105 protein-coding genes, 2 pseudogenes and 4 riboswitches (2 of these 111 running past the window's edge) are annotated in these 111348 nt (G+C 65.8%); of the genes and pseudogenes, 44 read left to right on the top strand and 63 right to left on the bottom strand.

The genetic code is table 11. The annotated features are described in order from the left end of the window. The 3 genes from AAFF19_RS11725 to AAFF19_RS11735 form a co-directional block, all read left to right on the top strand. A protein-coding gene (locus AAFF19_RS11725; RefSeq protein WP_182119232.1) for an adenylate/guanylate cyclase domain-containing protein crosses the window boundary here: on the top strand, positions 1–890 show its 3' portion. The gene continues 40 nt to the left of window position 1, outside the view; the window shows 890 of its 930 coding nt (coding positions 41–930); its start codon lies off the left edge, out of view; the stop codon is at positions 888–890. 122 nt (positions 891–1012) lie between these two features. Then, positions 1013–3526, top strand: a complete 2514-nt coding sequence (locus AAFF19_RS11730; RefSeq protein WP_342720227.1) for a penicillin acylase family protein — start codon at positions 1013–1015, stop codon at positions 3524–3526. 28 nt (positions 3527–3554) lie between these two features. Continuing rightward, positions 3555–4568 (top strand): asparaginase, encoded by a 1014-nt coding sequence (locus AAFF19_RS11735; protein ID WP_034693561.1) that lies wholly within the window; start codon positions 3555–3557, stop codon positions 4566–4568. 76 nt (positions 4569–4644) lie between these two features. Here the strand turns inward: AAFF19_RS11735 and AAFF19_RS11740 are convergent, their stop codons facing one another. Beyond that, a complete protein-coding gene (locus tag AAFF19_RS11740) occupies positions 4645–5220 on the bottom strand; it encodes a hypothetical protein (protein WP_342721848.1) in 576 nt (191 codons plus the stop codon). 248 nt (positions 5221–5468) lie between these two features. On the opposite strand from AAFF19_RS11740, the gene AAFF19_RS11745 reads away from it, so the two are divergent. Continuing rightward, the gene (locus AAFF19_RS11745; protein WP_342720228.1) at positions 5469–6194 is read left to right on the top strand and encodes a hypothetical protein; all 726 of its coding nucleotides are present in this window, start codon (positions 5469–5471) and stop codon (positions 6192–6194) included. A 45-nt stretch (positions 6195–6239) separates the two neighbouring features. On the opposite strand, the gene AAFF19_RS11750 is transcribed toward AAFF19_RS11745, so the two are convergent. From AAFF19_RS11750 to AAFF19_RS11770, 5 genes are all read right to left on the bottom strand, one after another. Beyond that, positions 6240–7514: an acyl-CoA dehydrogenase family protein gene (locus AAFF19_RS11750; protein ID WP_182119229.1), complete on the bottom strand. Its 1275-nt coding sequence runs from the start codon at positions 7512–7514 to the stop codon at positions 6240–6242. Between the two features lie 54 nt (positions 7515–7568). After that, the gene (locus AAFF19_RS11755) at positions 7569–8654 is read right to left on the bottom strand and encodes a phosphotransferase (protein ID WP_342720229.1); all 1086 of its coding nucleotides are present in this window, start codon (positions 8652–8654) and stop codon (positions 7569–7571) included. A 24-nt stretch (positions 8655–8678) separates the two neighbouring features. Further along, the gene (locus tag AAFF19_RS11760) at positions 8679–9398 is read right to left on the bottom strand and encodes a Crp/Fnr family transcriptional regulator (protein WP_008904169.1); all 720 of its coding nucleotides are present in this window, start codon (positions 9396–9398) and stop codon (positions 8679–8681) included. Positions 9399–9556: 158 nt separating this feature from the next. Further along, complete coding sequence (locus AAFF19_RS11765) at positions 9557–10336, bottom strand: enoyl-CoA hydratase (protein WP_342720230.1); 780 nt, start codon at positions 10334–10336, stop codon at positions 9557–9559. A gap of 36 nt (positions 10337–10372) precedes the next feature. Continuing rightward, the gene (locus tag AAFF19_RS11770) at positions 10373–11896 is read right to left on the bottom strand and encodes a 3-hydroxyacyl-CoA dehydrogenase (RefSeq protein WP_342720231.1); all 1524 of its coding nucleotides are present in this window, start codon (positions 11894–11896) and stop codon (positions 10373–10375) included. 73 nt (positions 11897–11969) lie between these two features. On the opposite strand from AAFF19_RS11770, the gene AAFF19_RS11775 reads away from it, so the two are divergent. After that, positions 11970–14201 (top strand): hypothetical protein, encoded by a 2232-nt coding sequence (locus AAFF19_RS11775; RefSeq protein ID WP_342720232.1) that lies wholly within the window; start codon positions 11970–11972, stop codon positions 14199–14201. Positions 14202–14245: 44 nt separating this feature from the next. Here AAFF19_RS11775 and AAFF19_RS11780 read toward each other — a convergent pair whose 3' ends face one another. The 4 genes from AAFF19_RS11780 to AAFF19_RS11795 form a co-directional block, all read right to left on the bottom strand. Then, complete coding sequence (locus tag AAFF19_RS11780; RefSeq protein ID WP_182119226.1) at positions 14246–15166, bottom strand: thiamine phosphate synthase; 921 nt, start codon at positions 15164–15166, stop codon at positions 14246–14248. Continuing rightward, a complete protein-coding gene (locus AAFF19_RS11785; RefSeq protein WP_182119225.1) occupies positions 15159–15968 on the bottom strand; it encodes a thiazole synthase in 810 nt (269 codons plus the stop codon). The genes AAFF19_RS11780 and AAFF19_RS11785 overlap by 8 nt, the downstream gene beginning before the upstream one ends. Positions 15969–16050: 82 nt before the next feature. Next, complete coding sequence (gene thiS, locus AAFF19_RS11790; RefSeq protein WP_182119224.1) at positions 16051–16248, bottom strand: sulfur carrier protein ThiS; 198 nt, start codon at positions 16246–16248, stop codon at positions 16051–16053. Continuing rightward, positions 16245–17375: an FAD-dependent oxidoreductase gene (locus tag AAFF19_RS11795; protein WP_182119223.1), complete on the bottom strand. Its 1131-nt coding sequence runs from the start codon at positions 17373–17375 to the stop codon at positions 16245–16247. Before AAFF19_RS11795 ends, thiS begins: the two co-directional genes overlap by 4 nt. Positions 17376–17445: 70 nt before the next feature. Beyond that, positions 17446–17577, bottom strand: a riboswitch (TPP riboswitch). A 68-nt stretch (positions 17578–17645) separates the two neighbouring features. On the opposite strand from AAFF19_RS11795, the gene thiD reads away from it, so the two are divergent. Then, on the top strand, positions 17646–18509 hold the full coding sequence (gene thiD, locus AAFF19_RS11800; protein WP_182119222.1) for a bifunctional hydroxymethylpyrimidine kinase/phosphomethylpyrimidine kinase: 864 nt from the start codon (positions 17646–17648) through the stop codon (positions 18507–18509). Positions 18510–18576: 67 nt separating this feature from the next. On the opposite strand, the gene AAFF19_RS11805 is transcribed toward thiD, so the two are convergent. The 11 genes from AAFF19_RS11805 to AAFF19_RS11855 all read right to left on the bottom strand — a co-directional run bounded on the left by AAFF19_RS11805 (position 18577) and on the right by AAFF19_RS11855 (position 30306). Next, positions 18577–19857, bottom strand: coding sequence for a cytosine permease (locus AAFF19_RS11805; RefSeq protein ID WP_342720233.1), 1281 nt, complete (start codon positions 19855–19857; stop codon positions 18577–18579). Between the two features lie 69 nt (positions 19858–19926). After that, a riboswitch (TPP riboswitch) is annotated at positions 19927–20031 on the bottom strand. Positions 20032–20081: 50 nt separating this feature from the next. After that, complete coding sequence (locus AAFF19_RS11810) at positions 20082–21128, bottom strand: NAD(P)/FAD-dependent oxidoreductase (RefSeq protein ID WP_342720234.1); 1047 nt, start codon at positions 21126–21128, stop codon at positions 20082–20084. A 130-nt stretch (positions 21129–21258) separates the two neighbouring features. Next, complete coding sequence (fdxA, locus tag AAFF19_RS11815; RefSeq protein ID WP_008904181.1) at positions 21259–21588, bottom strand: ferredoxin FdxA; 330 nt, start codon at positions 21586–21588, stop codon at positions 21259–21261. Positions 21589–21700: 112 nt separating this feature from the next. After that, positions 21701–23074, bottom strand: coding sequence for a GTP-binding protein (locus AAFF19_RS11820; protein WP_342720235.1), 1374 nt, complete (start codon positions 23072–23074; stop codon positions 21701–21703). Then, complete coding sequence (cysD, locus tag AAFF19_RS11825) at positions 23074–24039, bottom strand: sulfate adenylyltransferase subunit CysD (protein ID WP_342720236.1); 966 nt, start codon at positions 24037–24039, stop codon at positions 23074–23076. The genes AAFF19_RS11820 and cysD overlap by 1 nt, the downstream gene beginning before the upstream one ends. Positions 24040–24053: 14 nt before the next feature. Beyond that, the gene (locus AAFF19_RS11830; protein ID WP_342720237.1) at positions 24054–24701 is read right to left on the bottom strand and encodes a phosphoadenosine phosphosulfate reductase family protein; all 648 of its coding nucleotides are present in this window, start codon (positions 24699–24701) and stop codon (positions 24054–24056) included. Further along, a complete protein-coding gene (locus AAFF19_RS11835) occupies positions 24701–25081 on the bottom strand; it encodes a DUF934 domain-containing protein (protein ID WP_342720238.1) in 381 nt (126 codons plus the stop codon). Before AAFF19_RS11835 ends, AAFF19_RS11830 begins: the two co-directional genes overlap by 1 nt. A 12-nt stretch (positions 25082–25093) precedes the next feature. Beyond that, positions 25094–26932, bottom strand: coding sequence for a nitrite/sulfite reductase (locus AAFF19_RS11840; RefSeq protein ID WP_342720239.1), 1839 nt, complete (start codon positions 26930–26932; stop codon positions 25094–25096). Positions 26933–26956: 24 nt separating this feature from the next. Further along, complete coding sequence (locus tag AAFF19_RS11845) at positions 26957–27760, bottom strand: sulfite exporter TauE/SafE family protein (protein ID WP_008904187.1); 804 nt, start codon at positions 27758–27760, stop codon at positions 26957–26959. 147 nt (positions 27761–27907) lie between these two features. Beyond that, on the bottom strand, positions 27908–29812 hold the full coding sequence (gene mnmC, locus AAFF19_RS11850; protein ID WP_182119214.1) for an FAD-dependent 5-carboxymethylaminomethyl-2-thiouridine(34) oxidoreductase MnmC: 1905 nt from the start codon (positions 29810–29812) through the stop codon (positions 27908–27910). Between the two features lie 221 nt (positions 29813–30033). Next, entirely contained in the window at positions 30034–30306 is a 273-nt protein-coding gene (locus tag AAFF19_RS11855; RefSeq protein ID WP_008904189.1) for an oxidative damage protection protein, read from the bottom strand. A gap of 156 nt (positions 30307–30462) precedes the next feature. Here AAFF19_RS11855 and AAFF19_RS11860 point away from each other — a divergent pair, with 156 nt between their 5' ends. From AAFF19_RS11860 to AAFF19_RS11905, 10 genes and pseudogenes are all read left to right on the top strand, one after another. Next, positions 30463–31485 carry a sulfate ABC transporter substrate-binding protein gene (locus tag AAFF19_RS11860; protein WP_246330852.1) on the top strand — a complete coding sequence of 341 codons (1023 nt, stop codon included), beginning with the start codon at positions 30463–30465 and terminating at the stop codon, positions 31483–31485. Between the two features lie 210 nt (positions 31486–31695). Then, positions 31696–32286, top strand: a pseudogene (gene ssuE, locus AAFF19_RS11865) (NADPH-dependent FMN reductase). A gap of 161 nt (positions 32287–32447) precedes the next feature. After that, the gene (locus AAFF19_RS11870; protein ID WP_008904192.1) at positions 32448–33422 is read left to right on the top strand and encodes a sulfonate ABC transporter substrate-binding protein; all 975 of its coding nucleotides are present in this window, start codon (positions 32448–32450) and stop codon (positions 33420–33422) included. 26 nt (positions 33423–33448) lie between these two features. Beyond that, positions 33449–34468, top strand: coding sequence for a sulfonate ABC transporter substrate-binding protein (locus AAFF19_RS11875; protein WP_182119212.1), 1020 nt, complete (start codon positions 33449–33451; stop codon positions 34466–34468). A gap of 52 nt (positions 34469–34520) precedes the next feature. Continuing rightward, positions 34521–35699, top strand: coding sequence for an FMNH2-dependent alkanesulfonate monooxygenase (ssuD, locus tag AAFF19_RS11880; protein WP_182119211.1), 1179 nt, complete (start codon positions 34521–34523; stop codon positions 35697–35699). A gap of 23 nt (positions 35700–35722) precedes the next feature. Next, positions 35723–36586 (top strand): aliphatic sulfonate ABC transporter permease SsuC, encoded by an 864-nt coding sequence (gene ssuC / locus AAFF19_RS11885; protein WP_182119210.1) that lies wholly within the window; start codon positions 35723–35725, stop codon positions 36584–36586. A 68-nt stretch (positions 36587–36654) separates the two neighbouring features. Beyond that, complete coding sequence (locus AAFF19_RS11890; protein WP_182119209.1) at positions 36655–37467, top strand: ATP-binding cassette domain-containing protein; 813 nt, start codon at positions 36655–36657, stop codon at positions 37465–37467. A gap of 46 nt (positions 37468–37513) precedes the next feature. Then, on the top strand, positions 37514–37729 hold the full coding sequence (locus tag AAFF19_RS11895; RefSeq protein ID WP_055393898.1) for a molybdopterin-binding protein: 216 nt from the start codon (positions 37514–37516) through the stop codon (positions 37727–37729). A 449-nt stretch (positions 37730–38178) separates the two neighbouring features. After that, entirely contained in the window at positions 38179–38598 is a 420-nt protein-coding gene (locus AAFF19_RS11900) for a GreA/GreB family elongation factor (protein ID WP_008905896.1), read from the top strand. 150 nt (positions 38599–38748) lie between these two features. Continuing rightward, positions 38749–39702, top strand: a complete 954-nt coding sequence (locus AAFF19_RS11905) for a universal stress protein (protein WP_182119208.1) — start codon at positions 38749–38751, stop codon at positions 39700–39702. Positions 39703–39742: 40 nt separating this feature from the next. Here the strand turns inward: AAFF19_RS11905 and AAFF19_RS11910 are convergent, their stop codons facing one another. The 4 genes from AAFF19_RS11910 to AAFF19_RS11925 all read right to left on the bottom strand — a co-directional run bounded on the left by AAFF19_RS11910 (position 39743) and on the right by AAFF19_RS11925 (position 46417). Next, complete coding sequence (locus AAFF19_RS11910; protein WP_182119207.1) at positions 39743–40837, bottom strand: serine hydrolase; 1095 nt, start codon at positions 40835–40837, stop codon at positions 39743–39745. 271 nt (positions 40838–41108) lie between these two features. Beyond that, positions 41109–43736, bottom strand: coding sequence for a DNA ligase D (ligD, locus tag AAFF19_RS11915; protein WP_182119206.1), 2628 nt, complete (start codon positions 43734–43736; stop codon positions 41109–41111). Between the two features lie 6 nt (positions 43737–43742). After that, on the bottom strand, positions 43743–44768 hold the full coding sequence (locus AAFF19_RS11920) for a Ku protein (RefSeq protein ID WP_182119205.1): 1026 nt from the start codon (positions 44766–44768) through the stop codon (positions 43743–43745). Between the two features lie 146 nt (positions 44769–44914). Beyond that, on the bottom strand, positions 44915–46417 hold the full coding sequence (locus AAFF19_RS11925; protein WP_246330850.1) for an iron-containing redox enzyme family protein: 1503 nt from the start codon (positions 46415–46417) through the stop codon (positions 44915–44917). A 239-nt stretch (positions 46418–46656) separates the two neighbouring features. On the opposite strand from AAFF19_RS11925, the gene AAFF19_RS11930 reads away from it, so the two are divergent. Beyond that, a complete protein-coding gene (locus AAFF19_RS11930; RefSeq protein WP_182119204.1) occupies positions 46657–46875 on the top strand; it encodes a hypothetical protein in 219 nt (72 codons plus the stop codon). A 28-nt stretch (positions 46876–46903) separates the two neighbouring features. Here AAFF19_RS11930 and AAFF19_RS11935 read toward each other — a convergent pair whose 3' ends face one another. After that, complete coding sequence (locus AAFF19_RS11935; protein ID WP_182119203.1) at positions 46904–47101, bottom strand: hypothetical protein; 198 nt, start codon at positions 47099–47101, stop codon at positions 46904–46906. 228 nt (positions 47102–47329) lie between these two features. On the opposite strand from AAFF19_RS11935, the gene AAFF19_RS11940 reads away from it, so the two are divergent. Together AAFF19_RS11940 and AAFF19_RS11945 are read left to right on the top strand one after the other, a co-directional pair. Then, positions 47330–47476, top strand: coding sequence for a hypothetical protein (locus AAFF19_RS11940; RefSeq protein WP_182119202.1), 147 nt, complete (start codon positions 47330–47332; stop codon positions 47474–47476). An 81-nt stretch (positions 47477–47557) separates the two neighbouring features. Further along, positions 47558–47794: a hypothetical protein gene (locus tag AAFF19_RS11945; protein WP_182119201.1), complete on the top strand. Its 237-nt coding sequence runs from the start codon at positions 47558–47560 to the stop codon at positions 47792–47794. 457 nt (positions 47795–48251) lie between these two features. Here the strand turns inward: AAFF19_RS11945 and AAFF19_RS11950 are convergent, their stop codons facing one another. Beyond that, complete coding sequence (locus tag AAFF19_RS11950; protein ID WP_182119199.1) at positions 48252–48770, bottom strand: hypothetical protein; 519 nt, start codon at positions 48768–48770, stop codon at positions 48252–48254. 66 nt (positions 48771–48836) lie between these two features. After that, on the bottom strand, positions 48837–49502 hold the full coding sequence (locus AAFF19_RS11955; RefSeq protein WP_182119198.1) for a YkgJ family cysteine cluster protein: 666 nt from the start codon (positions 49500–49502) through the stop codon (positions 48837–48839). A gap of 107 nt (positions 49503–49609) precedes the next feature. On the opposite strand from AAFF19_RS11955, the gene selD reads away from it, so the two are divergent. After that, complete coding sequence (gene selD / locus AAFF19_RS11960; protein ID WP_182119197.1) at positions 49610–50647, top strand: selenide, water dikinase SelD; 1038 nt, start codon at positions 49610–49612, stop codon at positions 50645–50647. 25 nt (positions 50648–50672) lie between these two features. After that, on the top strand, positions 50673–51779 hold the full coding sequence (gene mnmH, locus AAFF19_RS11965; protein WP_008905881.1) for a tRNA 2-selenouridine(34) synthase MnmH: 1107 nt from the start codon (positions 50673–50675) through the stop codon (positions 51777–51779). Between the two features lie 41 nt (positions 51780–51820). Here the strand turns inward: mnmH and AAFF19_RS11970 are convergent, their stop codons facing one another. From AAFF19_RS11970 to lexA, 4 genes are all read right to left on the bottom strand, one after another. Beyond that, positions 51821–54136 carry an ATP-dependent DNA helicase gene (locus AAFF19_RS11970; protein WP_182119196.1) on the bottom strand — a complete coding sequence of 772 codons (2316 nt, stop codon included), beginning with the start codon at positions 54134–54136 and terminating at the stop codon, positions 51821–51823. Next, complete coding sequence (locus tag AAFF19_RS11975; RefSeq protein WP_182119268.1) at positions 54133–54996, bottom strand: hypothetical protein; 864 nt, start codon at positions 54994–54996, stop codon at positions 54133–54135. The genes AAFF19_RS11970 and AAFF19_RS11975 overlap by 4 nt, the downstream gene beginning before the upstream one ends. 145 nt (positions 54997–55141) lie before the next feature. Next, positions 55142–55663 (bottom strand): hypothetical protein, encoded by a 522-nt coding sequence (locus AAFF19_RS11980; RefSeq protein WP_182119274.1) that lies wholly within the window; start codon positions 55661–55663, stop codon positions 55142–55144. A gap of 173 nt (positions 55664–55836) precedes the next feature. Next, on the bottom strand, positions 55837–56511 hold the full coding sequence (lexA, locus tag AAFF19_RS11985; RefSeq protein ID WP_008905877.1) for a transcriptional repressor LexA: 675 nt from the start codon (positions 56509–56511) through the stop codon (positions 55837–55839). Between the two features lie 89 nt (positions 56512–56600). Between lexA and AAFF19_RS11990 the strand changes: the two genes are divergently transcribed. Genes AAFF19_RS11990 through AAFF19_RS12000 form a run of 3 tightly spaced genes read left to right on the top strand, consistent with a single transcriptional unit; the run spans position 56601 to position 58479 of the window. Beyond that, positions 56601–57545: an asparaginase gene (locus AAFF19_RS11990; protein ID WP_246330848.1), complete on the top strand. Its 945-nt coding sequence runs from the start codon at positions 56601–56603 to the stop codon at positions 57543–57545. A gap of 22 nt (positions 57546–57567) precedes the next feature. Continuing rightward, positions 57568–57987, top strand: coding sequence for a hypothetical protein (locus tag AAFF19_RS11995; protein ID WP_182119195.1), 420 nt, complete (start codon positions 57568–57570; stop codon positions 57985–57987). Between the two features lie 21 nt (positions 57988–58008). Continuing rightward, entirely contained in the window at positions 58009–58479 is a 471-nt protein-coding gene (locus tag AAFF19_RS12000) for a DUF6152 family protein (protein ID WP_182119194.1), read from the top strand. A 128-nt stretch (positions 58480–58607) separates the two neighbouring features. Here the strand turns inward: AAFF19_RS12000 and adk are convergent, their stop codons facing one another. From adk to AAFF19_RS12030, 6 genes are all read right to left on the bottom strand, one after another. After that, positions 58608–59264, bottom strand: coding sequence for an adenylate kinase (gene adk / locus AAFF19_RS12005; RefSeq protein WP_182119193.1), 657 nt, complete (start codon positions 59262–59264; stop codon positions 58608–58610). Positions 59265–59449: 185 nt separating this feature from the next. Then, the gene (gene kdsB / locus AAFF19_RS12010) at positions 59450–60271 is read right to left on the bottom strand and encodes a 3-deoxy-manno-octulosonate cytidylyltransferase (protein ID WP_008905872.1); all 822 of its coding nucleotides are present in this window, start codon (positions 60269–60271) and stop codon (positions 59450–59452) included. Next, positions 60268–60450, bottom strand: a complete 183-nt coding sequence (locus AAFF19_RS12015) for a Trm112 family protein (protein WP_008905871.1) — start codon at positions 60448–60450, stop codon at positions 60268–60270. Before AAFF19_RS12015 ends, kdsB begins: the two co-directional genes overlap by 4 nt. Positions 60451–60512: 62 nt before the next feature. Beyond that, complete coding sequence (gene lpxK, locus AAFF19_RS12020; RefSeq protein ID WP_008905870.1) at positions 60513–61601, bottom strand: tetraacyldisaccharide 4'-kinase; 1089 nt, start codon at positions 61599–61601, stop codon at positions 60513–60515. A 5-nt stretch (positions 61602–61606) separates the two neighbouring features. After that, the gene (locus AAFF19_RS12025) at positions 61607–62041 is read right to left on the bottom strand and encodes a biopolymer transporter ExbD (protein WP_008905869.1); all 435 of its coding nucleotides are present in this window, start codon (positions 62039–62041) and stop codon (positions 61607–61609) included. A 42-nt stretch (positions 62042–62083) separates the two neighbouring features. Further along, a complete protein-coding gene (locus AAFF19_RS12030) occupies positions 62084–62731 on the bottom strand; it encodes a MotA/TolQ/ExbB proton channel family protein (RefSeq protein ID WP_008905868.1) in 648 nt (215 codons plus the stop codon). 352 nt (positions 62732–63083) lie between these two features. Here AAFF19_RS12030 and xseA point away from each other — a divergent pair, with 352 nt between their 5' ends. Both xseA and AAFF19_RS12040 read left to right on the top strand, forming a co-directional pair. After that, on the top strand, positions 63084–64409 hold the full coding sequence (gene xseA, locus AAFF19_RS12035) for an exodeoxyribonuclease VII large subunit (protein ID WP_342720241.1): 1326 nt from the start codon (positions 63084–63086) through the stop codon (positions 64407–64409). 192 nt (positions 64410–64601) lie between these two features. Further along, positions 64602–65183 (top strand): Fe-Mn family superoxide dismutase, encoded by a 582-nt coding sequence (locus AAFF19_RS12040; protein ID WP_008905866.1) that lies wholly within the window; start codon positions 64602–64604, stop codon positions 65181–65183. A gap of 184 nt (positions 65184–65367) precedes the next feature. On the opposite strand, the gene AAFF19_RS12045 is transcribed toward AAFF19_RS12040, so the two are convergent. Next, positions 65368–65859 (bottom strand): DUF192 domain-containing protein, encoded by a 492-nt coding sequence (locus AAFF19_RS12045; protein WP_182119190.1) that lies wholly within the window; start codon positions 65857–65859, stop codon positions 65368–65370. A gap of 328 nt (positions 65860–66187) precedes the next feature. On the opposite strand from AAFF19_RS12045, the gene icd reads away from it, so the two are divergent. The 4 genes from icd to AAFF19_RS12065 all read left to right on the top strand — a co-directional run bounded on the left by icd (position 66188) and on the right by AAFF19_RS12065 (position 72527). Continuing rightward, positions 66188–67447, top strand: a complete 1260-nt coding sequence (gene icd, locus AAFF19_RS12050) for an NADP-dependent isocitrate dehydrogenase (protein ID WP_008905864.1) — start codon at positions 66188–66190, stop codon at positions 67445–67447. 221 nt (positions 67448–67668) lie between these two features. Continuing rightward, positions 67669–70905 carry an EAL domain-containing protein gene (locus tag AAFF19_RS12055; RefSeq protein ID WP_182119189.1) on the top strand — a complete coding sequence of 1079 codons (3237 nt, stop codon included), beginning with the start codon at positions 67669–67671 and terminating at the stop codon, positions 70903–70905. A 141-nt stretch (positions 70906–71046) separates the two neighbouring features. Beyond that, positions 71047–71589 carry a retropepsin-like aspartic protease gene (locus tag AAFF19_RS12060; RefSeq protein ID WP_246330844.1) on the top strand — a complete coding sequence of 181 codons (543 nt, stop codon included), beginning with the start codon at positions 71047–71049 and terminating at the stop codon, positions 71587–71589. Between the two features lie 458 nt (positions 71590–72047). Then, the gene (locus AAFF19_RS12065; RefSeq protein ID WP_182119188.1) at positions 72048–72527 is read left to right on the top strand and encodes a 2'-5' RNA ligase family protein; all 480 of its coding nucleotides are present in this window, start codon (positions 72048–72050) and stop codon (positions 72525–72527) included. Between the two features lie 183 nt (positions 72528–72710). Here the strand turns inward: AAFF19_RS12065 and AAFF19_RS12070 are convergent. Beyond that, a pseudogene (locus tag AAFF19_RS12070) lies at positions 72711–73121 on the bottom strand (NAD-binding protein); the annotation flags it as partial. A 232-nt stretch (positions 73122–73353) separates the two neighbouring features. Here AAFF19_RS12070 and AAFF19_RS12075 point away from each other — a divergent pair. Together AAFF19_RS12075 and AAFF19_RS12080 are read left to right on the top strand one after the other, a co-directional pair. After that, positions 73354–73653 (top strand): type II toxin-antitoxin system RelE/ParE family toxin, encoded by a 300-nt coding sequence (locus AAFF19_RS12075; protein ID WP_008905856.1) that lies wholly within the window; start codon positions 73354–73356, stop codon positions 73651–73653. Further along, positions 73653–73952: an addiction module antidote protein gene (locus tag AAFF19_RS12080; protein WP_008905855.1), complete on the top strand. Its 300-nt coding sequence runs from the start codon at positions 73653–73655 to the stop codon at positions 73950–73952. The genes AAFF19_RS12075 and AAFF19_RS12080 overlap by 1 nt, the downstream gene beginning before the upstream one ends. An 84-nt stretch (positions 73953–74036) precedes the next feature. Here the strand turns inward: AAFF19_RS12080 and mmsB are convergent, their stop codons facing one another. From mmsB to AAFF19_RS12110, 6 genes are all read right to left on the bottom strand, one after another. Then, positions 74037–74924 (bottom strand): 3-hydroxyisobutyrate dehydrogenase, encoded by an 888-nt coding sequence (gene mmsB / locus AAFF19_RS12085; protein WP_342720243.1) that lies wholly within the window; start codon positions 74922–74924, stop codon positions 74037–74039. 165 nt (positions 74925–75089) lie between these two features. Continuing rightward, a complete protein-coding gene (locus AAFF19_RS12090) occupies positions 75090–75542 on the bottom strand; it encodes a TfoX/Sxy family protein (protein WP_182119186.1) in 453 nt (150 codons plus the stop codon). A 73-nt stretch (positions 75543–75615) separates the two neighbouring features. Next, the gene (locus AAFF19_RS12095) at positions 75616–76782 is read right to left on the bottom strand and encodes an acyl-CoA dehydrogenase family protein (protein ID WP_182119185.1); all 1167 of its coding nucleotides are present in this window, start codon (positions 76780–76782) and stop codon (positions 75616–75618) included. 45 nt (positions 76783–76827) lie between these two features. Next, positions 76828–77253 carry a lysozyme inhibitor LprI family protein gene (locus tag AAFF19_RS12100; protein ID WP_246330842.1) on the bottom strand — a complete coding sequence of 142 codons (426 nt, stop codon included), beginning with the start codon at positions 77251–77253 and terminating at the stop codon, positions 76828–76830. 191 nt (positions 77254–77444) lie between these two features. Then, positions 77445–78962: a CoA-acylating methylmalonate-semialdehyde dehydrogenase gene (locus AAFF19_RS12105; protein WP_182119184.1), complete on the bottom strand. Its 1518-nt coding sequence runs from the start codon at positions 78960–78962 to the stop codon at positions 77445–77447. A gap of 182 nt (positions 78963–79144) precedes the next feature. Next, positions 79145–79501, bottom strand: coding sequence for a hypothetical protein (locus AAFF19_RS12110; RefSeq protein WP_182119183.1), 357 nt, complete (start codon positions 79499–79501; stop codon positions 79145–79147). 219 nt (positions 79502–79720) lie between these two features. On the opposite strand from AAFF19_RS12110, the gene AAFF19_RS12115 reads away from it, so the two are divergent. Beyond that, positions 79721–81406: a long-chain fatty acid--CoA ligase gene (locus AAFF19_RS12115; protein ID WP_182119182.1), complete on the top strand. Its 1686-nt coding sequence runs from the start codon at positions 79721–79723 to the stop codon at positions 81404–81406. A gap of 11 nt (positions 81407–81417) precedes the next feature. Here AAFF19_RS12115 and AAFF19_RS12120 read toward each other — a convergent pair whose 3' ends face one another. Then, positions 81418–81792, bottom strand: coding sequence for a PilZ domain-containing protein (locus AAFF19_RS12120; RefSeq protein WP_008905846.1), 375 nt, complete (start codon positions 81790–81792; stop codon positions 81418–81420). Between the two features lie 134 nt (positions 81793–81926). On the opposite strand from AAFF19_RS12120, the gene AAFF19_RS12125 reads away from it, so the two are divergent. From AAFF19_RS12125 to AAFF19_RS12140, 4 genes are all read left to right on the top strand, one after another. Then, positions 81927–84869 carry an EAL domain-containing protein gene (locus AAFF19_RS12125; RefSeq protein WP_342720244.1) on the top strand — a complete coding sequence of 981 codons (2943 nt, stop codon included), beginning with the start codon at positions 81927–81929 and terminating at the stop codon, positions 84867–84869. A 242-nt stretch (positions 84870–85111) separates the two neighbouring features. After that, complete coding sequence (locus AAFF19_RS12130) at positions 85112–85603, top strand: hypothetical protein (protein WP_182119180.1); 492 nt, start codon at positions 85112–85114, stop codon at positions 85601–85603. Positions 85604–85676: 73 nt separating this feature from the next. Further along, entirely contained in the window at positions 85677–86456 is a 780-nt protein-coding gene (locus AAFF19_RS12135) for a 2OG-Fe dioxygenase family protein (protein ID WP_182119179.1), read from the top strand. Between the two features lie 120 nt (positions 86457–86576). Further along, positions 86577–87014: a universal stress protein gene (locus AAFF19_RS12140; RefSeq protein ID WP_008905842.1), complete on the top strand. Its 438-nt coding sequence runs from the start codon at positions 86577–86579 to the stop codon at positions 87012–87014. Between the two features lie 127 nt (positions 87015–87141). On the opposite strand, the gene msrA is transcribed toward AAFF19_RS12140, so the two are convergent. The 5 genes from msrA to AAFF19_RS12165 all read right to left on the bottom strand — a co-directional run bounded on the left by msrA (position 87142) and on the right by AAFF19_RS12165 (position 91779). After that, positions 87142–87939, bottom strand: coding sequence for a peptide-methionine (S)-S-oxide reductase MsrA (gene msrA, locus AAFF19_RS12145; RefSeq protein WP_246330840.1), 798 nt, complete (start codon positions 87937–87939; stop codon positions 87142–87144). Positions 87940–88032: 93 nt separating this feature from the next. Beyond that, complete coding sequence (locus AAFF19_RS12150) at positions 88033–89010, bottom strand: tripartite tricarboxylate transporter substrate binding protein (RefSeq protein ID WP_182119178.1); 978 nt, start codon at positions 89008–89010, stop codon at positions 88033–88035. A gap of 174 nt (positions 89011–89184) precedes the next feature. Further along, a complete protein-coding gene (gene bktB, locus AAFF19_RS12155; RefSeq protein ID WP_008905839.1) occupies positions 89185–90369 on the bottom strand; it encodes a beta-ketothiolase BktB in 1185 nt (394 codons plus the stop codon). A gap of 92 nt (positions 90370–90461) precedes the next feature. Next, positions 90462–91235 carry an SDR family NAD(P)-dependent oxidoreductase gene (locus AAFF19_RS12160; protein ID WP_342720245.1) on the bottom strand — a complete coding sequence of 258 codons (774 nt, stop codon included), beginning with the start codon at positions 91233–91235 and terminating at the stop codon, positions 90462–90464. A 28-nt stretch (positions 91236–91263) separates the two neighbouring features. Next, positions 91264–91779: a MarR family transcriptional regulator gene (locus AAFF19_RS12165; RefSeq protein ID WP_342720246.1), complete on the bottom strand. Its 516-nt coding sequence runs from the start codon at positions 91777–91779 to the stop codon at positions 91264–91266. 65 nt (positions 91780–91844) lie between these two features. Here AAFF19_RS12165 and AAFF19_RS12170 point away from each other — a divergent pair, with 65 nt between their 5' ends. Together AAFF19_RS12170 and AAFF19_RS12175 are read left to right on the top strand one after the other, a co-directional pair. Continuing rightward, positions 91845–92747 carry an EamA family transporter gene (locus AAFF19_RS12170; RefSeq protein WP_342720247.1) on the top strand — a complete coding sequence of 301 codons (903 nt, stop codon included), beginning with the start codon at positions 91845–91847 and terminating at the stop codon, positions 92745–92747. A 71-nt stretch (positions 92748–92818) separates the two neighbouring features. Beyond that, on the top strand, positions 92819–93436 hold the full coding sequence (locus AAFF19_RS12175) for a nitroreductase family protein (protein WP_342720248.1): 618 nt from the start codon (positions 92819–92821) through the stop codon (positions 93434–93436). A gap of 16 nt (positions 93437–93452) precedes the next feature. Here AAFF19_RS12175 and AAFF19_RS12180 read toward each other — a convergent pair whose 3' ends face one another. Together AAFF19_RS12180 and AAFF19_RS12185 are read right to left on the bottom strand one after the other, a co-directional pair. Beyond that, positions 93453–94115, bottom strand: a complete 663-nt coding sequence (locus tag AAFF19_RS12180; protein ID WP_342720249.1) for an RluA family pseudouridine synthase — start codon at positions 94113–94115, stop codon at positions 93453–93455. Beyond that, positions 94102–96339, bottom strand: a complete 2238-nt coding sequence (locus AAFF19_RS12185; RefSeq protein WP_342720250.1) for an ATP-binding protein — start codon at positions 96337–96339, stop codon at positions 94102–94104. Before AAFF19_RS12185 ends, AAFF19_RS12180 begins: the two co-directional genes overlap by 14 nt. A gap of 254 nt (positions 96340–96593) precedes the next feature. Between AAFF19_RS12185 and AAFF19_RS12190 the strand changes: the two genes are divergently transcribed. Further along, entirely contained in the window at positions 96594–97259 is a 666-nt protein-coding gene (locus tag AAFF19_RS12190) for an NAD(P)H-dependent oxidoreductase (RefSeq protein WP_182119171.1), read from the top strand. A 78-nt stretch (positions 97260–97337) separates the two neighbouring features. Here AAFF19_RS12190 and AAFF19_RS12195 read toward each other — a convergent pair whose 3' ends face one another. Further along, positions 97338–97724: an FKBP-type peptidyl-prolyl cis-trans isomerase gene (locus AAFF19_RS12195; RefSeq protein ID WP_246330857.1), complete on the bottom strand. Its 387-nt coding sequence runs from the start codon at positions 97722–97724 to the stop codon at positions 97338–97340. Positions 97725–97972: 248 nt separating this feature from the next. Here AAFF19_RS12195 and soxC point away from each other — a divergent pair, with 248 nt between their 5' ends. Then, positions 97973–99226 carry a sulfite dehydrogenase gene (gene soxC / locus AAFF19_RS12200; RefSeq protein ID WP_342720252.1) on the top strand — a complete coding sequence of 418 codons (1254 nt, stop codon included), beginning with the start codon at positions 97973–97975 and terminating at the stop codon, positions 99224–99226. Then, positions 99219–99872 carry a cytochrome c gene (locus tag AAFF19_RS12205; RefSeq protein ID WP_342720253.1) on the top strand — a complete coding sequence of 218 codons (654 nt, stop codon included), beginning with the start codon at positions 99219–99221 and terminating at the stop codon, positions 99870–99872. Before soxC ends, AAFF19_RS12205 begins: the two co-directional genes overlap by 8 nt. 7 nt (positions 99873–99879) lie before the next feature. Here AAFF19_RS12205 and AAFF19_RS12210 read toward each other — a convergent pair whose 3' ends face one another. The 7 genes from AAFF19_RS12210 to AAFF19_RS12240 all read right to left on the bottom strand — a co-directional run bounded on the left by AAFF19_RS12210 (position 99880) and on the right by AAFF19_RS12240 (position 108544). Continuing rightward, entirely contained in the window at positions 99880–100491 is a 612-nt protein-coding gene (locus AAFF19_RS12210) for a Crp/Fnr family transcriptional regulator (RefSeq protein WP_342720254.1), read from the bottom strand. Positions 100492–100505: 14 nt separating this feature from the next. Continuing rightward, positions 100506–103388 carry an aminomethyl-transferring glycine dehydrogenase gene (gcvP, locus tag AAFF19_RS12215; RefSeq protein ID WP_342720255.1) on the bottom strand — a complete coding sequence of 961 codons (2883 nt, stop codon included), beginning with the start codon at positions 103386–103388 and terminating at the stop codon, positions 100506–100508. 135 nt (positions 103389–103523) lie between these two features. Beyond that, positions 103524–103898: a glycine cleavage system protein GcvH gene (gene gcvH, locus AAFF19_RS12220; protein ID WP_008906237.1), complete on the bottom strand. Its 375-nt coding sequence runs from the start codon at positions 103896–103898 to the stop codon at positions 103524–103526. Positions 103899–103987: 89 nt separating this feature from the next. Then, complete coding sequence (gene gcvT, locus AAFF19_RS12225; RefSeq protein ID WP_182119166.1) at positions 103988–105133, bottom strand: glycine cleavage system aminomethyltransferase GcvT; 1146 nt, start codon at positions 105131–105133, stop codon at positions 103988–103990. A 50-nt stretch (positions 105134–105183) separates the two neighbouring features. Then, positions 105184–105310, bottom strand: a riboswitch (glycine riboswitch). A 21-nt stretch (positions 105311–105331) separates the two neighbouring features. Beyond that, positions 105332–105414, bottom strand: a riboswitch (glycine riboswitch). Between the two features lie 175 nt (positions 105415–105589). Beyond that, the gene (locus AAFF19_RS12230) at positions 105590–106867 is read right to left on the bottom strand and encodes a TRAP transporter large permease (protein WP_182119165.1); all 1278 of its coding nucleotides are present in this window, start codon (positions 106865–106867) and stop codon (positions 105590–105592) included. An 85-nt stretch (positions 106868–106952) separates the two neighbouring features. Next, complete coding sequence (locus AAFF19_RS12235; protein WP_342720256.1) at positions 106953–107447, bottom strand: TRAP transporter small permease; 495 nt, start codon at positions 107445–107447, stop codon at positions 106953–106955. A 125-nt stretch (positions 107448–107572) separates the two neighbouring features. Next, positions 107573–108544, bottom strand: a complete 972-nt coding sequence (locus AAFF19_RS12240) for a TRAP transporter substrate-binding protein (protein WP_008906241.1) — start codon at positions 108542–108544, stop codon at positions 107573–107575. 388 nt (positions 108545–108932) lie between these two features. Here AAFF19_RS12240 and AAFF19_RS12245 point away from each other — a divergent pair, with 388 nt between their 5' ends. Continuing rightward, positions 108933–109391, top strand: coding sequence for an Lrp/AsnC family transcriptional regulator (locus tag AAFF19_RS12245; protein WP_008906242.1), 459 nt, complete (start codon positions 108933–108935; stop codon positions 109389–109391). Positions 109392–109463: 72 nt separating this feature from the next. Here the strand turns inward: AAFF19_RS12245 and AAFF19_RS12250 are convergent, their stop codons facing one another. After that, a complete protein-coding gene (locus AAFF19_RS12250; protein WP_182119163.1) occupies positions 109464–111164 on the bottom strand; it encodes an electron transfer flavoprotein-ubiquinone oxidoreductase in 1701 nt (566 codons plus the stop codon). Positions 111165–111303: 139 nt separating this feature from the next. On the opposite strand from AAFF19_RS12250, the gene AAFF19_RS12255 reads away from it, so the two are divergent. Beyond that, on the top strand, positions 111304–111348 hold the beginning of the coding sequence (locus AAFF19_RS12255; RefSeq protein ID WP_182119162.1) for an SDR family oxidoreductase. It continues 738 nt past the right edge of the window; the window shows 45 of its 783 coding nt (coding positions 1–45); the start codon lies at positions 111304–111306; the stop codon falls past the right edge of the window.

Raw genomic sequence — 111348 nt, forward strand, 5'->3', positions numbered from 1 at the left:
GCAGCACGGCACTGTATGAGGCGCTGGGCAACGAGCGGGCCACCGAAGCCGTCACCCAGGTCACGCAGTGGATCGGGGACACCGTGGAGTCGCACGGCGGGCGCGTGGTCAAGAAGCTGGGCGACGGCGTGCTGGGTGTCTTTGGCGATGCCTCCAGTGCGGTCTCGGCCATGGCGACCATGCTGCGCCAGCACCAGTCCCGGCAGGACCGTTGGCCGCAGCCCTTGCGCATGGACATCCGGGTAGGGGTGGCCAGCGGTGAAGTGGTGGATGTGGATGGCGATTGTTATGGCGATGCCGTCAATGTCGCGTCCAGGCTGTGCGAACGTGCCGGCCCCGCCGAAATCTGGGCCACCGAGACCACGGTGCTGCTGGCGGGCACGGCGCCCGACGTGTGGTACCGCAAGCTCGGCATGATGGATATCCGTGGCAAGGCCGAGCTGCTGATGCTCTACCACGTGGAGTGGCGCGAGGACGAAGCGCCCGACTCCCTCACCATGCAGGCCGCCCTGGTCAGCAACTTTGCGCCGGCGGATTCCATCCTGGGGCAGATCCAGTTTTCATGGCACGAGGTGGACCGCACCTTCACCTCAGCAGATGCCCCGGTGATGGTGGGCCGTGCCCAGCACGCCCAGCTGTGCATCAACGACCCCCGTGTATCGCGCCTGCATGCCCGCATCGACTGGCGCAACAGCGGCTTCGTGCTGACGGACATGAGCAGTTTCGGCACCTGGGTGCGGTTCGAAGGCAGCGAATCGCCCGTGCGCCTGCGGCGCGATGCCTGCATCCTGCATGGCGCAGGGCACATTGCGCTGGGCGTATCGTTCAGCGAACCCAGTGCGCCGGTCATGAGCTTTCATGTGGCAGACGGCAGTGTGCACCTGAGCTGAATGCACGCGGCTGGCGGCCTGCGTGGCGTGGCGCCTGTGCAGGATGGCCTGTTACGGGCGTGCATTTGCTACCCACAAATTCCCCACAGCAATACCAATACCAACGGCAGGAGACAAGATATATGGCATGGATGAAACGCACAGCCCTGGGCCTGGTGGCTGCGGCGCTGCTGGCAGGCGCCGGCGCCGCAGTGTATGTGCAGCGCAGTTTTGCGCAGCTTGACGGCTCGATTGCGGTGGCGGGGCTGGGCAATGCCGTGCAGGTGCGGCGTGACGGCGCCGATGTGACGCATATCCGCGCCCAGAGCCCACAGGACGCCTGGTTTTCCATGGGCTACGTGCATGCGCAGGAGCGCACCTGGCAGCTGGAGTTCAACCGCCGCGTGATGCATGGCCAGCTGTCCGAAGTCTTTGGCCCCGCCACGGTGGAAACCGACAAGCTCATGCGCAGCCTCGACATCATGGGTGCGGCCCGGCGCCAGTACGCCGGTTTGCCGCTGTATGCCCGGGAGGCATTGCAAGCCTACAGCCGGGGCATTCAAGCCTTCCACAACAATCGCCCGCAGGCCTTGCCACCGGAGTTCCATGTGCTGGGCGTAAAGCCCGGGGGCGCGCAAGGCGCCGTGTGGGAGCCCGAAGACAGCGTGGGCTGGGCGCTCATGATGGCGCTGGACCTGGGCGGCAACTGGGGCAACGAGTTTGCAAGGCTGTCCGTGGCCAAGACCCTGGACACCGACCGGCTCTGGCAGCTGATGCCACCCTACCCGGGCGAGCCACCGGCAGCCTCTGCCGATCTTGCGGCGTTGTACCGCCAGCTGGGCGTGTTTCGCGCCGGCGGTGCCGTCCCTGTGGCTGCGGCATTGCCGCCAGAGCGGCACGAAGGGCCGCTGTCGCGCCAGATCAGCGCGGGCATGCTGGCCTGGGCTGATGAGCTGACCCGCAGCGCTGGCACCAACGAAGGCAAGGGCAGCAACAACTGGGTGCTGGCTGGCACGCGCACCGTGAGTGGCAAGCCCCTGCTTGCCAACGACCCGCACCTGGGCCTTTCGGCACCGGCCATCTGGTACTTCGCGGGCATGCAGGCGCCGGCCGGGCAGGCGTCAGACGGTACCCCCATTGCGGCCATTGATGTGGTGGGCGCCACCCTGCCGGGTCTGCCGTTCGTGGTGCTGGGCCGCACCAACCGTGTGGCCTGGGGCTTTACGAACACCGGGCCCGACGTGCAGGACCTCTACCTCGAACAGATCAACCCCGCAGACCCTTCGCAGTACCGCACGCCGCAAGGGTGGGCGCCGTTCACGGTCCGCGAAGAAACCATCCGCATCAAGGGCGCCCCCGATCTGGAGCTGAAACTGCGCAGCACCCGGCACGGGCCCGTGCTCAGCGATGTGCAAAAGGTGCACGCCGAGGTGCTGGACCTGGGCAAGTACGTGCTGGCGCTGCGCTGGAGCGCGCTGGATGCGGACAACCAGACGGTGCTGGCGGGCTTGCAGACCAACCAGGCCCAATCGGTGGATGAGCTCTTTGAGGGGCTGTCGCACTACCACTCGCCCATGCAAAGCGTGGTGGCGGCCGATGACCAGGGCCGCATCCGCTTCAAGGCCGTGGGGCGCGTGCCGCTGCGCGATCCCGCCAATGACATTCGCGGCGTGGCCCCATCGCCCGGCTGGGATGCGCGCTACGACTGGACAGGCTGGCTGCCCTATGCACAGACGCCAGAGGACGATGGCGCCAAAGGCTGGGTGGCGACCGCCAACCAGCGCATTACGGCGCCAGACTACACGCACTACCTGACGCAGGATTGGGCGTTGCCCTACCGCTACGAGCGCATTGAGCAGCTGATCGGCGCGACTGAGAAGCACGACGCGAACAGCATGCAGACCATCCATAGCGACGTGACATCGCTGGCCACGCGCCGCCTGTTGCCGCATCTGCTGCAGGCGCAGTCCACGCACCCGCTCGCCGCAGCCGCGCAGGTGCAGCTCAAGGGATTTGACGGGGTCATGGATGCCAACGCGGCCGCCCCGCTGGTGTTTGCGGCCTGGACGGATGAACTGGCCCGCGGCCTGATCATCCCGCGCATCGGCGAAGACCGGTTTGCCGCCACCTATGGCAAGCGCGACTACCGCGCCGGCATCGAACGCATGCTGGAGCGTAACGACCCGTGGTGGTGCCAGCCCACCACCTGCGCCGAGCAATCGGCGGCCGCCCTGGGCCGCGCGCTGGACCGTCTGCAGGCCGCCTACGGCGCCGACCCCGCGCAATGGCGCTGGGGCGCGGCGCACCCGGCGCTCAGCGCGCACCGGCCTTTTGGCAATGTGGCCGCACTGGCCCGGTATTTCGATGTGAGCGTGCCATCGCACGGCGACTCGTACACGGTGAACGTGGGCCAGTACAACGCGGGCGAGGCCAAGGGCCCGTTTGTGAACCGGCACGCGGCATCGCTGCGCGCGGTGTATGACCTGGCAGACCTGGAGCAGTCCCGCTTCATCTACCAGACCGGGCAAAGTGGGCTGGTGTTCTCACCCCGCTATCGCGACATGAGCAGCGCCTGGGCGCAGACCGGCTACCGCGCCCTGCAGCGCACTCCCGCCACCTGGGTGCACCAGTTGACGCTGGCGCCCGCTGCCAAGTAACCCACCTCTTTTGAATGTCAGGACATTTATGCAGTTCGTTCCATTGATGGAAGTGACCCGGGGTGGCATGGTCGAATGCCAGCACTGGGGTGCGGTGGCGGTTGTCAACCGCGATGGGCGGGTACTGGCCCGGGTGGGCGACCCGTATGCGGTCACGTTCACGCGCTCGACGATCAAGGCATTTCAGGCGCTGCCGTTCATGCAGTCGGGTGGCGCCCGTGCACTGGGCTGGGGCCCGGCAGACCTGGCGCTGCTGTGCGCCAGCCACAACGGAGAGCCCATGCATGTGGAGCAGGTCGACCACATGCTGGGCACCGTCAATCTCACCTACAAGGCCTTGCGCTGCGGCTGCCACGTGCCGATGTTTGCCGCACTGGGGCTGCCCGGCCTGCAGTTGCCCGCAGGCTTTGTGGCCGATGAGCGCCACAACAATTGCAGTGGCAAGCACGCGGGGTTTGTGGCGCACTGCGTGCAGCAGGGGTGGCCGCTGGAGGATCACTTGGCGCCAGGCCATCCCTTGCAGACTGCAGTGCGTGAAAGGGTTGCGCATGCCGTGGGGCTGGAGCCGGAGCAGATGGCTATGGGCACCGACGGTTGCTCGGCCCCCAACTACGCGATGCCGCTGGCCCACCTGGCCCGGGGGTACGCCCGGCTGGCGGGTGGCGCGCCCGACACCGATCTGCACGAGAGCCTGACGGCGCTGGCCGATGCGATGGTGGCCCGCCCCGAGCTGGGCTCTGGCACCGGCCGCCACGACCAGGACTTCATGCGCATCGGCCGGGGCGACTGGGTCTCCAAGACGGGCGCTGACGGCGTTCAGACCGTGGGCAGCCGAAGCCGCGGCGAAGCATTCGCCCTCAAGATCATGGATGGCAACATGGTGGCGCAGGTGGCTGCTGCGGTCGAGGTGATGGACCAACTTGGCTGGCTGGACGACGCGCAGCGCGATGCCCTGGCGCCGCGCCGGTCTGCGCGCATCATCAACGCCCGGGGCATCGAGGTGGGCGGGCGCAGGCCCGTGTTCCGGCTGAAGACGGCCTGACGCGCCGCGCCATCTCCCCGGTATCCCGGTGGAAGTTGTGGGACTCAAATTTCAAGTAAAAAGTGCCTGAAGCGCTTTATGGATAAGCGCTGGCAGCTGCAAATAATGTAGCAAACGGTTCCGTGTCAGGCAGCACGTACACCACGCCCTGGGTCTGCCCGAAGACAGGGGCGATGAGCTGGTCGTAGAACGCCTCGGGCGCGTTCACGCAGCCGTAGCTGATGCGCTTGTCCCGCACGCCCGGGCTTGCAAGCCGCTGCAGGCGGCGTTCTGCGGCATGCACGCTGCGAACGCGGTGCAGCGAGACAGCCGATTCGTAGTCGATCCACACAATGTCTTCACCGCGCAGGTTGCGGCCGGGCTCCGTCACAAACCGGCCAGCGGGCGTGGTGCGCTCTTCCGGGCGAATGTGCGACAGCGGCCGCTGCCCGATGTCCGGCGCAGACCGGTCACCCAGCGCAGCGCCCAGCAGCACCGGCGCACTGCCCAGCCATTGCGTCCGCGCCGAGAACACATGGATGCGGGCCGCAGGCTTGTCGATCACGGCAAAAGGCATGCTTTGGTGGTCGCCCGTTCCGACGGCCCAGCGCACCAGCTTGCGGGCCGTGGGCGAGGCGTCCTGTGGCAGCGCCAGGGCGCACACCGGTGTCATCAGCGCCAATGCCGCTGCGCTCAAGGCGACACGGCGGTTTACGGTCCTGCAAAGCATGTATGTCTTCATCCATGGGGCCGTGCCCCCTGCACAGCCGTTGAAACCTGCACCACGCCAGGCCAGAGCACCGGGCGTGTCTCGATCGGGGCAGGGCGCCGGGAGTGAATCAGGGGGCTTCCTTCGGCAGCCAATGACCCCAATAATGCCTGCACCCGCGACTCTTGCGAAGCCATGCGCTTCGGATTGCCATGTTTGAACGCCTCCGCAAAGCACTTGGTACGTCTGGCAACACGGGTCCCGTTCCGGGGCGGCCCGTCTCCAACCGCGACGTTGCCCGATGGGCGGTTGATCAGCGGCTCGCCATTGTGACGCACCCCACCGAAGGGCACTTCGACCTGGGCGGAGATCTCCATGGTCACCCCTGGCGGCTCGAATGTGGTGTGCCCACACGCGACTACGTGCACGGGCTGGAGCTCAGGGGGCGGGCCGATGTGGGCGCCGACATGGACGCTGCCGTCATGGTCATCAACCGGCCCTTGCAGGAAACGCTGGAGAGCACGGCCTACGACGCCATCACCGACACGCTGCAGACCACGGTGGACTCCAGCCTGCCGGAGGAGATGCGCTGGCTTGCGATGTACGAGGAGATGGTGTGGCCGGGCTTGCCCGCATCGTTCCGGGAACACTTTGCGGTGGTGGCTGAGCGCATCGAGTTCGCGCAGCGCTGGATTCATGCTCCGGTGGTTTCGCAACTGCTCAATGCCGTGGAGGGTGAGGGCGCCACGGAACGCGCACGTGCACCGCTGGTGCTGATGCTGGTGCGCGGCCGGGTCTACCTGCGCATGGAGCACGCCGAGCGCAGCCTGGCCGAAATTGCACATGCCAGGCAGCTGCTGCTGGTGGCAGGGCAAGCCGCCTTGCAGAACCTGCCACCGATGTCAGTGGCAGGGCCGGACGACGGGTCGGCGCATTAGGCCCCCAACCCTGCTGGCGCGCGGGTTCACCGGCGCCAGCGCTTTTCAGGAGCCGCGTGTGACGGGCACGCTGGCATCGCGGCCGTAGGTGCTGTACTTGCCCAGCTCCCACTTGGCAATGGCGTTGCGGTGCACTTCGTCCGGACCGTCGGCAAAGCGCAGGGTGCGCGCACCGGCGTAGGCGTAGGCCAGCGGGAAGTCATCGCACATGCCGCCGCCGCCGTGCACCTGCATGGCCCAGTCGATCACCTGGCAGGCCATGCTGGGGGCCACCACCTTGATCATGGCGATCTCGGTCTTGGCGACCTTGTTGCCCGCCACGTCCATCAGCCAGGCCGCCTTGAGCGTGAGCAGGCGGGCCATGTCGATCTTGCAGCGGGCTTCGGCAATGCGCTCTTGCGTTACCGTCTGCTGCGCCACCGTCTTGCCGAAGGCCACGCGCGACGAAGCACGCTTGCACATCAGCTCCAGCGCACGCTCGGCCAGACCGATGAGGCGCATGCAGTGGTGGATGCGGCCGGGGCCCAGGCGCCCTTGGGCAATCTCGAAACCGCGGCCTTCGCCCAGCAGGATGTTGGAGACGGGCACGCGCACGTTCTCGAACGTCATCTCCACATGTCCGTGGGGTGCGTCGTCATAGCCCATCACGTTCAGCGGGCGGATGATGGTGATGCCCTTGGCGTCGGCAGGCACCAGCACCATGCTCTGCTGCGAGTGCTTGGGCGCGTCAGGGTCCGTCTTGCCCATGGTGACGAACACCGCGCAGCGCGGGTCGGCCGCGCCGGAGATCCACCACTTGCGGCCGTTGATGACGTACTCGTCGCCTTCCCGCGTAATCCGGGTTTCGATGTTGGTCGCGTCGCTTGATGCCACATCGGGCTCGGTCATCGCAAAGGCCGAGCGGATCCTGCCTTCGAGCAGCGGCTTGAGCCAGCGGGCCTTGTTGGCCTCGTCGCCGTAGCGGGCGATGGTTTCCATGTTGCCCGTGTCGGGGGCAGAGCAGTTGAACACCTCGCTGGCCCACTGCACGCGGCCCATGATCTCGGCCAGGGGTGCGTATTCCTGGTTGGTGAGGCCCGCGCCTTCGTAGCCCGAGGCGGCTGCGCTGTCCACCGGCAGGAACAGGTTCCACAGGCCAGCAGCCTGCGCCTTGGGCTTGAGGTTCTCGATGGTGTTCAGCGCGCTCCAGCGCTTGCCGGCCACCGTGTTGGCGGCCAGCTCGTCCTTGTACGCGGTTTCGTTCGGATAGATGTGGTCATCCATGAACTGGAGCAGCTTGGCCTGCAGTTCCTTGGTTTTGGGCGAGTAGTCAAAGTCCATGGGTTTCTTCTCCGTTGGTAATCGTGGGGCGGCGCTGGGGGGGGCGTCGCGTGTTCAGCCGCGCTGCGCGAACGACCAGGCCAGTTCGGCCATGGGCCGTGCGGTGTCGCCAGAGGCTTTCGCCTGGGCGCTGGACGCTGTGCCGGCCTCCACGCGCTTGGCAATGCCTTGCAGGATGGCGGCGATGCGGAACATGTTGTAGGCGAGGTAGAAGTTCCAGTCCGCCCGCAGGGCGTCGGGGGTGGCGATGCCGGTGCGCTCGCAGTAGCGGCGGATGTAGGTGTCTTCGTCGGGAATGCCGAGCGCGCCCAGGTCCAGCCCCGCAATGCCGCGCCCCAGCGGCGCAGGAATGTGCCAGCTCATGCAGTGGTAGCTGAAGTCCGCCAGCGGGTGGCCCAGCGTGGAAAGCTCCCAGTCCAGCACGGCAATCACGCGGGGCTCGGTGGGGTGGAACATCAGGTTGTCCAGGCGGTAGTCGCCGTGCACGATGGACACATGGCCCTCGTCCCGCGCGCTCGCGGGCATGTGGGCGGGCAACCACTCCATGAGGCGGTCCATCTCTTCGATGGGCTGTGTGATGGAGGCCACGTATTGCTTGCTCCAGCGGCCGATCTGGCGGTCAAAGTAGTTGCCAGGCTTGCCGTAGCTGGCCAGGCCCCGGTCTGCAAACTTGACCGTGTGCAGCGCTGCGATCACGCGGTTCATCTCGTTGTAGATGTCCCCGCGTTCAGCGGGCGTCATGCCGGGCAGGGATTGGTCCCACAGCACGCGGCCCTGCATGCACTCCATCACATAGAAGGCACGGCCAATGATGGATTCGTCTTCGCACAGCACAAACATGCGCGGCACGGGCACGTCGGTGCCGTACAGGCCGCTCATCACGGCAAATTCGCGTTCAATGGCATGCGCCGAGGGCAGCAGCTTGGCCACCGGCCCGGGTTTGGAGCGCATCACATAACTGGCACCGGGCGTGATGAGCTTGTAGGTGGGGTTGGACTGCCCGCCCTTGAACATCTCCACCGTCAAGGGGCCCGTGAACCCTTTCATGTTCCGGGTGAGCCAGTTCGTCAGCGCGTCGATGTCAAAGGCGTGCTGATCGGAAACAGGGCGGGTGCCGACGAAATGGTCAAAGTTGCTCATGAAGGATCGGAAAGTTTCATTCAGTCAGTTGTCGGATTCGGCAATGCGCATGAGCGCTTCGCGGTCGCGCACCACCAGGCCGCCCGGCTCGATGCGGATGGCGTCCTCGCGCTCCATGGCCTTGAGTTCCTGGTTCACCCGCTGGCGCGATGCGCCCAGCAGCTGTGCCAGTTCTTCCTGTGCCAGCTGCAGGCCAATGCGCATCTCGCTGCCGTCGGACAGGCTGGGAACGCCATAGCTGCGCACCAGGTGCACCAGCTGCTTGGCAAGGCGCGAGCGCAAGGGCAGGGTATTGAGGTCTTCCACCAGCCCGAACAGCTGACGGATGCGCCGCGCATGCAGGCGCAACATGGCTTCGTACAGCTCGGTGTGCGCGGCCAGGATCTTCTTGAAATCGGCCTTGGCCACACAGAGGATGGTGGTGTCGCCATGCGCGTAGGCGTCGTGCGTGCGCCGGTCCCCGTCGAAGATCGCCACGTCGCCAAACCAGATGCCCGGCTCCACGTACGTCAGCGTGATCTGCTTGCCCGAGATGGAGGTGGAGCTCACCCGCACCGCGCCGCGCGCACACGCAATCCATTCCTCGGGCGGATCTCCGCGTGCGGCAATGAGGCCGCCGTCCTTGAAGCGTTTGACGTAGGCACATCGGAGGATGTCGTGGCGTAGAGAGGGAGAGAGAGATGAAAACCAGCGACCGGAGTTGATCGCTTCACGTTCTTCGATAGTAAGAATCGGGTCGTCCATGGCCTGTCTTTTGCGTGACTTGAAACCGGTCCATTGTCGCGTCAGGGACCTCGGCGCTACGTCAGGGTTGTCACCTGCGTGTCTGTGCGTAGGCCATAAAAGAACCCCCGGGGCTGGGGTCAGCGGGCCGGGGGTGCATGTTGGGCGTGGTGGAGGCGCTAAACGTAGCGGGGCACGCGTTTTTCAAGGAACGCCGATATGCCTTCGCCGCCGTTCGAATGGTGCAGGTTCTTCACAAAGTGGTCGCGCTCGTGCGCCAGGTGGTGAGTGAGCTGGGCGTGGGGTGCTTCGTTCAGCAGCTCCTTGATGCTGGCCAGGGCGTTGGGCGCGCGCGCATTGAGCTGCTCGGCCAGCGCCAGGGCGGCATCCAGCGCATTGCCGCTTTCTGCAATGCGGTTGACCACGCCGAGCGCGTGCAGGCGTTCTGCGCCGATGCGGTCGCCACACATCAGGATCTCGGTGGCCACCTGGCGGGGCAGGGCGTGCGACAGGCTCCAGCTGGCGCCGCCATCGGGCGAAAGCGCCACGTTGCTGTAGGCCATCACAAACACCGCGTTGCGGGCTGCCACGATGAAATCGCAGGCCAGCGCCAGCGAAAAGCCTGCCCCGGCCGCAGCGCCCTCCACGGCCGCAATCACGGGCTTGGGGTAGGTGCGGATGGTCTCGATCCAGTTGTGCAGGCCTTCAATGCTCTGGGCCTGCACCTCCGGGGCTTCCTGCCGGTTGGCCAAAAGCCGCTGCAGATTGCCGCCGGAGCAGAACATGCCATCGGCGCCCGTGATGACAACGCTGCGAATGTCCGGGCTGCTTTCGGCCACGCCCAGCGCCTCCACGCCCGCCGCGTACATCACCGGGTCGATGGCGTTGCGCCGCTCTGGGTTGCGAAGGGTCAGGATCAGTGTCTGGCCCTGGCTGGTGCTCTGGAGTTCTGCAGGCATGGCGGTCTTCGGTGGAGTGGCCGGGGTGCTGGGCGTTCAGGCTTCTTCGACGTGGCTCAGGCTCAAGCCAATGGCTCCCCGCCGACGCAGCCAGGGGCTGGGGCGGTAGCGCGTGTCGCCATACACGGTCTGCATGTTGAACAGCACCTCCAGGATGTTGGTGGGACCCCAGCGGTCGCCCATGGCCAAGGGGCCGAGCGGGTAGCCCAGGCCCAGGGTCACGGCGGTTTCCAGATCCTTGGGGGAGCAGATGCCTTGCTGGCAGATGTCGCTGGCGATGTTGACGATGGTGGCCACCACGCGCTGCGTGACAAAACCACCGCTGTCGCGGATCACGCTCACGGCCTTGCCGTCGCGGGCAAACAGCGCATGCGCTGCGTTGCGGATGTCCACGCGGGTGGCGGGGTTGGTGACCAGCACGCGGCGCTTGGTAGCGGCGTCGTCGATCAGCATGTCGATGCCGATGGTGCGCGCCGGGTCCAGGCGCTCGACCACCGCCACGGTGGTGATGTCAAACCCCAGTGGCGCGACCAGCGTGATGGCCTGGGGCGAGGGCGACTGGCCCGTTTCGATGGTGGCGCCCAGGTCCTTGAGCAGCTGGTACAGCTCGGCACGGCGCGCAGCGCGGGGCGAGACCCACACGGGGGGAATCTCGGCCACCACGGGCGGTGGTGCTTCCGCGGGTATCTGCGCCACGCCATCCACATAGCGGTAAAAACCTTCGCCCACCTTTTTGCCCACCACGCCGCCCGCCAGGCGCTGCGCGGTGATCACGCTGGGGCGAAAGCGCGGCTCGTCGTAGTACTGGCGGTAGATGGACTCCATCACCGGGTGGGACACGTCCAGCGCTGTCAGGTCCATCAACTCAAAGGGGCCGAGCTTGAAACCGACCTGGTCGCGCAGGATGCGGTCGATGGTGGCAAAGTCGGCCACGCCTTCGCCCACGATGCGCAGGGCTTCAGTGCCAAAACCGCGCCCTGCGTGGTTCACGATGAAGCCGGGTGTGTCTTGTGCCTGCACGGGCGTGTGGCCCATTTCCCTGGCGTACGCGGCCAGCGCAGTGCACACGGCGGGCTCGGTCTTGAGCCCTGCAATCACTTCCACCACCTTCATCAAGGGCACCGGGTTGAAGAAATGAAAGCCGGCAAGCCGCTCCGGACGCTGGAGCCCGGCACCAATCGCGGTCACCGAGAGCGAAGACGTATTGGTGGCCAGCACGGCATCGCTGCGCACCACCGCCTCAAGCTCTGCAAAGAGCTTTTGCTTGACATCCAGGCGCTCCACGATGGCTTCCACCACCAGGTCACAGCCTGCAAGTTCAGATGCTGCCAGCACCGGATGCAAACGCGCCGAAAACTCCGCCGCCTGCTTCGCAGTGATGCGCCCTTTGCCCGCCAGCTTGTTCCACTGGTCCTTGAGGGCGCTCAAGGCCGCGTCCGCTGCACCGGGATTGGCGTCCAGCAGAAACACCTGGCTGCCCGCCTGTGCGGCGATCTGTGCAATACCCCGGCCCATGGCGCCGGTACCCACGATGGCGATGTTCGGAAACTGAATTTTCATAGCGCCATTATGGCTCTGGCGTTGCGCGGGAGTTATGTGCAAGAATGGGCCGCGCTGAAAATCCGAAAATATTGTGAAAATTCGTAACGCCATGATGGGGGCCAGTCTGTGGGTGGTGGCCACAGGCGTATCTGCATTGTCTTTGGGCAGCAGCCGCGGCGCTGTGGTCTTGGGTGCGCCGGTGGACTTGTCCTTTGATGTCCAGCCGGACCCGGGCACCGATATCGCCTCCGCCTGCGTCACGGCGCGGATCATGGCTGGCGAGACGGCCGTTGGCGACGCCAGGGTGCGCGTGACGCCTCTTCCCGACATGCGTGGCCGCCCCTCGGCGGTGAGGGTTCAGGCGGCGATTGCGGTGGATGAGCCCGTTTTGACCGTCACCCTGTCTGCCGGGTGCGCTGGCAAGGTCACACGCACCTACACCTTTTTTGCAGAGCTTCCGAACTCGGTAGCCCGATCTGCCGCCCCGGTGGATGTCTCGCAGCTTCCCTCGGTTGAGCGGACCGGGGCTGAAACGTCGCGCCCGGCCCAGACCGCGGCCAGTGCACGTGGCGCCACCGCAGCCGCAGCGCCAGCAGCGCCCCTGGCACCGCCGTCCGCCCCGCCATCGTTACCCCCTGCCAGCGCCGCTGCCCCGGTTGCGCGGGCAGCGCCGCCGATTACCCCGGCGTCGCCCCGGGCACAAGGCCCAGCGCGCCCCGCAGAGCGCAGCCGCGCACGTGCGCAGACCGCAGCAAGTGCACCCCCGGCAGCAAAGAAGACACCCGCAGCATCCGCACCTGCCGACCGGCCCCGTCTGGTGGTCGAGTCGCTGGACCTGTGGACGGACCGCCCCGTGGCGCTGCGCAGTTCCCCCGAGCTGCTGACCGTGCCGTCCGACCAGCCCTCGGCCGAGCGTGCACAGGCTGCAGCGATGTGGCGGGCGTTGAACGCGCCCCCCGAAGAATCCGCTGCGCAGACAGACCGGCTCAGCGCCCTGGAGGCGGATGTGGCGGCATTGCGGGCGCAAGCCGCAAGTGACAGCGCCCGCGCTGCACAGCTGCAGCTGCAACTGGAGCAGGCCGAGAACGATCGTTTCCCGGCCACCGTGGTGTATGCGCTGGCCGCCGCGGTCCTGCTGGCGTTGCTGCTGGTGTTGTGGGCCTGGGCCAGGCTGCGCAGTGCCTCTGAAAGGGCGGTACGCTCGTGGCGCGACTCCGTGGCTGCGCTGGGCGGAGAGGACGTGATGGCGGAGCACGGTGCGGCACTGGGCCTCGCCCCGGAGCCTAGCGATGACTGGGTGGCTTCCGACGAATTGTCGGGCCCCAGGGCGCCTTCGCCGGACTCCGCTGCGGCGCCACTGGCGCCGCCGTTTGTGGCCACCGCCCCGCTGCCCAGTGCGCCGTCGCCCCTGAAGGCCACGCCTTCAGAGCCGCCTCCCGCCGCAGCGCCGCAGGCCCCGCTGCACATCGTCAGCCCCGAAGAGCTGTTCGACATCCAGCAGCAGGCGGAGTTTTTTGTGTCAGTGGGCGAGCACCAGCAGGCCATCGAAGTGCTGAAAAAGCACATTGCCGAGCGTGGAGCGACATCGCCGCTTGCCTATCTGGAGCTCTTGCGGCTGTACCACACGCTCAGCCGTGTGGAGGAGTTCTCGCAACTGCGGGTGCAGTTCATGCAGTCGTTCAATGCACAGGTTCCGGAGTTTTCGGGCTTTCATCGCACGGGCCGCATGCTGTACCACTACACCGACGCGCTGGCCGAGATCGAGGAGGCGTGGACGTCTCCCGCGGTGGTGATACTGCTGGAAAAGCTGCTGTTCAAGCCAGACGGTGTGGAATCGCAAGAGCCGTTTGATCTGGCCGCCTACGATGATTTGTTGCTGCTGCTGGCCATTGCGCAAACCACGCCCCCCAGCGCACGCGGCGCCCCTGCGCCCCGCAAGCGCACCACACCACTTGCGCCGCCCAGGGATGAAACCCAGGTGCTGCGTCCTTCCCCACCATCGGCCATCATGGCCGCTGCAGCCCCGGCCGACTCTCTGGCTGGTGGCCTGGACTTCGACTTTGATGCGCATCTGCCCACCGCTGTGGACTTGGCTCCCCGGGCGTCTGCAACTACGGCTCCCGCTGCCCTTCAAGCTCCATCACGGGGCGCGCCGCTGGATCTCGACCTCGATCTGTCGGAGCCTCCCCATCTCACCCTCAGCGACCTGCCGCCCGCGCCGGTGACAGCGCCTCCGGCGCAGGGGCAACCGGTGGGTTTCGGCATGGACAACGACCTGATGGAACTCCGGCTGGAACTGGAAAAAAAGATCCCCGGCAAGTGACGATGGCAGCCGCCTGATGCCTGCCCGGGCATTCAGGCGCTCTGTCAGGTTTCGTGGGGCATACCGCCTGCCTTCAGGCTCTGCATCAGCTGCGCAGCGGCGACCTCTGCATCTGGCGCGTTCACGATGGCGCGCACCACCGCCACCGATCCCACGCCGGTGGCCAGCACCTGCCCAAACTGCTCGGCGCCGATGCCGCCAATCGCCACCTGGGGGTAGTGCCGCATCAGCCGCGTATACACCCCGAGCCGCCCCACACCTTGCGGGGCCGTGGCCATTTTTTTCAGCGTGGTCGGAAACACCGCACCCATGGCGACGTAGCTCGGGCCCACCGCGTCCGCGCGCACCATTTCGGCATAACCGTGGGTGCTGACGCCCAGGCGCAGGCCCGAACGGTGCAACGCCTGCAGCTCGGGAGCACTCAGTGCGTCCAGGTCTTCCTGGCCCAGATGTACGCCATAGGCACCGGCGTCGATGGCCGCGCGCCAATGATCGTTGATGAACAGCAGCGCGCCCGTGCCCTGCACGGCCGACACGGCCGAGCGCACTTCGCGTTCGATGGCGGCCGGGTCGTCGGACTTGAAGCGCAGCTGCACCGTGGGCACCCCCGCGCGGGCCATGCGGCCCACCCAGGCAGCGTCGGGCAGCACGGCGTAGAGGCCCAGGTGGTGGGGGCAGGGCGCAAACTGGTGGGCGCGCGGCAGTGGCTGCAGCCCGAAGTCCTCAGGGGCGTCGGGCCACGTCTCGGGCTGGGCCGCGCCGGTGCGCAGGGCGCGGGTCTGCCAGGCGCGGGCCAGGCATTCGGCATCGTGGGCGATGAAACCCAGTTGGCTGCAGGCTTGCAGCGCGGCCAGGTAGACGGGCTCCTGCGAGGTGGGAGCAGGCACCGGCTCGGGTGCAAAACCCGCAAAGGTGGCGGCGTGGTGGCTCAGGATGGCGTGCGCCAGGGCGGTGGTGTCATGCATGGGCGTGGTGCCAGAAAGGGGTGCCCAGCACGGGGGTGCTGGGCTGGGCGGCGTCTTGTGCGGCCATGGCACCGGCCAGGCGGGCTGCGCGCCCGCCGCTCACGGCATCGGCAAATGCACCGGCCATGGCCACCGGGTCTTGCGCCAATGCAACGGCCGTGTTCAGCAGCACGCCGTCATAGCCCCATTCCATCACCTGGCAGGCGTGGGACGGCAGGCCCAGGCCCGCGTCCACCAGCATGGGCACGTTCAGGCGCTCGCGCAGCGTCTGCAGGGCATAGGGGTTGACCGGGCCGCGCCCGGTGCCGATGGGCGCGGCCCAGGGCATCACGGCCTGGCAGCCCACGTCCACCAGGCGCTGGCACAGCACCAGGTCTTCGGTGCAATAGGGCAGCACCTGAAAGCCTTCCTTGATGAGGTGCTCGGCCACACCCACCAGGTTCAGTGTGTCGGGCTGCAGGGTGTAGTCGTCGCCAATCAGCTCCAGCTTGATCCACGGGGTGTTGAACACCTCGCGCGCCATCTGGGCGGTGGTGATGGCCTCTTGCGCGCTGTGGCAGCCGGCGGTGTTGGGCAGCACGGGCACGTTGAGCTTGCGCAGCAGCTCCCAGAAGCTGCTGCCGCTTTCGGCCGGGTTGCTGCCCTGGCGGCGCAATGACGCGGTGACCATGGCGGGCCGGGCGCGCAGCACGGCGGCTTCGAGCACGGCGGGCGAGGGGTAGCGCGAGGTGCCCAGCAGCAGGCGGCTGTTGAAGGTCTGGCCGTACAGCACCAGCGGGTCTTGTGGCGTTGGAGTGGTCATGGATTTACTATTGTTTTGATAGCTGTTGGCGCTTTATGGATAAGCGCTGGAGGCCATTTTTATTCAAATCTTGTGTGCGGGATCAACCCCCGGTCACGGGCGAGATGATTTCCACGCGGTCGCCGGGCTGCAGCGTGCGGGCGGCGTAGCCGGTGTTGGGCACGAAGGTGGTGTTCACGGCCACCGCAAAAGGCGGGCGTGCATCGATGGCGGCCACGGCGTCGGACACGGTGGCGCCGTCGGGCAGCTCGTACGGGGTCTGGTTGATGGTGATGTTCATGCGAGGGCGGCAGCAGCGCGGGTGGCGGGCGCAGGTGTGGGGGCCAGGTCCAGCGCGAGGTCAAAACGTTGCGAAAGCTGCGATTGTCCCGTGTTCAGCACTTCCAGGGTCACATCCAGCATGGCGGGCGCAATCATGAAGCCGTGGCGGTACAGGCCGTTGATCTCCAGCACACCCGGGCGCGGCTGGCGGATGGCGGGCAGGTTGTCGGGCAGCGTGGGGCGGCACTGCGTGGCCAGCTCCAGAATGCGGCCCTCGGCGAAGCCGGGGTGCACGGCGTAGGCGGCAGAGAGCAGTTCCAGCGTGGAACGCACGCTGGCGGGGGACATATCGTCGGATTCGATCTCGGTCGCGCCAATCACGAAAAGGTGCTCCTCCTTGGGCGCGATGTAGATGGGGTAGCGCGGGTGCACCAGCCGTGTCGGGCGCTGCAGCGTGACATCGGGTGCGTGGATGCGCACCACCTCGCCGCGCACGCCGCGCAGTGCGCTCCACTGGCCCCTGGCGCCCAGGCCCCGGCAGTCCAGCACCCAGTCGGGCTGGCCGGGGGCGCCGGGTGCAAAGGCCTCGGGCGACTGGGGGCTGTGCCAGTGCGTGCGCACCGACAGCCGCTGCATTTCCACCACCAGGGCGGCCAGCAGCTGCCGGTTGTCGAGCTGGCCTTCGCCGGGCAGGTACAGGCCCTGGGCAAAGCGGTGCGCCAGCGTGGGCTCGGCCTCAGCCAGGGCCTCGCTGCCCAGCTTTTGCAGGCGGGGCAGCTCGGGCACGGTGTGCTGGTTGGCCTCCAGCTGGCGCGTCAGGCGCTGGGCTTCGGCCGCGTCCTGCCGGTGCCACACGATCAGCGTGCCCGCCTGCTGGAAGAACACAGGCTCGGCCAGAGGCGCCAGCAGCTGCGGCCAGCGGGTGAGGGCATGGTGGCCCATGCGCACCACGCCGGGTTCGGTGATGGCTGATTCGGCCAGGGGCGCCAGCATGGCGGCGGCCACCGTGGCGGCCGAGCCTTCGGCAGCCGGGCTGCCCGCGTCGTGGATGTCCACGCAGTGGCCCTGGCGGGCCAGCTCGACCGCCAGCAGGCGGCCCATGAGGCCTGCGCCCAGGATGGCAAATGAGGAGGGTGGCAGTGGCATAGTCGTTATGTTCTGTCCGTGTGCTGCAGGCGAGGCGCGAGCAAGGTGCATGGGGACAAAACGGGGCTGTGCCGCTTGAAAGGAAACTCCCCACGCCAGCATGACCTGGATCGGGTAGCGGGGCCATGCAACTGTGTGCGCGGGAGCCCCAGGGTATTTCTCAGTCGCACACCAAAATGGCGGGACACCCCTGTTTCGTCCGGAAAAATCAATTACAGCACAAGCTCGCACCGCTCTTTTTGCGCTAGCGCATAGGCCATAATTTTTGCCATGACTTCTTTGATCCCGCCGTCCTCCACGCCGCCTCTGCTTTCTACACGCCGCTATGTGCGTGTGCTCTCCATCGCAGGTTCTGACAGCGGCGGCGGCGCGGGCATCCAGGCCGACCTCAAGACCTTTGCCGCCCTGGGCTGCTACGGCATGACGGCCATCACGGCCATCACGGCGCAGAACACCTGTGGCGTGACGGGCATCCACGGCATTCCGCCCGAAATGCTCAAGGCCCAGATCGACGCTGTGGTGCAGGACATTGGTGTGGATGCGGTCAAGATCGGCATGCTGCATTCGCCCGAGGTGGTGCGTGTGGTGGCCGATGCCATCCGCACCTACCAGCTGCCCCATGTGGTGCTCGACCCCGTGATGGTCGCCACCAGTGGAGACCGGCTCATCGCTGCAGAAACCGTGAGCGTGCTGGTGCAGGAGCTGTTTCCGCTGGCCGAGATCATCACCCCCAACCTGGACGAGGCCGACTGGCTGCTGGGGCGCAGCATCAAGGGCGTGGAAACACTGGACGAAGCCGCGCAGGCCCTGTGCGCGCTGGGTGCACGTGCGGCGCTGCTCAAGGGCGGCCACCTGCCCGGAGACTGGGTGGTGGACGTGCTGGCCACCCGCAGCGGCGTGCGGCAGCGGCTGGAGTCCGCACGCATTGCCACACCCAACGGTCACGGCACGGGCTGCACCCTGTCGTCGGCCATTGCGGCACACCTGGCGCAGGGCCTGCCCTTGCAGCAGGCGGTGGAGCGCGCGCGGGCCTACATCCTGGGCGCCATTGCTGCAGGGGCTGATGTGACCACCGGCCGTGGTCACGGCCCGCTCAACCACGGTTATGCGCCCGTGGCGCAACTGGTGTTTTAGAAATTGGCTTTTTTTGGGCTCTAGCGCTTATAAATAAAGCGCTGGCAGCTCACAATTCAATAGCGTATCAACGGGCTCTTGGCCGTGTGGCAAAGGCCAGCGCAAAGCTGAACGCCAGCGCCGGAAGGGCCGACCCCGCACCCGGAAGCACCTTGGGCGCCAGGTGGTAGACCGCAATGCCCACCAGCCAGATGGTCACCGGCACGACATTGACCTTGCCCGCTGCCGCCAGCAGTGCGGGCGCGTTCGTGCCAAACGCCAGGCGTCCCAGGATCACGCCAAACAGCGGCACAAACACCGAACTCAGCAGCAGCAGGAACGGCTCCAGGCTGTGCATGGGCAGCACCAGTGCGAGGCCGGTACACACCGCAGCCACCACCAGGCCCCAGGCACGCACGCTCCAGCGCGGCATCAGGCTGTGGGCCGACACGGCGCCCGAATAGGTGTCGCCATAGGCGTTGTCCACCTCGTCGATCAGGATCAGCGACAGCGCGATCAGCCCGCCCTGGGCCAGCAGCAGCGCCTGCACCAGATCCTTGCTGGGCAAGGTCAGCGCTACCAGCACACCCAGCGTGTAGCACCACATGTTGGCCAGCGCATAGCCGAGCCAGGTGCCACGCAATGCGGAGCCGCCGTTCCTGCCGTGGCGCGCATAGTCCGCCACCAGCGGCAGCCAGGAGATGGGCATGGCGATCACCAGATCCAGCGCAGGGAACACGCCCATGCCACCCGCGCCCTGGCGGTTCCACAGCGCATCAAACCCCTGGGCCTGCGCCAGTGACAAGCACTGCCACGACAGCCACAGCAGCGACAGCACCACCAGCGGCAGCGCCACGCGCGCAATCACCTTGCGCACCAGCTGCACCATCGAGCCGCTGATGAGCAGCATTACCACGCCGCCCCACAGCAGCGTGGCCGCTACCTGCCAGTGCGCACCGGCCATGCTGCCCGACTGCTGACCAATGGCCACGGTGGCATCGCGCATCACCACCAGCTCGAACGTGCCCCAGCCCACCAGCTGCACGATGTTCAGGATGATGGGCAGGCTGGCAAAGGTGCGGCCATACACCGCGTGCATCAGGCCCGCGCTCGCCAGCCCGCTGTCGCAGCCCAGCTTGGCCACCCAGCCCAGCAGGCCCGCGCCCACGATGGAGCCGGCCACGATGGCGATGAGTGCCTCTTTGGTGCCCAATGCGGGCATCAGGTACGCGCCCACCTGCATGACCAGCAGGCCCACGCCTAGGCTGAACCAGAGCGAGGCGTGGTCATGCCACTGGAAGACGCGGCGGTCGGGGGAGACGGGGGCCAGCGCTTCGTTGTGGGAGGGCGCGGCGGGCGATGAGGACATGGAATGGCTCCGTAAGCAGATACAGAGCAGGGGCGGCCCGCCGGTGCGCCCTGACGTGTTCAGAGTCGCAATGTGGCGAACTTGCTTCCCTGCGCGAGGATGATCTCAATCAGGTTCAAAGGGACTCTCTCAGTCGAAGTGGGCCAACCCGCTTCGACACCCCTAGCGGTAGCACTTGCAAAAGCAGTGCGCTGCGGATTGTAGTGGCGTGGCTGCGTGCCCGGTCAGGCCGCAGCGGCGGCGGGCGACACACCCAGCAGCTGGTGCAGGCGCGGGCTGGTGGTGGTGTATTGCAGGGCCACCTTGTCGCCCTTGAGTGCCTCGGCCGCGCCAAAGGCGGCCAGCGTGGCTTCGTGAAATCCGCACAGGATGAGTTTGCGTTTGCCGGGGTAGGTGTTGATGTCGCCCACGGCGTAGATGCCGGGCACGCTGGTGCGGAAGGCCTCGGTATCCACCACCAGTTGCTTGCGGTCCATGGCCAAGCCCCAGTCCGCAATGGGCCCGAGGCGGGGCGAGATGCCCAGCACAGCCACCAGCAGGTCCAGCGCCAGGGCGCGGCTGCTGCCATCGGCGTCCACCATCTGCAGGGCGGTCAGCTGTTCACCCGTGGTTTCGATGCCGGTGATCTGTGCGGCCTCGACGTGGATGCGGCCCGCATCGCGCAGTTGCTGCAGGCGTTGCAGCAAGGCTTCGGGCGCCTGGAACACATCGCGGCGGTGCAGCAGGCTCACGCGGGCGGCCTGGCCTTGTTCGGCCAGTTCCACGGCGCGGGCCACGGCGGGCTCGTCGCCGCCGTGCACGACGACGTGGCGCCCCGCCACATCCGCAGTCGCGGGCAGGTGTTGGTAGTGGACCTGGTTGCCCACAAACCGCTCGATGCCGTCCACCTTGAGCGTGCGCGGCACAAAGGCGCCCACGCCGGCGGCAACGAATACGCTGCGGGCCAGCAGCTGTGCACCTTGCGAGGTTTCGACCAGCAGGCGCCCATCGGCCTGCACGGTGAGTGCGGACACCAGCGTGTTCAGGTGCCACTGGGTCTTGAACGGCGCAATCTGCTGAAGCAGCAGACTGGCCAGCTCGCGCCCGGTGCACACGGGGATGCCCGGGATGTCGTAGATGGGTTTGTCGCCGTACAGTTCGACGCACTGGCCACCCGCATGGGGCAGGGCGTCGATCAGGTGGGCGGTGATGCCTTGCAGGCCCAGCTGGAAGACCTGGAACAGGCCCACGGGCCCCGCGCCGATGACGACGGCGTCGGTTTCTTGAATCATGGCCGTCACGCCTGGGTAGCAGCGCCAGGCGCCACGTTGCCCTGGATCGACACAAACCGTTCCTGCTGAGCCTGTCGAAGCGCGGCGCAAGGCTTCGACAAGCTCAGCCCGAACGGTTGGGGTCGGTGGGTCACTTGATCAGTTCGTTGACCTTGCCCGGCTTGCCGTTCCACTCGTCGGCGTCGGGCAGCGCGGGCTTGCGCTTGGTGATGCTCTTCCAGCCGTCGGCAAAGGCCAGGTCGGCGTTGAGCTTGATGAAGGCGATCTGGTCGGCCGGCAGGTCTTCTTCGGCAAAGATGGCGTTGGCCGGGCACTCGGGGATGCAGACGGCGCAGTCGATGCACTCATCGGGATCGATGACGAGCATGTTCGGGCCTTCGCGGAAGCAGTCCACGGGGCACACGTCCACACAATCGGTGTACTTGCACTTGATGCAGTTTTCGGAAACGACGTGGGTCATGACAGGAGTTGTGTGGGTCGGTGAAAACCCTCGATTTTAAGGCTTTCACCGACCTTTGGTTACAGGGCCCCTCTCGCGGGAGGGATGTGGGGGCGGCGTGCGCTGATCCAGATCAGTTGACCAGCACGGCGCCGGCCGTCTTGTGGCTGGCCGTGTCCACCAAGATCAACGAACCCAGCACGCGGGCCTGGTTGAACGGCGCGGCGGGAATGGCCTCTTGCAGCACAAGTTGAACATGGCCGATGGCGTTGGGGTCAAGCTGCGTGGCGGCTTCTTCGGCCAGCGTGTTGATGTTGAGCTTGTGCACCACGGCTTTCACCTTGGCCTTGACCCAGCGGTGGCCATGCAGCGCCCAGTACACGCGGCCCGCCACCAGGGGCTCGTCGTCCATCCAGGCGATGGTGGTGCGCAGCTCGCGGCTGGCGGGCCAGGCCGGGGTGGCAGCGGGCGTGTCGCCAAAGTCGTCCTCGGCGGCCGGGGCTGCGGCTGCCGTGGGCGCTGCCAAAATCCAGTCGCCGCGCGATACATCCACCTCGCGGTCCAGGATGATGCCGGCGCTGGTGCCTGCGGGCACGTCCTTGGGGCGGCGTGCGTGGTCCAGCACCTGGGCCACGGTGGCGAGCTGGCCGCTGGGGAAGATCTGTACGGCGGTGCCGGGCGCAAAGCTGCCTGCAGCCACTCGGCCCCAGAAGACGCGGCGGCCCTGACTGGTGTCGGACGAGGACGAGAACTTCTGGACCCACTGCACCGGGAAGGCTGGCGCCAGCGCCGTGTCGGCGGGGGTGTTGGGCAGTTCTTCCAGCACCTGCAGCAGGGTAGGACCGTCATAGCCGCACCAGCCGGCGTGGGCGTCCACCACGTTCCAGCCTTTGAGTGCCGAAACGGGCACCGTGGCACGCACAGCAATGCCAGCGGCCTGCGCAAACGCCTGGAGCGCGCCCTGGATGTGCTTCCACGCCAGCGCGGGGTCTTCCACCGCGTCCAGCTTGTTCACGGCGAACACCAGCGAATGCACGCGCAGCAGGTGCGCCAGCAGGCTGTGGCGGCGCGTTTGCGGCAGCAGGGCGAGCTGGGCGTTCTTCCAGTCGAGCTTGGTGGCGTCCACCAGCACCACGGCGGCGTCGGCGCTGCTGGCGGCCGTCACCATGTTGCGGGTGTACTGCTCGTGGCCGGGCGCGTCGCCGATGATGAACTTGCGCGCTTCGGTGGCGAAGTAGCGGTAGGCCACGTCGATGGTGATGCCTTGCTCGCGCTCGGCAGAGAGGCCGTCGGTCAGGAGCGCCAGGTCGGTTTCGCCCTGGCGCTGCACGCCGGCCAGGTGATCTTGCAGCACGGCCTTGCTGTCCACCAGCAGGCGGCCGATCAGCGTGCTCTTGCCGTCATCCACGCTGCCGCAGGTGATGAACTTGAGGGCGGAAATATGGTCATTTTGGGCTCCAGCGCTTGCTGTATAAGCGCTGGCAGCTATCGAATTGGTAGTGGTCATCAGAAGTACCCATCTTTCTTGCGCTTTTCCATCGACGCATCGCTGGTCTTGTCGTCCATGCGCGTCGCGCCGCGCTCGCTCACGTCGGCGGCCAGGGTTTCGATGACGATCTCGGCCGGGGTTGCGGCGGTGCTTTCCACCGGTGCGGTGCAGGTGATGTCGCCCACAGTGCGAAAGCGCACGTCGCGTGTTTCCACCACATCGCCTTCGCGGGGTGGTGTCAGCTCGGTCACGGGCATCAGCAGGCCCTTCTTGTCCACCACCTGCCGTTTGTGCGTGTAGTAGATGCTGGGCAGGCCGATCTGCTCGCGGTCGATGTATTGCCACACGTCCAGCTCGGTCCAGTTGCTGATGGGGAATACGCGAAAGTGCTCGCCGGGCTGCAGGCGGGTGTTGAACAGCGTCCACAGCTCGGGGCGCTGGGCCTTGGGCTGCCATTGGCCAAAGCTGTCACGGTGGCTGAAGATGCGCTCCTTGGCGCGCGCCTTTTCTTCGTCGCGGCGGGCACCGCCGATCAGCGCGTCAAAGCGGAACTCTTCAATTGCCTCAAGCAGCGTGACGGACTGGTGCACGTTGCGCGATTCGCCGGGGTGCGCCAGGCGCACGGTGCCGCGCGCCATCGAATCCTCCACGCTGCGCACGATGAGTTCGGCACCCAGTTCCTTCGCGCGGAAGTCGCGGAAGTCTGTCACTTCAGGGAAGTTGTGGCCCGTGTCGATCATGAGCAGCGGGTACGGAATGCCGCCACCGCTGGCCTTGGTGCCAAAAGCCTTTTCTGCGCACTTGAGCATGACCAACGAATCCTTGCCGCCCGAGAACAGCAGGGCGGGGCGCTCGAAGGCGGCGGCGACTTCGCGCAGGATGAAGATGGTTTCTTCCTCCAAAGCGTCGAGGTGCGAGTTGTTGAGGTGGTAGCTCATGTTGTTGGTTTTCTCAAGCAGCACTGAGTCGGTGCGGGCGTTCATGGCGGTGTCCAGGTTCAGTGGGCCAGATGCAAGCCGCACTCGCGGTTGTCTTCGCCCTTGGTCGGGTCCACGTAGTCAAAATTGTTGGGCAGGCCGTGCTTCACGCAGTATTCGTGCAGGTCTTTGGACGACCAGTGCAGCAGCGGCGCCACCTTGATGAGCCCGTCGGGGTTGATGCTGACCGGCTCCATCTGCGCGCGCACGGCAGTGTCGGTGGCGCGCAGCGCGGTGAACCAGACCTCGGGCGCGGTCTCGCGCAGGGCGCGGGCAAAGGGCTCGAGCTTCACCTCGGCGGTGAAGGCAGCGTGGCGCGGGTCATCCAGCGCGGGCGTGGGCCCATCCACGGCTTCGCGGTGGGCGCGCGAGCGCAGGGGCAGGTAGATCTTCAGGTTCAGCCCCAGCTGCTTTGTCACCTCGTCGGCAAAGCGGTAGGTGGCTTCGGTGTTGTAGCCGTTGTCCATCCACACCACGGGCACTTCAGGATTCACCTGCGTGACCATGTGCAGGATCACGGCTTCGAAGGGGCGAAAGTTGGTGGTGACGATGCTGGTCTTGCCCAGGCCCAGGGCCCATTGCACCAGGGCGGGCGCGTTGCGGCCCAGGTCGGCGTTGACGGTGGCCAGATCCAGCGGACTTGTGGCGAGGGGGTCTCGGGTGTTCATCAGGCGGCCTCACGAAAGTGGGGGAGCGGGTGCGTCACGTCGCCTTGGTAGAAGCCCTTGAAGCGGTCAAACTGGCGCTGGGCATCGGCCATGTCCAGGCCTTCGCGCAGCACGGCCACGTCAAAGCCGCAGCGGGCCATCTGCACCAGCTGGTCGATCAGCACCTCGCCGGTGGCGCGCAACTCGCCCGCAAACTTCAGGCGGCCGCGCAGCAGGCGGGCTTGGCTGAAGGCCCGGCCGTCAGTGAACTTGGGGAACTGCAGGTCAATGCGGTCCACGCCCGCCAGGTCCAGATCGAACGGGTTGGCGTCGTTAGGCAGTTCAATGACTTTCATGCCCGCAGGGCTCGGCTGGTGCTCGTGAGAAGCTATTATTTTCATAGTGATAAACCCTCAGGCGGTTTCGGTTTCAGCGGGGCGGCGGGCAGCGTTGGCTGCGGTCTTGAAGGGCTCCAGGCCCACGCGGCGCACGGTGTCGATGAAGTTCTCGTAGCGCGGGCCTTGCGCATCATCGGCCAGTGGCTGGCGCTCGGTGCGGTAGGTGGCCAGCAGGGCTTCGATCACGCCCGGCACTTCCGATGCGCTGAACGAGGGGCCGATGATCTTGCCCGGCGTGGCGGGGCCCGACAGGTTGGAGCCGTCGGCCCCGCCCAGCGTGATCTGGTACCACTCCTTGCCGTCTTTATCGACGCCCAGAATGCCGATGTGCCCGCTGTGGTGGTGGCCGCAGCTGTTGATGCAGCCGCTGATGTGCAGGTCGATCTCGCCCAGGTCCCACAGCTCGTCCAGGTCCTGGTAGCGCTCGGTGATGGCTTCGGCAATGGGCAGGCTGCGCGCGTTGGCCAGCGAGCAGAAGTCGCCGCCGGGGCAGGCAATCATGTCGGTCAGCAGGCCGATGTTGGGCTTGGCCAGGCCCAGCGCCTTGGCAGCCTGGTACAGCGCGGGCAGCTGGTCGCGGCGCACCCAGGGCAAGAGCAGGTTCTGCTCGTGCGTCACGCGGGCTTCGCCGCCCGAGAAGCGGTCGGCCAACTCGGCCGCGGCTTCCATCTGCTCGGCCGTGGCGTCGCCGGGCGCATAGCCCAGGCGCTTGAACGACAGCATTACGGCGCGCAGCTGCGGGTGGCGGTGCGGCAGCACGTTGCTGGTGAGCCAGCGGCCAAAGTCGCGGTCTTCGCTGGCGGCGGTGCGCAGCAGCTCCAGCGTTTCCGCCTCGGCATTGGCGGGCGACAGATCCAGGTCGGGCTCGCGGAAGTTCGCGGCCACGCGGTCGTACTCGGCCTGGGTGATGGTGTGCGGGCCGCCTTCGTCCTCGACGATCTGGCGGAACTCTTCATTCACCTGGTCGATGTAGGCCTGGCCTTCGGCCTTCACCAGAATCTTGATGCGCGCCTTCCAGCTGTTGTCGCGGCGGCCGTAGCGGTTGTAGACGCGGATCACGGCTTCCAGGTAGTTCATGAGCTGGTTCCAGGGCAGGAACTCGCGCAGCACCGGGCTGATGGTGGGCGTGCGGCCCATGCCGCCGCCCACGCGCACCTTGAAGCCGAGCTCGCCTGCGTCGTTCTTCACGAGCTGCAGGCCCACGTCGTACCAGCCCAGGGCGGCCCGGTCTTCGCGTGCGCCGTTGATCGAGATCTTGAACTTGCGGGGCAGGAAGCTGAACTCGGGGTGCAGCGTGCTCCACTGGCGCAGGATTTCGCAAAACGGCCGGGGGTCGGCAATCTCGTCGGCTGCAATGCCGGCCAGCGCGTCGCTGTTGATGTTGCGAATGCAGTTGCCGCTGGTCTGGATGCCGTGCAACTGCACGGTGGCCAAAAGGTCCATCACGTCGGCAGCCTTCGCCAGCGGAATCCAGTTGTACTGCACGTTGGTGCGCGTGGTGAAGTGGCCGTAACCGTACTTCAGCCGGGTGCCGATGCGGCGACCATCGGCCAGCGGGATCTCGCCCAGCTTTTCCTGCGTGGCCTGGGCCTCGGCCAGCAGGGCGGGGTCGGGCCGGTCGTATTCGTGGGCCACCTGGGCCAGCACACGCAGCTGGGCGCTGGAGAGCTCGCCGTAGGGCACGGCCACGCGCAGCATGGGCGCGTAGCGCTGGATGTACCAGCCGTTTTGCAGGCGCAGCGGGCGAAAGTGCTCTTCAGGCAGTTTGCCCGCCTGCCAGCGTTCGAGCTGGTCGCGGAACTGCTCGGCGCGCAGGCGGATGAATTGGCGGTCAAAGTCGGTGTATTGGTACATCGTGGGGAGGGAACCTGAGGGTTCCTAGATCAGAATCAATTTGAAGCCTGCCCAGGCGAGCAGGACGGACAGTGCAGAGCGGATCAGCCGTTCGGGCGTGCGGGTGACCAGGCGGGACCCTATCCAGATCCCCGGCAGCGAGCCAGCCAGCAATTGTGCAAGCAATCCCCAGTCCACCGAGCCCAGCGATGCATGGCCCAACCCTGCGACCAGGGTTAATGGCACCGCGTAGGCGATGTCCGCCCCAATGACGCGCGGCAGCGGCAGCAGGGGGTACACAAGCAGCAGCACGGTAACGCCGATGGCGCCTGCACCCACGGAGGTGAAGGTAACCAGCGTGCCGATCACCGCACCCAGCAGCACGGGCAGCGCCCAGTGGCGGGGCCGGGTGGCCAGCGCTGGCAGTTGCTGGCGCCTGGCGTGGTCGGCGGCCTGGCGTTGTCGGGAGAACGCCACCACCTTGTAGAGCGTGGCACCAGCGGTGAGCAGCAATGCAAAGCCGAGCGTGGTGGTCATGATGCGCTGGGCCTCGCCACTGGCGGGGCCCAGCGTCTTGAGCGCCCACAGTGACAGCAGCGCCGCCGGAATGCTGCCCGCGCACAGCTGGCCCACCACGCGCCAGGGCACGAGGCGCTGGCGCGCCATGCTGACGGTGCCTCCCATCTTGGTGAAGGCCGCAAACAGCAGGTCGGTGCCAATGGCCAGGTGGGGCTTCACGCCAAAGAAGAAGATCAGCACCGGCGTCATCAGCGAGCCACCGCCCACGCCGGTGAGGCCGACGATCAGCCCCACCGCAAAGCCCGCAAAAACAAACGCCAATTCATGCATGGCTGCGAATGTAGGTGGCGTGCTTATGGATGCAAACTATTGTTTTGCTCTTCCAATATGCCAATTTGCGTATAAGCAAGGCGCGGCGCGGGCTTTTGGCCGGTAGCGTCACTGTGGGGCGACTGCCGCCGCGCTGGCGCCAAACCGCTAAAGGCGCTCGGTGCCCAGTGCTTTGGCCAGCCTGGCGTCCAGTGGCAGGGGCTCGCCCTGCAGGCGCGCAGCCAGCAGTTCGCCGCACAAAACTGCGAGCGTCAGCCCCCTGGCGCCCATGGCAGTGCTCACCCACAGGCCGGGCAGTTGCGCGGCATCGACCGGGCCCACGATGGGCAGCCGGTCCGGTGCGGTGCAGCGCACGGCCGCCCAGGCCCGGGGTTGTGCGGCAAATGTTGCCTGCAGCTGCGACGCCGCCTGCGGCAGCAGCGATTGCAGCTTGGCCCAGTTGGCGGTATGGGCTGCCTCGACATCGGCCTCGGACGGGGGCAGGGTGGCGACATCCCGCTCGAAGGTCGAGCCCATCACCCAGGCCATGTGTCCAGCCGGGCCGTCTTCCAGCGGAAACGCCGGAACCAGATTGCCGTGCCCGTTGGCCGGGAACGGCGCCAGCGGGGCGGCCACAGACGGGCGTGTGCCCCACGACACCTGCCCGCGCACCGGCTGCAGCGGCCAGCGGGGGTTCAGCAACTCCAGGCTGCCTGCGCCCGCAGCGATGATGACCAGGGGTGCTTCAGCCATCAAGTTGCCTTGGGCGTCCAGCACCTGCCAGACAGGGCCGGGCGTGCTGCCGTCGCCCTCCGCGGGCTTTGTGCGCCGTAGCGCCGCCACGCGGCAATCGCCTCGCCACTGGATGCCCGGCTGCGCCAGCAGGGCCGACGCGAGCCGGGCAGGGCGCAGCCAGCCCGCCTGGTGGTGCCAGCATGCAGCGGCATCGCTGGGCAAACCTGCCTGGGCCAGCCGAGCGGGGGGTGCAGGCTGGCTCCAGTCGGCGCCGGGCCCGTCCATCCAGTCAGGTGCCAGGCCAGGTGTGCCATCGGTGCGGTGCTCCAGCACCCCGCAGGGCGACCAGTCGATGTCTTTCTTCAGCACCCAGGTGGCCTGCTGCAGCGTGGTCCGCACACCGCTGCGCGACAGGCGCGACAGCACACTGTCGTCGGGCGACACATGGGGCGCGAACACCCCGGCGGGCAGGGCGGATGCACCGGCCGCAGGTTCGGCGGCCTGGTCTAGCACCGTGACCTGCCAGCCGCGTCGGGCCAGGCTGGCGGCGGCGGCGGCACCTGCAATGCCACCACCGATCACGATGCAGGGGCCGGGCAGAGACGGCTCCGGTGTCACCCCAGGCTGGCGCGAGGTGCGGGGCTCCCAGCGCGGGTTGTAGGTGGCGTGCAGGTTGTCGCGCTTGGGCGGCACGCCGGGCACGCGGGTCACGTCAAAGCCGCATTGCGCCAGGGTATCGCGCACGGCGCGTGCGATGGTCCAGGTGGCGAGTTGCGTACCGCGCCGGCAAGAGCGCGCCACGGCTTTCAGAGTGTGCAGGTCCCAGCTCTCGGGGTTGCGCTGGGGGCTGAAGCCGTCGAGGTAGATGGAGTCCACCGTCAGGTTCTGCTGTCGCAGCATGGCCTGGGTGTCGCCCACATACAGGGTGAGCAGCACCCGGCCGTCATCAAAACGCAGGCGGTGCACGCCCGGCAGCAGGCCCCACCACTGGCGGTGCAATGCCTCAGCCAGCGGCGCCAGCTCGGGGTGGACTGAGGTGGCGCGCAGCAGGTCGGCTGCACTCACAGGCCAGGCTTCGGTCGATACGAAATGCAGCAGCGTGGGGCGCTGCAGGTCAGCCCGCCAGGCGGCCCAGGTCACCAGGAAATTCAGGCCAAAGCCAAACCCGGTTTCCAGAATGCGCCACTGCGGCTGCCCCGCCCAGGCTTCGGGCAGGCCGCAGCCGTGCAGAAACACCCGTCGGGCCTGGGTGAGGCCGCCGTTTTCGCTGTGGTAGCGGTCGCCGAAGCGGGTGCTGTAGGGGGTGCCGTCCGGCAGCCACTCGATGGGTTCAGTCATGGGAACGGCAGAAGGCCGGCGTGGCGCCGGCCTTGTTGCAAAGGGAAGGCGGTTTTTACCGCGAACCGCTCCGGGGTGTGTTGCGCTGCGTCACGCGCTCCACTGCGCGTCGCTCCGTTACGCGCTGGGCGGGACATATCCCGCCGCAGCGTCTGCGCCGCTGCCAAAAAAGTGGTTTTGGCGAAACCACTTTTTGCAGCGCTGCACTTCGCGTCGCTCCGTTACGCGCTGGGCGGGACGTAGCCCGCCGCGGCGTCTGCGCCGCCACCAAAAAAGTGGTTTTCCATCTGCCGGGCCAGGTACTGGCGGGCGCGCGCGTCGGCGAGGTTCAGGCGGTTTTCATTGACCAGCATGGTCTGGTGCTTGAGCCAGTCGGCCCAGGCTTCCTTGCTCACGCTTTCCCAGATGCGCTTGCCCAGCTCGCCGGGGTAGGGCGGAAAGTCGAGGCCTTCGGCTTCCTTGCCGAGCTTGATGCATTGAATGGTGCGTGCCATGGGTGTTTCCTTGTGTGGGTGGCGAGCAGACGAGGTGCTCAGATGATTTAGGTATAAAGAACTGAAATCTCAGTAGTTCCAGTTTTAAGAGACGGCTTCCAGAATGCGTTCCATCGGTGTTTCGCACCGCAACACATTCACCAAAGAGGCCCTTCCATGAACTTTCGCCGTGACTTTATCAAGTTTCCCCTTGCCGCCGCCCTCATCGGCAGTTTGGCCCTCACAGCATTGCCGTCGTTTGCGCAGTCTGTGACGCTGCTCAATGTCTCGTACGACCCCACGCGGGAGTTGTACGTGGAGTTCAACCAGGCCTTTGCCAAGCACTGGAAGGCCAAGACCGGCCAGGACGTGACCATCAAGCAAAGCCACGGCGGCTCGGGCAAGCAGGCGCGCTCCATCATCGACGGGCTGGACGCCGATGTGGCCACGCTGGCACTGGCGGGCGACACCGATGCGCTGCACGCCAATGGCGGCTGGATCCCGAAAGACTGGCAAAAGCGCCTGCCGCACAACAGCTCGCCCTACACCAGCACCATCGTGCTGGTGGTGCGCCAGGGCAATCCGAAGGGCATCAAAGATTGGGACGACCTGGTGCGCACCGACGTGAAGGTGATCACGCCCAACCCCAAGACCTCGGGCGGCGCGCGCTGGAACTACCTGGCCGCCTGGGAGTTTGCCAAGCGCAAATACGGGGGTGAAGCGCAGGCCAAGGAGTTTGTGGCCCGGCTCTACGCCAACGTGCCGGTGCTGGACACGGGTGCGCGGGGCTCTTCGGTGACCTTTGCGCAGCGCAACCAGGGCGATGTGTTCATCAGCTGGGAAAACGAAGCCTACCTGCTGGAAAAGGAATTTGGCAGCAAGGTGGATGTGGTCTATCCCTCGATCTCCATCCTGGCCGAACCCGCCGTGTCGGTGGTGGACAAGAACGTGGACAAGAAGGGCACCCGCGCCGTGGCCGAGGCCTATCTGCAATACCTGTACACCGAAGAAGGCCAGGACATTGCGGGCAAACATTTCTATCGCCCCGCCGTGTCCGAAAAGGCCAAGGCCAAGTACGCCAGGCAGTTCCCCAAGCTGAACCTGTTCACCATCAACGACGCGTTCGGTGGCTGGGACAAGGCGGCCAAGGAGCACTTTGCGGACAACGCGAGCTTTGACCAGATCTATTCCAGGAAGTGAGTTCACCCCGACGCGGCCTGATGCGGCATCGGCCGGTTATGAACCGTTCGCCCTGAGCCTGTCGAAGGGCTGCTCGCAGAGGGCGCCCCGGCTTCGACAGGCTCAGCCCGAACGGATGGGTGGCGCCATCGCGTGTTCTTGAATGAAATTGGACTCTAGCGCTTATCCAATAAGCGCTGGAAGCTATCAAAAAAGAAGTAGAGGAAAGATATGTCCACCTTGTTGATTGCCGGCAGCCCCTCCGAGCGTTCCCGCTCCGCCGCCTTGCTGGATGCCGTGGCCCAGCGCCTCTCGGTGCGTGGTGCGCTGGTGGACCGCATCCATATCCGCGACCTCTCGCCCCAGGCGCTGCTGCTGGCCGACTTTGGGCACCCCACGGTGGTGCATGCCATCGACCAGGTGGCCGATGCCAGCGTGCTGGTGGTGGCCACCCCGGTCTACAAGGCGGCCTACAGCGGTGTGCTCAAGGTGTTTCTGGATCTGCTGCCGCAAACGGCCCTCAAGGGCAAGACCGTGCTGCCCTTGGCCACGGGCGGCAGCCCGCACCACATGCTGGCGCTCGATTACGCGCTGCGCCCCGTGCTCCAGTCGCTGGGCGCCAAAAGCATCCTGCCCGGCATCTATGCCACCGATGCGCAGGTCACGCTGACGCCCGAGGGCAGCTACCACGTGCAGGCCGACATTGCCGCCCGGCTGGACGATGCGGTGAACGTGCTGGTGACCTAAACCCTGCGCCCGTCGCCCGCCCAGGCCACCCGGTTTGCGCCGGTGCCGTTCTCGCAGGTGCGATGTAGCGTCTGACGCGGGCCCGGCGCTGCGGCAGGCCCGCAGTGCCAGCGCCACCTTCCTTCCCCTTCATTTCCATTTTTTGATTTGCTGCGCCGGGTGCGCGGGCAGGGCGGTGTTCCGCCTTTGCCAGCCCCCGTGCTCCCCTCACCCGATTTGCTGCTGGAACCTGCACCATGAACGAACTGAACCGCTTCTCCCTGCAACGCCGCCACCTGCTGGCCGCCAGTGCTGCCTCCGCCGCCGCTGGGGCGATTTCCTCCGCCTGGGCCCAGGCCCCTGGCGCGGCCCGCGTGCTGCGCGTGGGCCACCAAAAGGGCTGGCTCTCCATCCTGAAGGGCCGTGGCACCCTCGAAAAGCGCCTGGCCCCGCTGGGTGTAAAGGTGACCTGGACCGAGTTCAATGCAGGCCCCGTTCAGCTGGAAGCGCTCAACGTCGGCTCCATCGACTTCGGCGACGTGGGCGAAGCCCCGCCCATCTTTGCGCAGGCCGCTGGTGCCCCGCTGGTCTACGCCGGTGCCACAGTGCCGCGCCCCGCATTGGAGGCCGTGATCGTTCCCAGCGGTTCGCCGATTCGCAGCGTGGCCGACCTCAAAGGCAAGCGCGTGGCCTACAACAAAGGCTCCAACGTGCAGTATTTCCTGGTCAAGCTGCTGGAGAAGAACGGCCTGAAATACGGTGACGTGCAATCCATCTTCCTGGCCCCGGCCGACGCGCGGGCCGCGTTTGAACGCGGCGCGATCGATGCCTGGATCATCTGGGACCCCTTCCTCGCCGCCGCCCAAAAGCAGCTGGACGCGCGCCTGCTGGTCGATGCCACCGGCGTGGTGAACAACCGCGCCTACTACTTCACCTCGCGCGACTTCGCCACCAGGAACGCCGACGTGCTGCGCATCGCCATCGAAGAAGTCAACGCCATCGACACCTGGGCCTCCAAAAACAAGGACGCCGCCGCTGCCGAGCTGTCGGCCGTGCTGGGCCTGGACAAATCCATCACCGACCTGTACCTGAGCCGCGCCCGCTTCGGCACCGCGCCCGTCACGCGCGAGATCCTGGCCGAGCAGCAGGCGATTGCCGACACCTTCTTCGACCTCAAGCTCATCCCCAAGAAGCTCAACCTGCTGCATGCCGCGCCGGTGGATCTGCTGTGACCTGCAACACGAAAGGACACCGCGCCATGACCCACCCCACCATCCACCCCGAGCGCCGCCGCGCACTGCAACTGCTGGGCATCACCGCGTTCAGCTGGGCGCTGGCCAGCCGCTATGCCCACGCGCAAAGCGCCGCTGTGCAAGGGCCTGAGCTGCTGCGCATCGGCTACCAAAAATCCGCCGTCAACCTCGTGATCCTCAAGCAGCAGGGCGTGCTGGAAAAGCGCTTCCCCGGCACACGGATCAGCTGGCTGGAGTTCCCGGCCGGGCCGCAGCTGCTCGAAGCCCTGTCGGTGGGCAGCCTGGAGTTTGGCCTGACCGGCGACTCGCCGCCCGTGTTCGCACAGGCCGCTGGCAAAGACCAGCTGTACGTCGGCGCCGAGCCGCCCAAGCCCGACAGCTCCGCGCTGCTGGTGCTCAACGATTCGCCCCTGCGCAAGCTGCCCGATCTCAAGGGCCGCCGCATCGCCGTGCAAAAGGGCAGCAGCGCCCACTACCTACTGGTGCGCGCCGTGGAGCGCGCGGGCCTGCAGTGGGCCGACATCCAGCCCGTGTACCTGACCCCGGCCGATGCGCGCGCCGCGTTCGAGCGCAAGAGCGTGGACGCCTGGGCCATCTGGGACCCGTTCTACGCCGCCACCGAGCTGGCCATCGGACCCCGAGTCCTTGCGACTGGCCGTGATCTTGCCAGCAGCAACAACTCCTTCTACCTGGCGGCCCGCCCGTTTGTGCAAGCCCACCCCCAGGTGCTGCGCGTGCTGTTTGAAGAACTCAGCCGCGCCGACCGCCTGGCGCAAGAGGCGCGCAAGGACGCGATCAAGCTCATTGCCAACTTCAGCGGCCTGGACGCGGGCGTGGTGAGCCTGTTCATCCAGCGCCGCCCCTCGTCGCCAGTGGGGCTGCTCTCGCCCGCCACCGTGGCCGACCAGCAGCGCGTGGCCGATGCGTTTTTCAAGCTCGGCCTGATTCCCAAACCCGTGAACGTGGCCGACATCGTGTGGCGGCCAGCGGCTGCGCAACTGGCCGCTGCCACCTCCAAGCCCTGAGTCACATCCGCCACATCCACCGCATCCAACCCATATCTATTCCGAGGCATTCATGAAAATTTTCTGGTTCATTCCCACCCACGGCGACAGTCGGTATCTCGGCACCGCCAAAGGCGCACGCCAGCTCAACCACGACTACTTGAAGCAGGTCGCAGTGGCGGCCGACAGCCTGGGCTACGAAGGCGTGCTCATCCCCACCGGCCGCTCTTGCGAAGACCCGTGGGTGGTGGCGGCCAGCCTGTTGCCCGTCACGCGCAACCTCAAGTTTTTGGTCGCAGTGCGCCCCGGCCTGCACCAGCCAGCGCTGGCTGCGCGCATGGCGGCCACGTTTGACCGGCTCTCGGGAGGGCGCCTGCTCATCAACCTGGTCACAGGCGGCGACAAGGCCGAGCTGGAGGGCGACGGCGTGTTCCTGGACCACGCCACGCGCTACGAACAGTCGGCCGAGTTCATCCGCATCTGGCGCGAGATTCTGGCGCGCAGCCACCGGGGCGAGAGTCTGGACTTTGAAGGCAAGCACCTGTCGGTGAAGGGCGCCAAGCTGCTTTTCCCCCCGGTGCAGCAGCCCCACCCGCCGGTGTACTTTGGCGGCTCGTCGCCCGCCGCGCACGACCTGGCGGCCGAGCAGGTCGAGACCTACCTGACCTGGGGCGAGCCACCGGCTGAAGTCGCCAAGAAAGTGGCAGACGTGCGCGCCCGCGCCGCCAAACACGGCCGCACCGTCAACTTCGGCATCCGCCTGCACGTCATCGTGCGCGAGACCGATGAGCAGGCCTGGGCCGCTGCCGAAGAACTCATCAGCCATGTCACCGACGACACCGTGGTGCGCGCCCAGGCCGTGTTTGCACGCATGGACTCCGAAGGCCAGCGCCGCATGGCCGCCTTGCACGCTGGTGGTGCCAAGCGCAGCCGCAAGGACCTGGAAATCAGCCCCAATCTGTGGGCCGGCGTGGGCCTGGTGCGTGGTGGCGCGGGCACGGCCCTGGTAGGCGACCCGCAGACAGTGGCTGCGCGCATCGAGGAATACGCCGCGCTGGGGCTGGACACCTTCGTGCTGTCGGGCTACCCGCACCTGGACGAGGCGTATCGGTTTGCCGAGCTGGTGTTCCCGCTGCTGCCCCTGCCGCTGCGCAACCAACTGGCCAGCCGCAACCCCTTGTTTGGCAACCCACTGGGCCCGTTTGGCGAAACCGTGGCCAACGACTTTGTGCCGCGCGCGTCGCAAAGCTGATTTGCCCCGAACCGGAACTCTCCATGACACACACCGCAAGAGAACTGCAGGTATCCCCGGTGGCCGACTCCGTGGACCTGCCCATCGAAGGGCCGTTGTTGCCCGCACCCGTCGCCCGCTTTCTCGCCAACGTCGCACAGCGCCTGTTGCCCTGGGCTGTGCCCATCGGCCTCATCGCGCTGTGGCAGATCGCATCGTCGCAAGGCTGGTTGTCTACCCGTGTGCTGCCCGCACCGCTGGAGGTCGTCAAGGCCGCGTGGACGCTGGCCGCTTCGGGCGAGCTGTGGACCCACGTCCAGGTCAGCGCGGGCCGCGCGCTGGCCGGGCTGGCCGTTGGCGGCGGCCTGGGACTGGCGCTGGGCCTGCTCACCGGCTCAGTCAAGCTGTTCGAGACGCTGCTGGACTCCACCATCCAGATGGTGCGCAACATCCCTGCGTTGGCGCTGATCCCGCTGGTGATCCTGTGGTTCGGCATCGACGAATCGGCCAAGCTGTTCCTCATCAGCGTGTCGGTGTTCTTCCCCATCTACCTCAACACCTTTCACGGCATCCGCAATGTGGACCCGGGGCTGATCGAGATGGGCCGCACCTACGGCCTGGGCCGCTGGCAGCTCTACCGGCAAATCATCCTGCCCGGTGCGCTCTCCAGCATCCTGGTGGGGCTGCGGTTTTCGCTCGGTTTGATGTGGGTGATCCTGATCGTGGCCGAAACCATCTCGGCGCAGGCGGGAATCGGCTACCTCACGATGAATGCACGCGAGTTTCTGCAGACCGACATCGTGCTGGTGGGCATCCTGCTGTATGCGCTGCTGGGCAAGCTGGCCGACGTGTTTGCCAAGGGCCTCGAACGCTACTGGCTGAGATGGCACCCGGGCTATCAGGCGTGATGCCTCTCGTTTGAATACTCACATTTTTATAGCTGCTAGCGCTTGATAGATAAGCGCAGGAGGCCATTTTGACTAAAAATTCATCATCTCCACAACCCCAAGGCGTGCGCCTGGAAGTGCGTGGCGTGGACAAGCGCTACGGCGCGCGCAGCGTGCTCCTCAAGGCCGATCTGGTCATCGAGCCCGGCGAGTTCGTCGCCATCGTGGGCCGCAGCGGGTGCGGCAAGAGCACGCTGCTGCGCCTGGTGGCGGGGCTGGAATCGGTCTCGGGTGGCACCATCCGCATCGACGGCGACAGCGTGAGTGGCCTCAGCGACAGCACACGCATCATGTTCCAGGACTCGCGCCTGCTGCCCTGGAAGCGCGTGCAGGACAACGTGGCCCTGGGCCTACCGCCTGCACAGCGTGGCGCAGCCGCCGACGTGCTGGCCCGCGTGGGCCTGGGTGATCGGTTGACCGAGTGGCCCGCGCGCCTGTCCGGCGGTCAGCGCCAACGCGTGGCCCTGGCGCGTGCCCTGGTGCACAACCCGCGCTTGCTGCTGCTCGATGAACCATTGGGCGCGCTGGATGCGCTCACCCGCATAGAGATGCACCGCCTCATCGAAGGCCTGTGGCGCAGCAGCGGCTTTACCGCGCTGCTGGTCACCCACGACGTGCAAGAGGCCGTGGCCCTGGCCGACCGCGTGATCCTGATCGAAGACGGCCAGATCGCGCTGGACCAGCGCATCGACCTGCCACGCCCCCGCTCGCACGGCGACCCCGCGTTTGCCGCCATCGAAAAACGCATCCTCGACCGGGTGCTGCAAAAGCCCGCAGGGGAGTCTGCGCACGAGGTGTCTTGGCCCGGCGTGCCTGCGCACGGCCTGCGCTGGGCGGTCTGAACCCCATTTAATTTTTCCCATCCACGGACTTTTCAAGGAGAAAACCATGTCCATCCAAGCCATCAACGTACGCAACCAGTTCAAGGGCAAAGTGCGCGAAATCATTCGCGGCGATGTCGTCTCCGAGGTCGATGTCGAAACGCCCTGGGGCGTCGTCACCTCCGTCATCACCACCCGCTCGGTGGACGACCTGGGCCTCATCGTCGGCTCCGACGTGGTGGCGCTGGTCAAGTCCACGGAGGTGTCGATTGCGAAGCTGTGACGCGGCCCCATCGGCCAGAGTTTGAGTGAAAAAAATGCCCCAGCGCTTGGTGGTAAAGCGCTGGAAGCTACTAATTTCATAGCTATTTCGGCCTGCGCTATGTGACAGATGGCAGGGCTCGAAGCTCCATGCGGGCCCGCCTATCTGGCACGAACCCTGGGGCCATTGGTCCCGAAAGCGTGCAGGCGGCCTACACTCGGGGCCATGACGACCCTCCTTGTATGCACTACTGCTGCCCTGGCTGCGCTGCTCCACGCAGCGGCCTGCGCGCGAGCGCAGGCCAAGAAGAACGCGCGTCGTCAGCTGACGCCAGCACATTCCTGAGCCCGGCGGCACACTTTCTCCTCACCCCTTTCAAGCGCAACCATCCACCGCCGGGCACCAGCCATGCGCGGTAGCGGCCGTCTGTTCCCATGGGACGACCGCCGCATTTGATGGAGTGCCAATTCATGCATGCAGCAGCAGTTGTTGATGTTGTGGTTCACGGCGAGCGCACGCTCACCGATCTGGATTATTCGCGCCTGACCAAGCTGGTGGGCAACCGGCTTCCCCCCGTGCTGGATGACCTGCTGGCCAATGCAGACATCACCAGCTCGCGCACCGTGCGGGGTGACGTGGTCACGATGTATTCGCGTGTTGAGCTGGTAGACGTACACACCCACAGGCGCCAGGTGCTGACCCTGTGCTACCCGCAAGACGCTGAACCTGCCGCTGGCTTCATCTCGGTGCTGTCGCCCGTCGGCATCAGCCTGCTGGGGTTGCGGGCGGGGGATGTGGCCAGGTGGCACACGCCCCACGGGGAAGAGTGCGCGGCCGTGGTCGAGAGCATTCAGTTCCAGCCCGAGGCCACGGGCGACTACCTCACGTAGCCGCCTGTAGCCCCGCTGCGGCCCGGCTGCGGCCCGGCTGCCGCCCGGAACCGCCGCGCCTGCCCCTCATCGCCCCTCCCACCGGCGCCAACCTGTGTTGGCCGCCGCTGCATGGGTGCGCACTGCCCAAAACACAAGGACACGCCTGCCATGACCCTTCGCTCCATCCTCGCCGTTACCGATTTCTCCTTGCAAGGAGGCCACGCCATCGCGCGCGCTGCGCTGCTGTGCGCCGAGCACCGCGCGACGTTGAAACTTGTTCACCTGGCCCACCCTGACGAGGCGCCCCCGCCCGACGCGGCCGTGCGCCTGGCGCACCACGCGCTGCAGCTCAGGCAGCGCCACCACATCCCGGTGCAAGCGGCAACCCGCATGGACCTCACTGCGGCAGACGTGGCGCGCGAGGCGGCACATGCCGACCTCGTGGTGTGGGGCACCACCCCCGAGCGTGGGCTGGGTGCCTGGTTTCGCGCCCATCCCGCCGTGCGCATGCTGCGGGCGTGCCAGCGGCCGGTGCTGGTGGTGCGCAAACTGGCTGCCCAGCCGTACCAGAGCCTTCTGGTGGCGGTGGATTTTTCGCAGGTGTCGCAACGTCTGGTGGAGCTCGGTTATGCCCTGCAACCGTCTGCGCGCATCGAGCTGTTTCACGCCATTGATACGACCAACGAGGGCAAGTTGCGCCATGCCGAAGTGTCCGAGCGCGCCATCCGCGCGTACCGCGAAGAGTGTCAGCGGTTTGCGCAAGACAGGATGTTCACGCTCGCCGATTCGTATGACGCGCGCCGCAACCGCCTTTCATCCACCATCGGCCGGGGCGACCCTGCCCGGCAGGTGGTGGTGCAGCAGCAGCACACGGCGGCCGACCTGATCGTGGTAGGCAAGCACCCGGCCTCCGTGCTGTCGGATCTGGTTTTTGAGAGCGTGGCCCAGCGCATCCTGCGTGACGCGCGCACCGATGTACTGGTGGTGCCGCACGGGTTTCAGCCCGCCACGCGCGCGGCGGCCGCAGAGCGCCTGGCCACAGACCTGCCCGTGCGCCGCGTGAAGGCGGGCCCACCGCGGCTGCCACGCTACCCCAACCCGGCCGCGCTCGGACGCCCGTGACCGGGTGGGGGCCAGGCAGGGTGGAGTGCGAAAGCGCAAGCTATTGCGCCATGCGCGCGCCGAGAATCAGCTCCAGCAGCCTGGCGAACTGCGCATCGCTCACCACGTTGCTGGAGAAGTCGGTATTCACCCGGTGCACCACCACCAGGTCGTATGCCGGCACCACCACCACCATGTGCCCGCCGTACCCCTGCGCCGAGAAGGTGCTTGCGGGCACCTTGATGGAGGGCAGGTGGCGCCCGTCCACCGACACCCACCACATGTACCCGTAGCCTCCGTCCACCCCGGTGTCTGAATGGGGCTCAAGGCTCTGGCGCACCCAGTTGGCGGGCACCACCTGCTTGCCAGTCCATTGCCCACCTCGCAGGTACAGCAGCCCGAAGCGGGCCAGGTCGCGTGCCGACATGCGCATGGGGTACGCGGCGTGCACGGAGTCCTTGCCGGTGTGGTGGCTGCCGTCCTGCGCGCGCCAGTCCTGCATCTGCAGCGGCTGTGCCAGCTGGTGGGCAAATGCGGTGTAGATGCTGGTCTTCGTACGCGCTTCGTAAATGGTGTTCAGCGCGTTGAAGTCCCAGTTGTTGTAGTACCAGAACGAACCCGGCGCGTGGCTGCCGCGCGCAGGCCGTTTTGCTGCCATTGCTGCCGTTTCGTACAGGGCGGGGTGGTAGATGCCCGAGCGGGACTTGAGCAGGTCTGCCACCGTGGCCTGTTTTTCAGAGGGGGTCAGTGCCGGCTCGTTGTCGTCCACACCCAGTTCGGCCAGCGTGGCATCCAGCCGCACCTGACCACTGGCCACCGCAGCGCCCATCAGGCTGCTCAGAATGCTTTTGCGGATGGAGTGGATGTTGAAGCGCTCGTCGGTACGGCCCCACTCATCCAGTACCTGGCCGTTGAGCACCAGCATGACGGCTGAAGTGTCGAGACTTTCGGAGTGCTTGCGCGCCAGCGCCAGCTTTGCGCTGGACCAGCCCACGGCTTCTGGTGACGCGATGCGCTGCCATTGCGCTGAAGGTACGTGGGTGTCCTCCGCTGGAGCCGCCATGGCCTGGCTGGCCCACAGGAACAGAAGGGCGATGGCGGCAACCGAGCGCAATGGCGTTTTGTCTTTCTCGCTTGCTCGCAGGGTCGTCTGCATGGGGTGCGGCAGGAGTTGGTCTGCGGCGCCGCAGTTACAACACCTGTCACGGGCGGGGCTGCTGCAGCTTTGGTGGCCGAGGGGTTGAAACCCACCGCAGCCAAGGCGCTGATCGGCGGCTGGCGCAGCAGGCCGTGACTTGTCTCACACGGTTCGTTCACCCGGCGTACCGGAAGCGCCGCGCGAGGCTTCGACGGGCTCAGCCCGACCAGGTGTTTCAAGTTCAATCGGGCTGACTCAAGAATGATGCTGTCAGCCGGTCAGTCCTCAGTCACTCAGTCCATCCAGCCCGCCCGAGCGCCTTGATCGCCGCGGTCAACGACACCGCCGCCTGGTCATAGCCGTGCCAGGGGCCGTTGCCGGTGCGCAGCCGGCGTCCCACGGATGGCACCGTCCAGTGCGCGCCGCTGGTGATCTTGGTGAGCTCGTCCCAGGCCACGGGGACCGACACGCCCATGCCCGGGCGGGCGCGGGCTGTCCAGGCGGTGGCGGTGGTGGCACCCAGGCCGTTGCGCAGGTAGTCGGCAAAGATCTTGCCCACGCGGTTTTTGGGCCCGCTCTTGGCCACAAAGCGTTGGGGGATGGTGCGGGCCAGGTGCTGAACGACCTCGTGGCTGAAGCCTTTGACCGTGTCCCAGTCGTGCAGCCGCTTGATGGGCACGACGATGTGCAGGCCCTTGCCGCCGCTGGTCTTCAGGAAGGCGGGCAAGCCCAGTTCGGTCAGCATCAGGCGCACCAGGGTGGCGGCCTCCTGCACGTGCTCCCACGGCACGCCTTCGCCAGGGTCCAGGTCAAAGGTGAGGCGGTCGGGGCGGTCTATCTTGTCCTTGCGGGCGTTCCAGGTGTGAAACTCCACCGTGTTCATCTGCGCTGCCGACAGCAGCCCCTCGGGGCTGGCCACCTCCAGCAGCGGCGGGTGGGCCGGGTACAGCGCTTGCGCAAGCTCCCTGATGCCCTGGACGCCCTTCACGCGCCCCACATCCCAGTGCTTTTGAAAGAACAGCTCACCTTCCACCCCCTCCGGCGCACGCACCAGCGAAGTGGGACGGGCTTTCAGGTGCGGCATCAACAGCGGCGCCACGGTGGCGTAGTAGCGCACCAGATCCATCTTGGTAAGGCCGGTGGTGGGGTCGATCACGCGGTCTGCGCTCGACACCCGCACGCTGCCCACGGGCGCGGATGAAGATTTGGCGGGCGCGTCTGAATTCGCGGATTGCGCAGCATGGGTGGCGCTGGAGGCTGTCGCCGAAGAAGTCTTCTTGCGCATGGGCTGGGGCTTTTCCTGGCGGATGTCACGGGGTGGCTTGTCGCTGCGCAGGCCCTTGAACACGGCGTGGCGTATGCGCCCCTCCTGCGTCCATTCTGCAAACGACACCTCAGCGATCAGCTGTGGCTTCACCCAGTGCGGATTTTTGTCGATGGCTTCGGGGTGGGCAAACGGGCTACGGGATGCCTTGAGCTTTTGCAGCTGTGCGTGCAGTGCGGCCAGCTGCTTCTGGCTGAACCCGGTGCCCACGTTGCCCGTGTAGCGCAGGCTGCCATCTGCGTCATGCACCCCCAGCAGCAGCGACCCCAGGCCCGTGCGGGAGCCCTGAGGGTCGGTGTACCCGCCGATCACGAACTCCTGGCGGTGGCTGCATTTGAGCTTGATCCAGTCATTGCTGCGGCGTGACAGGTAGGCACTGTTCCTGCGCTTTCCCATCACACCTTCAAACCCGAGCTGGCAGGCCGATGCAATCAGGTCTGATGGCAAGGCTTCAAACGCTTCGCTGAAACGGACGCGGTCGGTGGTGGCTGCGTTGGCAATGGCCTCAAGACGCGCTCTGCGCTCCACCAGCGGCAGGCTGCGCAGGTCTTGCCCGTTGGCGAACGGCAGGTCGAACACGTACAACACCAGCGCCTCCGTCGCCTCGCCATCGAAGGCATTCTGCAGCGCCTGAAAATCCGGAATGCCGTGCGCATCAGGCATCAGCACCTCGCCATCGATCCAGCCGGATTCGAGTGGCAGGCTGGCCACGGCTTCGGCCAGGCGCGGCATTTTCGCGGTCCAGTCGTTGCCATTGCGGGTAAAAAGCTGCGCCTTGCCAGCCTCCACCCGAGCCATCAGGCGGTAGCCATCAAACTTCAGCTCCCAGATCCAGTCGCTGGTGTCCGCAGGCGGGCCTTCTACCAAGCTGGCCAGCTGGGGAGAGAGCGCATCGGGCAGGGCGGCATGCGGTGCCTTGCGCTCGGCACGTCCGACACGTCCGTTGCGCTCTGCATGCCCGGAGCGGGCCGGTTGGGCTGGCGCGTGCGGAGCTGCGGGCTGTGCGTTCCCGGGCGGGGAGGGGGGCAACAGTGGCGCAAGGTCAGTGACGCTGTCGGGCATCTCGTCCACCACACTGAACTCCGCAGCCGGGCGCTCCAGCCCGTCGCGTTCCTTGATGAGCAGCCAGGGCGGCTGGCGCTCGTCGCCACGGCCGTGCATGCGCACCAGGGTCCAGTGCCCCTGCAGCTTGTGCCCGTGCAGAACGAACTTGAGCTTGCCCGCCCGGTAGCCCTCGGCCGCGTCACCCACGGGTTGCCAGTAGCCGCGGTCCCAGATGATCACGCGCCCTGCGCCGTATTGCTTGGGCGGTATCTGTCCCTCAAAGCTGTTGTACGAAATGGGGTGGTCTTCCACCTGCACCGCCATGCGTTTGTCGGCCGGGTCCAAGCTGGGGCCCTTGGGCACCGCCCAGCTCTTCATGGTTCCATCGATCTCCAGTCGCAGGTCGTAGTGCAGGCGGCTGGCCCAGTGTTTCTGGATGACGTATTGCAGCGCCTCCACACCGGGCGTGCCGCCCTCGGCTGGCTCGGGCGTCACACTGAAGTTGCGCTTCTTTTTATACGGGGCGAGCGCGTCGGTGGTGTCGGCCATGGTGTGTCAGGCGGCGCGGCGGGCCGGTTTTTTGGCGGCGGGTTTGGTAGACCGGGCGGCCGGGGTGCTCTTGCCGGAGTCTGCGGGCTTTTTGGGGGCAGTTTTCTTGGCTGCAGGCTTTTTGGCGGGAGTGGATGGAAGCCGTGTGACCGTGGCTTTGCCCTTGGCTGCCGTGCCCCTGGCAGGTTTGTCGGCGGCGCGTGGCCCCTTGCCCTCCAGGCTGCGCTTGAGCAGTGCCGTGAGGTCCAGCACCTCGGCACCCGCAGACACCGAAGGGCTGTTCTCGACCTTGGCCACATCGGCGATGTCGCCCGCCTGGGCCTTGTGTTCCACCAGCTCGTTGATCTGGTCAGCAAAGGAATTGCGAAAGTTGTCGGCGTCCCATGTCTGCGTCATGTCGTCGATCAGCTGCACCGCCATGGTCATCTCGGCGTCCTTGATGCCGGCGGCCTTGGCATCCAGCGGCGGCAGGTTCAACTGCTCGAACGACCGGATCTCGCCCCCCCAGCGCAGCAGGTTCAAAATGAGCGCCCGGCCGCAAGGGATCAGTACCGCAAGGTGCTGCTTGGTCTGGATGACGACCTTGGCCACACCCACCTTGTTGGTCTTGCGCAGGGCCTCGCGCAGCAGCGCGTAGACCTTTTCGCCACGCTTGAGCGGTGCGGTGTAGTAAGGCCGCTCAAGGTACACAAACGGAATCTCGTCGGCGTCCAGAAACGCCTCGATTTCGATGGTCTGCGTGACCTTGGGAAACGCAGTGGCAATTTCTTCGGGCGAGAGCACGACGTAGCGGCCGTCTTCGTACTCGATGCCCTTGACGATGTCGCTGCTGGCGATCTCCTTGCCGGTCACCTTGTTGATGCGCTTGTAGCCCACCGGCTGCATCGACCGCTTGTCCAGCCAGTCAAAGTCGATACCGGTGCTTGCAGTGGCCGAATACAAACCGACCGGTATGTGCACCAGCCCGAAGCTGATGGCGCCTTTCCACATCGTGCGCGTCGACGTGGGCGCTTGGCCTGCGGTGTCTGCCATGGCAACTCTCTCAATTCAAAGGGGTTTGACGGAGGCTCCAAGATAGTGCGGCCGCTGCACCCGCGGTGTAGGACAACCCCAAGCCACGTGGTCAGGCCGTGCAGAACGTGCTGCGCGGGCTGGTTGGGCCCGCCCTGCCGCGCTGGTCAGACGCTGTAAGTGCGCTCGACAAACGCCTTGGTCGCCACCAGCCCCGCAGGCGTCCAGTGCACGGCGGGGGACATGGCGCGAACCAGCAGCTCCCGCTGCTCGGCAGGGGCCAGGGTGGGAAGCTGCTCACGCAACAGCGACAAATCGGTGTCCAGCCACTGCTGCGTGTGGCCTGCCGGTTCGCCGAAAGTGGTTTGGCGGTTACCCGCACGGGCCAGGCGCAGTCTTTCTGCCACGCGGAAACTCACGGGCCGGCGCGGTACATGTGGCATGGCGTCAATGCCCCGGGCAGCCGCCGTTGCCTCAAAGGCCGCGCCGTCAGCGCTGGCGTCCCCGCGCAGCCAGTGGTGAATCACCTGCAGCTCGTAAGGCGAAAACACACCAAACATCTCCGCGCGGTCTCCCTGCAGCAGGTTCCAGAACCGGCTTTCGGTGGCGGGCTGGTTTTTCCTGATCCAGCCTGCCTGCTCCAGGGCTGCCAGGAATGCCGGGACCTCCTGCGGGTCCGCCAGCCAGTCGTTGACCTTGCGGCCGGCCACTTTGCAGAAGTCGGAATGGGCGCCATGCCCGGCGGGCGCCTTCTGCGCAAAGATGCGCACGACTTCCTGGTCAATGTCGAAGCTGCGGATGACATCGAGCGTACCCACGCCCACGTCACCCAGGCGGGCGCCGGCGCGCACGCGGCGCCAGTATTCGCCGCCGTCGTCCATGCGCGGCGCGGCGTCGATGGCTGCCTGGCAAGCGCGCCGTGCGTGGCCGGTGTCGGCGTTGTCCACGGTCACATGCAGCGTGAAGTAATACGGGTCGATGCCCAGCTCATTGAGCTCGTAGGCCGTGATCAGCAGGTGCAGCGGCAGCTGTTCGTAGGCCAGGTTGAAGCCCACGATTTCGGGCAGAAACTCCTGCGCGTTCCAGCCCAGCGCCAGCTGGATGAGGCCTTGCTGGTAGTGCGTATCGGGCACACCATCCAGCGGGTCCAGCCCATAACGGGCCAGCAGGCCGCGGTACAGCGTTACATGGTTCTTGTCGGCATCGCCGTTGCCCAGCTCTTCCAGGTACGTCAGCACCAGGTCGGACAGGCGCGGATTATCGGCATAGGCACACAGGCCGTAGAGCCAGGCGCCGTCCACCAGTTTGGTCGGAGCCACCTGGCGCAGAAAGTACAGCGCGTGGGCGCGGTTGGTGAAGTACCTGCGCGGCGCACCACCCTGGCGCGCTTGCAGGTAGTTCTGGTACTGCCCATGCACAGACCGCATGTTGGTTTCCATCCAGTTCACCAGGCTGGCGCCGGTGGCGGGCAGCTCATCGGCCCCGGTGGCCGTATCCCGCAAGGCATCCCGCAGGAAGTCAGCTGCAGCAGCACGCTCTTGCCCGCCGGGTATGCCATTGGCAAGGGGCTCGTACAGCGATCGGAAGGCATCCGGATTGGCGCTCAGGGCAGCGCCCGGCTCGCGCGGACGGGTAGAAGTGACGGATGGTGCTTTGAGGAGGGCAGACATAAATGGGGAGATAAGGTGCCGACATGGCAGACGTCCCTAGGATGGCCGCACCATCATCCTTCCGGCATCGGGCCGAAGCTCTTGCCTGCGTGGGCTTGCTCCTACGACGATGCATGGCGCACCTGCCCCCTTGTCGCGCTTACTTCCCTGTCGGGGGTGTGGAATTGCGTATTTGTTACCGAGAATGACTACGTCGCTCACCACAATGCGATTTCGGATATGCCTGCAGGAGATACGACATGCCGTTTGAATACCTTCGAGAGATCGCGCAGTCACAGCTTCCGCTCACCGTGGACCAGGAAGCCAACATCGACAAGTTGCGGGTGCTGCGCGCGGCCGATCTGGTGTCGGTGATGCTGCCGGGCGCAGAGTCCGAAACGCAGACCTTTGCCCGGGTGCTGGCCATCACGCCCAAGGGGCGCAAGATGCTTGCCCAGGAGCTGGACCGATCTTCATGACGCGGCTGCGGACAGCGCTTTTTTGTTCTCAACGCCCCACGTGTGCTGTGGCAAGCCGCTGAAGTATCCGCTGCCGGGATGGCGAAGCGGGATTACGGTTCAGGTTTCGCCCCTCGTCGCATGACGGTGACGCACAGGGCAGCTCGGTCATCTCCAGAAAACGCTCCAGCGTCAGCAGCACGACCTGCTGGCGCGCGCCGTGTTTCCGGTGCAGCGTTTTCTTCATTGCAGTGGTCCTTTCAGAAGGCGTTGCCTGCCAACGACGGTAGCGACCTGCAAAAGCATCGCCGGTAGGGTGGCACCGCGGCAGCCTGTAGGCGCGGGCGACTCCCCCTGAGGGGGCATAACTTCTGATGCCTGGAGTCAATGTTGTCTGACGTTGTGGCAACGCCCGCCGCGGGTTAATGGAGCCAGGCAAAGCGCCCACCCACCGCCCCCGTCTCAGGAGACCGCCATGTCCGACACCCACCGCACCGGCCCCCACATGCTCAAGCCGCGCGCCCTCAAGCGCATGCGGCAGTCGCAGGCGGCGTTGCGGCCGCAGCGCGAGCCATTGCGGTTCCCCGAGCCCGAGCCGCCGGTGTGGAAGCCGCTGGGCTGATGCTGCGGTCTCCATCGCATTGCCTTTTAGTCCACATGCACCCGATGCATTCTTTATTGCACATCAACCCGGAGCAACTTCATGACAGCCAAACCACCTTACCCGGACTTCAACCAATACGGACTCAAGGATGAGGATGGCCCACCCAAGCAGACCTACGCCAACCGCGCGGGGGGCGAACAGCCCGGCGTGGGCCCGGCCGATGCGGTGGACGCATCCGGCCACAGGCTGGGAAAAACGGATTCGCATCCCGATCAAAAGCCTTCTTCACGCATGGGCCGTGCGGACATCGGCGAGACGGACAACAAGAGGCGTTAAGCCGGTTTTGCTGCACCAGTTCTTTCATCCATTGCCATGAACCCGTCCGGATACCAGCCCAACGACCTGCCGCCAGCGCGTCCCGCGCCTTATCCCTCAGGTACGCCAGGCGACTGGCGCACTTTTGGGGTGGGGGTGCTATTGATAGGGGTCCTTCTGTGCGTATTGGCGTTTGCTCCGACGGGTGCCGACGCAGTGCGGGGCGCGATCGCTGAGGACCCGGCCTCCCGCACCACCCCCACCCCGCCAGCGGTGCCCCTGGAACTGCACCAGAGCCAGGCACGCGCTGCCGAAAGCACATTGGGGCAGCCGGTGACTGCCGGGGACCTGTAATTGTGCCAAATTGGCCTCCAGCGCTTGATGGATATGCGCTTACAGCTATCAATTATGTAGTAAAAAGCTAGAGACAAGATGCAAGAACCCATCGCAGGTCTTGCCTTGTGCATGGCTGCCTGCGTCAGCGCGGCAGGCACCCGGCAAAACCGCTGGGTCCCAGCGCTGACACGTCCGCCAGCGTCAGCGCCTGCGTCTGGTCGTTCTGGCCTGGAATCTTGGTGAGCCGCTGCCCGTTTTGCCAACGCCACTGGTTGCCGTCAAAGCTGTACACAAACGTATGCGTGCGGTTCGATAGCAGGTGTGCAGGTGTGAGGGTGATGGCCTGGGCATCTGGCTGCGTGGTGGCGGTGGCCTGTGCTTCGTTGTCCTTCACCACGATCTTGCCCACGTAGGGCGTGACCGGCGACTCGGTGCGGTTCAGCTCACGCTGCACCAGCGCGGGGCTGTAGCCGGTCTTGATCCACTCGCCACTGCCCCCAGGGCGCACGTGGGGCTTGCGCGCTGCCAGAAACTCCGTGCACGCCGCCACCAGAGCGTCAAAACCCGCTGGCGCGGGGCCACCGGGTTCGGGTTTGCTGCAGCCCACCAGGGGCACTATCAACAGCAGGGCAGCAGCGAGGGGGCACAGGGGCAAGGGCATGTGTGTCGGTATGGTTGGTGGGCAGACGCATTGTGTGCCGATGCGGGCTGCCCGGCTTGACGGGTGTCAAGAAGCGTTGCTTGCGCGAGCCGGTTTCAGCGCGGCGGCGTCTGCCTGGTACCAGCGGCCCAGTGCCGATGCGTCGGTCAGCGCTGCCAGCACGGCCGCGTTCAGCTCGAGTGCGCTGGCAGGCAGCTGCACGGCCTGGTACGCCTGCGCGGTGCCCGCCATCAGTGCCTCGGCGTCGAGCAGCAGGCGCAGGTTTTGGGGAATCTGCGGCGCCAGCGTGGCGCAGTGATGTACCGACAGCGAATGGGCCTTGCGGCAGGCGCCGGGGCGCACGCTGTAGATGGAGCAGCGGTCTTCCACCAGAAAACCGCAGGGCTGGCGGGCCGTGTTTGCATCGGCCTGGGCGACATGCTGGCGAAGCCGGGCCGTGGCGGCGTCCACGCTGCCGGCCCCCTCGGCCACCAGGTGCAGCGCTATGCGAAACACCTCGGGCTCTGTGGCCTCTACCCGCACATGGCAGCAATGGGCGCAGCCAGCCGTGCAGTCGGGCACGGGGCCTGCGGCGGCAGCCTGTGTGGCCACGGCGTCCAGGCTGTGGTGCAGCTGCGCAGTAAAGGCGACCGCACCCTCCGCGGTGCCGGTGCGTTGGAGCGCGTGCACCGCCAGAGCACGCACACGCGCGATGGATTCCTCAAATGCAGATTGTTCGTCGTGGGACAGCATGGGGTGTCTTATACCTTCGGGATGGCATGCCCCCGCCGGGTTTCAGCGCTGGGCAGGCGTTGCCTTGCTATATTGGCCGGCTTTGCCACCACCGAGATGCACCCCCCATGACCGAGCCCATTCGCCTCACCCAGTACAGCCACGGCGCCGGTTGTGGCTGCAAGATCAGCCCCAAGGTGCTGGACGTGATCCTGGCGGGCAGCGGTTCGCAAACGCTGGACCCGCGCCTGTGGGTGGGCAACACCTCGCGCGACGATGCGGCCGTGTATGCGCTGGACGGCGAGCGCGGCGTGGTGTCCACCACCGATTTCTTCATGCCCATCGTCGATGATCCGTATGACTTTGGCCGCATTGCCGCCACCAACGCCATCAGCGATATCTACGCCATGGGCGCCGATCCGTTGATGGCCATTGCCATTCTGGGCTGGCCCGTCAACGTGCTGCCCCCCGAGGTGGCGCGCGACGTGGTGCGCGGCGGGCGGGCTGCGTGCGATGCGGCGGGCATACCGCTGGCAGGCGGGCACTCCATCGATGCGCCCGAGCCCATCTTTGGCCTGGCGGTGACGGGCGTGGTGGACAAGCAGCACTTGAAGCGCAACGACACCGCCACCGCCGGGTGCCGCCTGTACCTCACCAAGCCGCTGGGCATTGGCATCCTCACCACCGCCGAGAAAAAGTCGAAACTGCGGCCCGAAGACGTGGGCGTGGCGCGCGACTGGATGTGCACGCTGAACACCCCCGGCAGCCGCTTTGGCAAGCTTCCCGGCGTGGCCGCCATGACCGATGTAACCGGCTTTGGTCTGCTGGGGCACCTGGTGGAGATGGCCGAAGGCAGCGGGGTAACCGCGCAGATCGACTACGCCGCCGTGCCGCGCCTGGCGGGCGTGTCGCACTACCTGGCCGAGGGCTGCGCACCCGGCGGCACGCTGCGCAACTTTGACAGCTACGGCCACCAGATTGCCGCGCTGGCGCAGGAAGAACACAAGCTGCTGCTGTGCGATCCGCAAACCAGCGGCGGCCTGCTGGTGGCGGTGACGCCCGAGGGCGAAGCGGAGTTTCTGGCAGTGGCCGCCGGGCTGGGGCTGGCCCTTGAGCCCATCGGGCAGATGACAACGCGACAGCAGTTTGCCGTGGAAGTGCGCTGAAACCTCGAACACACGCCATACACCCATGCGCGACAACCTCACCGACTACGCACACATCTTTCTGAACGATGTGCCCATGATGGACGTGCGTGCGCCGGTGGAGTTTGCGCAGGGCGCGTTTCCAGGCACCGTCAATCTGCCCCTGATGGACGACAGCGAGCGGCAGAAGGTAGGCACCTGCTACAAGCAGCAGGGCCAGCAGGCGGCCATTGCGCTGGGCCACACACTGGTGTCCGGGCGCACACGGCAAGACCGTATAGAAGCCTGGGCCGGGTTTGCCAGGGCGCACGCACAGCACGGGGTGCTGTACTGCTTTCGTGGCGGGCTGCGCTCGCAGATCGTGCAGCAGTGGCTTTACAGCGAGGCGGGTATTGCCTACCCGCGCGTCATTGGCGGCTACAAGGCCTTGCGAAGCTTTTTGCTCGACACCACCGAAGCGGCCGCGTCGCAGTGCGGTTTTTATGTACTCAGTGGCCTGACCGGCACGGGCAAGACGGAACTGCTGGCGCAGCTGCCCCACGGGCTGGACCTGGAAGGCCATGCCAACCACCGCGGCTCCAGCTTTGGCAGCCGCGTTAGCGGCCAGCCCGCGCAGATCGATTTTGAGAACCGCCTGGCCATCGACATCCTGAAAAAACGCGCAGCAGGCCACCAGACCCTGGTGGTGGAAGACGAAGGCCGCCACGTGGGCAGGTGCGCCGTGCCGCTACCGTTGCGCCAGCGGCTGGAGCAGGTGCCCATCGTCTGTCTGACGGACGACTTTGACGGCCGCGTCGAGCGCATATTGCAGGACTACGTGGTGCAGCAATGCGCCGCTTTTGTGGCCGCGCAGGGGCCGCAGGCGGGTGTTGACCTGTTTGCCGCACGCCTGCTGGAGAGCCTGGACAAACTGGTCAAGCGTCTGGGCGGGACACTGCACCAGAGCCTGCGCGCGGCAATGCAACGCGCACTGGCGGTGCAGAAAGACACCGGCAACGCCGAGTTGCACCGCGACTGGATCACCGTGCTGATGCGCCATTACTACGACCCCATGTACGCCTTTCAGCGCAGCAACCGCGCGGAACGCATTTGCTTTGAAGGGGACCATGCGGCCGTGCTGGCGTATTTGCGCGAACATCCTCTGGGCGGCTGACAGGCGGCAGGCTGTTTTAGCAGCCGTCAGCGCCGCCGCCACTACGCATTGCGCTCAGGCACTGCCCACCAGCCAGGCAGCAGCCTGCGCACCTCATCGCGCGCGAACCGGTCGTCCATCAGATGCACCACGCCCTCGTCGCTGGGCGTGCGTATCACCCGCCCCGCCGCTTGCACGACCTTTTGCAGGCCGGGGTACAGGTAGGTGTAGTCATACCCCGCGCCAAACAGCGCCTGCATGCGCTCGCGGATCTGTTCGTTCACCGGGTTGACCTGCGGCAGCCCCAGGGTGGCCAGAAAAGCGCCGATGAGCCGGTTGCCCGGCAGGTCGATTCCCTCGGCAAACGCACCGCCCAGCACCGCGAATGCAATGCCCTGGCCGGAGTCGGTGAAGCGGGCCAGAAACTCGCGCTGCTCGTCCTCCAGCATGCGGCGCGCCTGCGCCCAGTGCGGCACATCGGGATGCTGGTCTGCAAACAGGGCGGCCGCTTGCTGCAGGTAGTCATAGCTGCTGAAAAACGCCAGATAGTTGCCCGGCCGCACGCGAAACTGCTGGGCCATCAGCGCGACGATGGGCGCCAGCGATGCACTGCGGTGCGTGTAGCGGGTGGAGATGTGCCGTGCCACCTGCACCTTGAGCTGCGCAGCGGCAAACGGCGATTCCACATCCACCCACACATGGTCTTCTGGCAACCCCAGCAAGTCGGCGTAGTAGCGCGCGGGCTGCAGCGTGGCCGAAAACAGCGTGCAGGTGTGCGCGGCGGCAAAACGCGGCTGCAGAAACGGTGCGGGCACCAAGTTGCGGATGCAGACCACCGAATCGCCTGGCCTGGGAGCCCCATGGGGCCCGGCTGCACGAGCCTGGGTGATGTCCACCATCGAATGCGCGTCCAGCAGGTCGGCCATGCGCTGCAAATGCAGCGCGTCGAAGTAGAAGGTCTGCAGTGCGCCAGCGGGCTCGGCAGGGTGGTCGGTGAAATGCTCGCTGAGGGTGGTGGTGCACTGCTGCAGCGCGGCCCGCAGCCTGTCGGGGAAGTCTTTCAGCACCGTGTAGGGCGCAGTGTGCGCCTTGTCCAGTGCCACCCAGGCGCGGCGCACCTTGTCGAGCGCCTTTTTCACCGGTGCGTGCTGCGCGGCGGTGGCGCTGCTGCGGGCCTGGGCCAGGGCGGCGGGGTGCAGCTCGGCCGTGAACATCTTGCGGCCGCGCTCCACCAGGTTGTGGGCCTCGTCCACCAGCAGCGCCGTGCACCACTGGTTGGCCTGGGCGAGGCCGTGCAGCAGCCCGCCCAGGTCAAAGTAGTAGTTGTAGTCGCCCACCACCACATCGGCCCAGCGGGCCAGCTCTTGGCTCAGGTAATAGGGGCACACGTCGTGCTGCAGGGCCACTTCGCGTACGCGGGCCTGCAGGAAGGCGGGCGCGGGTTTACTTTCGATGTTGGTGGCCACGGCTGCGGCCCGAGCGGCGGGCAGCCGGTCGTAAAAGCCCCGTGCCAGCGGGCAGGATTCGCCGTGGCAGGCCTTGTCCGGGTGTTCGCACGCCTTGTCGCGCGCCACCAGCTCCAGCACACGCAGGGGCAGGGCCGGGGCGCTGTCCGAGAGGCGCGCGAGCGCATCCAGCGCTGTCTGGCGCCCCGAGGTCTTGGCGGCCAGAAAAAACACCTTGTCGATGCGCTGTGCCGGTGCGGCCTTGAGCAACGGGAACAGTGTGCCCATGGTCTTGCCAATGCCGGTGGGGGCCTGCGCCAGCAGGCAGCGCCCCGCTACCGCCGCCTTGTAAACCGCCTCTGCCAGCGGGCGCTGGCCGGTGCGAAAGCCACCAAACGGAAAGGTCAGCGCGTTCAGTGCCGCATCGCGCAACGCGCGGTGGGCCACCTGCTGTTCGGCCCAGGCGATGAAGCGCTGGCAGTGGGCGTCGAAGTGCTGGCGCAGTGCGTCGGCGCTGCAGCGTTCGGTGAACACCGTTTCCTGCTGCGTGCCCACTTCCACATACACCAGCGCCACGTCAATGTGCGTCAGCTGGTCCCGTTCGCACAACAGCCAGCCATACACCTTGGCCTGGGCCCAGTGCAGCTGGCGGTGTGATGCAGGCTGGCGGTCGAGCCGGCCCTTGAAGGTCTTGATCTCGTCGATGCGCTGGGCCTGCGCGTCATAGCCATCGGCGCGGCCCCGCACCTGCAGGCCCAGGTAGCCGCCGCTCAGGGCCACTTCTGCCCGGTAACCGGGGCCCCGGCGCGAGGCGGCCTGCGCATGGCCCGCCATGCCTTCCAGCGCGGTAGGTGCCGGGGTGAAGCGCAAGTCCAGATCGCCTTCCTTGGCCGTGAACTCACACAGCTCGCGCACTGCCACGGTATAGGTCACGGCGGGCCGTCCTGCGGTGCCGCTGGCCCCGTGCCCGGCGCTGGTTCACCCAGGTGGCACTGGACCCCTTGCTCTTCAGCGCGCAGCGGGGTGGATTTGCACAACGCCATCCAGACGGCAAACGGCAGGGTGCAGCTGCGATGCCGCGCGGGTCGCAATTGCTCAAACCGGCCGGTGTCCAGCCCGCCGTGCAGCACCCAGATGCCAAACTGCTCGGGTATCTCCTCGGGCTCTGCAATGCCTGCCGGGAACACGTAGTAGCACTCCTCGCACAGCCAGTGGTAGGCCTGCCGCTTCGCCTCATGCCGCAGGTCTGACAGCAGGTCGGCACGGCTGTATTTGATCTCGTGCACCATGGGCTGCAAGTACGAAGGTACCGAGGTGTTGCGCACCGAATACAGGTCAGGGCGGGCCATGCGCCATACGTTGGCGGCCCGCCGTGCGGCGGGGGTGTCGTCGCCTCCGGCCCACAAGGCAGACTGCAAGGGCGTCGAGAAAGTTGCAGTGGTGATCGCTGACAGGGGGCGTTCAGCGGGTGGTACGGACTGCTGGGCCGCGCAAGCTTCTGCGCATGCTGCTGCCGCAGGGTGTTCGAGCAGTGCATGCAATGACAGTTCTGCCCACACAATGCGCCCGCCCTGCATCAACTGCGCAGCAAACTTGTGTGCCAGCCTGTCATGGCTGCTCACCGCGCGCACGTTGCGCTGGCGCGCAGCGGCCAGTGTACGGATGCCGTCTTCAGTCAGCTTCAGTGTTTCCAGCCCACCGGGGTCTGCGTGCAGGGCAATACATCCGGCAGCCAGCAGATCAATTTCGATCCCATCCCTGCACGGCCAGCCCGCCGACCGCCAGACCTGCATCAGACGTGTGTGGTGATGGCGGGTAAGGCGGATGGGTGGGGCAGGGTCTGGCAAAGGGGCGTTGGGTGACGTCATGAAATACGACCGAGCCACGCTGCATAGCCCGGCAGGGCCTTGCCGGGCTGTGCGATGGAGTTGTCCATTGTCAAACGTGCATGACCGCCCTGGAGCCTCCATAGGCCTGCAGCGCTGCCTCAGAGGCGGCCAGGCGGTCAAGCTCTGCGCACACGTCGGCCATGCGTCCGGCAATGACAAGCCTGCCCGTACCGCCCGGCGCAGCGGCCTTGCGCACGACCATGGTGGGCCGGCGTGCCGTGGCGGGCGCAGCCCATGGCGAACCTGTGGCATTGCAAGAAGGCGCCAACGGCAAAAAACCTCTGCCGGGTGCCTGCGCCAGCCGGCTCCGGGTTCTGGCTGAAGGGGCCGGGGGGTTGACGGTGAACGGCCAGTTGCCACGCGGCGGGCGCTGGCCGGGAAGGATCGCCGGACGGCTTTGGGGCGCCCGCGGTGTGTCCGGCGTCACGGCATGGTCGTGCGGCGCGGGGGCCTGCGCAGGCCGGGTGACCGGCGTGGCATAGACGGTGGATTGTTGAGCCAAAGGGCTTGTGTGGCGCAGCCAGCGGACCAGGTGGCGCAGCGGGTGGACGAGCGTCGAAAGGGTGGTCAAGGCAATTCCCATGTGAAAACTCCGAAGGTCGGGGGTTGGCCATAGGCAGGATTGCGAAGTGAACCGGCGCCGCAGGGCTGGCGTACCGGAAAAACCGGTACGCCAAACGCCCGCCACCTGCAGCGCGGCAGCTCGCGAACAGGTTCGCGAGGGGATGCGAAGGAGCGCTCTGGCTACATCAGCATGGTGTTCCGGATGAGGCCGACGGCCAGGCCTTCAATCTCAAACGGTTCACCGGGCTGCACGACGATGACCGGGTAGTCGGGGTTTTCGGGCAGCAGTTCGATGGCGGTTGCGGTACGGCGCAAGCGCTTGACGGTGACGTCGTCTCCGAGGCGCGCCACGATGATCTGGCCGTTGCGCGCTTCGCGGGTGGACTGCACCGCAAGCAGGTCACCATCCATGATGCCGGCGTCGCGCATCGACATGCCGCGCACCTTGAGCAGGTAGTCTGGCTTGTGCTGAAACAGGCTGTTTTCCACGCTGTAGGTCTGGTCCACATGCTCCTGCGCGAGAATGGGTGAACCCGCCGCCACGCGGCCCACCAAAGGCAGTACCAGCTGCGACAGGCCCGGGATGGGCAGGCTGAACTGGTTGCCGCGCGCTGCGTTGATGGAGCGCACGGTTTCGCTGCGCAACCGGATGCCGCGGGATGTGCCGCTGACCAGCTCGATCACCCCCTTGCGGGCCAGGGCCTGCAAGTGCTCTTCAGCGGCATTGGCCGACTTGAACCCCAGCTCGGCGGCAATTTCTGCCCGTGTGGGCGGGGCGCCGGTGCGGGCGATGGCAGTCTGGATGAGATCCAGAATCTGTTGCTGGCGGGCTGTGAGTTTGGGGTTGTCGAGCATGGTGGTTCCCGTTGGAGGCAGCTACAGTGGCGCACAACTGTTTTTTAATCCAGTAACTGTATTTTTCACCAGTTTTTCGGAGTGCGCAAGTGAGTGGGCAAAAAATTGTGGTTTTGGGCACCGGGGGCACGATTGCGGGCACCTCGGCGCAGGCGGGGGACAACATTGGCTACACGGCGGCCCAGGTGGGTGTCGCGCGGCTGCTGGAGGCCGTGCCCGGGTTGCAGGCGATGGCGGGCACGCTGCTGGCCGAGCAGGTGGCCCAGATTGACAGCAAGGACATGGACGGGGAGGTGTGGCGTGCTCTGGCCCTGCGCTGCGCCCACCATCTCACAGACCCTGAGGTGCGCGGGATCGTTATCACCCACGGCACCGACACGCTGGAGGAAACTGCCTGGTTCTTGCACCAGGTGCTGGACGCCCGAAAGCCCGTGGTGCTGACCTGCGCCATGCGCCCGGCCACCGCGCTGACGCCCGATGGCCCCCAGAACCTGCTGGACGCCGTGGCCGTGGCCACGGCGCCCGGCGCCACTGGCGTGCTGACGGTGGCCGCCGGGGAGGTGCATGGCGCGCGGCATGTGCAGAAGGTGCATCCGTACCGTGTCCACGCTTTCACGTCGGGCGATGTGGGACCTCTCGCGTTTGTGGAGGAGGGGGCTGTGCGTTTGACGCAAAATTGGCCTCCATCGCTTGATGGTAAAGCGCAAATAGCTATTGAAAAAATAGCAAACATCGCCACCTGGCCCCGCGTGGAAATTGTCGTCAGCCATGCAGGCGCCACCGGGGCGGTGGTGGATGTGCTGGTGCGCGATGGCGTGCAGGGCCTGGTGGTGGCCTGCACGGGCAACGGCACCATTCACCATGCGCTGGAGGCAGCGCTTGTGCGCGCGCAGGCGGCTGGTGTGAAGGTGGTGCGGTCTACGCGGTGCCCCCTGGGGCAGGTGCTGCCCAAGCCGGGGGATGTGCTTGCGGATTCGCGCGGCCTGTCTCCGGTCAAGGCGCGCATCGCCTTGATGCTGGACCTGCTTCGCTAGCCCAAGCCAAGGACTGCACGGTATGTTCGCCGATCTCAAGACCCACGTATGGGCCTACCCTGCGCTGGAAGTGGTGCACATCGTGGGCATTGCACTGCTGCTCGGTAACCTGGTGCTGCTGGAGCTGCGGGTGTTTGGGCGCGGTGCGGCGTTGCCGGTCAGGGACCTGGCCCGGCTGAGCCTGTCGGTGGCGCTGTGCGGCTTTGGCCTGGCGGCGGCCTCGGGCCTGCTGATGTTTGCCACGCAGCCTGCCGAGCTGCTCAGCAACCGCGTATTTACCTTGAAGATGCTGTTGTTAATGCTTGCAGGCTGTAATGCTGCGTGGTTCCATGGACGCGGGTCATTGGCGCGTCTGGACGGGCTGGCCCGTGCGCAGATGCTCGCATCCACCGTGGTCTGGCTGGCCGTCGTGGTTTGCGGCCGCTGGATTGCCTATGTCTAGCCAATCAAGGAGAGAACCTCTATGAGCCTGCAACGTCGTCACCTGCTCGCGGTCGCCGCAGCCCTGCCGCTGGCTGCCCGCGCCCACCACGGCTGGAGCAGTTTTGACCCCGACCGCCCCATCTACCTGGAAGGCACGGTGCGCAAGGTGCGCTGGCAAAACCCCCATGCCGAGCTGGAACTGGAACTGCCCGCCGATTTGAAGCTGCCCGCCAGTCTGGCGCAGCGGGCCGTGCCCGCCCAGGCCTCGCCGGTGGATGGCAAGGCGCTGCTGGCCAAAACCGTCTTGCCCACCCGCAAGGACCGTACATGGGAGATCGAGCTGGCGCCGCTGACCCGCATGCAGGCCTGGCAGGTGCCAGAGATCAAGCCGGGCGCGGTGCTGTCGGTGGTCGGCTTCACCCTGCGTGAGGAAAAAGGCGATGCGGTGCTGCGCGCCGAGTACCTGTTTGTGGATGGCAAGGCCTACGCGCTGCGTTCCGGGCCGGCCTGAACAACGTTTGTGAGCGGTGCTGAAAAAGCAAAGCGGCGTGCCCGGTAAGGCACGCCGCTTTTTTTTGATGGTTTGCGCGGCCCGGGAAGTTGCGGGACCGCGTTCAGCCGATCAGGCGGTAAACCCGCTCAACTGGCCAGCGCCTCGAAGGCACGCGCGGTGATTTCTTCCACGCTGCCCGTGCCACTGATGGCGCGGTACTTGGGGGCGGCATCGGGTTCGGCCTTGGCCCAGTTGCTGTAGTAGTCCACCAGAGGACGTGTCTGGTCGCTGTAGACCTGCAGGCGCTTTTGCACGGTTTCTTCCTTGTCGTCCTCGCGCTGGATCAGGTCTTCGCCGGTTACATCGTCCTTGCCAGCCACCTTGGGCGGATTGAACTTGACGTGGTAGGTGCGGCCACTGGCGGGGTGGGAGCGGCGGCCGCTCATGCGCTCGATGATGGCGTCAAAGGGCACGTCGATTTCCAGCACGTAGTCGAGCTTGACGCCCGCCGCCTTCATGGCATCGGCCTGGGGAATGGTGCGGGGGAATCCGTCAAACAGAAAGCCGTGTGCGCAGTCTGCCTGCGTGATGCGTTCCTTCACCAGCCCGATGATGATGTCATCGCTGACCAGGGCCCCGGAATCCATCACGGCCTTGGCTTGCAGGCCCAGGGGCGTGCCCGCCTTGACGGCCGCGCGCAGCATGTCGCCGGTGGAGATTTGCGGGATGCCGTACTTCTGGCAGATGAACGTGGCTTGCGTGCCCTTTCCGGCGCCAGGCGCGCCCAACAGAATCAGTCTCATGGAAGTCCTCGAAGGTTAGAAATCGGTCGGCGCCGCTGGCGCGGGCATTCGAAGGGCGCCTGAAGCCGTTCGGGTCGCCCGGGATGCGATGCTCTGGTTGCGGGCGAGGATAGCATGTGACTCCCTCGCCCTGACTTACACGGTACGCGGGCTTTCAGGGGCCGTTCTGTGGGCAGTGCAGCACATCACCCAGCCAGCAGGCGGCGAACCCGCTCCAGGTCTTGGGGCGTGTCCACACCCGGCCCGGGCGCGGTATCGGTCAGGTGCACCGCAATGCGGTGGCCATGCCACAGCGCCCGCAGCTGCTCCAGCGCTTCCACGGCCTCGGTCGGCGCGGGCGCCAGTGCCGGAAACGCGCGCAAAAAGTCCGCACGGTAACTGTAGATGCCCACGTGGCGCAAGGGCGCGAACCCCGCCAGCGCGGCCACGCCGGGCGCTGCCTCGCGGGCCGCGCCGTCCCACCAGCACGCATCGGCATGGTCGCGTGCGAACGGGATGGGCGCGCGGCTGAAATAGTGCGCCAGCCCGCGCGCGTCCAGCACGACCTTGACCACGTTGGGGTTGGTGTAGTCGGCCAGCGAGGCAATGGCGTGCGCGGCCGTGCCCATGCTGGCTTCCGGCCGGGCGGTGAGCAGGGCCGCCACCGCGTTGATGAGGCCGGGCTCCATCAGTGGCTCGTCGCCCTGCACGTTCACCACCACGTCGTCGCCCTCCAGGCCCAGCAGGGTGCAGGCTTCAGCCAGGCGGTCGCTGCCGCTGGCGTGGTCGCTGCGGGTGAGGATGGCTTCCACCCCATGCTGGCGGCAGGCGTCGAGGATGCGCACATCGTCAGCGGCCACCACGGTGCGCTGGGCGCCACTGGCGGCGGCGCGCCGGGCCACGCGCACCACCATGGGCAGGCCCGCAATGTCCGCCAGGGGCTTGTCGGGCAGGCGGCTTGACGCCATGCGGGCCGGGATCAGCACGGTAAAGCTGCCCTCGCTGGCGGCGGCGGCCGGGGTGCTCACTGCTCCAGTTCCTCGTCGGTGAGCGTGCGGGCCTCGTTCTCCAGCAGCACCGGTATGCCGTCGCGCACCGGGTAGGCCAGGCGTGCGCTGCGCGATACCAGTTCCTGGGCTTCGCGGTTGTAGGTCAGCGGGCCTTTGGTGACGGGGCAGACCAGCAGTTCAAGCAGTTTGGGATCCATGGCGGCGGGCTTTCCGGGGGAGGGTTCGTTCAGGCAGGTGGGGATGGATGATAGCGGCGGGCTCATGTCAACCGGGCTTGGCCCAGGGCTGCATCCAGGCGGGCGTCCAGTGCTTCCAAGAACCCGGGGTCGATCTGCAGTTGCAAGGGCACGGCCAGTGCATCCACGCCCTGCAGCCACAGCTTCACGGCGTCTTTTTCGGTGCAAATCAGGGTGTAGCGCTTATCAGACAAGCGCTTCCAGCTATTGAAATCATAGTGATCGGGCAGGGGCTCTGCGTGGGCCAGCGTGAGCCCCTGCGCCCGCAGCATGGCAAAGAAGTCTTCGGGCCGGGCCACGGCCGCCACCGCGTGCAACGGCTGGCCCTGCAATTGCGCCAGGGGCACCTGCGTGCCGTCCGCGCGCAGCGCATGCGGAGCCAGGGTGCGCTGCAGGCCGAACGCTGGTGCGGTGCCACCGGGCACGGCGTGGCCCGCGTGCAGCACGAAGTCCACGCTGCGCGGCCAGGGCTCGCGCAGCGGGCCCGCAGGCAGCAGAAAGCCATTGCCGATGCCTTGGTCGTTGAACACGCAGATCTCCACATCGCGCTGCAGCGCAAGGTGCTGCAGGCCGTCGTCGCACACCAGCACGTCGGTATCCGGATGGGCGGCCAGCAGGGCGCGGGCGGCGTCGATGCGGCGGGCGGCCACATACACGGGCACCGCTCCCGTACCGGGCGCCCGGCTCGCGGCCATGCTGCGCGCCATCAGTGCGGGCTCGTCACCGACATCGCTGGCGCTGCTGTGGGGCGTGGCGGCCCGGCAATCGGTGGTGCTGCGCCCGTACCCGCGGGAGATCACCCCGACGCGCAGTCCGCGCGCCACCAAATGGTGCACCAGCGCCAGAACCACGGGCGTTTTGCCAGCGCCCCCGGCAATCACATTGCCCACCACCACCACGGGCCGGCCGGGGTGCTCTGCCCGCAGCCACCCCCAGCGGTACAGGGCGCGGCGCAAGCGCACCACCAGGCCGTAGATGACCGAAACAGGCCACAGCGCCCATGCGGCCACAGAGCGCTGGTGCCAGACCTGTTGCAGGCCGCGCTGCGTGGAAGCGGTCGTGGAAGGGGTCGTGGATGAGGCGGAGGGCGGCTGCGGCCCGGCGGCAGCCATGCCCGTCAGCGGCTGGCGGCGCGGCCTGTTGCCGACGACTGCGTGGCAAAGGTGATCTGCGTGAGGCCCACGCGGCGTGCGGCCTCCATCACCGACACCACGGACTGGTGCGGCGCCATTGCATCGGCGCTGATGATGACCACGCTGTCACGCCCCGCAGCGGCGGCGGTGCGCAGCGCCTGCGCAATGGCGTCCACGCTCTTGCCGTCCACACCGGTCTTGTTGACGGCATAGCGGCCATCGGCCGCCACAGAGACGATCACCTCCTTGGGGTGGTCGCGCTGCTGCTCGGCGTCGGCCACGGGCAGGGTCAGCTGCAGTTCGGTGAACTTGCTGTAGGTGGTGGTCAGCATCAGGAAGATGAGGATCACCAGCAGCACGTCGATGAACGGGATCAGGTTGATCTCGGGCTCGTTCTTGGGACGGGGGCTGAAGTTCATGGGCGATGGCAAGGAAGCGGGCAGGCGGCCAAAAGGGGCTTTTTATTTGGCCTTGCGCAGGCGCAGGATGTGGCGCACAAACTGCTCGGACGCGAGCTCCAGCGTGAGCAGGTAGGCATCCACACGGGCGCGGAAGTAGCGCCAGAAGATCAGCGCCGGGATGGCCACGATCAGGCCGAACGCGGTGTTGTACAGCGCAATCGAGATGCCATGCGCCAGCTGCGCGGGGTTGCCGCCGCCCATGGCCTGGCCCATGCCGCCGCCACCGGCCTGCGAGCCAAAAATCTCGATCATGCCGATGACGGTGCCCAGCAGGCCCAGCAGGGGCGCGGCCGAAGCGATGGTGGCCAGGGCCGACAGGTATTTCTCCAGCCGGTGCGCCACCGCACGGCCAGCACCTTCCATGGCGGCGCGCAGGTCGGTCTCGCTGCACTGGGGGTTGCTGTTGAGGGTGCGCAGGCCGCTGGCCAGCACTTCGCCCAGCGCGGAGTTCTGCGCCAGCTGGTTCACCACGTCGGGGGTGGGCACTGCTTTGGACGACACCGTGATGGCTTCATCGAGCAATTTTGGTGGCGCGACGCGGGCCGTCTTGAGGGCCACGAACCGTTCGAAAATCAGCGCCATTCCCAGGACGGAACACGCAATCAGGGGCCAAATGGGCCAGCCTGCGGCTTGTATGATGGACAGCAAATCTCTCTCCGGGCAGATGAAAGCAATCGGCGATTATGGCCCAGCTTGCAGCGGCTTCTGCGTCACAAACAGTTACCTCGCCGCGCCCCTTTTCCCCGGCCGGTGTCACCCACAAAATCTGTGGATAACTTTGTGGGAAACCCGGTCTCCGGTCCGTGCAAAGTGGCGCCACGCCGTGGTTGCAACAGATTGATGAAAAATTGCGCAGCAAAAATGCCTTATAAAACAACAACTTGCACGTGTCTGCTTGCTGTGCGGCCGGCTCGGGCCACAGCGGCAAGCTACCCCGCCGCTCCCGTGGCGCTGTGGAGTACTCGCTCTTCAAGCCCCGCGCAAACACGCGCCGTGCCTCATGGTTGAGCGCCCAAACCAAGCAGTGGCGCCGCGTGTGTGGGAAGTTGGCGCGCTATGCCGCGCCATTGCTGATGCGCTGGAGGCAAGGTTCAATCCTGTCGCGGTGCGCGGCGAGATAACGGGCTTTTCGCGCGCATCCAGCGGACATTGCTACTTCTCGGTCAAAGACGCGACCGGCCAGTTGCGCTGCGCCATGTTCCGCCGCGCCGCCAGCCTGCTTGACTTTTCGCCGCGCGATGGCGAATTGGTGGAAGTGCGGGGGCGCCTCGGGGTGTACGAGGCGCGGGGCGACCTGCAGTTCATCGTGGAAAGCATGCAGCGCGCGGGGCAGGGCGCTTTGTTCGAACAGTTCCTGCGCCTGAAGGCGCAGCTCGACGCCGAAGGCCTGTTTGACACCGCCCGCAAGCGCCCGCTGCCCTTGCAGCCGCGGGGCATCGGTGTGGTGACGTCCACCGGGGCAGCGGCCTTGCACGACGTGGTCACGGCACTGCGCCGGCGCGTGCCGCACATCCCGGTGGTGCTGGCGCCTGCGCAGGTGCAGGGCGCTGCGGCGCCGGCCTCGCTGGTTGCGGCGCTATCAAAACTGTATCTGCTTGCGCAAGCGGGGCAAGCCCCGGAGGCTGATTTGAGCCAGAATCCGCCGATTGACGTGATTTTGCTGGTGCGCGGTGGTGGTTCCATCGAAGACCTCTGGGCGTTCAACGACGAGCAGCTCGCCCGCACCATCGTGCAAAGCCCGGTGCCCCTGGTGTGCGGCGTGGGGCATGAGACCGACTTCACCATTGCCGACTTCTGCGCCGACCTGCGCGCGCCCACGCCCACTGCCGCGGCCGAGCTGGTGGCCCAGCCGCGCGATGTGTGGCTGGGCGCCCTGGGCCTGCTGGCCGCGCGCATCAGCGACGGGGTGCAGCGCCAGCTCGATGCCCGGCACCAGCGGCTGGACCAGGCCGCGGCGCGGCTGGGCCGGCCCTCGGGCCTGGTGGCTCGCGAGCAGATGCAGCTGGCCCGCCTGGCCCAGCGCATGCGCCACGGCGTGCTCCTGAAATTGCAGCGCCTGGCGCAATCACAGCAAGCGCTGACGGCCCATTTGCCCCAGGCGCTTCAACGCAGCGTGGCGCAGCAGTCCGACCGGCTCGGCCGTGCCGCCTTGCGGCTGGAGCTGCTGGACCCGCGCCTGGTGCTGCAGCGCGGCTATGCGCTGTTGACCGACGCTGATGGCCACGCGGTGACCAGTGTGCGCCAGGCCCGTCCTGGCGATGCGCTGCGGGCCACCTTGGCCGATGGCGCAGTCGATGTGACGGTCACCCAGCCGCGGCTGCTGTGAAGCCTTGCTGAGGGCGCTCGTGTAGGACATGGCCGGTTTGTGGCCCTGGCCGCCGGTTTGGCGTGGCCCCGGGCTGCACATGTCATCTGATGTTCCTACAATGCCCCCTCGCTCTGTGCCCGACTGCGTTGCTCAGGAAAGCAAGCGTTGCAGATGGCATCCCAGAATTTCTAACCACAAGGAAACACCACCATGGAACACACCCTTCCCCCGCTGCCCTACGCCATTGACGCTCTGGCCCCGCACTACAGCCAGGAAACCCTGGAATACCATCATGGCAAGCACCACAACGCCTATGTGGTGAACCTGAACAACCTGCAAAAGGGCACCGAATTCGAATCGATGACGCTCGAAGAGATCGTCAAGAAGTCGAGCGGCGGCATCTACAACAACGCTGCGCAGATCTGGAACCACACCTTCTTCTGGAGCTGCATGGCCCCCCAGGGCGGCGGCGAGCCTTCCGGCGCGCTGGCTGCAGCCATCAACGCTAAGTGGGGCAGCTATGCCGCCTTCAAGGAAGCGTTTGTGAAGTCGGCCGTGGGCAACTTCGGCTCGGGCTGGACCTGGCTGGTGAAGAAGGCCGACGGCAGCGTGGACATCGTCAACACCGGCGCCGCCGGCACGCCCCTGACCACCGCCGACAAGGCCCTGCTGACGGTGGACGTGTGGGAACACGCGTACTACATCGACTACCGCAACATGCGCCCGAAGTTTGTCGAAACCTTCCTCGACAAGCTGGTGAACTGGAAGTTTGCCGAAGCCAACTTCGCCTGATACGCCCACGGCGGCCCGCCCTGCGCCTGTCTCGGCAGGTCAGGCGGGCAGACAAAAAAACGGCCCTCGGGCCGTTTTTTTAATGGAATTTATGTGTTTTTGAGGCTCTGGCGCTTGATAGGTAAGCGCGAGTAGCTATAAATATAGTAGCGATCCAGCGCCCAAAAGGCGTGTTGCTCCGGCATCACTTGCGGCTGAAAAGCGCCCCGCCCAGCTTGGCGCCCGCCTTGATGTTCTTCTTCGCAAACCATCCCTGGTTCATCTCCAGCACATAGCGCACCGGCTTGGTTGAGCAGTGCGAATCCAGTGTCTGCGGCTTCATGTCGGCCAGGTTCACGATGGTGCCGTCGTCATCCACAAACGCTGCCGTGAGCGGCAGCAGCGTGTTCTTCATCCAGAAGCACTGCTGCGCGGGTTGCTCGAACACGAACAGCATGCCCTCGTGCTGAGGCATCTCCTTGCGGTGCATCAGCCCCGTCTGGCGTTCCTGGGGCGTGGCAGCCACCTGGGCGTCGATGCGGTGCATGCCGATGGTCAGCTCCGCGCGCTGCAGGTTCAACTGCGGCTGCTCCTGGGCCAGCGCCAGCGGGGCCTGTGCGGCCAGTGCTGCGCCCAGCAGGGCAATGGCCACGGCGCGGCGGGCTGAAGATCCGGAGGGCAGGGAAGAAGCGGTCATGGCATGGCTTTCAGGGCAAAGGGCAAGGCGGCAGGTTGCCACAACGTGGCGAGCTGGCAGAAAAAAGGCGCGGTCACACGCTCTGTCAGCCGGCGATTTTGATGCAATGCGCAGACCGGCGCACAAGGCCGCGCAAAGCGTGGGCGTTGTTCATCGCGGGCAGCAGCAATCAGCGCACGGTGGGGGGCGTGCTGTGGCGCGGTGGCGCCACGACGGTGCCGGGGGCGGACAGCCTGGGCCCCTGATTTTTTGTCATTAGAATGGCTCGGCCTATCCCTTTCCAGCCCATCTGCCGGACGTGCTTCGGCTTCCACAGGAGACCCCTTCCATGACCACCTACCAGCACATCAAGGTGCCTGCCGAAGGCCAGAAAATCACGGTCAATGCCGACATGTCGCTGAATGTGCCCGACCAGCCCATCATCCCCTTCATCGAGGGTGACGGCACGGGCCTCGACATCACGCCCGTGATGATCAAGGTGGTGGACGCCGCCGTGGCCAAGGCTTATGGCGGCGCCAAGAAGATCCACTGGATGGAGGTGTACGCGGGCGAGAAATCGACCAAGGTGTATGGCCCCGACGTGTGGCTGCCCGAAGAAACCTTGGCAGTGCTGCGCGAGTACGTGGTGTCCATCAAGGGCCCGCTGACCACGCCGGTGGGCGGCGGCATCCGTTCGCTGAACGTGGCACTGCGCCAGGAGCTGGACCTGTACGTCTGTCTGCGCCCCGTGCAGTATTTCAAGGGCGTGCCATCGCCGCTGAAAGAGCCCGAAAAGACCAACATGGTGATCTTCCGCGAGAACTCGGAAGACATCTACGCCGGCATCGAATTCGAGGCCGAGTCGGACAAGGCCAAAAAGATCATCAAGTTCCTGCAGGACGAGATGGGCGTCAAGAAGATCCGCTTTCCCAATACCTCGGGCATCGGCGTCAAGCCGGTGTCGCGCGAGGGCACCGAGCGCCTGGTGCGCAAGGCTATCCAGTACGCCATCGACAACGACAAGCCCAGCGTGACCATCGTGCACAAGGGCAACATCATGAAGTACACCGAAGGCGGTTTTCGCGACTGGGCCTACGCGCTGGCCCAGAAGGAGTTTGGTGCGCAGCTGATCGACGGCGGCCCCTGGTGCAAGTTCAAGAGCCCCAAGTCGGGCAAGGACATCACCATCAAGGACAGCATCGCCGATGCCTTCCTGCAGCAGATCCTGCTGCGCCCGGCCGAATACTCGGTGGTTGCCACCTTGAACCTGAACGGCGACTACATCTCCGACGCTCTGGCCGCGCAGGTGGGCGGCATCGGTATCGCCCCTGGCGCCAACATGTCCGATTCGGTGGCGTGTTTTGAAGCCACCCACGGCACGGCGCCCAAGTACGCGGGCAAGGACTACGTGAACCCCGGCTCCGAGATCCTGTCGGCCGAAATGATGCTGCGCCACATGGGCTGGACGGCGGCGGCAGACCTGATCATCAGCTCGCTGGAAAAGTCCATTGCCTCCAAGAAGGTCACCTACGACTTTGCTCGCCTGATGGATGGCGCGACCCAGGTGAGCTGCTCGGGGTTCGGGCAGGTCATGATCGAAAACATGTAAGCGCCCCTGGCGTCGCGGCGCGCTGGCGCTGCCGGGCCGGGTGTGAAGCCCCTGTTCCTGTGGAGGGAGCAGGGGCTTTTTGCTGCCGCCCGGCGCTGGCGACTTGACGGTTGTCAACCCTCAGCCTTCCCGCCTAAGATGGACCCGCCGCTCCCCGGGCCGCCATGGCACGGGTTGCCAGATGCCCCGGGTTTGTAATGCCCGGAGCGGCACTTGCACCTATGACGGAACCCCCCCTGCGCCGTGTGGCCGAGCCTGAGGCCACGAACCGCCGCTTTGCTGCGCTGGCCGCGCTCAGCCTGCAGGTGGCCGCAGAGCGCGAGCCGCAGGCGATGCTGTCGCGCGTGTGCAGCGGCGCACTGACGCTGGCAGGGGCGCAATTTGCCGTGGTGTGTGTGCAGGGCGCTCACGGCGGGCGTGCCATCACCTGCATGGCCGGGCTGAACTCTCCCGCCGGGGGCGGGCCTGAAACGACCCACATGGCGCCCCACATGGCGCCCCACATTTCCCACGGCCTGCTGGGGCGTGTGCGGGCAGAACGCCAGCCGCAGCGGGTGGTGTGCACGGGCGGCGATCCGTGTGACGTGGGCCTGCCCCCCGGCTACCCGCCGCTTTATTCAGCGCTGGTGGTGCCGGTGGCTTCGCAGGCCACGGGCCATGGCTGGATCTGCCTGGGCAACAAGGCCGGGGCGGAGGCTTTCAGCGCCGAAGACGAAGAAGTGGTGGCGCTGCTGGGCGCCCACGCAGGGCGCCTTTTTGAACACGCCGACCTGTGCCTGCAGGCCCAGCAGCGGGCCGAGCAGCTGCAGAACCAGGTGCACGACCACCAGCAGACGCTGGATGCGCAGTGTGCCAGCCTGGCGCGGCTGCGCCGTGCCCAGGCGCTGGCCAAGATCACGCACGTGATCAGCCGGCACGACGGCAGCTTTGAAAGCTGGCTCGACACCCTGCCGGGCATGCTGGGGCTGGTGCCCGCGGCCATGCCCCAGTCGGCACGCGACTGGCTGGCGCTGGTGCACCCGGACGATCGCACCCGGTTTCGCCAGCATGCCCTGCAGGCCGCCTGGCACGGCGCCCGCATGGACTTCACCTACCGCATCCTGCGCTCGGACGGCGAGTACCTGCACCTGCGGCAGGTGATGGAGCCGCTGGAGGAAGCCATGGGCCGCGGCGAGCAGGGCCGCTGGTTCAACACCATCCAGGACGTCACCACGGAAAAGCGTGCGGAAGAAGAGCTCCACGAGAGCGACCGCCGCTTCAACGACATGCTCGACAAGGTCGAGATGATCTCCATGATGCTCGACTGCGAAGGCCGCATCACCTACTGCAACGACTACCTGCTGCGGATCACCGGCTGGCAGCGTGAAGAAGTCTCCGGGCGCAACTGGTTCGAGCTGTTTGTGCCGCCCGAAATGGCCCATGTGCGCGGCGTGTTTGCCGATCTCGTGGCCGACAGGCCTTCGGCCTGGCATTTTGACAACGAGATCCTCACCCGCTCGGGCGGGCGGCGCCTGGTGCACTGGAACAACACCGTGCTGCGGTCCGTGGGCGGGCAGGTGACCGGCGTGGCCAGCCTGGGCGAAGACATCACCGAAAGGCGCGATGCTGAGCGCAAGATCAAGCGGCTCAACCGCGTGTACGCCATGCTCAGCGGCATCAACACGCTGATCGTGCGCGTGCGCCAGCGCGACGAGCTCTTCAAGGAGTCGTGCCGGGTGGCGGTGGAGCATGGTCAGTTCAGGATGGCATGGATCGGCCGGGTGGACCGTGGCCTGGGGCGGGTGGTGCCGGTGGCGCTGTACGGCGCGGGCGCCGAATTTCTCATGCACATCCAGGACCACCTGCAACTGCATGCCCAGCCCACCCCGGGCGAGAGCCTGAGTGCGGATGTGGTGCGCACGGCACGCCCCGTGGTGAGCGACGACATCCAGCGCGACGCGCGCATCCTGCTGCCGCAGTACCTGGGCGCGCAGGGCGTGGCGTCCATGGCCGTGTTGCCTCTGCTGGTGGCGCATGAAGTGGTGGGCGTGATGGCCCTGTTTGCCGACGAGGTGGGCTTTTTTGACGACGCCGAGATGCGGCTGTTGATGGAGCTGGCCGGGGACATCGGCTTTGCGCTGGACCACCTGGGTAAGGAAGAACGGCTGCGCTACCTCGCGTACTACGACGAAATCACCGGCCTGCCCAACCACACGCTGTTTCTGGAGCGCAGTGGCCAGCACCTGCGCACCCGCGAGGGCGCCAAGGCCTTGCAAGCCATTGCGCTGCTGGACATCAGCCGGTTTCGCATCGTCAACGACACCCTGGGCCGCCAGGTGGGGGACGAGCTGCTGCGGCAGGTGGCGCAGCGGCTGCAGCAGGCGGCAGGCGATGCCTGGGACGTGGCGCGCATCGGCGTCAACAGCTTTGGTGTGGCCGTGACCGAAGCACGCGACGCGGGCGCGGTGGCCCTGGCGGTCGACCACCTTCTGCGCGCGTGTTTTGACGCCCCCTTTGCGCTGGGCGGCACCGAGCTGCGCATGGCCGCCAAGGCCGGGGTGGCGCTGTACCCCATGGATGGGGCCGATGCAGAAGCGCTGCTGCGCAACGCCGAAGCCGCCGTGAACAAGGCCAAGGCCTCGGCAGACACCCTGCTGTTCTACACATCGGAGATGAACACCCGCGTGGCCGAGGCGCTGAGCCTGGAAGGCCGCCTGCGCGACGCCCTGGAGAGGCACCAGTTCGTGCTGCACTACCAGCCCAAGCTGCACCTGCCCACCGGCACCCTCTCGGGCGCCGAAGCCCTCATCCGGTGGCACGACCCCGAGCGGGGCCTGGTGGCGCCCGCGCTCTTCATCCCCATCCTGGAGGAAACCGGCCTCATCTACGACGTGGGCCGCTGGGCCCTGCGGCAGGCGCTTGCCGACAACCTGCGCTGGCGCCAGGCTGGCTTTGCGCCCCTGCGCGTGGCCGTGAACGTCTCATCGCTGCAACTGCTGCACCGGGGCTTCATCGCCGAGGTGGCCGACGCCGTGGCCCACGACGCCCACGCCGCCGCCGGGCTGGAGCTGGAGATCACCGAAAGCATGGTGATGGGCGACGTAGACCACAGCACCCGCAGCCTGTGCGCCCTGCGCCAGATGGGCATCACCATCGCCATCGACGACTTCGGCACCGGGTTTTCATCGCTGAGCTACCTGGCCCGGCTACCGGTGGACACCCTCAAGATCGACCGCTCCTTCATCCTGGCCATGAACACGGGCCCCCAGGGGCGCGCACTGGTGTCCACCATCATCAACCTGGGGCATTCGCTGGGCCTCAAGGTGGTGGCCGAAGGCGTGGAAACTGCAGACCACTCGCGCATGCTGGCCCTGCTGGGCTGCGACGAGATCCAGGGCTACCTGCTGAGCAAACCCTTGCCGGCAGACGAATTTGAAGCGCGGTTTCTGCAAGGCCCTGGCGGGGCGCCGGCTTCCTGAGCGCCACAGGGTCACAGACACATGGGCACCTACGCAAATACGCCCATACGCCCATACGGGCACACGGCGAGGGGTTTTGGCGCTGCGCCTATGCTGTGCGGGCAGGCCACTTCTGCACCGTTTCACACCATCCCGCTTGCCATGGGCACTCCACACCGCCACCACATCCCTCCCGCCGATCCCGGCCTACCCACGCGCCGCCTCATGCGGGTAGGCACCCTGGGCATCCTCGCGTTCTGGCTGGTGGTGATGGCCGTGTTGTACTTTGCCATGCAGTACACCCTTGAGCCCAAGGGCGCCACCGTCACGGCCGAAGGCGCGGTGGTGATCCCCCGCCACCACGACGGCCACTTTCGTGTGGCGGGCAGCGTCAACGGCGTGCCGGTGATGTTTCTGGTGGACACGGGCGCCAGCCTGGTGGGCGTGACCGACACCCTGGCCCGCCAGGCGGGCCTGCAAGGCGGCGACCCCATCACCTTCCAGACCGCCAACGGCCTGCGCGAAGGGCGGGTGATTGCCTCCGACTCGGTCACCGTGCGGTCGCTGGCGGTGTCTGGCCTGCGGGTGGGCACCGGCTACACCGGCCGCAGCGACGACGACGCCTTGCTGGGCCAGAACTTTCTGCGCCACTTTGATGTGGAGATGGGGCGGGACCGCATGGTGCTGCGGCCCCGGGGCAGTTGATGTGGATTGCTATGTTTGTGATAGCTGCTGGCGCATGATCGATAAGCGCTAGCGCCACTTTTTGTTATATTTTTGACATGTGCGGCTCGCGAGGGGGTAGTTTGGGGCCCTGAGCCGACGGTGGGCATCCCGTTCCCAATGCAGCCATTGATTCAAGACGGATCGGTCTGCACCCACAGCGCGCAGTCTGCTGCCCCAATCCGGTCTGCGGGGCACGCTATAGTTTGTTGCCTTGAGGCTTGCCGGGTTTCACGGAATTTTTATACCTGGATATTTGAGCAGGCACCTGCTGGCAAACCCATGCTGCAAGCCACTTTCAGGAGGAATTTGTGTCCAGAATATCCTGCAAGATCCAGTTTATCCCGCAGGGTTTGCGGTTTAAATTACGTTAGGCGTCAACAGAGATGCCCTCGCACCCCCTCTACACCGTTGCGTATCTCGAAGTTCCTGAGAACCAGATGAACTGGATTCAGGAGTTCCGACGCGAGCACGATCCGCACTACACGGTAGTCGATCCTCACTTCACGCTGGTTTTCGGCGTTCGGGATGTCGAGCAAGCTGCCTATCTAGACCACATCGCTACCGTTGCAAGGGACACGAAGCCGATCTCGTTTCACTGCAAGTACGCAATGCTTGGGGCGGACGATAGTGATGACACAGCGTATGTGTTCCTCGTTCCAGATGATGGAAGCGCCGACATATCGATGCTCCACGACAAGCTCTATCGGGGTCTGCTAGAGCCGTTCCATCGGCTTGAGTTTCCGTACATCCCGCACATCACCGTTGCAAGCATGAAGGACTTCAAGCGGGCCAAGCGGCTGTGCGATGACTTGAACAGTCGTGGCGTTCATGTTCAAGGGCGGATTGTTTCGATCGCAACTGGCGCACTCAGAGACGGAAAGCTCAGCCATGTGCAGGCGTTCGAACTTGCCGCCTAACCCCTCCATCGAGCGGACAGCCACCGGCAAGCCGGTGTCTGCCGCTCATGTCGAACGTTGAGCGTCTGCTGTCACGTTCCATCACCGGCGTCTCGGCCGCCAGATTGATTGCCCATACCCGTCAGCCCCCAAAACGAAAACGCCAGCAGACGCTGGCGTTTCTTTATGGTGGGGTGCTCCCCATCACCCCTTCTGCACCATCTTGATAATGCTGGAAAAATCCAGCGTCCCATGCCCCGCCAGGCTGTGCGCGGCGTACAGATTGCGCGCCATGCCACCGAGCGGCGTGGGGGCCTTTACCGCCATCGCGTTCTCCTGCGCCAGGCCTAAGTCCTTGAGCATCAGGTCCGTGCCAAAGCCGCCTGCATAGCCCTTGCTGGCAGGCGCGGTTTCCATCACGCCGGGGTAGGGGTTGTACTTCTCCAGCGCCCAGTTGCCGCCCGAGCTGCGGCGCATGATTTCGCTCAGCACCTTCGGGTCCAGGCCGTTGGCCACGCCCAGGGCAATGGCTTCGCTGGTGCCGGCCATCAGGATGCCCAGCAGCATGTTGTTGCAGATCTTGGCCGTCTGGCCTGCGCCCACGCTGCCTGCGTGGGTTCTCGACAGCGGATTTGGCCAAATCGAGGGCCACGGTAGTGGCATGCATGTCGGACTCTTTGCTTTTGAAGATTGGATTCCCACGCCAATGAAGACCACTGCGCCAACTTCGCGCAAACAAGCGGGGGGATTCCATCCCATCAGTCAAGCGGACTGACCTTGGCTGTCGAGCGTCACGAAGTCACAAACCGCCGCTTGACATTCGTATCCATATAGATACATTCTCGGCATGTTCACGGTACGTCAAACGCAGGAATTCCAAGACTGGCTTGATGGCCTCAAAGACCTCAAGGCTCAGTTGCGCATCGTCGCCAGGCTACGTCTGGCCGAAGCAGGAAATCTTGGCGACTGGAAACCAGTCGGAGACGAGGTATCGGAGATGCGAATCGCATTTGGTCCGGGCTATCGCTTGTACTTTACGAAACGCCAGAACGTACTCATCGTCATGCTCGCTGGCGGTGACAAATCAACCCAGGCAAGAGACATCAAGCGAGCTCAGAAACTCTTGCAACAGTTGGAGCTTGAGTGATGAGTACTTCCAAGACAAAGGCAAAGCTTCTCCCATTCGATGCGGCTCGTTACCTCACCGATGACGAAGCCATTGCCGAGTACATGACTGCGGTTCTGGACACCGAAGACACAGATCTTCTGCTGCTCGCGCTCAGCGACGTTGCACGCGCAAAGGGAATGGCGCAAGTCGCCAAGGATGCTGGTCTAGGTCGAGAGAGTCTTTACAAGGCCCTCGCACCGGGCGCAAAGCCGCGCCTCGACACCATTCTCAAGGTCGCTCGCGCCCTTGGGGTCAGGTTCTCAGCGCATCCCGTGTGACGCCAAACCTTTCCATCGAGAGGTCACAAGGGCTGCAAAAACGCCAGCAGACGCTGGCGTTTCTTTATGGTGGGGTGCTCCCCATCACCCCTTCTGCACCATCTTGATAATGCTGGAAAAATCCAGTGCCCCATGCCCCGCCAGGCTGTGCGCGGCGTACAGATTGCGCGCCATGCCACCGAGCGGCGTGGCGGCCTTTACTGCCATCGCGTTCTCCTGCGCCAGCCCCAGGTCCTTGAGCATCAGATCCGTGCCAAAGCCGCCCGCGTAGCCCTTGCTGGCGGGTGCGGTTTCCATCACGCCGGGGTAGGGGTTGTACTTCTCCAGCGCCCAGTTGCCGCCCGAGCTGCGGCGCATGATTTCGCTGAGCACCTTCGGGTCCAGGCCGTTGGCCACGCCCAGGGCAATGGCTTCGCTGGTGCCGGCCATCAGGATGCCCAGCAGCATGTTGTTGCAGATCTTGGCCGTCTGGCCGGCGCCCACGCTGCCGGCGTGGAAGATGTTGGCGCCCATTTTTTCGAGCACGGGGCGGGCGCGTTCCAGGTCGGCGGTGTCGCCGCCCACCATGAAGGTGAGGGTGCCTGCAATGGCGCCGCCGGTGCCGCCGGAGACGGGTGCGTCGATAAAGGCCACGCCCTTGGCCTTGGCGGCCTCGGCCACCTTGCGGGAGGTGGCGGCGGCGATGGTAGAGCAGTCGATGATCAGCGTGCCCGCAGGCAGCTGGGCCAGCAGCTCGCCCGCGCCGAGGAACAAGCCCTCCACATGCTGGCTGGCGGGCAGCATGCTGATGACGACTTCGGCGCCTGCGACTGCCGCCTTGGCGTCGCTTGCGATGGGCACGCCGTCTGCGGCCAGCTTGTCGCGCGCGGGTTGCGAGAGGTCGAACGCGCGCACCTCGTGGCCTGCCTTATGCAGGTTGTGGGCCATGGGGCCGCCCATGTTGCCCAGGCCGATGAATGCGATTTTGGTCATGCTGTGTTGCTCCTTGATGTCGTTGTGATGGGGGTGAATGAAATACTATGAAATTGATAGCTGCTTGCGCTTATCCACCAAGCGCTAGAGGCTAAAAATGCTTGAAAAATGGGGGTCCATCGGTGCTGGTGAGTAGGTGCAGGTCAATCGGTGGTGGGGAAGGGGTCAGTCGTCGTCGGCTTCGAAAATGCTGTGTTTTCTGGCTGCACCCGGGCCCACGGCTTTTGGCGCGGGCAGTTTGCGGGGGGCGGGGGGCGCCTTGGCCTTGCGCGGGGGCGTGGCCCTGGCGAGCGGGTTGTAGGCCAGGGCCTCCTGAATCCAGTAGTTCCACTGCGCCCGCGTGGCATAGCCGTTGGGCTCCACCCAGAAGTAGCCTTTCATGCCGCCGCCGGGCGAGAGCTCGCGGGTGTTCTGCATCTCCTGCAGCGCGCTGTGCTGATCGGGCGGCAGGCGCACCAGCAGCTCGTCGCCCTTGACGGCGATGCACATCTTGCCGTCCACAAAGAAGGCGTGGGTGCCGAACAGCGGGCGCTCTTGCACGTCGCTGCGGTGCGCAAGCGCCGTGCGGACGGCGTCGATCAGGTGCAGCGTTTCGTCAGAGAGCGGGCGGGCGGGCATGAATTTGAATCAAATTGGCCACTAGCGCTTGTGGGATAAGCGCGAGCAGCTATTAAATTGGGAGTAATCGCGACTATCGGATCACCTCCGTGGCATCCCCGTCCAGCATGCGCCGCGCAATGATCACGCGCATGATTTCATTCGTGCCCTCCAGAATCTGGTGCACGCGCGCGTCGCGCAGCAGGCGCTCCAGCGGGTATTCGCGGATGTAGCCGTAGCCGCCGTGCAACTGCAGGGCGTCGTTGATGACGGTAAAGCCTGCGTCGGTGGCAAAGCGCTTGGCCATGGCGCAGTAGGTGGATGCATCGCGCGCACCCGCGTCGAGCTTGCTGGCGGCCAGGCGCACCATCTGGCGCGCGGCCACGAGCTCGGTGGCCATGTCGGCCAGCTTGAACTGCAGGGCCTGGAAGCTGGCAATGGGCTTGCCGAACTGCTTGCGGTCTTGCATGTACTGCTGGGCGGCATTGAGCGCGCCTTGCGCGGCGCCCACCGAGCAGGTGGCGATGTTGATGCGGCCGCCGTCCAGGCCCTTCATGGCGATCTTGAAGCCTTCGCCCTCGCGGCCCAGCAGGTGGTCGGCCGGGATGCGCACGTTGTCGAAGCTGATGGTGCGCGTGGGCTGGCTGTTCCAGCCCATCTTCTGTTCCTTCTTGCCGTAGCTGATGCCGGGCGCATTGGCGGGCACGGCAAAGGCGCTGATGCCGCTGGCGCCAGACTGCGCATCGCCCGTGCGGGCCATGAGCACCAGCACATCGGTGCTGCCCGCGCCGCTGATGAAGGCCTTGCTGCCGTTAATGACGTATTCGTTGCCCACCAGCTCGGCCCGGGTCTTGAGCGAGGCGGCGTCGGAGCCTGCGCCGGGCTCGGTGAGGCAGTAGGACGCGAGCTTTTCGCCCGTGGTGAGCAGCGGGCCCCAGTGGTCGCGCACGGCAGGCGTGGCCCAGGTGCCCAGCATCCAGGTGGCCATGTTGTGGATGGTGATGAAGGCGGTGGTGCTGGGGTCGATGGCCGCCATCTCTTCAAACACCAGGGTGGCATCCAGCCGGGGCAGGGCGAGGCCACCGGCGGCTTCGGGCGCGTACAGGCCACAAAAGCCCAGCTCGCCCGCCTTGGCGATGGCTTCTTTCGGGAAGATGCCTTCCTCGTCCCAGTGCGCGGCGTGGGGTGCGAACTCGGCTTGTGCAAAGTCGCGGGCCGTCTGGGCAAAGGCGCGTTGTTCTTCGGTGAGTTCAAAGTCCATGGTGTTCTGTCTCTTGGCTTTGTGTTGTTCTGGGGTGGGGCGTGTTCATGGCTTGGCGGACGGGTGGTCCAGCGTCAGCCAGCGCATCAGGCCCTTGCGGCGCGCCTGGGTTTCGGCCGTCAGGCACTCGTGGTACAGGCGTGGCCACTGGGGCTGCGACTCGCTGCTGCGCGTGGCTTGTTTGCAGCGGGTGGTGCGCTCGCGTTGCCAAGCCGTGTGTTCCTGTCGTAGCTGGGGCCGTTCATGGGCCGACAGCGCGCGCATCACGTCACCGTAGAGGATGGCGATCTGCGTGTCTGCCGCCTGAAAGGCCTGCACCGCGCAGGCGTTGGTTTCTTCCACCGTGCCGCCGGGTTTGCAGGCGGCACCGGCCTGCGCGTGGGCTTGCGGCGTGGTCAACGTTCCAGCGCATGCCAGCAAAACGGCCACGGCCCAGGCGCCCACTTTCATCTTCGGTTCACTGAGTTGCATGGCCTGGTTTTAACACCGCCAACGCGCCTTGTTCGGGGCCTTCGACAAGCGCAGTCTGAACGGTAGATGCGCTGCCCCCAACCGTTCGGGCTGAGCCTGTCGAAGCCCCGCGCGGCGCTTCGACAGGCTCAGCGTGAACGGGTTTTCATTTCTTCGCGGGCAGCGCGGCACGCATCGAACCCCGGTAACAACTACTTCAAGCTAATCGTGGTGTTCACACCCTGCGACGTGGTGCTGTCATCAAACCAGCGTGCCGTTACCGTCTTGGTCTGCGTGTAGAACATGATGACCTGCTTGCCGTAAGGGCCCAGATCGCCCAGCTTGGAAGCGCGCGAGCCGGTGAACGAGAACAGGGGCACTGGCACGGGGATTGGCACGTTGATGCCGACCTGGCCCACGTCGATCTCTTCCTGGAACTTGCGCGCTGCCGCACCCGACTGGGTGAAGATGGCGGTGCCGTTGCCGTTGGGGTTGGCGTTAATGAACTCGATGGCTTCATCAATATCGGCCGCAGGCACCAGGGCCAGCACGGGGCCGAAGATTTCCTGGTCGTAAATGGCCATGCCGGGCTTCACGTTCGAGAAGATCGTCGGGCCCACGAAGTTGCCCTTTTCGTAGCCGGGCACGGTGGGCTTGCGGCCGTCGAGCTCCAGCGTGGCGCCGTCGGCAATGCCGCGCTCGATCAGGCCTTCCACACGGGCGAGGGCCGCGCAGGACACCAGCGGGCCCACATCGGTGCCCTTTTCGGTGCCGCCGTTGACCTTGAGCGTCTTGGCCTTGGCCACCAGCTCGGGGATCCACTTTTGCGCCTCGCCCACCAGCACCACCACCGGCAGGGCCATGCAGCGCTGGCCAGCGGCGCCAAACGATGCACCGGCAATCGCGTTGAGCGTTTGCTCCTTGTTCGCGTCGGGCAGGATGATGGCGTGGTTCTTGGCGCCCATCATGCATTGCGCGCGCTTGCCGGCCAGGGTGGCGCGGTTGTACACATGGGTGCCCACCTTGGTGGAGCCCACAAACGACACGGCCTTGATGTCCTTGTGGTCGCAGATCGCGTTCACGGCCATTTCGCCGCCGTGGATCACGTTGAGCACGCCGGGTGGAATGCCCGCTTCGAGCGCCAGCTCTACCAGGCGCATCGTCACCATCGGGTCTTGCTCGGACGGCTTGAGCACAAAGGTGTTGCCCGTGGCAATCGCCATGGGGAACATCCACAGCGGGATCATGGCCGGGAAGTTGAACGGCGTGATGCCTGCGCACACGCCCAGCGGCTGCAGCAGGGTGTAGGTGTCCACGCCACCGGCCACGTTGTTGGCCAGCTCGCCCAGTTGCAGGTTGCCGATGCTGGCGGCGTGCTCCACTACTTCGAGGCCGCGGAACACATCGCCTTCGGCATCGGGCAATGTCTTGCCTTGTTCGGCGGTCAGAATGGCAGCCAGCTCGCCCATGTTTTCGCGGATGAGCTGCTGGTATTTGAGAAAGATGCGGGCGCGGGTGCCGATGGGCGTCTTCTTCCAGGTCTTGAACGCTTCCTTGGCCGAGGCCACTGCGGCATCGATTTCTTCGGCTGTGGCAAACGGCACGCGGGCCAGCACCTCTTGCGTGGCGGGGTTCACCACGTCGCGCCACTCGGTGGTCTTGGATTCGACGAACTTGCCGCCGATCAGCAGCTTGACGGTGGGGGCCTTGACGGCGGTGGATGCGTCCATGGAAAGTCTCCTGAGAGTAATTACGCGGCAGAAAGTACCGAACTGCCGCATGTTAGATGTGCAAAATTATTAGCACAATAGACAAAAACGCACTTGGATTTTGCAAATTCGCACAGCCGCTGCGCCTGACGCGTGGGGTTGCGGGCGCCGGACCAGCGTTGTGTAGTGGGGAGGGGGCGGCGTCAGTCGCGCATCCAGATCTTGATCGTGACGTAGACCGCATACCCCAGGGCGAGCACCATCCACACCACAAAAAACAGGTTGGCCCAGTATTGGCCGGAATGCTCTGCCAAGGTGTAAAGCTGGCCCTTGCACCCCTTGCCGATACAGGGGATCTCCTGAAGAACCAAGGCACGCAGGGCTTCATACGAGAGGTAACACGCGAGGCCCGTGACTACCAGAAAGCCGATGGGCCCGACCGGGGGCTTGGTGAATTCGCCGTCCTCGCCCCGAGGGCCCTGGTGGATCAGCTTTTGCCCGTATTGGTACCAGACGTAACCAACCAGAAGCATGAGTGCGTAGTAGGTGAAGGTGAGCATGTCGTGGCCGGTGGTGCGTGGAACGGGGCAGGTGGTTTGAAAAGATGTTATCTGACGCCGTGCTGCGCCAACTGCTGCGCAGGGTGGGTACGCCGGGTGCAGCGGCATCCACCGCGTTGTCCGCCAGCGTCACATGCGCGACGCACCATCAGTGGCATCCCCAATGCTTCCGGGGCACCATGCGAACTAGGCTGCGTTCTTCAAAGGAATTCCTGCTCCATGCGTCCTCATCACAAATTCTGGCCCCGCCGTCTGCCCAAGGCCATCACGCTGCCATCCACCTCGCTGTGGGACAACCTGGCCATCAGCGCGCGCCGCTATCCGGACAAGGCGGCGCTGGTCTTTTTTGGCCGCACGCTGAGCTACCTGCAATTGATGCAGGGGGCCGAGCGCCTGGCCGCACGGCTGGCACAACTGGGCGTGCAGCGCGGCGACCGGGTGGTGCTGTGCATGCAGAACTGCCCGCAGCTTGTGATGGCCCATTTCGCCATCCTGCGGGCCAACGCGGTGGTGGTGCCCGTCAACCCCATGAACCGGGCCGAGGAGCTCAAGCACTACATCACCGACCCCGATACCAAGGTGGCTTTCACCACGGGTGATCTCGCGCCCGAGCTGGCCAAGGCCAGCAACGCGCTGCCCGGTGCCGAGCGGCTGGCGCACCTGGTGGTCACGCAGTTCACCGATGCGTTTGATGCGGGTGTGTCCGGTATCGACGCGCCGCCCGAAGCCTGGTCGGAGTGGCTGGGTACGCGGCACCCGCTGCCGGGGCTCGACGGCGGCCAGGTCCACACCTGGACAGATGTCGTGGACTGCGCGGAGGCGCCGCCCGAGCTGGTGGTGGGGCCCAGCGACCTGGCGCTGCTGCCTTACACCAGTGGTACCACCGGCCTGCCCAAGGGCTGCATGCACCTGCACAAAAGCATCATGCACAACGCGGTGGCGAGCAGCCTGTGGGGCAACGGCTCGGTGGACAACGTGACGCTGGCGGTGGTGCCCATGTTCCACATTACCGGCATGGTGAGCGTGATGCATGCGTCCATCTACAGCGCGGCCACCCTGGTGATCATGCCCCGGTGGGACCGCGACCTGGCAGGGCGCCTGATCTCGCGCTACCAGGTGACCAACTGGACCAACATCCCCACCATGGTCATCGACCTGCTGGGCAGCCCGAACTTTGCGAGCTACGACCTGTCGAGCCTGGTCTACATTGGCGGTGGCGGTGCCGCCATGCCGCAGGCGGTGGCCCAGCGACTGCTGGAGCAGTACGGCCTGCGCTACGCAGAAGGCTATGGGCTGACGGAAACCGCAGCGCCGTCGCACTCCAACCCGCCAGACCACCCCAAGCAGCAGTGCCTGGGCATTCCTTTCATGAGCACCGATGCGCGGGTGATCGACCCGGACACCCTGCAGGAGGTGCCCGTGGGCGAGCAGGGCGAGATAATCATCCACGGCCCCGAGGTGTTTGAAGGCTACTGGAAGCGCCCGGACGCCACGGAGGCTGCGTTCATTGACTTTGAGGGCAAGCGGTTCTTCCGCTCGGGCGACCTGGGGCGCATGGACGAAGACGGCTACTTCTTCCTGACCGACCGGCTCAAGCGCATGATCAATGCGAGTGGCTTCAAGGTGTGGCCGGCCGAGGTGGAGGCTCTGATGTTCCGCCACCCCGCCATCCAGGAGGCCTGCATCATTGCCACCAAGGACAGCTACCGGGGCGAGACCGTGAAAGCGGTGGTGGTGTTGCGCGCCACGCACCAGGACACCACCGAGCAGCAGATCATCGACTGGTGCCGCGAGAACATGGCCGTGTACAAGGTGCCGCGCATCGTTCAGTTTGTCAGCGCACTGCCCAAGAGCGGGAGCGGCAAGGTCATGTGGCGGGCCTTGCAGGAGCAGGAAGCGCAGTAGCCCGCCGGTTCTCAGTGGGTGGGGCTGGCACCCGTCAGCTCGACCAGGTCCCGTTCCAGCAGGGCCGGGTCTCCCAGTTGCAGCTCGATGAGGCGGCGCAGGTGGGTGACGCTGTCCAGGTCGATGCCCCGGCACAGCAGGCCGGTGTGCAGGCCTTCCACGTGCGCCACTTCGGCGGACATGGCGATGTGATTGCCGGTTTCTGCCAGCGGAATGGTGATCTGGCAGAGCATGCCCGGCTCCAGACCCGCTTGCGCGGGCGCAACGATCAGTGCGCCCTTGAGGGACAGGTCCTGCACATGCACGCTGAAGGCATTGCTGGACGTGGTAAGCAGGGCGGGTGCATCGAAACTGACGCGAACGAAGTGACGGCGTTCATGGGGCATCGCTGTCTCCTGGGCGGGGCTTGGTGTGGTTACATGCTACTCCAAGGCCGTACGCAGATTCCCATTGGCGGTATTTGCAAGCATTCGTTACCATGGGGTGTCCATCCTCTGTGGAGCCTGATTTGAATCCTGGCATGTACTGGCGTTGTCGATGGGGCTCGGGCCTGCGGTGGCTGGTGTTGCTGGCCGTGCTGGGCGCTGGCGCCATCGCATCGGCGGCGCCGCGCGAGCTGCGCGTGGGCGTATATGCCAACGAGCCCAAGGTTTTTTTTGGCGCCGATGGCAAGGCTGCAGGCATCTTTGTGGACCTGCTGGAGATGGTGGCCGCGCGGGAGCAATGGTCGCTCAGATATGTGCCGTGCAACTGGCAAGATTGCCTGGACGCCCTGCGCGAGGGGCGGCTTGATCTCATGCCCGATGTGGCCCGGTCAGACCAGCGCGACATCCTGTTTGACTTTCACAGCCTGCCGGTGCTGCACAGCTGGTCACAGATCTACCGTGCGCCGGGAAGCCCCATCTATTCGATGCTTGACCTGCAGGGCAAGCGCGTGGCGGTGCTGGAGGGTTCGGTGCAGCGTGCCGCTTTCAGCAACATGATGGACAGCTTCGGCATCCAGGTCACGCTGGTGGATGCCTCCAGCTTCACGGGCGCGTTTGCCATGGTGCAGCAGGGCGAGGCCGATGCGGTGATCGCCAACCATCGGTTCGGCAACCTGTATTCGCAGCGCTACGGCATGGTGGACTCGGGCATCGTGTTCCAGCCTGCAGCCTTGTTCTTTGCCACGGGCGCAGGGCGCAATGCCGATGTGCTGGCGGCGATAGACCGGTCGGTCAAGGACTGGCGCAGCGGTGCCGACCCGGCGTACGCGAAGGTTTTGCGCCGCTGGAGTGCGGCTGATGAGCCGGTGCGGATTGCGCCCTGGATCTGGTGGGGGCTGGGTGGGCTGCTGGCCTTCAGCCTGCTGGCGGCGCTGTCGGTGGTCGTGCTGCGCCGCAAGGTGCAGGAACGCACGCGCCACCTCAAGGACAGCGAGCAGAAGCTTGCGACCATTCTGGACAGCGTGGGTGCGTTCATTTACATCAAGGGCAAGGACTACCATTACCAGTACGCCAATCACCATACGCTCCAGTACTTTGGCCTGCCCTCGCAGGAGGTTGTGGGCAAGGACGATGGGGCTTTTTTTGACGCTGCCACTGCGCAATCGCTGCGCGCCAATGACCGGCGCGTGCTGGAGGACGGTGAGAGCCTGGAGGTGGAGGAGCTCAATACCCCGGCGACAGGCGCCCCGCAGCGGGCGTTTCTTTCGGTGAAGATTCCGCTGCGCGATGCGAAAGGCAGCGTGGTTGCGCTGTGCGGTATTTCGACCGACATCACCGAGCGCCGCAAGGCCGAGGAGTCGCTGCAGATTGCTGCCACGGTGTTCGAGTCGTTCGAGGGCATGATCGTGACGTCGCCGGACAAGCGCATCCTGCGGGCCAACCAGTCGTATGCACGGCTTACGGGCTACACCGTGGAGGAACTGGTGGGCCAGACGCCGCGCCTGCTGCAGTCGGGCCGACATGACGCGGCTTTTTATTCCAGCCTTGAGAACTCGCTGCACACCACCGGCATGTGGCAGGGCGAGGTGTGGAACCGGCGCAAGGACGGCGCGGAATACCCGGCGTGGATCACCATCACGGCGGTGCGCTCGCCCGAAGGCGAGATCACCCATTACGTGGGCACGCAGATCGACATCTCCAGCCGCAAGGCGGCCGAGGAAGAGATCCGCCTGCTGGCGTTCTACGACCCGCTCACGGGCCTGCCCAATCGCCGGCTCATGACCGACCGGCTGCAGCACAGCCTGGCCGCCACAGCCCGCTCGGGTGCAGGGGGCGCGCTGCTGTTTGTGGACCTGGACAACTTCAAGGACCTGAACGACACCCAGGGCCATGAACTGGGCGACCAGCTGCTGCGCCAGGTGGGCGCCCGCCTGGCAGGCTGCGTGCGGGTGGGGGACACGGTGGCGCGCCTGGGGGGCGACGAGTTCGTGGTGGTGCTGGAGGGGCTCGCCGCCAACGTGCAGGAGGCCGCTGCCCAGGCCGAGACCGTGGGGCGCACGGTGCTGCAGGCGCTCAGCCAGCCCTACCGGCTGGACGGCCATGAACACCACAGCTCCTGCAGCATCGGCATTGCGCTGTATGCCGATGCGCGGGGCTCGGTGGACGAACTGCTCAAGCACGGCGACATGGCGATGTACCAGGCCAAGGGGGCAGGGCGAAACACCTTGCGGTTCTTCGACCCGCGCACGCAGGCCAACGTGACGGCGCGCACCTTGCTCGAAGCCGGTTTGCGCGAAGCGCTGCGGGACGGCCAGTTTCTGCTGCATTACCAGGCCCAGATCCGCGAGCACGACGGCATTGTGGGGGCCGAGGCGCTGGTGCGCTGGCAGCACCCGCAGCGTGGGCTGGTGTCCCCGGCCGAGTTCATTCCGGTGGCCGAGGCTTCGGGTCTCATCGTGCCGCTGGGCGCATGGATCCTGCGCACCGCCTGCCTGCAACTGGTGGAGTGGGCCCGGAACCCCGTGACTGCGCGCTGGACGCTGGCCGTCAATGTGAGCGCACGGCAGTTCAGGCACAGCCAGTTTGTGGACGAGGTGCTGGGCGTGCTCGACGAGACCGGCGCCAACCCCCACCGCCTGAAGCTGGAGCTGACCGAAACGCTGCTGCTGGACGATGTGGAGGACACCATCCAGCGCATGGCCACCCTGCGGGCGGTGGGCATCGGCTTTGCGCTGGACGACTTTGGCACCGGCTATTCCAGCCTGAGCTACCTCAAGCGTCTGCCGCTCGACCAGCTCAAGATCGACCAGGGCTTTGTGCGCGACCTGCTCACGGACACCAACGACGCGACCATAGCCCGCACCATCGTCACACTGGCGCAGAGCCTGGACCTCGGGGTGATTGCCGAAGGCGTGGAAACCGCCGAGCAGCGGGACATGCTCTCCAGCCTGGGTTGCCGTACCTGGCAAGGCTATCTGTTCGGACGCCCCGGCCCCGCAGCCGACCTGCATGCGGCAGCGATGGGGGTCAATGCCTGACACGCCTCATAAAAATGATAGCTGCAGGCGCATGCTGCATAAGCGCTGGAGGCCGATTTGGCTTAGAAACGACTTGGATGTGAATTCCGCGGGCACCGATGTTGTCGCCATTTGCTTACATTTTTAACCTGCGGGGGGGTATATCTTGGCGATGGCTTTGTTACAAATGCAGGCCGACATGCTGACGATGACCACGTGCACCTGCCGTGCCATCCAGGCGTGGCAAAAACAAGGAGTTCCCCATGAAAAACAATGCCCTTCAAACCCTTCGCCTGCTTCTTTCGGGCGCGGCTGCAGGCCTGCTGCTCGCAGCCGCAGGCGCCGCCCACGCACAGGCCTATGTCAACGCCACCGTGGGAGGCGAGCTGGCACCTGGCGTGTACGGCCGCATCAACATCGGCAACGCGCCACCGCCTCCGCTGATCTACGCCGAGCCGGTCATCATCCACCGCCCGGCCGTGGTGGTACCGCGCTCGCCAATCTATCTGTATGTACCGCCCGGCCACGCCAAGAACTGGGGCAAGCACTGTGCCCGCTACAACGCGTGCAGTCAGCCTGTGTACTTTGTGCAGGAGCCGCCTCCACGCCGGGGCCCGCCACCGTACAGCCACGGTCGCTATGACCGCCAGGATCGCCATTGGGACGACGATCACCGGCACGGGGGCAAAGCCGACCGTGGGCGCGGCCATGGCAAGGACAAAGACAAGGACAAAGGGCGCAAGCACCGCGACTGAAGGGCGCGTCGCCGTGATGTGATCAACGGCTGTTGGCAGCGAGACCGCAGTACCAGCGGTTAAGCTTTGCCCCATGGCCCACGTCACTTTCGCTCCCCCGTTCACTGCTCCCACCGAAGTCGTCCACCAGCTGCGCCAGCACGGGTATGCCGTGCTGGCGCCTTCCGATGTGGCACGCTGGGTGGGCTGCGACCTTGCCGCGTTGATGGCGCTGAATGCCGACTGGGCAGGCTTGCCCCCCGATGACTTTCTCAAGGATGGCGGCCGCTACCGGCGGCGGCGCCACGCCTGCTTTGTGGTGCAGAGCGGCCACATGCAGCAGGTGCCCCACCGTGCGCACTGGCAGCCGGTGGAATACAACGCCTTGCACGGCGGCATGGAGCGCTGGTTTGCGCCCATGGAGGCGGCCACCGTGGCGCAGCCCGTGTGGCGCCAGCTGCTTACAGCGCTGGCAGGCGTGTCTGACGCGGTGTTTGCGGGCCCACGGGCCCCGGTGCCCTGGTTTGTGGAGGCGCACCAGTTTCGCATCGACACCACGGATGGCATCGGACGGCCCACCCCCGAGGGGGCACACCGCGACGGGGTTGACCTGGTGGCCGTGTTTCTGGTCGGCCGCGAGGGCGTGAAGGGCGGCGAGACCCGTGTGTTCGAAGCCGCCGGCCCGGCTGGCCAGCGCTTCACGCTCACCGAGCCATGGTCCCTGCTGCTGCTCGACGACGCCCGCATGATCCACGAGACCACGCCCATCCAGCCGATGGCGGCAGCGGGCCACCGCGACACCCTGGTCATCACGTGCCGCAGGGGCAGCTTTCAGGGGGCGGACGCGGTGGAGCCGCCTGCACTGGCGGCCTGAACAATCCCTTTGGAACTGCATTGAATTTGATGCGAATCAAGATGCGCGGTAAGGTGGGCGTTCACACTGGTTCGTGTGGGCCACAAGCCCGCCACAACATTCAACCCAAGGAGAAGCACCATGTTCAAACACATTCTGGTTCCGGTCGACGGCTCTGATACGTCGATGCTGGCCGTGTCCAAGGCCGCCGGGCTGGCCAAAACCTTTGGCAGCGCCGTGACGGCGGTCTACGTGGTAGATCCCTATCCTTTCACCGGCGTCGGGGCTGACTTTGCCTACGGCCAGGCCCAGTACATCAATGCCGCCACCGCCGAGGCCAACACGGCCCTGGAAGCCACCCGCAAAGCCATGGCCGATGCCGGTGTGCCGGTGACCACCGTGGTGGGCGAGGGACATGCAGTGCACGACGGAATCCTGCGCGCCCTGGAGAGCACGGGCGCCGACCTGATCGTGATGGGTTCGCACGGGCGCCGTGGGCTGGAAAAGCTGGTGCTCGGCAGCGTCACCCAGCGCGTGCTGGGCGTGGTCCATATCCCCGTGCTGGTGGTGCGCGACTAGGCGCGGCACTCGGTAGCGCGCACTAAGCGCAATACGCGCACTAAGCGCAATACCCGCAATACGCGCAATACGCGCAATACGCGCATTCTGCAAAACGGCTCCTGGATGGAGCCGTTTTGTTTGGGGTTCAGCGTGGCGCTTGCCCGGCCACCAGCACCGGCGTATCGCGAAAACGCTCGGGCAGCAAAGCCTCAAGCTGCGCGATCTTGGGGCGGTCGTACGTGGCGATGTAGATGGAGTGCGGGTTGCGCGTCGCGTAGTCCTGGTGTTCGTCTTCTGCCGGGTAGAAGGCGTCCAGCGGGGCCAGCGTGGTCGCGATCTTGCGCGCCAGCAGCTGGGTGGCGTCGAGCTGCGCGATGTACTGCTGGGCAACCCCGTGCTCATCGGGCGTGGAGTAAAAAATGGCAGACCGGTATTGCGGCCCGTAGTCGGGCCCCTGGCGGTCGATTTCGGTCGGGTCGTGCGCCACCGAAAAGAAGATCTGCAGAAGCTGCCCATAGCTCACCACCTGCGGGTCGTAGGTAATCGCAACGGCCTCGGCGTGACCTGTTTTACCGGAACTGACCATCGGGTAGCTGGCCGTCTCTTTGCTGCCGCCTGCATACCCCGACACGGCATTCAGTACCCCCTGTGTGTGCTGGAACACAGCCTGCACGCCCCAGAAGCAGCCGCCTGCAAATACGGCAGTGGCGGTGGCCGACGGGCTGGGCGCCTTCACATCAGTCTCTGGAGGCGGCAGCGCCACCGAGGGTCGGGCGCCGGACGTGGCGCCCGCATACAGCAAGGCCGCGAGCATCAGCACGCCCACCAGCACCAGCAGCTTGGAGCCGATGTTGGATGGGGGCTGGGGTGCGGTGGTTGCCGCAGAGTCCGGCGGGCCAGATGCCCCGTGGCGTTGCGCGGGCTTGTGGGGAGGTTGCGGCACGGTAAAGGCTCCTGGGCCACGGCCTGCACGCAGGTGCCTGGGGCCATGGGCGGCTGTGGTCGGCCAGGGGCGCCGGCCGCGCGTCAGGTCACCTTACTCGATCTTGGCGCCAGACGCTTCCACAATGCCTTTCCACTGCCCGTACTCCTTGTTGAGCAGGGCGCTGAACTGGGCAGGCGTCATGGCTTCGGGCTCGGCGCCTTGCGCCTGGATGGCGGCCTTCATCTCGGGGGTGGACAGCAGCTTGTTGATTTCTGCATTGAGCGTGGTCACCACCGCTGCGGGGGTTCCGGCAGGGGCCAGCACGCCGTACCAGGTGCTCACGTCAAAGTCCTTGAAACCCGATTCCGCCACGGTGGGCACATCCGGCACCGAAGAGCTGCGCTTGGCCGACGTGACCGCCAGCGGGCGCAGCTTGCCGGCCTTGATCTGGCCCATGGCCGAGGGCAGGGACGAGACCAGCAGGTCCACGTTGCCCGCCAGCGCATCCATCAGCGCGGGGTTGGAGCCCTTGTAGGGGATATGGCTGAGCTTGATGCCCGCCGCCTGCTCGAACAAATGGCCGGCCAGGTGGATGGACGTGCCGTTGCCGGGCGAGCCGTAGGTGATGGTGCCCGGCGCTGCCTTGGCGGCGGCCACCACATCGGCCAGGGTCTTGTACTTGGAGTTGACGCTGGTGGCGATGACCACGGGCGTCCAGGCCACGTGGGCCACGGCCGTGAGGTCCTTGGTCGGGTCCCACGGCAGGTTCTTGTAGAGCCAGGGGCCGATCACGAGGTTGTCCTTTTGGCCCATCACCAGGTCATAGCCCGTGGGCGCAGCCTTCACAGCCTCGCCAATGCCGATGGTGCCGCCCGCGCCCGCCTTGTTGTCCGCCACCACGGTCCATTTGGGGCCTTCGGTGAGCTTGGTGGCCACCAGGCGCGACAGGATGTCGGTGCCGCCGCCGGGCGGGAAGGGCACGATCAGGCGGATGGGCTTGGTGGGATAGGCCGCAGCCGGGGCCTGGGCGTTTGCCGTGGTGCCCAGGGCAAAAGCGAGGGCGGTGAAAGAAAGCAGGGTGCGGATCATGGCGGGGGGTGTCTCCGTCGGTTCAATGAGAGGGGGGCAAACGCGCTGCGCGTTCGGCTCTGCGGGTCTTAGTGCCAGCTCCTGTGGATGATCGCTGATCCTGCGCAAGGCCGGCCTTGCCAATGCAGGAGGGCAGCATCGCCTACGGCGATGGCTGCCGGGCCTGGCAGGGCTTCAGATGCGTTCAAAAATCGCGGCAATGCCCTGGCCGCCACCAATACACATCGTCACCAGCGCATAGCGGCCCTGGATGCGCTGCAGCTCATGCAATGCCTTGACGGTAATGAGCGCGCCCGTGGCACCGATGGGGTGGCCCAGCGAGATGCCCGAGCCGTTGGGGTTGACCTTGGCGGGGTCCAGGCCCAGGTCCTTGGTCACTGCGCAGGCCTGGGCGGCGAAGGCCTCGTTGGCTTCGATCACGTCCAGGTCGTTGACGGTGAGGCCCGCCTTCTTCAGCGCTAGCTGCGTGGCTGGCACGGGGCCGATGCCCATGTACTTGGGGTCGACACCTGCGTGGGCGTAGGCCACCAGGCGGGCCAGGGGCTTGGCGCCCCGCGCCTTGGCGGCACCGGCTTCCATCAGCACCACCGCGGCGGCGGCGTCGTTGATGCCCGAGGCGTTGCCTGCCGTCACCGTGCCGTTTTCCTTGATGAACACGGGCTTGAGCTTGGCCAGGTCGTCCATCGTGGCGCCGGGGCGGAAGTGCTCGTCGGTGGCGTACAACACGTCGCCCTTCTTGCTCTTCAAGGTGACCGGCACGATCTGGTCCTTGAACACACCCGCCTGCGTGGCGCGTTCGGCCCTGTTGTGGCTCTCCACCGCCAGCTTGTCCTGGTCTTCGCGCGTGATGCCCCACTTGGCGGCAATGTTCTCGGCCGTCACACCCATGTGGATGTTGTGGAAGGGGTCGTGCAGTGCGCCGATCATCATGTCCACCATCTTGGTGTCGCCCATGCGGGCGCCCCAGCGCATGTTCAGGCTGGCAAAGGGCACGCGGCTCATGTTTTCAGCACCGGCGCCGATCGCCACGTCGGTGTCGCCCAGCAGGATGGACTGGCTGGCGTTGACGATGGCCTGCAGGCCCGAGCCACACAGGCGGTTGACGTTGTAGGCGGGCGTGCCTTCGCCGCAGCCGCCGTTGATGGCCGCCACGCGCGAGAGGTACATGTCCTTGGGCTCGGTGTTGACCACATGGCCGAACACCACATGGCCCACGTCCTTGCCTTCCACGTTGGCACGCGCGAGCGATTCGCGCACGACGAGGGCGCCCAGTTCGGTGGGGGGCACGTCTTTCAGGCTGCCGCCAAAGGTGCCAATGGCAGTGCGCACTGCGCTGACGACGACGACTTCACGGGTCATGGGGTGATCCTTTCAAAGGGGTTTCAGGTCAAATTGGCCACTGGGGCTTAGCCAGCATGCGCTGGCAGCTATGAAAACAGGAGTGATCCGATTCACGCGTCCCGGACATCGGCCACCGGGTTGGTGCCAAAGTCTGCGCGCTCCAGCCAGGCGAGCACGCGGGTGGCGGCTTCGGCGGGGGATGTGAGCTGGCCACCCGTCTTGAGGTTGGCGAAATTCTGGCGGTCCGGAAAGGCGGCCGGGTCGGCGCCGCGCAGCTGAACCTGCATGTCCGTGTCGATCACACCGGGCGCCAGCGAACATACCTTGGCTCCATGGGGCTTGAGTGCCTCGTCCAGCGCTACGCAGCGCGTGAAATGGTCCATGCCCGCCTTGGCGGCGCAGTAGGCAGCCTGCGAGGCCATGGCCCGGCGGCCCAGGCCCGAGGAGATGTTGAGCACCTTGCGCGGCACCGTCCAGCTGTCCGTTGCACCCAGGAAGGCGGCGGTCAGTTGCATGGGCGCCTCCAGCCCTACACGCAGGGCGGTGGCCAGGTCGGCCAGATCATGCGGGTTGGCACTGGCCGACAGCGGCGCAATGCGCGGAATCATGCCCGCATTGTTGATGAGGATGGCGCTGGCAAACGCCTGCGGGCCCTGGGCCTGCAGCCAGGCTTGCAGCTTGTGGGCGGCCTGCTCGCCCTGCGAAAGGTCTTGCTGCCACTGTTCAATGGTGACGCCAGCTGCCTTGGCCTCGGCGGTCAGGTCAGGGTTGGTGCCACGGGCAATGCAGATCAGGGTGTTGCCGCTCTTGAGAAGCTGCTGGGCCATGGCCAGGCCCATGCCGCGCGATGCGCCGGTGAGGATGTAGAGGTGGTTGTGAGGCATCCCGCCATGGTACTGCGGGATGTGGCGGTCAGCTGTCGCCCGCAGGCTCCAGTATGGCCAGCAGCTGGGCCAAGCGCCGGTCCAGGGCTGCCACGTCGGATGCACGCATCGGGGCTAGCAGCGCATGCTCATTGGCCACATGGGCTTCCAGGGCCCGGTCGATCAGCGCCAGGCCTGCTGGCGTGAGTTGCACGAGCAGACCGCGTGCATCAGCAGGGTTCGGCAGGCGCTCAATCCACCCGCTGGCTTCAAGTTTGCCCATGCGGTGCGTCATGGTGCCGGAGGTGACCATGAGGGTTGAAAACAGCGTGGTGGGCGCCAGGCAGAAGGGGGCTCCCGAGCGGCGCAGCGTGGCGAGCATGTCGAACTCCCAGAATGACAGGCCGAACGGCGCGAACGCGGCTTCAAGTCGCCGGTCCATCAATGCCGCGCAGCGTTTGAGGCGGCCGATGGGGCCCATGGGGGATACGTCCAGATCGGGGCGTTCTGTGTGCCATTGGGCCAGGATGGCATCCACGGCGTCTGGGGGGCGAGGGTCAGGCATGGTCGTAATTTGTCTTGATTTCGAGATTTTATGCTACAGTGGTTTATCTTGAATTAAAGATAAAAATGAATTCAAACTCGACTTCGTCAGCATCACCGTCGTCGTCACCCAACTGGTGGGACGTGTTCATCACCGCGCTCGCGCCCGTCATCTGGGGCTCTACCTACATCGTCACCACCGAGCTGTTGCCACCCGGCCGGCCGTTCACCGCAGCGCTGCTGCGGGCGCTGCCTGCGGGGCTGCTGCTGGTGCTGTGGGCGCGTCGGTGGCCTGTGCCCGGGGGATGGGGGCGCATGGCTTTGCTGGCTGCGCTCAATATCGGTGTCTTCCAGGCGCTGCTGTTTGTGGCGGCCTATCGCTTGCCGGGCGGGCTCGCCGCCGTGGTCGGGGCCATTGGCCCGCTGGTGGTGATGGGCCTGGCCTGGGCGGTGGACCAGCGCCGCCCGTCGGGCGTGGCGCTGGGGGCGGGCGTGCTGGCGGTGGCGGGTATGGCGCTGATGCTGCTGGCCCCCGGCACTGTCTGGGATGGGTGGGGCGTGGCAGCGGCGCTGGCGGGCACGGTGTGCATGGCCATGGGCACGTTTCTCTCGCGCCGCTGGCAGTCCGGTCTGCCGGTGCTGGCCTTTACCGGCTGGCAGCTGCTGCTGGGCGGGCTCATGATCGCGCCGGTGGCCTGGTGGGCCGACCCGCCTTTGCCCACGCTCACGGCCACGCAGGCCGGGGGGTATGTGTACCTCTGCCTGGCGGGTGCACTGGTGGCTTATGTGCTGTGGTTCCGGGGCATCGAGCGCCTGCCCACCGTGGCGGTGGCGTCGCTGGGGCTGCTGAGCCCGCTCACGGCCGTGCTGCTGGGCTGGGCGCTGCTGGGGCAAGCCATGCGCGGCGTGTCGCTGCTGGGTATGGCCACGGTGCTGGGCTGTGTGCTGGCGGTGCAGTGGGCCATGGCGCAGCGCGGCGCGGGCCGCTGACACCCCAGGCGCTCCGCTCTTTGATGTGCTCCTTCCTTTTTTCTTTGTTGATCTGAAAGGTCTGTGTTTTCATGTCTTCTCACACCGTGGCTTCGGCCATTGAAACCCGCGTCTCCACCCACCTTTTCGATGCAAGTCATGCGCTGGATGAAGCCCAGATTGCCGAGCTGGTGCGCCTGGCCACGCGGGCGCCTACGGCCTACCACCTGCAGAACTGGCGCTTTATCGCGGTGCGCACGCCAGCGGCCAAGGCACGGCTGCACACGCTGGCCTGGCGCCAGCAGAAGGTGCTGGATGCGGCTGTCACCTACATCATCTGCGGCACGCTGCAGGCCCACACCCAACTGGCCGATCGGCTCGCGCCCGTGGTGCGTGCCGGTGTTTTTGGGCAGGCGGTGGGGGACGCCTGGGTGGCGCAGGCCACGGCGGCGCATGCTCCTGATGACCAGCTGCAGCGTGATGAAGCGGTGCGCTCGGCCTCGCTGGCTGCCATGACGTTGATGCTGGCGGCCGAGGGCATGGGACTGGCCAGCGCACCCATGGGCGGTTTTGACGCAACGGGGGTGGCGAGCGAGTTTGGGCTGCAGTCCGACGAATTGCCCGTGATGCTGGTGGCGGTGGGACGTGCTGCGGTCATGCCTGTACCCAAGCCGCGCAGGCCGGTGGCCGAGGTGCTTGCGCTGGTCTGACGGGCCCCGCTGCGCATCAGAAACCCGGCGCGGATTCGAAACGACATGGCGCCCCGTGACGGGGGTGCACAAACTCCAGCACGCAGGCGTGCAGCAGCAGCCGGGGCGCTTTTTGTCGGGCGGTTTCGGCTGCATACAGCGCGTCGCCCAGGATGGGGTGGCCGATGGCGGCCAGGTGCACGCGCAGCTGGTGGGTGCGGCCGGTCACGGGTTCGAGTTCCACGCGTGAGCTGAATGCCGCCTCGTCCTGGGCCAGCAAGCGCCAGCGGGTCAGGCTGGGCTTTCCCTTCGCGGCATCCACCACGCGCAGCGGGCGGCGCTCCCAGTCGGCGGCGATGGGCAGTTCGATCTCGTTCCAGCACCGGTCTGCCGAGTACAGCAGCCCCTGCACCACGGCTTGGTAGCGCTTGTGCACCTGGCGCTCGGCAAATGCGTGGCTCAACTGCCGCTGGGCATCGATGTGGCGGGCCATCAGCACGAGGCCGGACGTGGCCTGGTCCAGACGGTGCACGATGAGCGCGCCGGGCCAGCGCTGCTGGGCGCGGGCACTCAGGCAATCCTGCTTGTCGGGCCCCCGGCCGGGCACGCACAGCAGCCCGGCGGGCTTGTCGAGCACCAGCAGGTCGGCGTCTTCATACACCACCTGCACGCCACCCGCCAGTTGGTCAGGCAGTGTCATCGCCTGCTGCACTGGTCGCGATGAGCCGCTGCACCGTGGCGCACAGTTCCTCCACGTCATTGGGTTTGTGGATCAGTGCGCGGGCACCTTCTGCCAGTGCGGCTTGCTCGATCTCGGCCGTCACATAGCCGGATGCCAGGGCGACCGGCAGATCGGGGCGGATCCGGCGCGCCTCGCGCACCAGGTCCACGCCGCAGAAGCCGGGCATGTTGTAGTCGGTCACCAGCAGGTCGTAGGCCTGCGGGGCAGCGCGCAGCGCGGCCGTAGCCTCATGGGGGTCTGTGAAGCCGCTCACCTCGTACCCGCGTCGGCGTAGAAGGCGTTGCACCAGAAACACGAGCGCCTGGTCGTCATCCACATACATCACCCGGTGTTTTTTGCCGGGCGCGTTCGCGTCACCCGGTGCAGTTGCGGTGGGGTGAGCAGCCAGTGCGCCGCTGGCCAAAACGACGGGCGCGATGTGGGCAGCTGGGGTGGCGCTGCTTGCCACCGGAAAGTACAGCGTGAACCGGCTGCCATGGCCGGGGGAGCTTTGCACGTCCACCCCGCCTTCGTGCGTGCGCATCACGCCATGCACCACTGCCAGGCCCAGGCCCGTACCCTGGCCGACGGGCTTGGTGGTGAAAAAGGGCTCGAAGATGCGCTCGAGCGTGGCGGCGTCCATGCCGGGGCCGGTGTCGCGCACGGTCAGCGCCACGTAATCGCCTGCGGCCAGCCCCAGTCGCTCGCTCAGGCGGTGGTCGGGCTGCACGGCAGCGGCCTCTACGTGGATGCTGCCGCGTTCGATGCCCTGGTGCTGGATGGCGTGGACGGCGTTGGTGCACAGGTTGAGCAGGGCTTGCTCGACCTGCGTGGCGTCGGCCAGCACGGGCGGCAGGCCGGCCTGCAGGTGCATGTGCAGCTCGATCGCTGGCGGCAGTGTCACGCGCAGCAGACGCTCGGTGTCATGCACCACCTCGGCCAGCGATACGGCCGAGCGCTGCGGCGGTTCGTTGCGGCTGAAGGTGAGGATCTGGCGCACCAGGTCGCGCGCGCGGCGGCCGGCCTTGTCGATCTCCAGCAGGCTCTCCAGCACCGGCGAGCCCGGTGCGCAATCGGCCTTGGCCAGCTCCACGTTGCCCAGGATGGCCCCCAGAATGTTGTTGAAGTCGTGCGCAATGCCCCCGGCCATGGTGCCCACGGCCTGCATCTTGTGCGACTCGCGCAGTTGCGCTTCCAGCTCGCTGCGGTGCGCCTCGGCCTTCTTGCGGCCGGTCAGGTCGCGTGCGAACACGGTGGTGGTCTCGCCGTCTGCGTGGCGCTCGAACGATACGCTCACCTCCACCGCCAGCTCCTTGCCGCTGGCCGTGAGGGCGGTCATCTCGCCCAGCAGGGCCTGGGTGGTGAGTTGCGCAAACGCCAGGGCCTGCGCGGCATCGGGCAAAAAGCGCTCCAGCGGGCTGCCCAGCGCATCGCTGGCACTGCACTGGAACAGGGCCGCCGCCGTGGGGTTGAACACGGTGATGCGCTGGTGCTGGTCCACGCAGATGATGGCATCGAGCGCAGAGTTGATGATGGCCTCCAGCCGCTTTTCGCTGGCTCGGATCTGCTCGTTGCGTTGCTGCAGGGTCTGTGCGCTGTGCTGCAGGGCCTGGCGCTCGGCCAGCAGCGGGCCCTGGTCGATCACCGCGCACAGGAACTGCGACAGCGGGGGCCCACTGGCCTGGGGCGCCTCGATGTGGGCAATGTGCAGGTCTCCGGTGATGCGCGTGTCGGCGCTGATGTCAAACACCACTTCTTTCACCTCGCCGCGGCCCAGGTCCTGCGCCAGGGCGAAGGCCTCGCGCACGCGCCGGGCATCCTTGCTGCGCACAAAAGGCATCAGGGCAGTGAGCGGGCGGTCGCGTTCGGTGGGCTGAAAAGAGCGGTGCGCCATGGAATTGGCCTGCACCACCATGTCGTGCTCATCCACCACCATCAGCGCCAGCGGCACGCTGGCAAACAGGGTCTCGAAGCGTTCGTAGGCACTCTCGGCCACTGTCTGGCTGTAGCGCAGCACCTTGTTCTGGCTCTCCAGCTCGGCCTGGTAGGCCCGCAACTCCGCCACCAGGCCCTCGCCGGTGCCCGTAGCGGTGCTGCCGTCATCACGCGGGGGGGGCGCCGGCGCGGTTGGGCCGGGGGTGCGCGCAGCCTGGGCGGGCTGCCGTCCGGCCGGGTCCAGAAAAGACAGATCGGGTTCGCTCATGAAAGTGCAGCCTCATGGCGCGGACGCCCCAGGCGGGCGAGGCCCGCGACACGCTGCGAATTGGCAGGACACATGGGAATCGAGTGTACGCCTGCATGCATTGCCCACGGCCCTTGAGAAGCGTGGATTGTTGGCAGTTTGTGAACATTCCTTTTCCCTGCAAGGGCTTACCGGCGGGCAGGGGCGGGCCTAAAGTTCAACCGTGGCGCACTGGCGTGCGCCCTGCCTTTTGTTGTTGAACCCCAGGAATACTCATGACCACCTCTTCCACCAGCGCGGCTGCCCAGCAGCCCTTGCTTCACAAGCTGCAATGGCGCTACGCTGCCAAAAAGATGAACCCCCAGAAGGCCGTGCCGCAAGACAAGGTCGAACGCATTCTGGAGGCCGCCCGTCTGGCGCCCACGTCCAGCGGGCTGCAGCCGTTTGAAATCATCGTGGTGACCGACCCCGCCGTGCGCGCACGCATCCAGCCCATCGCCTGGAACCAGGCCCAGATCACCGATGGATCGCACCTGCTGGTGTTTGCCGCGTGGGACAACTACACGGCCGAGCGCATCAACATGATGTTCGACCTCACCAACGAGCAGCGCGGCTTCAAGAACGAAGGCTGGGAGAACTACCGCCAGATGCTGCTGGGCATGTACCCCCAGCGCGATGCGGAGGTGAATTTTCAGCACGCAGCCCGCCAAGCCTACATTGGCATGAGCGCCGCGCTCATTGCGGCAGCGTTTGAAGAAGTGGACTCGACACCCATGGAAGGATTCGACCCCGCTGCGCTGGATGAGATCCTCCATCTGCGCGAGCGCGGCCTGCGCAGCGTGGCCATCATGCCCCTGGGTTACCGCGCCGATGAAGGCGACTGGCTGGTGAACCTGAAGAAGGTGCGCCGCCCGCGCGAGCAGTTTGTGACAGAAGTCTGAGTCAACGTGCTCCAGAGAAAAAACCGTCCGGGAAGGAAACCCCGGACGGTTTTTTCATGGGCGCTGCCGTCGGGCAGATCAACGGCCGACGGAGATCAGTTCAATCTCAAAGTTCAGCGTCGCATTGGGCGGAATCACGCCCCCCGCACCCGCTGCGCCATAGGCGATGGCGGGCGGGCAGGTCAGCTTGGCCTTGCCGCCGGGCTTCATGCGCTGCACGCCTTCGGTCCAGCAGGGGATCACGCGGTTGAGCGGGAACGAGGTGGGCTCGCCGCGCTTGTAGGAGCTGTCGAACTCCTTGCCATCCAGGAACGTGCCCTTGTAGTGCACCTTGACGGTGTCGGTGGCCTTGGGCGATTCGCCCGTACCGTCCTTGAGTGATTCATACACCAGGCCGCTGGCCGTGGTGACGGGGCCTGCCGCCTGGGCAGCGGCAAACGAGGCAGCCAGCAGGCCGGCGAGCACAAGGGAGGAGGAAATACGCACGGAATGTCCTTGAAAAAGAAGAAGTCAGAAAGAGCTCGAAAGATGGTTCTTCCGGCAGAAACGTTTTGCCCTGCCAGCGGCGCGCCAGTGTAAAGGGCTTCACGCCAGTGGCCGTCACCGTGCCCATTCATACGCATTAACAAGCGTTAATGCATGTTCGTTTGCGAGCCGCAACACTGCGACTGCGGCCGATGGGTGCCGGGTGCTTGTTTTTGCGGAGACGAAGGATGCGTTCATACAGCGGCCACAACGGCCTGGCCCGGAGGACTTTTTTGGGGGGCCTTGCGACAGGGGGACTCAGCGTGGCGGCGGCGCAGGCTACGCCACCACAGCCACAACCGCTGGCCGCACGCTTGCCCGATGCGATGACCCGCCCCGGTGGGGCCGATCTACCATACGGCCTGCCCGCCGTGCACGAGGCGCAGGTGGAACGCAGCCTGTCGATGGCGGCGGGGGTTGCCGTGTGGCGCACGCCGCTTGAGCACCAGCGCGGCATCATCACCCCCAGCGGCCTGCACTTTGCAGTGCACCACAACGGCGTGCCCGACATCGCGCCGGAGCGCCACACCCTGAAGCTGCACGGGCTGGTCAACAAACCGCTGCGCTTTGATCTGGACCGCCTGATGCGCTACCCGATGGTCAGCCGCGTGCATTTTCTGGAGTGTGCGGGCAATTCGGCGGCCAATGCGCTGTCGCCCACCGCCCTGGACCAGACGCTGGGCGAGATTGCGGGCGAGGTGTCGTGCTCGGAGTGGACGGGGGTGCCGCTGGCGTATCTGCTGAACGAAGCGGGCCTGAAGGACAGCGCCCAATGGGTGGTGGCCGAAGGCGCTGACGGTGGGTCGCACAGCCGCAGCCTGCCACTGAAGGCCTTGATGGAGCACGGCATGGTGGCGCTGTTTCAGAACGGCGAGCGGCTGCGGCCGTCGCAAGGCTACCCCATGCGCCTGTTCATGCCAGGCTGGGAGGGCAATGTCAATGTGAAGTGGCTTCACCGGCTGGAAGTGGTGGACGCGCCCGCCTACACCAAGGACGAGTCGGGCCTGTACACGCAGGTGCTGGCCGATGGGCGGATCGAGCGCTTTGCGTTCCACATGGAGGTGAAGTCCGTGATCACGCACCCCTCGGGGCAGCAGCGTTTGCCGGAGCCCCATGGGTTTTACGAAATTGCGGGGCTGGCCTGGTCGGGCCGTGGGCGCATTGTGCGTGTGGACGTTTCGGTGGATGGTGGGCGCACCTGGGCTGTGGCGCAGCTGCACGGCCCGGTGCTGGACCGTGCCTTTACGCGCTTCACGCTGCCTTGGCAGTGGAGCGGCCGCAAGGCCGACCTGATGAGCCGCGCCACCGATGAACACGGCCGCACCCAGCCGCTGCGCAGCGAATGGAAACGCCGCTACGCCATGCACTCGTTCAACCACTACAACGCGGTGCAGGCCTGGCGTGTGCAGGCCGATGGCCGTGTGGAGAACGTGTATGCGTGAATACCATTGCTGTCAGTTGCTGCCCGCCGGGCGCGCCACCCTGCGGCGTGGCGCAGTTGCGGCCATGGTGGCGGGACTGGTGGGGGCAGGAGCAGCCAGCGAGGCCCAGGCGCCATCAGCGGCGGCTCCAGAGCCAGCAGCGCCACCGCATGTCATTGGACTGGGGCAACCGCTGTCGCCTGCCGATGTGGAGCGCCATGCCATCACCGTCTTCCCCAACGGCCGCAACCTGCCGGCCGGCCGGGGCAGCGTGGAGCAGGGCGCGCGGCTGTACGCCATGCACTGCGCCGCCTGCCACGGAGCAAAGGGCATTGAAGGGCCCGCGGCGCGGCTGGTAGGTTCTGACGGCTTCATTGGCTGGAGCGATCCGTTGCGCCCCCTGCGCGTGCGCAAGTACCCGTTACAGGTGCTGTCGGTGGGTGCGATGTGGCCTTACGCCACCACGGTGTTCGACTACGTGCGCAGGGGCATGCCGATGCACGCACCCAAGAGCCTGACCGATGACGAGGTGTACGCCATCACGGCGCACCTGCTGCACCTGAACGGCCTTGTGCCAGGTGACGCCATCATGGACAAGGAGAAACTGCCCAGGGTGGTGATGCCAGGGCGGGACCGCACAGTCAGTGCATGGCCGCAGGAACGCTGAACGCTGTTCAACCGCCGCGTGACGGTTCCACCATGCCCAGCCGTGCCCGGATGCGGGAGAGCGACACCGGCGAGATGCCCAGGTAGCTGGCCACATGGTGCTGCGGCAGGTGGGCTGCCAGATCACCATGCGTGGCCAGAAAAGACTGGTAGCGCACTTCGGGTGGGTGGCTCAACAACTCGGCTTCGCGGTGTGCATGCCGCTGAAACACATAGCCCAGGCCTTCTTCCAGCAAGGGGCCGATGTGGGGAAAGCTGCGTTGCCATTGCTGCAAGGTGGCATAGGCCAGCTCCACGGCCTCTACGGGCGCCAGGGCCTCGATGGCGTAGGGGCTGGGCAGCGCAAGGGGTGGCAGGTTGCCGGCCACCCAGCTGCCGGCGCCGTGGAACGACCGGTTGCGCTCCGTGCCATGTTCGTTCAGGTAGAACAGCCGGACTACGCCACTGCGCACCTGCCAGCAGCGGGTGCTGGTCTCGCCGGCCTGTTGCAGCGACATGCCCGCACTGAACTGGCGGCGGGGCAGATCCTGCCACAGCACCGCAAGAGCCGGTTCAGACTCGACCAGAGCCTCCAGCGCAGGCGGCTGGCAGACAGTGCAGGCGCTGGTGGTGGAAGTCACAGCAATCAGGCGTATCAGGCGTAGTCAGACACCGGAATGCAGCTGCAGCTCAGGTTGCGGTCACCCCACACGTTGTCCACCCGGCCCACGGGCGACCAGTATTTGCTGCTGCGCAAGGCGGCCACAGGGTAGGCGGCGGCTTCGCGGGTGTAGGGGCGGCTCCACTCGCCGCCGAGCAGGCTCTCGGCCGTGTGCGGGGCGTTCTTCAGGGGGTTGTTGTCCTGCGGCCAGACGCCGTTTTCGATCTGGCGGATTTCCTCGCGGATGGCAATCATCGCGTCGATGAAGCGATCGATCTCGGACAGCGTCTCGCTCTCGGTGGGCTCCACCATCAGCGTGTTGGGCACGGGGAAGGAGAGCGTGGGCGCATGAAAGCCGTAGTCAATCAGGCGCTTGGCCACGTCTTCGGCCATCACGCCGCTGGTGTCCTTCAGGCCGCGCAGGTCCAGGATGCACTCGTGTGCCACGTGGCCGTTTTCGCTGGCGTACAGCGTGGGGTAGTGGTCCTTGAGGCGTGCGCTGATGTAGTTGGCCGAGAGGATGGCGGTCTCGGTGGCGGCCTGCAGGCCTTCGGCGCCCATCATGCGGCAGTACATCCAGCTGATGGGCAGTACGGCGGCATTGCCCAGTGGCGCTGCCGACACGGCACCCACGCCGCCGGCCACACCGGCCGTTGCATGACCAGGCAGGAAGGGCACCAGGTCTTCCACCACGCAGACGGGGCCCACGCCGGGGCCGCCACCGCCGTGGGGAATGCAGAACGTTTTGTGCAGATTCAGGTGGCTCACGTCGCCGCCGAACTCGCCGGGGGCGGCCACGCCCACCAGGGCGTTCATGTTGGCGCCATCCACATACACCCGGCCGCCGTGGCTGTGCACCAGGGCGCAGAGCTCCTTCACCTGGGTTTCAAACACGCCGTGCGTGCTGGGGTAGGTGATCATGATGCAGGCCAGGTTGGCGCTGTGCTGTTCGCACTTGGCCTTGAGATCGGCCATGTCCACGTTGCCATTGGCGTCGCAGGCGGTCACCACCACCTGCATGCCCACCATCTGGGCGCTGGCGGGGTTGGTGCCGTGTGCGCTGCTGGGGATCAGGCAGATGTTGCGGTGCGCATGGCCCTGGGCTTCGTGGTAGGCCTTGATGGCCAGCAGGCCGGCGTACTCACCTTGCGATCCCGCATTGGGCTGCAGGCTGATGCCCGCGTAGCCCGTGGCCTGGCACAGCCAGGCGCGCAGTTGTTCGTCCAGCTCCTTGTAGCCCTGCAGCTGGTCTGCGGGTGCAAACGGGTGCACGTTGGCAAACTCTGGCCAGGTGATCGGGATCATCTCGCTCGTGGCGTTGAGCTTCATGGTGCAGCTGCCCAGCGGGATCATGGTGCGGTCCAGCGCCAGGTCCTTGTCGGACAGCTGGCGGATGTAGCGCAGCATGCCGGTCTCAGAGTGGTGCGTGTTGAACACAGGGTGCGTGAGGTAGCGGCTGGTGCGGCGTAGCGCCGCGGGGATCAACGACTCCACACCGTTTTCAAACGCATCAAACGTGGGCAGGGCCTGGCCGTCCTTGGCGAAGATCTTCCACAGCAATTCGATGTCGGCCCGCGTGGTGGTTTCGTCCAGCGAGATGCAGAGGTACTCTTCGAAGTAAATCCGCAGATTGGCGCCCATCTGGATTGCGCGAGCAGCTATGGATTTGGTAGCGGCTCCGGTGTGCAGGCTCAGCGTGTCGAAGGTCGCCTGCTCGCGCACCGGGGCGCCCAGCTGCTTCAGGCCCTGGGCCAGGATGGCCGTGTAGCTGGCCACACGCTGCGCAATGCGCTGCAGGCCTTCGGGGCCGTGGTACACAGCGTACATGCTGGCGATCACGGCGGGCAACACTTGCGCGGTGCAGATATTCGACGTGGCCTTTTCGCGGCGGATGTGCTGCTCGCGCGTTTGCAGGGCCAGGCGGTAGGCAGGCTTGCCATGCGCGTCCACGCTCACGCCCACCAGGCGGCCGGGCAGGCTGCGCTTGAAATCGTCGCGGCAGGCCATGTAGGCCGCGTGCGGGCCACCGGCGCCCATGGGCATGCCAAAACGCTGGGTGGTGCCCACGACGATGTCGGCACCCCATTCACCGGGCGGCGTGATCAGCGTGAGGGCCTGCAGGTCGGCTGCGGCGATGAAGGCGGCTTGCTTGGTGTGGGCTTTTTCCACGTCGGCGCGCAGGTCGTCAATGCGGCCGCTGGTGGCGGGGTACTGGGCCAGCACGGCGAAGTAGTCGCCATTGAGCGCGGCATCCCATTCGGCGGCGGAATTGGCCAGCAGCACCTCGATGCCCAGCGGCTTGGCACGGGTCTGGATCACCTCGATGGTTTGCGGGTGGGCATCACCGGCCACCACAAACACATTGCTTTTGCTCTTGACCGAGCGCTTGGCCAGCGTCATCGCCTCGGCGGCGGCGGTGGCCTCATCGAGCATCGACGCATTGGCAATGGGCATGCCGGTCAGGTCGCACACCATGGTCTGGAAGTTGACCAGCGCCTCCATGCGGCCCTGCGAGATTTCGGCCTGGTAGGGCGTGTAGGCGGTGTACCAGGCGGGGTTTTCCAGGATGTTGCGCAGGATGACGCCCGGCGTGTGCGTGCCGTAGTAGCCCTGGCCGATGAAGCTTTTGAGGACCTGGTTCTTGGCCGCCAGCGCCTTGAGTTCGGCCAGCGCCGCGGCTTCCGTGATGGGCGCGGGCAGGTCCATCGCGCTGCTGCGGGCGATGGAGCGCGGCACGATGGAGTCAATCAGCGCCCGGCGCGACGCCTCGCCAATCACGGACAGCATGTGGGCTTCATCCGCTGCGTCGATGCCGATGTGGCGGGGCAGGAATTCGGCGGCGTTCTCCAGAGCGGAAAGGGGCAGGGCGGCGGTCATGGGCGGGCGTTCGGGTGCTATTAAAAAAGAAGCTGCTGGCGCTTGTTGCTTGGTTGATTCAGCGTGTTTTATGGCTGAAAGCCAATGAAATCAAGCGCAGGCAGCTATGGTTTTTCTATGAAAGCGTCAAGGCCCTCAGGCGCTGGCGGCAAAGGCTGAGTAGGCGGCTTCGTCCAGCAGCGCATCGAGCTGGCTGGCGTCGCTGAGCTTGACCTTGAAGAACCAGCCGGCATTGAGCGGGTCGGAGTTGGCCAGCGAGGGGTCGGCGCGCAGCGCTTCGTTGACTTCCACCACTTCGCCGGAGACGGGCATGTACACGTCAGCCGCAGCCTTGACGGACTCCACCACGCCCGCGACATCGCCCTGCGCAAACGTGGCGCCGACGGCGGGCAGATCTACGAACACCACGTCACCGAGGGCATCCTGGGCATGCACGGTGATGCCGACCACGGCCGCATTGGCGTCGGCGACGTTGATCCACTCGTGGTCTTTGGAAAATTTGACGGTCATGGAAAGGCTCCTCAAGCAATGGGGAAAAAAATGAAGGAATCTGCAATGTAGCGGGCGCAGGCGTGGTCGGCACGCAGCGCCGGCGGAAATCAGCCACGGAAGTAGTTGGCGGGCACAAACGGCAGGGCGCGCACCTCCATCGGCACGGCCTTGCCGCGCACGATGGCGTTCACGCGCGTGCCGATGGCTGCAAAGGCGGGCGCCACATAGCCCATGGCCACGGGCTCGTTCACCGTGGGCCCCAGCAGGCCGCTGGTGACTTCGCCGATTTTTTGCCCATCGGTGCTTTGCAGCTCGGTGTGTTCGCGCACCGGTACACGTTCCAGCGCGACCAGGCCCACTCGCTTGCGCTGCAGGCTGGCGGGGTTGTCGATCTGCGCCAGCACCTTGTCGGCGCCCGGGAAGCCGCCAGCACGCGCGCCACCGGTGCGGCGCACCTTCTGGATGGCCCAGTTCAGGCCCGCTTCGGGCGGCGTGGTGGTGGTGTCAATGTCGTTGCCATACAGGCACAGGCCGGCTTCCAGGCGCAGCGAATTGCGGGCGCCCAGGCCAATGGGCTTCACTTCTGGCTGGGCCAGCAGCGCGCGGGCAAGGGTTTCGGCCTGGGCGGCGGGCACCGAGATTTCAAAGCCGTCCTCGCCGGTGTAGCCACTGCGGGTCACGAAGCAGTCGCAGCCTGCAATGCTGAATGCACCACCGGTCATGAACACCAGCTTTTCCACACCGGGCGCCAGGCGTGCAAGGGCAGTGGCCGCCTGCGGGCCCTGCAGCGCCAGCAGGCCGTGGTCGGGCATCGGCACCACCTTGCAACGCTGGTCGATGCGCGCCTGGATGTGCGCGATGTCGTCCACCTTGCACGCGCCGTTGACGATGACAAACAGGGTGGGCTCGCCGTCCACCACGCCCTGGTTGAAGAACATCAGGTCATCCATGACCGTGCCTTCGTCGGTGAGCAGCAGGCCGTAGCGCTGCTTGCCCACGGGCAGGTCGATCACATCCACGGGCATCAGGGTTTCGAAGGCTGCGGCGGCATCGGGGCCCACCAGCTTGAGCTGGCCCATGTGCGAGACGTCGAACAGGCCGGCGGCCGTGCGCGTGTGCACATGCTCGGCCATGAGGCCCGCGGGGTACTGCACGGGCATGGAATATCCGGCAAACGGCACCATGCGGGCGCCCAGCTCGGTGTGCAGGGCGTTCAGGGGCGTGGCAAGCAGGGGGGCGTTGGCTGACGACATGGCGGAACTCCGGGGCAAATGGGGGCCGTAGCCACCACGGTGGCCACGGGATTTGCCCTGCTGTCCGCTTTACCTGAGAGATTCGCCCCACTGCCCTGGCTGGCCGTGCGGTTTGCTCCTTCGGTGGATGGCCTCATAACGCGGTGCGGCGGGCCATCTCTCTCCAGCAAGGGAACGCCCGCATCACTGCGGGCGGTTGTCAGTCCTTTTGCCTGAGCGTTCGGCTGTTGCCTGCGCCTTCGGCGGTGCGGTGGCCCTTAGGGCTGGCACTCTCTCCTGACCGGGCGATTCTAGTGCAGTGTTTGACGCTTGATGGCGCAAACAAGAAAAATGGATTTTTGGCACTGGCAAGGCGCAAACCACAGCGATACCGGGCGGTATCGCGAGGATTTGCAACGCGGCCATGGCCGAAAAGACGTTTTCTTGCGTGCCAGAAAGCGTGAAACACTGCACTCGCTACTTTGCGTAGACCAGATCCCGCAAACCCAGCGACAGCTGCGGCACGTAGGTCACGATCATGAGGCACGCCATGATGACCAGCACGAACGGAATCAAATGCCCCACGATGCGGTCCAGCGATATGCGCGCCACCGTGCAGGCCGCAAACAGGTTCACGCCAAACGGCGGCGTGATCATGCCCATGGCCAGGTTCACCACCATGATGAGTCCGAAGTGCACCGGGTCCACACCAAAGTGCATGGCCACCGGTGCCAGGATGGGCGCCAGCACAATGATGGCGGCGCTGGTCTCGATGAACATGCCGATGATGAACAGCGCCGCGTTCACGCCCAGCAGGAAGAGCGTGGGCGACTGCAGCACCGCTTCCAGCCAGCGGCCAATCGCATCGGGTACACCCGCACGGGTGATGAGAAAGGCAAACAGCCCGGCGTTGGCAATGATGAACATGATCACGGCCGACGAGATGGCCGACTTGCGCAGGATGCCGAACAGGTCCTTGATGCGGATCTCGCGGTAGATCACCACGCCGATGACGAGCGCATAGAACACCGCCACAGCCGATGCCTCGGTGGGCGTGAAGATGCCGCCGTAGATGCCGCCCAGGATGATGACCGGCATCAGCAGCGCCCAGCCCGCCTGCAGCGTGGCCCGGCCCAGGGGCATGCGGCCGTCACCGTCGTTCTTGCCCCAGCCCTTCCATTTGCAATAGGCCCATACGAAAAGCATCAATGCGCCACTGATAAGAACGCCCGGGCCAAAGCCTGCGATGAACAGCTCACCGATCGACACCTCGGCGCTCACGCCATACAGGATGAGCGGAATCGAGGGCGGGATGATCACGCCCAGCTCGGCACTGGTGGCCTGCAGCGCGGCGGCATAGCTGGTGGGGTAGCCGTGCTTGATGAGCGCCGGGATCAGGATGGCGCCAATCGCAAACGTGGTGGCCACCGACGAGCCCGACACGGCTGCAAAGATCATGCAGGTGAGCACGCAGGTCATGGGCAGGCCGCCCTGCACCCCGCCCACGATGCTCTTGGCAAACTCCACCAGCCGGCGCGAGATGCCGCCGGTTTCCATCAGGTTGCCCGCCAGGATGAAGAACGGAATGGCGGCCAGCGGAAACTTGTTGATCGAGGCGAACATCTCCTTGACCGAGATGAGCATGTTGGCATTGGCCACCTGGATGCCCAGGATGGAGGCCAGGCCGATGGAGACGGCCACGGACACGGTGAGTGCAAAACACAGCACCATGGTGGTGATCATGACTGGAGTCATTGGTGGACCCCCACGCTCGGCATTGCATGTTCTCGCTGCCCCCCGAGGGGGCCGTTCGCTCGCTTGAGGCGGCTCGTCGCGTCGCTCATTGCGCAGTCTCCAGCTCAAGGCGGTGGGGGTCGACCAGGCAGCCGATGATGCCGATGACGCTGAACACGCCGCCCACCGGCATGGCCACGTAGGCCCAGAACATGGAGACGGATTCGAGCCCCGCCATCGACTGCACGCCACCGCGCTGCGCATAGTCCCAGCCCCACCAGATGATCACGCCAATCAGCGCCAGCGCAGCCAGCGCCACGATGTAGTCGAGCACCCTGCGCACACGCGGTGGGCTCCAGCGGTAGAGCACGTCCACGCTCACCATTGCGCCCTGGCGAAACGCGCTGGGGATGGCCAGAAACACCATCCAGATCAGGCTGAAGCGGATCAGCACCTCCGTCCACTCGGCGGGCTGTTCCAGCACAAAACGGGTCACGATCTGGAACATGCCCAGCGCGGACGCTACGACCAGCATGGCGCACGCGCCCAGCAGTGCGGCAAACGTGGTGCCACGTTCAAACAACAGAAAGGCTTTTTTCATGGGGCGGACAACGCCAGGGAATCAGAGGCTATGAACAGAACAAAAAACAGATGAAAAACGCCCGTAGCGCTTATGCTACGGGCGTTATGTGCTACTGAAATTGTAGCAAATGCTGCACACTGCGCTTACTTGTATTCGCGGATCTTGTCGAGCGTGGCCTTGCCGAACTGCTTTTCAAACTCCGCATTCACGGGTGCCAGCGCGGCCACAAACTTGGACTTGTCGGGGTTGTCCACCACCGTCATGCCCTTGGCGCGCAGGTCGGCAACGCCCTTGGCATCGTCTTCGTCCACGCGGGCGCGGTTGGCCTTGGTGCCTTCCTTGGCAGCGTCGATGAAGGCCTGCTTGTCAGCGGCCGAGAGCTTGTCGAACGACGCCTTGTTCATCACGAAGATGGCGGGCGAATACACGTGGCCTGTGAGCGTCAGGTGCTTTTGCACCTGGTCAAACTTGGCCGAGATGATCACGGGCAGCGGGTTCTCCTGGCCGTCCACAGTGCCTTGCTGCAAGGCGGTGAACACTTCGGGGAAGGCCATGGGCGTGGTGATGATGCCAAAGCCCTTGTACGCGGCGATGTGCACGGGGTTTTCCATGGTGCGCATCTTCAGGCCCTTGAGGTCTTCAGGCGCGGTCACCGAGCGCTTGCTGTTGGTCATGTGGCGGAAACCGTTCTCGGCCCAGGCCAGGGCCTTGAAGCCCTTGCTGTCGAACTTGGTCAGCATCTCCTGACCGATGGGGCCGTCCAGCACGGCACGGGCGTGGGCCTTGTCGCGGAACAGGAAGGGCACGTCGAAGATGCGCGCCTCAGGCACGAAGTTGGGCACCGGGCCGGTGGAGCTGAAGGCCAGCTCCTGCGTGCCCAGCTGCACGGCTTCAATCGATTCGCGCTCGCCACCCAGGGCGCCGTTGTAGAAGGTCTGCACCTTGTAGCGGCCGCCCGTGCGTTTTTCGACTTCCTTGGCGAAGGTGTCGATGGCCACGCCCTGGTGAGAGTTCTGGGCCGTCGAGATGCTGATGCGCATGGTGGTCTGTGCGGCAGCGGTGGCCACAAAGCCGAGCGCAAGGCTCAAGCCAACGACGAGTTTGGTCAATTGCATGGTGTCTCCTGTGGGATGTGGTGAGCGCTGCAGCGGGGCAGCGGCCCTGCGTGCAAGGCAGGTTGGCACAGTGTGCCAGCGCTGGGAAATTATGGTGTCGCGCCGGTGGCCGGAGCATCGGGGTTTGTGCTGGTAAGCGTGCTTATCAATGCAGGGCGTCAGCTTCCTGTCATGCACGGTTGGTGGGCATCGCGCAGTGCTCCATGCCAAGGGCCCCGCGCTGGCGGTAACCAGCCGGGGCCTTGTCATTTCGTGCGCTCCGGTAAGAGCGCCTTGATGGAAGAAGTATGCGCTGCACGGCGGAGATGAATTTGCTGAATTCGCTTCAAAAATGGGTTGCTGCAGAAAATCCTTCTGCAAATGGAGATCTGAGCGAATAATCAGGCCGATGGATCGTCTCGACAGAAAAATTCTCGCCGTGCTGCAGGCCAACGCCCGCGCCAGCCTGCAAGAAATCGGCCAGGCCGTGGGCCTGAGCCCGTCGCCCTGCTGGGGCCGCATCAGGAAGATGGAGGAGGCCGGTGTCATCCAGGGCTACACGGTGCGCATCAACCCGCAGTCGCTCGACCTGGCTGACACCGTGCTCGTGCAGGTCACGCTCGACAGCCATTCGGACAACACGCTCGAAAAGTTTGGCGAAACGCTGGCCAGCATTCCCGAAGTGATCGAGGCGCACCTCGTCTCCGGCGACTACGACTACCTGCTGCGGGTGGTGGTGAAAGACACGCGCGACTACGAGCGCCTGCTGCGCGAGAAGCTTTACAAGATCAAGGGCATCCGCCACAGCCGCTCCAGCTTTGTGCTGCGCACGCTCAAGAAGGCGGATCTGCCGCTGTTTGCGGGTTAGACCGGTTTTCCCAAAGAAAAAGGCCTGCAACGCAGGCCCATCAAGCGCAAAGCGCTATGAGTTTTGTGGCAATTACATGCCGGCGTAGTTGGGCCCGCCACCGCCTTCCGGCGTCACCCACACGATGTTCTGCGTCGGGTCCTTGATGTCGCAGGTCTTGCAGTGCACGCAGTTCTGCGCATTGATCTGCAGGCGCTGGGCACCGCCGCCCTTGCCCTCGTCGGGCACGAACTCGTACACACCGGCGGGGCAGTAGCGCGCCTCGGGGCCGGCGTACTTGGCCAGGTTGATGTTGACCGGCACGCTCGGGTCCTTGAGCGTGAGGTGCGAGGGCTGGTTCTCTTCGTGGTTGGTGTTGCTGATGAACACGCTGGAGAGGCGGTCAAACGTCAGCTTGCCATCGGGCTTGGGATAGACGATGGGTTTGCACTCGGCCGCAGGCTTCAGATAGGCGTGGTCGGGCTTGTCGCGGTGCAGCGTCCAGGGGATGTGACCGCGCAACACAAACTGCTCGAAACCGTTCATCAGCGTGGCCGTGGTCAGGCCGTACTTGAACCAGTTCTTGAAGTTGCGGTCCTTGTTCAGCTCGGTGTGCAGCCAGCTCTTTTCAAAGGCTTCGGGGTAGGCGGTCAGTTCGTCGTGCTGGCGGCCTGCCACCACGGCGTCGTAGGCGGCTTCTGCGGCCAGCATGCCGGTCTTGATGGCCGCGTGGCTGCCCTTGATGCGGCCCACGTTCAGGTAGCCTGCGTTGCAGCCCACCAGCGCGCCGCCCGGGAACACCGTCTTGGGCAGGGCATTGATGCCGCTGGCATTGATGGCACGCGCGCCGTAGGACAGGCGTTTGGCCGTGATCTCGCCCTTTTCGTTTTCGAAGTAGTAGCGAACGTTGGGGTGCGTCTTCCAGCGCTGGAACTCTTCAAACGGGCTGAGGTAGGGGTTCTGGTAGCCCAGGCCGGTGACGAAGCCCACGGCCACCTTGTTGTCTTCCAGGTGGTACAGGAAGGCGCCACCGTAGGTGTCGTTTTCCATGGGCCAGCCAGCGGTGTGCATCACAAAGCCGGGCTGGTGCTTCTTGGGGTCAATCTCCCACAGCTCTTTGACGCCGATGCCGAAGCTTTGCGGGTCGCGGTCCTTGTCGAGGTGGAACCTGGCGATCAGCTGCTTGCCCAGGTGGCCGCGTGCGCCTTCGGCGAACACGGTGTATTTGCCCAGCAGCTCCATGCCCAGCTGGAAGTTCTCGGTGGGCTCGCCATCCTTGCCGATGCCAAGATTGCCGGTGGCTACGCCCTTGACGGAGCCGTTGTCGTTGTAGAGCACTTCAGCCGCAGTGAAGCCGGGGAAGATTTCCACGCCCAGCGCTTCGGCCTGTTCGCCCAGCCACTTGGTCAGGTTGCCCAGGCTGATGATGTAGTTGCCGTGGTTGTGCGCAAATGGCGGCAGGAACATGTTGGGCACACGAAAGCCCGACTTTTCGCTGAGGAAGATGTAGGCGTCGTCGGTGACGGGCTGGTTCAGCGGTGCGCCGCGCTTTTTCCAGTCGGGTATCAGCTCCGTGAGGGCCTTGGGGTCCATGATGGCGCCCGACAGGATGTGGGCGCCGGGTTCGGAGCCTTTTTCGAGCACCACCACCGAGACGTCCTGGCCTTTTTCGGCCGCCAGCTGCTTCAGGCGGATCGCAGTGGCCAAACCGCCGGGGCCACCGCCCACGACCACCACGTCGTATTCCATCGATTCACGGGGGCCATACTGGGCGATGATTTCTTCGTTTGTCATGGGCTTCTCGTCGGGCGTTTGATAATGAATTATTTTCTACAGAGCGCCGACCGCGCACTGTCTGTCTGGCGACTGATTGTATTCACGGAATGCAGACAATCGAACGACCGTTCTATTTTGATCAGTAGGGAGACTCTAAATGACATACAGCATCGACTTGTCTGGCCGCGTGGCCTTCATCACG

The sequence above is a fragment of the Acidovorax sp. FHTAMBA genome (assembly GCF_038958875.1).
Classification (GTDB): Bacteria; Pseudomonadota; Gammaproteobacteria; order Burkholderiales; family Burkholderiaceae_C; genus Acidovorax.

Coding starts and splice junctions, on each gene's coding strand:
- AAFF19_RS11820 (WP_342720235.1), bottom strand. CDS start 23,074: ATGACCACTACCAATTCGATAGCTGCCAGCGCTTATACAGCAAGCGCT.
- gcvP (WP_342720255.1), bottom strand. CDS start 103,388: ATGACCGCCGCCCTGCCCCTTTCCGCTCTGGAGAACGCCGCCGAATTC.
- AAFF19_RS12175 (WP_342720248.1), top strand. CDS start 92,819: ATGTCTTCTCACACCGTGGCTTCGGCCATTGAAACCCGCGTCTCCACC.
- AAFF19_RS11730 (WP_342720227.1), top strand. CDS start 1,013: ATGGCATGGATGAAACGCACAGCCCTGGGCCTGGTGGCTGCGGCGCTG.
- AAFF19_RS11795 (WP_182119223.1), bottom strand. CDS start 17,375: ATGCCACTGCCACCCTCCTCATTTGCCATCCTGGGCGCAGGCCTCATG.
- AAFF19_RS12165 (WP_342720246.1), bottom strand. CDS start 91,779: ATGCCTGACCCTCGCCCCCCAGACGCCGTGGATGCCATCCTGGCCCAA.
- gcvH (WP_008906237.1), bottom strand. CDS start 103,898: ATGACCGTCAAATTTTCCAAAGACCACGAGTGGATCAACGTCGCCGAC.
- AAFF19_RS11750 (WP_182119229.1), bottom strand. CDS start 7,514: ATGGACTTTGACTACTCGCCCAAAACCAAGGAACTGCAGGCCAAGCTG.
- mnmC (WP_182119214.1), bottom strand. CDS start 29,812: ATGACTGAACCCATCGAGTGGCTGCCGGACGGCACCCCCTACAGCACC.
- AAFF19_RS11920 (WP_182119205.1), bottom strand. CDS start 44,768: ATGGCAGACACCGCAGGCCAAGCGCCCACGTCGACGCGCACGATGTGG.
- AAFF19_RS11925 (WP_246330850.1), bottom strand. CDS start 46,417: ATGTCTGCCCTCCTCAAAGCACCATCCGTCACTTCTACCCGTCCGCGC.
- AAFF19_RS11755 (WP_342720229.1), bottom strand. CDS start 8,654: ATGAGCAACTTTGACCATTTCGTCGGCACCCGCCCTGTTTCCGATCAG.
- AAFF19_RS12120 (WP_008905846.1), bottom strand. CDS start 81,792: ATGCCCCATGAACGCCGTCACTTCGTTCGCGTCAGTTTCGATGCACCC.
- AAFF19_RS11940 (WP_182119202.1), top strand. CDS start 47,330: ATGTCCGACACCCACCGCACCGGCCCCCACATGCTCAAGCCGCGCGCC.
- AAFF19_RS12150 (WP_182119178.1), bottom strand. CDS start 89,010: ATGATCCGCACCCTGCTTTCTTTCACCGCCCTCGCTTTTGCCCTGGGC.
- mnmH (WP_008905881.1), top strand. CDS start 50,673: ATGCGCGACAACCTCACCGACTACGCACACATCTTTCTGAACGATGTG.
- AAFF19_RS12060 (WP_246330844.1), top strand. CDS start 71,047: ATGGGCACTCCACACCGCCACCACATCCCTCCCGCCGATCCCGGCCTA.
- AAFF19_RS12125 (WP_342720244.1), top strand. CDS start 81,927: ATGTACTGGCGTTGTCGATGGGGCTCGGGCCTGCGGTGGCTGGTGTTG.
- selD (WP_182119197.1), top strand. CDS start 49,610: ATGACCGAGCCCATTCGCCTCACCCAGTACAGCCACGGCGCCGGTTGT.
- AAFF19_RS11765 (WP_342720230.1), bottom strand. CDS start 10,336: ATGCCTGCAGAACTCCAGAGCACCAGCCAGGGCCAGACACTGATCCTG.
- AAFF19_RS11760 (WP_008904169.1), bottom strand. CDS start 9,398: ATGGACGACCCGATTCTTACTATCGAAGAACGTGAAGCGATCAACTCC.
- AAFF19_RS11745 (WP_342720228.1), top strand. CDS start 5,469: ATGTTTGAACGCCTCCGCAAAGCACTTGGTACGTCTGGCAACACGGGT.
- ligD (WP_182119206.1), bottom strand. CDS start 43,736: ATGGCCGACACCACCGACGCGCTCGCCCCGTATAAAAAGAAGCGCAAC.
- AAFF19_RS11935 (WP_182119203.1), bottom strand. CDS start 47,101: ATGAAGAAAACGCTGCACCGGAAACACGGCGCGCGCCAGCAGGTCGTG.
- AAFF19_RS11770 (WP_342720231.1), bottom strand. CDS start 11,896: ATGAAAATTCAGTTTCCGAACATCGCCATCGTGGGTACCGGCGCCATG.
- fdxA (WP_008904181.1), bottom strand. CDS start 21,588: ATGACCCACGTCGTTTCCGAAAACTGCATCAAGTGCAAGTACACCGAT.
- AAFF19_RS12095 (WP_182119185.1), bottom strand. CDS start 76,782: ATGGACTTTGAACTCACCGAAGAACAACGCGCCTTTGCCCAGACGGCC.
- AAFF19_RS11860 (WP_246330852.1), top strand. CDS start 30,463: ATGAACTTTCGCCGTGACTTTATCAAGTTTCCCCTTGCCGCCGCCCTC.
- AAFF19_RS12190 (WP_182119171.1), top strand. CDS start 96,594: ATGACCACCTCTTCCACCAGCGCGGCTGCCCAGCAGCCCTTGCTTCAC.
- AAFF19_RS12075 (WP_008905856.1), top strand. CDS start 73,354: ATGTTCACGGTACGTCAAACGCAGGAATTCCAAGACTGGCTTGATGGC.
- AAFF19_RS11945 (WP_182119201.1), top strand. CDS start 47,558: ATGACAGCCAAACCACCTTACCCGGACTTCAACCAATACGGACTCAAG.
- AAFF19_RS11900 (WP_008905896.1), top strand. CDS start 38,179: ATGCATGCAGCAGCAGTTGTTGATGTTGTGGTTCACGGCGAGCGCACG.
- AAFF19_RS12065 (WP_182119188.1), top strand. CDS start 72,048: ATGAACTGGATTCAGGAGTTCCGACGCGAGCACGATCCGCACTACACG.
- AAFF19_RS12040 (WP_008905866.1), top strand. CDS start 64,602: ATGGAACACACCCTTCCCCCGCTGCCCTACGCCATTGACGCTCTGGCC.
- lexA (WP_008905877.1), bottom strand. CDS start 56,511: ATGCTCGACAACCCCAAACTCACAGCCCGCCAGCAACAGATTCTGGAT.
- lpxK (WP_008905870.1), bottom strand. CDS start 61,601: ATGGCTGCCGCCGGGCCGCAGCCGCCCTCCGCCTCATCCACGACCCCT.
- AAFF19_RS11740 (WP_342721848.1), bottom strand. CDS start 5,220: ATGACACCGGTGTGCGCCCTGGCGCTGCCACAGGACGCCTCGCCCACG.
- AAFF19_RS12015 (WP_008905871.1), bottom strand. CDS start 60,450: ATGGATCCCAAACTGCTTGAACTGCTGGTCTGCCCCGTCACCAAAGGC.
- AAFF19_RS12170 (WP_342720247.1), top strand. CDS start 91,845: ATGAATTCAAACTCGACTTCGTCAGCATCACCGTCGTCGTCACCCAAC.
- AAFF19_RS12130 (WP_182119180.1), top strand. CDS start 85,112: ATGAAAAACAATGCCCTTCAAACCCTTCGCCTGCTTCTTTCGGGCGCG.
- bktB (WP_008905839.1), bottom strand. CDS start 90,369: ATGACCCGTGAAGTCGTCGTCGTCAGCGCAGTGCGCACTGCCATTGGC.
- AAFF19_RS11810 (WP_342720234.1), bottom strand. CDS start 21,128: ATGATTCAAGAAACCGACGCCGTCGTCATCGGCGCGGGGCCCGTGGGC.
- AAFF19_RS12110 (WP_182119183.1), bottom strand. CDS start 79,501: ATGCTCACCTTCACCTACTACGCACTCATGCTTCTGGTTGGTTACGTC.
- thiS (WP_182119224.1), bottom strand. CDS start 16,248: ATGAACATCACCATCAACCAGACCCCGTACGAGCTGCCCGACGGCGCC.
- AAFF19_RS11910 (WP_182119207.1), bottom strand. CDS start 40,837: ATGCAGACGACCCTGCGAGCAAGCGAGAAAGACAAAACGCCATTGCGC.
- AAFF19_RS12205 (WP_342720253.1), top strand. CDS start 99,219: ATGCGTGAATACCATTGCTGTCAGTTGCTGCCCGCCGGGCGCGCCACC.
- AAFF19_RS11995 (WP_182119195.1), top strand. CDS start 57,568: ATGTTCGCCGATCTCAAGACCCACGTATGGGCCTACCCTGCGCTGGAA.
- AAFF19_RS11930 (WP_182119204.1), top strand. CDS start 46,657: ATGCCGTTTGAATACCTTCGAGAGATCGCGCAGTCACAGCTTCCGCTC.
- AAFF19_RS12235 (WP_342720256.1), bottom strand. CDS start 107,447: ATGAAAAAAGCCTTTCTGTTGTTTGAACGTGGCACCACGTTTGCCGCA.
- adk (WP_182119193.1), bottom strand. CDS start 59,264: ATGAGACTGATTCTGTTGGGCGCGCCTGGCGCCGGAAAGGGCACGCAA.
- AAFF19_RS12115 (WP_182119182.1), top strand. CDS start 79,721: ATGCGTCCTCATCACAAATTCTGGCCCCGCCGTCTGCCCAAGGCCATC.
- AAFF19_RS11975 (WP_182119268.1), bottom strand. CDS start 54,996: ATGCAGGTCTGGCGGTCGGCGGGCTGGCCGTGCAGGGATGGGATCGAA.
- AAFF19_RS12025 (WP_008905869.1), bottom strand. CDS start 62,041: ATGAACTTCAGCCCCCGTCCCAAGAACGAGCCCGAGATCAACCTGATC.
- AAFF19_RS11955 (WP_182119198.1), bottom strand. CDS start 49,502: ATGCTGTCCCACGACGAACAATCTGCATTTGAGGAATCCATCGCGCGT.
- AAFF19_RS11905 (WP_182119208.1), top strand. CDS start 38,749: ATGACCCTTCGCTCCATCCTCGCCGTTACCGATTTCTCCTTGCAAGGA.
- AAFF19_RS11735 (WP_034693561.1), top strand. CDS start 3,555: ATGCAGTTCGTTCCATTGATGGAAGTGACCCGGGGTGGCATGGTCGAA.
- AAFF19_RS11875 (WP_182119212.1), top strand. CDS start 33,449: ATGACCCACCCCACCATCCACCCCGAGCGCCGCCGCGCACTGCAACTG.
- AAFF19_RS11830 (WP_342720237.1), bottom strand. CDS start 24,701: ATGAACACCCGAGACCCCCTCGCCACAAGTCCGCTGGATCTGGCCACC.
- ssuC (WP_182119210.1), top strand. CDS start 35,723: ATGACACACACCGCAAGAGAACTGCAGGTATCCCCGGTGGCCGACTCC.
- AAFF19_RS12185 (WP_342720250.1), bottom strand. CDS start 96,339: ATGAGCGAACCCGATCTGTCTTTTCTGGACCCGGCCGGACGGCAGCCC.
- AAFF19_RS12045 (WP_182119190.1), bottom strand. CDS start 65,859: ATGACCGCTTCTTCCCTGCCCTCCGGATCTTCAGCCCGCCGCGCCGTG.
- AAFF19_RS11845 (WP_008904187.1), bottom strand. CDS start 27,760: ATGCATGAATTGGCGTTTGTTTTTGCGGGCTTTGCGGTGGGGCTGATC.
- AAFF19_RS11950 (WP_182119199.1), bottom strand. CDS start 48,770: ATGCCCTTGCCCCTGTGCCCCCTCGCTGCTGCCCTGCTGTTGATAGTG.
- AAFF19_RS12100 (WP_246330842.1), bottom strand. CDS start 77,253: ATGCAACTCAGTGAACCGAAGATGAAAGTGGGCGCCTGGGCCGTGGCC.
- AAFF19_RS12245 (WP_008906242.1), top strand. CDS start 108,933: ATGGATCGTCTCGACAGAAAAATTCTCGCCGTGCTGCAGGCCAACGCC.
- AAFF19_RS11785 (WP_182119225.1), bottom strand. CDS start 15,968: ATGACCACTCCAACGCCACAAGACCCGCTGGTGCTGTACGGCCAGACC.
- AAFF19_RS12240 (WP_008906241.1), bottom strand. CDS start 108,544: ATGCAATTGACCAAACTCGTCGTTGGCTTGAGCCTTGCGCTCGGCTTT.
- xseA (WP_342720241.1), top strand. CDS start 63,084: ATGGTTGAGCGCCCAAACCAAGCAGTGGCGCCGCGTGTGTGGGAAGTT.
- AAFF19_RS11780 (WP_182119226.1), bottom strand. CDS start 15,166: ATGCATGACACCACCGCCCTGGCGCACGCCATCCTGAGCCACCACGCC.
- thiD (WP_182119222.1), top strand. CDS start 17,646: ATGACTTCTTTGATCCCGCCGTCCTCCACGCCGCCTCTGCTTTCTACA.
- icd (WP_008905864.1), top strand. CDS start 66,188: ATGACCACCTACCAGCACATCAAGGTGCCTGCCGAAGGCCAGAAAATC.
- gcvT (WP_182119166.1), bottom strand. CDS start 105,133: ATGTCGTCAGCCAACGCCCCCCTGCTTGCCACGCCCCTGAACGCCCTG.
- AAFF19_RS11870 (WP_008904192.1), top strand. CDS start 32,448: ATGAACGAACTGAACCGCTTCTCCCTGCAACGCCGCCACCTGCTGGCC.
- AAFF19_RS12140 (WP_008905842.1), top strand. CDS start 86,577: ATGTTCAAACACATTCTGGTTCCGGTCGACGGCTCTGATACGTCGATG.
- AAFF19_RS11840 (WP_342720239.1), bottom strand. CDS start 26,932: ATGTACCAATACACCGACTTTGACCGCCAATTCATCCGCCTGCGCGCC.
- AAFF19_RS12000 (WP_182119194.1), top strand. CDS start 58,009: ATGAGCCTGCAACGTCGTCACCTGCTCGCGGTCGCCGCAGCCCTGCCG.
- AAFF19_RS11835 (WP_342720238.1), bottom strand. CDS start 25,081: ATGAAAATAATAGCTTCTCACGAGCACCAGCCGAGCCCTGCGGGCATG.
- cysD (WP_342720236.1), bottom strand. CDS start 24,039: ATGAACGCCCGCACCGACTCAGTGCTGCTTGAGAAAACCAACAACATG.
- ssuD (WP_182119211.1), top strand. CDS start 34,521: ATGAAAATTTTCTGGTTCATTCCCACCCACGGCGACAGTCGGTATCTC.
- AAFF19_RS11855 (WP_008904189.1), bottom strand. CDS start 30,306: ATGGCACGCACCATTCAATGCATCAAGCTCGGCAAGGAAGCCGAAGGC.
- AAFF19_RS12090 (WP_182119186.1), bottom strand. CDS start 75,542: ATGCCCGCCCGCCCGCTCTCTGACGAAACGCTGCACCTGATCGACGCC.
- AAFF19_RS12160 (WP_342720245.1), bottom strand. CDS start 91,235: ATGCCTCACAACCACCTCTACATCCTCACCGGCGCATCGCGCGGCATG.
- AAFF19_RS12250 (WP_182119163.1), bottom strand. CDS start 111,164: ATGACAAACGAAGAAATCATCGCCCAGTATGGCCCCCGTGAATCGATG.
- AAFF19_RS12055 (WP_182119189.1), top strand. CDS start 67,669: ATGACGGAACCCCCCCTGCGCCGTGTGGCCGAGCCTGAGGCCACGAAC.
- soxC (WP_342720252.1), top strand. CDS start 97,973: ATGCGTTCATACAGCGGCCACAACGGCCTGGCCCGGAGGACTTTTTTG.
- AAFF19_RS11895 (WP_055393898.1), top strand. CDS start 37,514: ATGTCCATCCAAGCCATCAACGTACGCAACCAGTTCAAGGGCAAAGTG.
- AAFF19_RS12230 (WP_182119165.1), bottom strand. CDS start 106,867: ATGACTCCAGTCATGATCACCACCATGGTGCTGTGTTTTGCACTCACC.
- AAFF19_RS12180 (WP_342720249.1), bottom strand. CDS start 94,115: ATGACACTGCCTGACCAACTGGCGGGTGGCGTGCAGGTGGTGTATGAA.
- AAFF19_RS12080 (WP_008905855.1), top strand. CDS start 73,653: ATGAGTACTTCCAAGACAAAGGCAAAGCTTCTCCCATTCGATGCGGCT.
- AAFF19_RS11805 (WP_342720233.1), bottom strand. CDS start 19,857: ATGTCCTCATCGCCCGCCGCGCCCTCCCACAACGAAGCGCTGGCCCCC.
- AAFF19_RS12135 (WP_182119179.1), top strand. CDS start 85,677: ATGGCCCACGTCACTTTCGCTCCCCCGTTCACTGCTCCCACCGAAGTC.
- AAFF19_RS12105 (WP_182119184.1), bottom strand. CDS start 78,962: ATGGACGCATCCACCGCCGTCAAGGCCCCCACCGTCAAGCTGCTGATC.
- mmsB (WP_342720243.1), bottom strand. CDS start 74,924: ATGACCAAAATCGCATTCATCGGCCTGGGCAACATGGGCGGCCCCATG.